We start from the raw sequence: 115,343 nt of genomic DNA on the forward strand, positions 1-115,343 counted from the left end.
CAAATAACTACAAATTATTTGGAGGTTTTCTAATTTGTATACATATACAGAACTAATAATAGCAAATAAAGATTCATTTATTACTAACTTTAATCAATTCTGGTCGGCAGAATTAGAAAAGATGGATTCTGGATTCACTAAAAGCTATCAATTGTCTACTGGAAGTCGACTCAGACCTATTTTAGCCGCATGGGGCTACTATGCTCTTTTTTCTGTAGAGGAAGCTCAAGAAAAAGAAAAAAATTACGATTTATTACTAAAAAACTCATACTCTATTGAATTATTGCATAAATCGTCGATTATTATTGATGACTTAATTGATCATGATTCTATGAGGAATGGTGCACCTACATTTCATAAAGAGTACGGTGATTTTGAAGCGATACTGTTTTCTATACATTTAATTGGAAATGCATTTAAAAATTTAGGAGTTTTTTCAAATGAACATATTCTTCCTGGTAACAGTGCTTTAGGAATTGGACTATTGGCAGATACACTGACTCAAATGTCTCTTGGAGGTTTAGAAGAATTATCCCTTAATAAAAGCTCAGAAAAAATATTCAACATCAAATTTATTCAAGATATTATTGAAAAAGAGACTAGCACGTTAATCCAAAATAGCTATTTAATAGGATTACTATCTTCAAAAAAAAATCCCTCCTCCAAAATCTTCAACTTGACAAAAGATATTGGTAATCTAAATGGGCATATCTTTCAGCTCTATAATGATATTGAACCATTTGCTTCTACAAGTAAGAATGAACAACATAAAGGAAGCTTAAATTTTGATTTTTCATCATCCAGAAAAAATTTTGTAGTTGCTTATTTATATGGAACTGCCAATAATACCGATAAAAAGACTATAGAATCACTTATAGCACATGAACAATCCGATTTAACAAAAAAAGAAATTTTTGATTTAATTGATAAATACAATATTTTATCTAAAGTATTAGATTACGGTGAATCTTTGCAAAAAAAGATATTTAAGAACCTAGATGCATTAGACGCAGAGTTAGACAATAAGCAATACATCCATGAATTTACATTATTTATTGAACACATGATTGGTACAGCATTAGATAAACTTAGTTGAACACAGCTATGCTAAAAGATGTTCTATATATATAGAAATAAAAGGTGTTATAAAAGTAATGAAAGTAAAAAACATTGAAAAGAATTTATTAAACAAACTATTGGTCAAATTTAAAGGCAGAGATGCAGAGTTTTCTATACGGCTTATAATTTCCATGGTTGAGTTAATTCTATCGACTTGCGTTTGCTTATCTAAAAATTCAATCAAAGCAAATTGCTCCTGTATTTTCTTAATCTTACAAAGTTGAATTGTAATTTTCAATATATGTTTAGAATAAATTGTCAGAATAGGATATGCGATAACGAAAAAAAGAAGAATTAATACCCAAGTCAAAATGAACCAATATTCGTTAGCTACATTCAAAGTAATTTTCCAAGAATGAAATGATACGCTACTAAAGGACATAATTGAATAGAGAAGCGTATACAGAAACCCTATTACAAAGAAAAATTTTTCAACAGTAATCAAGTTGTCTGTTATGGTAATAAAATAGGGCGTATAAGCTGGTGCATAATTGTTTACGCTAAAATTTAATTTTTTTAAATCCTGTAAAAAAAATAGGTAGGTCACGTAGTAATAATAAGCAATAACACCAAAATAAAAAGCAGCGCTTCCTAATCCAATTCCATAAAAACCTGTAATATTTAGAAATACAAAACCGTTTTGAATGATGGAAAACATGAAAATAAAAATGAATATTATAGGTAAGTAACCGACAGCCTTTTTATTCAAACTTTTTTGATATTCTTTTACAGCAGAATGAAGCTCTGGTTCTGTTTGAGTTTCATTTTGCAGATTCTCAAGCTTTATTAAAAATGTAGAAATTGCACTAAATTCTAAAACAATGATTCCTAGAAGAATAACTTGATAAAAAATAAAATTATTATGCTTAACAAAAGAATCGGACACTTGACCAATCAAAAATAGACTTGCCAGAGATATCATGCTCACTCGGTTAGTCAATTTATACCTCAATAAGTAACTATTGATTTTTTCCACCCATATTTACCTCCAAATAATTTGTAGTTATTTGTATATTATACCGAAGATTTCGCATTAAAAAAACGTCTATTTTTCACGATAAATAATAAATAGTTATTTAATTGGATTATTTTTAATCATAAAAACCGAATGAGCTATCTTTAAGACAGTTATCTTAAAGTAGTCATTCGGTTATTTATTCTTTTATTCCTTCTCCCCATTCTCCACATAAGTCATGTCGTTAACAGCATCTACGCTGTATTCGCCATCCTTATAGACCACGGTAGAGATGCTTGCATTTTTCAAGCCTGTTGGCGGAAGCTCTGCTTCGCTGTCAAGCTCGCCCAACAGAGTGATAATACTCATACCATGAGAAACAACTAGGACATTCTTATGCCCTTCTTTTTCTGCTTCTGCGACGATATCATCCAGTGCAGCGGTTAAGCGTCCAACAATCGCTTGGCTGTCTTCTGCCGGCCAGTTTACGCCTTCCTCTACATTTTCCTGATCCAGCTCTGCCAGAACATCTGCAAAGTGCAGAATGGATTTATAGAAGCCGTCCTTCTGCATGTCCTCCATGAACTCCTCATAGGTCTTGCCATCTGCTTCGGCGACAGCTGTTTGCATTTCCTCGTTCATCATGCCTTCATACGTACCAAAGTTATATTCCCGCAGACGTTTATCCTTTGTATAGTCCATGTCCTTCTGTCCGTTATTTTCCAGAATCAACTCTGCTGTCTCCTGTGTCCGTCCGCTTGAGCTGGTATACACCTTATCAAACGTAATATCCGCTGCCTTCAGCCCTTTTCCAAGGAATTCAGCCACTTCAATTCCTGCTGGTGTCAACGGTGCATCAATCCAGCCCTGAGAGCGATCAACAGTATTCAACATCGTTTTGCCATGACGGGCAAAGTAGATGGTGACTTCACTGTTCTCCTGCGCTTTACTTTCCACTGTATTTTCGGCCTTGTCTGTCCCCCCGGCACACCCTGTCAAAAATACTGCAGCAACTACTCCTACCAATAATTTTTTCATGTTCATTTTTAAGCTCCTCCTTACCTAATTTGCCAAAAGCCAATAGTGCATCGACTGGTCGTCCCCTTCTTTAAAAAAAGAAAAAACCCAACTATGCCAATCTCTAAAAGAAATCCGCATAATTCGGTTTAGCTTGTTTAAAACAATCACTATCCGCTATTCAGCTACTTATAGTATACAGTCAAACCAACGAAATGAAAACCTTTTCTTTTGTTTCGAATAAAAAACAATGCCGTAATCTATTTCCTTAGAAGACGGCACCGTTTTAGATACAAACCAGGTCAGCTTCTCAACAAGCTGCCAGGCGTTTATTCTTTCAGTTTTTTCTCTGTGTTCGTTTCACCAAGCAAATCGTTCGTGTACATAATCTAGTATGTACATGGCATTTATTCTTCCTCAGTAATATAACTCACATCATTTGCGGAGGTCACACGATACTCGCCCTCTTTGTGCACAATTGTCGAAATACTCGCATTCTTCATGCTTGTCAGCTCATACTCCTCTTCTGTGTCCAACTGTCCTAAAATCGTAATAATACTCATACCGTGGGAAACTATCAAGACATTCTCGTGCCCTTCTTTTTCTGCGTCTGCAACAATATCATCTAGTGCGCTAAACAACCGATCAAGGATCGTCTGGCTGTCTTCCGCGGGCCAGTTCTTACCTTCTTCCACATTTTCCTGATCCAGTTCTGACAGAACGTCTGCCAGATGCAGAACTTTAGGATAATAGCCATTCGTTCGCAGGTCACCCACGAACTCTTCATAGCTTTCCCCGTCCACCTCAGCAACCGCCGTCAGCATTTCTTTATTCTTCATTCCTTCATAGGTGCCGAAATTATATTCCCGTAGACGTGTATCTGTTGTATAGGTCATATCCTCTTGTCCATTATTCGCTAAAATCAGCTCAGCGGTTTCCTGTGTTCGGCCACTCGTGCTGGTATACACCTTATCAAAGGTAATATCCGCTGCCTTCAAGCCCTTTCCTAATGCTTCAGCACCACTTATTCCTTCCGGCGTCAACGGTGCATCTGTCCACCCTTGTGCGCGTTCTACCGCATTCATCATGGTTTCTCCATGGCGGGCAAAGTAGATGGTGACTTCGCTAACCTCTTCTTGCTTCGTTTCAGCCGCTGTCTTTACCTTATCCGCACCCCCAGCGCATCCGGTCAAAAGCAATGCTGTTGCTGCCATACCTACCAATAATTTCTTCACGTTCATCTTTTAGCTCCTATTCATTCATTTATTTTGCCAAACAGTGATGATGAAGCCTTGCATTTTTTGATTTCTAAAACAAAAGAAAAACCGAACAGCAGATTTCCAAAAGAAACCTACATCATTCGGTTTAACTTGTTTAATATAATCATCATCGAACTATTTAACTAGTTATATTATACATTCAAAAAGAAAGAATTAAAAGACTTTTATATGAAAATCACTCTTTATTTTATCCTACCTAAAAATAACAACTTTCTAATTCCCTGAACGATTCTCTCTGTTTACCTAAACAGCTGCAACTTCTTTAACAAAGGCTGCAACTTCTTCATTTTCTCCATCTTTCAAAAGCTTGACAATTTTACTGCCGACAACGACGCCGGCACAGCTTTCTCTAAACCTCGTGACATGTTCCACTGTTGATACTCCGAATCCGGCTAATACCGGTTTGTCGCTGACCTGTTGAATATACTTCAAATGCTCATCCAACTCCTCTTGGTACTGCCTGCCAGTACCCGTTACGCCATTGACAGCGACCGCATAGATAAACCCTTCTCCCTCTTCTGCCAGCAGCTTGATTCGATCCCTTGGAGTGGTTAATGCTACGAGCGGAACTAGCGAGATATCCGTCTGCTCTAATAATGGTGTCAGATATCCTCTATGTTCATAAGGCATATCGGGAATAATCAGGCCTTTCACTGGTGTTTTGCCCAATTCAGAAACCAAACGTTCCAGACCAAAGGAATACAATGGATTAAGGTAGCTCATAATAACAAGAGGAATATCTGTTTCGATAGTCTGTAACACGGCAATGATTTTTTCTAAGGTCACCCCTTGATTCAGGGCATCCAGTCCGGCCGCCTGAATCACTGGTCCGTCAGCTACCGGATCAGAAAAGGGAATGCCCAGCTCAATGGCACTGGCTCCAGCTTTTTCCAGTAAATGAATTTCCTCTGCCAGCTGATCCAGCCCTTGTGCCCCTGCCATGATATAAGGAACAATAATTGTCTGTTTTTGCTCTTGCAGCTCTTTTAGTTTTTTATCCAATGCTTTCATTTTACTGCCCCCTTCTCCAAGAGTTCTTTGATTTGCTGAACATCTTTATCCCCTCTGCCGGACAAACAGATAATCAGCTGCTTATCCGGACCGAGCTCTTTTGCTACCTTAACGGCATGACTGACCGCATGTGAGCTTTCCAATGCCGGAATAATACCTTCTGTTCGGCAAAGCAGCTGGAAGGCCTCTAATGCTTCTTCATCCGTCACAAAGGCATAGCTGGCTCTCCCAGTTTCATCTAAATGGCAATGCTCCGGACCTAAACCGGGATAATCCAACCCTGCTGAAATGGAAAATGCTTCCTGTACCTGCCCAGCCTCATCCTGTAACAGCTTCATCATCGCCCCATGTAGGATTCCTGTCCGCCCTTTAGTGATTGAGGCAGCATGCGCGCCCGTTTCTAAGCCTAAACCAGCTGCCTCTACGCCAATCAATGCTACCTCATCGTTGATAAACGGATAGAAGATACCCATCGCATTGCTGCCGCCGCCCACGCACGCCACAATTGCGTCAGGGAGCTTCCCTTCTTCCTCCAGAAATTGGCGTCTCGCTTCCGTTCCTATGATACTCTGATAATCACGAACGATTTCAGGAAAAGGGTGCGGACCAAGAACAGAGCCCATCACATAATGAGTGTCCTCAACATTGGCAACCCAATAGCGTAATGCTTCATTTACTGCGTCCTTCAATGTTTTACTTCCAGATTCCACACTTTCGACCTTCGCCCCCAACAGCTCCATCCGAAACACATTCAGTGACTGGCGGGCAACATCGACTGCGCCCATGAAAATCGTACATTCCATCCCAAATAGTGCGGCAACGGTTGCTGTTGCCACACCGTGCTGTCCTGCGCCGGTTTCTGCGACAACCTTCTTTTTCCCCATTTTCTTTGCCAATAAAATTTGACCAATCGTATTATTGATTTTATGTGCACCCGTATGGTTCAGGTCCTCACGTTTTAGATAAATTTTAGCACCGCCGATTTGCTCGGTCAGTCGTTGTGCATAATACAACGGATTTTCTCTGCCCACATATTGCTTTAGGTAATAAGATAATTCCTCTTGAAAGGCCGCATCTGTTTTAGAAGCTTCATACACCTCTTCCAATTCCTTCATAGCATACATCAAGGTTTCCGGCACGAACTGTCCGCCGTAATTTCCATAAAATCCTTCTTTTGTTGGTTGCTTATACATTAGATATCCCCCTTTGCTTTTTCCAAAAACCTACTAATCTTTTCCAAATCCTTCTCGCCATTCGTCTCCACCCCGCTGGACACGTCTACTGCGTAAGGCTGGAATACAGCTTTTGCCTGCTGCACATTTTCAATCGTCAGTCCACCGGCAATAAATACTTTTTTATCGCCTACTTGCTCTATATCCAATTGTTCCCAATCAAAGGTTTCGCCGTTTCCGCCGGCGTATTCTTTCGGTGGTGCATCAAACAGCAGATAATCCGCCACTGTCTGAATTCCGACAAGCGGTTCTGTTTTCTTACTGACAGACACCGCCGATATAAGCGGTACTGATGGGCGTTCAACTAACTGCCTGCCATGAATCTGAACCATATCCAAACCTGCTGTTTCAATCACCTGCTCCAGCTCTTCAAGTGATGGCGAGACAAAAACGCCGACCTTTTTTACCCCAGAAGGAACATCTTCTGTAATTTTTCGTACTGCCTCCGGCGTGATTTTCCGCTTGCTTTCCGCAAAAACAAATCCGATAAAATCGGCTCCGTGCTTTACCGCTGTATCTACTGCTTCCTTTGTTTTCAATCCACAAATTTTGACCTTCATCTCAGCACCTGCAATTCTTTGACTTTTTCAGCAGGAGAAGCTGACCGCATCAAGGTTTCCCCTACCAATATGCCTTGATAGTTGTTACTGATACGCTGAACCTGAGCACCTGTTTCAAAGCCCGATTCACTGATATAAACAGCAGTTGATTTTTGCAGTTCCCCAAGCCCGATGCTAGTCTCAATAGACACCTCAAAAGTTTTTAAATCTCGATTGTTCACACCAATCAGAGAAGCACCCAGATTTTCTGCTATTTCCTGTTCCTTTTGATTGTGTACCTCCACCAAAACCTCCAAGCCCAACTCCTGTGCCTGTTTATACAAGGTGGTCAAGCGTCGCTTCGATAAAGCAGCAACAATCAGCAAAACCATCGTCGCTCCGGCATTTCGAGCACGGATCAGTTGCTTTTCATCAATAATAAAATCCTTGCACAGCACTGGGATAGTTACAGCTTCGGCAACTTCTTTCAACGTTTCAATCGACCCATTGAAAAATTGCTTATCTGTTAGTACCGAGATTGCGGAAACACCGGCTGCTTCGTAAATTTTTGCTTGCTCTACAGCATCTACCTTCAAGTTGATTGCTCCCTTTGACGGAGAAGCCCGCTTGATTTCCCCAATAATATGAACGTGATTCGGTTGACGGTTGACGCGTTCACAAAAAGAAGTGACCTGCCTCAGCGGTTGTACTTCCTCTAACGGCATCGCTTCAACCTCAGATACCTTTTTCAACAATATTTTCTCCAGAAAATCCATTTAAGCCACCTCCATTTGAACTTTAAGAAACTCCTGCAGCTTATCCATCGCTGCGCCATCCTTCACACAGCGACGTGCCAGAAGGATGCCTTCTTCCACTGAAGCTGTTTTTCCATTACTGAAAAATCCAAGTCCGGCATTAAACAATACCGTATCCAAATACGGGCTGCGTTCATTTTTTAATACAGCGTACAAGATTTCTGTATTTTGCTTTGCATCGCCGCCGCGAATTGCTTCCAGAGAGATTCGTTCAAAGCCCAGCTCCTCCGGTTCGATGCGACGTACATCTATTTTTCCATTTTCCAGCAGCGCATAATGTGTCGTTCCAGTCAGCGAAGCCTCATCTAAATGACCACCGCCGTTTACAACAACGGCTCGTTCACGTCCAAGCTCGCCTAGAGTTTGTGCTGTTTCCTCCAATAAATCCAATCGATATGTCCCCATCAGCTGCGAGTTCAGCGGAATGGGATTCGTCAACGGACCAATCAGGTTTAAAATGGTCGGTGTCCCCAGCTCCCTCCGCACCTTCATAACATGGCGCATACTTGGGTGCATATGCGGAGCAAAAAGGAAGGCTAAGCCCACTTCATTTAACAATCGTTCCAGCTTTTCTGCTGAAAGTGTCATATCGACGCCTAAATGCTCGAAAATATCAGCACTGCCTGAGCGGCTGGAAATACTGCGATTCCCGTGTTTAGCAACGGTTACTCCACCTGAAGCCAAGACAAATGCCGCTGTCGTACTGATGTTAAAGCTGTTGGAACGATCGCCGCCCGTGCCACAATTATCCATCACGTTTTCTCTATTACAATTGATTTTCATCGCCTTACTTTGGATGATTTCTGCCAGTCCGGCCATCTCTCCGGCTGTCTCTCCTTTACACTTCATTGCGGTCAGAAAGGCGGCCAGCTGACTATCCGTCAAACGCCCCTCAAACATTTCTTCGGCAATGCGCTTCGTTTCTTCCTTCGATAAATGCTGTTTCTGATATATTTTTTCAAATAATTCGTTCATTCTTTTCCCCTCCACATAGCTGAATAAAGTTTGCCAGCATCACTGTGCCCTCTTTTGTTCCGATTGATTCCGGATGAAACTGGATGCCAAACAATGGGTAGTGCTTGTGCTCAATTGCCATAATTTCCTGATCCTCTTCTGACCGTGCAACCACTCGAAAATCGTTTAAATCTGAAGACTTATCAATGACTAACGAATGATAACGAATGACAGAAAAGGTGTCACTCACGCCAGCAAACAACCGACCGTTTTCTCGTCTGACAATCGAGGCCTTCCCATGATAAATTCGCTCCGCCTGTTTGACAGTCTCTCCAAAAGCAGCACCTATTGCCTGATGCCCCAGGCAAATACCTAAAATCGGCTTTCCTTTGTAAAAACGTTGAATCAGTTGAAGTACCTGTCCAATTTCCTGCGGCGTTCCCGGACCGGGGGATATGATGATACCTGTCGCTGCTTCAGCATCCTCAGCAAGGGTTGGGCTATCATTTCTGACAACCTTCAGCTCCGCTCCTGAACCCGCCAATTGCACCAGATTATACGTAAAAGAATCATAGTTATCGATTAACAGAATCATTCCCCCACCTCCAATAATGCTTTGGCTTTTTGCAGTGTTTCTTCATATTCTTTTTCAGGGTCCGAATCATAGACAATCCCTGCTCCGGCCTGTACATACGCTTTTCCTTTATAAATAACCATCGTGCGAATCGCAATGGCAAAATCCGCTTGGTTATTTTTGGATAAATACCCGACAGCTCCGGCGTAAATCCCTCTTTTTACCGGCTCCAGTTCATAAATCCGCTGCATCGCTCGAATCTTTGGTGCACCGCTGACCGTACCTGCCGGTAAAGTCGCTTTCAAAGCATCCATTGCCGAGTGCTCCTTTTTCAGCTTTCCTGTAACAACAGAAACGATGTGCATCACAAAGCGATACTTCTCAATAACCATATAGGTCGGCACCTCCACAGTACCTAGTTCACTGATTTTCCCAATATCGTTTCGCCCCAGATCAATCAGCATCAAATGCTCCGCTCGTTCTTTTTCATCCTCTAACAATTCCGTTGCCAACTGCTGGTCTTCCTCGATAGTCTCGCCCCTTTTTCTGGTTCCCGCAATTGGGTTGGTTGTTACAATTCCGTCTCTTACGCTAACTAAGCGTTCCGGTGAAGAGCCGACAATAAATGTATCTGTGAAATCCATAAAATACAGATACGAAGACGGGTTCTCCACACGCAGCCGACGGTAATAATCAAAAGGTTCATTTAGACATTCAGCTGTCAACCGCTGTGATGGCACCATCTGAAACATATCCCCTGCAGTGATATACTGCTTGATTTTTTTCACAGTACTTTCAAATTCTGCTTTAGAAAAATTGCTGGTATAGGTCATCTTTTTCAGCTTCAGTGCTTTTACTTCTTCTGCAGCAGATTGGCTCAACTCATTGGCAGTCTGTACTAATGCTGCTTTCAGCTCAGCCTCCGAGCGTTTGGAGTAGCTATCCGATTCCACCAATAGAATGCGTTCATTAAGATGATCGAATACCAAGTAGGAATCAAATAGATAAAAATGAATGTCCGGTATCCCTGTCTCATCCGTGGGTATTGCACCTAATGCCTCATAGCTCGCGATAACATCGTAACCGACATACCCTATCCCGCCGCCTTGAAAAGGAAGTCCCTCTACAGGTGTTTCTGTCACCAGAATCTGACGTTCCAACTCTTTTAACGGGTCTTCTACCTGATAAGGAGGGGTGCCGGAAATTTCAAACAGCTTCTCTCGTACAGTGATTTCCTTTATCGGATTCCACGCAATGATTGTGTACCTTCCTTGACTCTTATCTCTGGGAATACTTTCCAGTAGGCATTTGTTCTTTCCCTTGATTCTTAAAAAAGCAGATACTGCAGTTAAGTAATCCGCTTGTATTTCTTTCGTTTGCTGCATAACCTTTCCCCTCCATCTCGTTATTTATCCATACATATTAGAAAAGCTGAACGAGCTCGTTCAGCTCTCGAGCAATAAGCTCGAGGTAAACACATGATGTTCTTTATCATGAGGTTGACTCGACTTATTGCCGAAGAGAGCTTGCTCGTGAAGCTAGACATTCTCCATGTGGTTTCCTTGCTCCCTCCTTGATATCACTAGGGGGACAAACTCAAAAATTTTATACTATCTTTACCAACAAAAAAGCCCTCAGAAAACAGACCTGCTGTTCTCTGAGGGCGAATAATTTAGCTATCCACGGTACCACCTCATTGGAAATCGATTCTTCCCTTCAATGAGCTGCCCCGAAAAAAAACAAAAAACCCTCAAACCATAAAAACACTATGGTTTGAGGGTGAAAAGTCACGGTGCCACCTCAATATTGAAAGAATCATTCTTTCCTCTTTATCAGTCGTCTAACAACGACTTTTCTCTGTAACGGGAGTACCCGGAAACGCCTACTATGATTCAGCATTTCGCTCGAAAGTCCATTCACAATCCCTTCCCTGCTGATTTCCACCGCCATCAGCTCTCTGTAAAGTACCGGATATTGCTACTCCTCTTTCTCGAAGCTTTGATATTGGTAACTATCATATTAGAGATTTCTCATTTTGTCAACAAGTTTTTCTTACTTTTTTTGATAAACGCATTTTATCCTCTATTTATTCTGACATTTTCCTTAGCAATTTCAACGATGGTGCGTGCAGCAGCTTCCATTGCCTCCACAGTGATAAATTCGTATTGCCCGTGAAAATTCTCTCCGCCTGCAAACAGGTTAGGTGTCGGTAATCCGAGATAGGAAATTTTCGATCCGTCTGTTCCTCCACGAAATGGTGCGATTTTCGGTTCGATGCCAAGATTCTTCATCGCCTGTATGGCTAATTCTACCGGTCGCATATCCTTTTCGATAATCTCTTTCATATTGTAGTACTGGTCTTGAATAGAAATTGTACATCTTGGGCGATCCAACTGCGTGTTAAGCTGCTGCACCAGAGCCTGTAAAAACTCTTTTCTTTTTTCAAAGAGTGCTTTATCGTGATCGCGGATAATATAAACTAATTCGGCATGATCAATCGTTCCGGAGAACCTGTTCAACAGATAGAAGCCCTCGTAGCCTTGCGTTTTTTCAGGTACTTCCTCTGCCGGCAATAGCGCATCAAGCTGTTCTCCCACCTTTACAGCATTAACCATCATGCCATAGGCGGTGCCGGGATGCACACTCGTTCCCTCAATTTCAATCACTGCCTGTGCTGCATTGAAGGTCTCGTATTCAAAGCTGCCGACTCTGCCGCTATCTACTGTATAAGCAAACTGCGCCGGAAAATTCGCTACATCAAAGCGATCGGCGCCGCGACCAATCTCTTCGTCGGGACCAAAAGCAATCCAAATGTCGCCACGAGTAATCTCCGGGTGAGCAAGTAAATACTCAACTGCCTCAAGGATTTCAACGATACCCGCCTTATCATCTGCGCCCAGCAGTGTTGTGCCGTCTGTTGTAATCAGCGTTTGCCCTTTATACTCACTCAAGTTAGGAAATTCCGTCACCTGCATCGTTATCGCCAGTGCTTCGTTCAATACAACATCCTGCCCATCATAATCGGGAAACACCTGAGGATTGATGCCTTCCGCGTTGAAATCTGCTGTGTCTAAGTGTGCAATAAAGCCGATTGCCGGTACTGTTTCCCGCGTATTGGCCGGAAGCTTTGCTGTCAGAAATCCATTCTGCTCGTTGTAGTGGATATCTGCCAAGCCGATGTCCTGAAGCTCTTCTTTAATACTCTTTGCCAGCTCAATCTGACCCGCTGTTGTCGGAATGGTCTGACTTGCTGCATCGGAACGGGTATTCACCTTCACATAGCGGAGAAATCGTTCCAATAGTCTCTCTTTATTCATCTTCTACTTGCTCCTATTCTTCCAGATACGCTGTTCGCAGATTGAAATAATCACCGTATAAATGATAGCTGATACCCTTCAATGACGGATTGATTAAGTAGTTCGATGCGCTTTGATAGATAGGCACTTGTGCTGCCTCTTGATTCAGCAGGATATCCTCTGCCTTTTTGTAATCTTCAAATTGCTTGTCCGGTGTATTGGCATCGACAGTTTTCGCTGCATTTACCAGCTTGTCATAGTCAGCATTTTTATATTCACCATAATTATAGGCTGAGCTGCCTTCGTATAAATTGAAATAGGAATCCAAATCACTGCTGCCGGCAATCCAGCCAGATAGAGACAGCTCATAATTTTTATCCTTACGTGATTGTGTCACATTGTTTTTCGGTTGTGCAGAGATAACGATTTCCAAGCCTTTCAGATTGTCCTGCAGCTGACTTTGGATATACTCCGCAACCTTTTTCCCTTGATCGTCATCAGAAGCAAGCAAGGTCAATTTCACTGTATCTCCCAGTTCTTTTTGCGCCTTTTTCCATTCAGCCTGTGCCTGATCGACATTGTAAACTAAATGGTCGCCGCTGTATGCTCTGAAATCCTCCGATGTATTCGGGTTGCTATACAGATTAGCAGGGATTAAGCCGTTCAAAGGTTTAGAGCCATCATCCAGTACACTTGTCGTCAACGCCTCTTTATCAATAGCCTGAGCGATTGCTTTACGAAGATGAACATTTGCCAGCGTGGTTCCCGCTTTTTTATTGAAATCCAAGTAATTATTCGCTACGTCTGAGTGTGTCACGTAGCCTGGATCATTGCTGTATTGTTGAACATATTGTCCGCTGATGCGAGTCAAATCCAATTCATCTGATTGATACAAATTGATGCCTGTGTTTTCTTCTTTGACCGTGCTGACAGCAACTTCTTCCAGCTTCACTTCATCCGCTGCATAATACTCAGGATTCTTCTTCAACGTCCATGTATCAGAGGAGGCATTCCAATCCGCCAGCGTGTACGGTCCACTATAAATCAAATGTTCACTGTCTGACGCGTAAGCCTCTCCCTGCTCTGTCACGTAGGCTTCATTTTGAGGTGCCAGCCAGCCGATAGAAACGACTGCTAAAAATGACGGCTGTGCCTGATCCAAGGTCACGATAAATTGATTGTCGGTCGCTTCAATACCCATTTCCTCTACCGGCTTTTCTCCAGTTCGAATGGCTTTACTGTTTTTCACATTATCCAATAAATAGGCATTTGGGCCAATCGTAGCCGGATCAACAAGACGCTTCCATGAAAATTCAAAATCTTTCGCTGTGATTGGTTCACCGTTACTCCATTTGATATCATCCCGCAGTGTAAAGGTATAGGTCAGTCCATCTTCACTCACATCCACTTTTTCCGCTAACCCCGGAATCGGATTGCTGTCATCATCGAAACGGCAAAGTCCTTCAAATAAGTGCTGAATCATTGTAAACGTATTTTTATCCATTGCCTGTGTTGTATCCAAGGTTGAAATCGGTGCCGGTGAACTAATCGAAATTTTCTGTTCGACCACTGCCTTTTCACTTGATTTTGTTGTTTCTGCTGCCCCGCCGCCGCAAGCTGTCAATAATAATCCGACAATGACCAAGCTTGCTGAAATTGCTTTTTTCTTCATACTTCTTCCTCCTTGTTTATCCACATTATCTATAGTTTGATGGATGGCGCATGCCTACCTGACCGACCATGACCGCTTTGCTTAGAAATAGGTGCTTTCATCACCCCTGACATCCACTGGTTCATGAAACAAACCGGCTTCACCAAGCACCTATTTCATTACAAACAAGCAATACAAGCCGAACCAGCTTGGACGGCACTCAAACAATCAGAATCCAGTCTAATTGGCAGTACTCTTTACCTCAAGACATATTTTGACCCATGGTTGAATGGCACTTGCTCGTAAAGCAAAACAACAAAAAAAGCCCTCATCCTTGAAAAGGACGAGAGCTTGAGCTATCGCGGTACCACCTTTAATTGACTAAAAAAGTCCACTCTACCAGTACAAACATACTGTGGCGCTGTAACAGGCGCTCCTGTATTGGTTTAAACTAGTCAACCAATCTGTTCAAAGGCCATTTTCGTCTTCAGCGTCACTGTCTCTTCCCACCATTCGAGACTCTCTTGGAGTTATTCTGAAAAGTACTTTCCTTCTCTTCACATTTCTATAGATAATAGATTAATGAGAATTTTAACAGATATTTTTTTCATAGTCAATTTATTTTTTATCTTTTTTTAATTAATCTAATGCTTTCGTCACGTCTTCAATCATCAAGTGCATAGATTCCAGACCGCCGCCGCTTAGATACCAAACATCTGGCTGCAAAGTAATTACTTTACCGTTTTTACCGGCATTTGTCTGCTTAATTAATTCATTGTCTGTAATGTTATCATTGGTTGTATCGCCACCGATTGCTTGTGTACGATCGACAACAAATAGGATATCCGGATTCTTTTCCAACACATACTCATAAGAAACACTTTGTCCGTGTGTTGAAGCTTCGATATTTTCATCCGCTTGCTTAAAGCCGAATGTGTCATGTACGATGCCAAAACGTGAGCCTTCTCCGTACGCAGACAACTGTCCTTCATTCAACAAAACAACCAACGCTTTCTCATCTGTCGCTTCTGCTTTTTCTTTCACTTCTGCGATTTCGTCTTCCAATGCAGCAATCTTTTCATCTGCTTCATCCTGTTTATCAAAAATTTCAGCTAATGTTTCGATGTTTTTCTTTGTAGAATTCCATGTATCCGCAGCATCTACTGAAAGATACAGGGTTGGCGCAATAGCGCTAAGGTCTTCTTTGAAGTCTTGCTGGCGACCGGAAATGATAATTAAATCCGGCTGCAGCTCATTGATTTTTTCTAAATCAGGTTCTTTAATTCCCCCTGCTGATTCAACATCTGCATAGGCGCTTAGGTATTCAGGCAGATTGGCGGTTGGCGCTCCAATAACTGTTTCGCCGACACCTAACGCATCTAATGTGTCCAGTGAACCATTATCAAAAACAACGACTTTCTTAGGATTTTTCGGCACCTCTACCGATTCTTCTGAATCTTCTACCGTAATGGTTGTTGCGGCTTCACTGCCTGCTGTTGAAGAGTCCGCAGACCCTGCTTTATCCCCACTGTTTCCACAAGCACCAAGTGCCAATAATGCTGCTGTTGAAAATGCTGCAAAAGCTAAAAGTTTCTTCTTCATCTTTTTCCTCCAAAATTTGATTGTTCTTTTTATTGTATGCGTGGTGAAGCAGATTTCCTTATCATTGAAGGAAAACGCACTTCTTGTCCCACGTTTCTATTTACTAACTAAAATACATGCAGAATCTTTTTCCTTCGATTTCACAAATGCGAATATTCATATCATATAAACGATTCAGCGTTTTTGATTGGATAATTTCGTCTGTACTACCATGGGCAAACAGCTTGCCATCCTTCATCGCCACAATTTCATCCGCATAGCTTGCCGCAAAATTGATGTCATGCAAAACGATGACCACCGTTTTACCAAACTCATCCACCAGTCGACGCAGAATTTGCATCATCTGAACGGCATAATTCATATCCAAATTATTCAACGGCTCATCCAGCAGAATATAATTTGTATCCTGTGCAATCACCATCGCAATGTATGCCCGCTGCAGCTGACCACCAGACAAGGTGTCGATCAATGTATCTGCCAGCTCCGTCAGCCCAAGGTGTGCCATCGCTTCCTCGACCTTCTCTTGGTCTTCCTTATTCAGTCGTCCTTTTGAATAAGGGAAACGACCAAAGCTGACTAGTTCCCTAACTGTCAGCTTCAAGCTGATATTATTGGCTTGCTTAAGGATTGACAGCTTTTTTGACAGCTCATTTTGCTTCCAAGTCTTCACTTCATTATGATCCAGATAAATTTCTCCGGTATCCTTAGGTATCAATCGGCTCATCATTGAAAGCAGCGTACTCTTCCCCGCGCCATTCGGACCGATAAAAGCCGTCAGCTTTTGCTCGGCAACCGGCAGCTGGACCTCTGAAACAACTAGTTTTTCTCCATATTTCTTGGATACATTTTTGATTTCGATCATTTCTGCTGCTTCCTTTCACTGATTATTTTCCCGACAAAGTAGACTCCGCCGCCAAACTCTATCACGATACTTAACGTCGTGTTAAGAGCAAATACCTGTTCCACCAGAAACTGGCCCATCACTAGCAGTAAAATGGCCAGCAGGCTGCCCCCGATAAACAGCTCTCTATGCCGATAGGTTCCCATCAGCTGATAGCTCATGTTTGCTACAATGAAGCCCAAGAATGTGACCGGACCCACTAATACCGTGGAAAGACCGACGATACCGCTGATGATAATTAACAAGATTAGTTGAAAACGCGAAACATCAATGCCTAAATTCATCGCCTGGTCATTTCCTAAATGAAGGACATCCAGCGAATGACTTTGGGACCATAGAAACGCGGTAAAAATCAACATCAGAATCGCTGCAAGTACAAGATAATGACTGTTTACATTGCCAAAGCTGGCAAATAATTTTCCCTGCAGCAAATCATATTCGTTGGGGTCCATAACAACCTGTAAAAAGGTACTGATACTATTGAAAAATGTACCTAAAATCATACCAATCATCAGTAATAAGAAGAGATCATTTTTCCCTTTTCCCAGTAAAAACTTAGATAGCAGAATACTGACGCCCATCATCAACACAATGTTTCCTAAAAACTGAGGAATGGACTCCTGACCCAGAATTACCTGTCCACCGAGAAAGAAGAACAGTACCGTCTGAATAAACACATAAAGAGCATCCAAGCCTAAAATATTGGGCGTTAGGAAATGATTTTGTGTCACGGTCTGAAAACTAATGGTCGAAAATGCTGCACCTATTCCAACCAGAATGAACGCTACTAATTTTTTGCCTCTTAGCGCCAGCGCAAAGGACCAGTTGCCGTAGGTCTTATATGTCAGGTATAAAAAACAAACGATCATTACACCAAAGAGTAAAAGTAAAATTTTAGTCCACGAGTGTCCTAACAGTTTTTTCATGCCGTCCGCCTCCTCAAAAGAAGAGCGATAAAAATCACGCTTCCCAGAATACCGACCACAACACTGACCGGGATTTCATAAGGAGCAATCACGACTCGTGCCAAGATATCACAAATCAGCAGAAAGATACTTCCACCAATAGCTGTTACACTCAATGTATTCTTCATATGATCCCCGTAATACATCGCCACAAGGTTAGGAACGATAACACCTAAAAAGGGAATACTCCCAACCATAATCAATACCACCGCACTGGACAGTGCAACAATACTCAACCCAAGAAGCTGGGTACGCTGATAGTTCAAGCCGACATTAGTCGCCATATCTTCCCCCATACCGGCAATCGTAAAACGATACGCAAACAAATAAACCAGTATTAACAACGGTAGCGTTAGATATAACAGCTCATAGCTGCCCTTCATCACGGTTGAGAAATTTCCCTGCAGCCAAGAAGACATATTTTGCACCAGTTGAAATTGATAAGCAAAAAATGTTGCGATTGACCCGATGATGTTTCCGAACATCACGCCAATCAACGGAACCATCACCTGATTTTTTGCAGGCAGAAGCCGTGTCAGGGAAAGAAAAATCAACGTTCCGACAAGTGCAAATAAGAATGCAATAACGGAGCGAAACAATAGCGGTGCTGTCGGGAAAAAGACCATCACGACCAAAATCCCCAGACGGGCACTATCCATTGTTCCGGCTGTACTTGGTGAAACAAATTTGTTTTGTGTCAAATGCTGCATGATTAAACCGGAAATACTAATCGTGCTGCCGGCAATCATTAAACTCACCGTTCTTGGAACTCTGGTCGCTAACAGCACAAGCTGCTGCTCCGAATCCCATTGAAAAAGCTGGGTAAAAGAAATATCTTTTACACCAACAAATATCGATATGAAAGCCAAAAGGAGTAAAAACAAAAATAGGCCTATTTTTTTCATGCATCTGCTCCTCTTTCTAATTGAGAATGATTTTCATTCTTGTTTACAGTTTATTCGAAAGTTTAGGTAAAAGCAACAATTTTTGTGAAATATTTCTTCAATTCCCCGAAAAAAGATGATAGATATACTTTTCATCACCCAACCCCTTTTTCAATAATATGGTATAATCAAAACAAATGAATTAGCTGTGGAAATCCGTGAAATATAAGGGATAATGAAGTTTTTCGTACGCTGCTTCTGAAATGAATAAGTAAGTTTTAAAAATGCAGCTAAAAAAAGAAGCAATAGAATCCAGCAGCTGATTTCACGAAAAACAATAGTACGTTCAAGCTGATTCAACGACTAAAAAGAAGAAGGAGGCTGTAATGGGACAAGAGGAATTACAAAAGCATTTGGATGCTTCTCGTTATGGTACACCGAAATTAAAGCCCGATGAGCAAAAAAAATACATGGGGACCTTTAGAGAGCGCTGCTTTGTCACAATGACAATTGCACAAATGAAAATTGACAAAGACAAAAAAAATTTTCTAAAAGAGCTGACCGCTCATCCTGATGGAACTGTTTTACTGAATGGAAAAATGGATATTACTCTACAGAAAGCCTATATCAAGATGATTAACGCACAGGGCGGACGCTTCACGGTTGTTAATGAAGCACAAAGCAGCGAGCCTGATGCTTTGGGGCTTGTGTTGGCAGCTGACCATGCGGTGGATGTGGCTGAGGTTGATATCGATAAAAAGTATCCTGATACACCGGAACAAAAACCGGCAGAAAAAGAAAGTTTTTGGAAAAGCTTATTTCACTAGATATACCTGATAGCTTTGATAGACCCAGAACTTCAGGCATAGCTTACACAGGAGGGAAAGACATGATTGAGAAACAGTTACTGAAAAAGGAACTTGCACAAGCATTGACAACCCATATCAGATTATTGAAGGATGTAGAAGAATTCGAAATCGAGCATACAGACGCCCTGACGTTTATGATGCGCAGCTTCGGCTTCATGCTGGATGGCGCTCCGGAAATTTTGATTAATGAGGAAGAAGAACCGCTGCATTATATGATGTTTCAGTATTACAGTCTTTTGACAGAGCTTAAGTACAACTTAATCCTCAATTTCCCTTACTCTCAGCTGAATGGCCGTAAAGTCATTGATATTGTTGGTGATTTTCCTGTTACTTATGAAAAAGAGCTGAAGCAATGGTGGGAAACTATGACCGGACTAGACTTGGAAGAGACCAAACAGACGATTGCAATTAAGGAACTGGAATACTAACCATACAATTACGCTAGAAGCGACCGATGTCAAAAGAAAAATCAAGATAACAGTCGCGAATAGACAGCACGAACAGCACCTGCCAACCAGATTACTCTGATTGGCAGGTGCTGCTTTTTTCCACTTCACAACATCAAGGAATCAAAATCTTCCCAAAGTCATTAAGCGCATCTTTCCAGCTGTAATTTCCCGGATTCTCTGTTACAGGAGTCAGATAAATTGTTACCCAGTACTCCTTATTATCCGTGAAATCCAATTGAATTTCTTTGGATGTGTTCATCCCTGATGAATCGTAATCACCATCAACCGATGAGAGTTTATACCCCATATACTTGTAGTATTGAGGGGTCGTCCACTTCAGGCCATATCCCATGTAATCCTTTGATATCGGCAATACATAGTCTGAATACTTGGCAGCCTGACTTTCTTTGCGTGAGGTTGTCGTAATATTCAGCTCTTTATTAGTAAATGTCCAATCAGTACCCGGCTGTCCCTGTTTCAAGGTCATAAATCCATCTGATGGAACTTTTACTTTCGCATTACTGTCAATGATTACCTGACGTACATGCAACTGCGCCACAGACGGCGGAATCTCATAGACAAAAATGATTGTAATCTCATCTTGGTTTGCAGGTACAGTATATTCCGCATCTCCAGCTGTATTCAATGAACCTACCTGATCCAAATCAACAGTCGTCGGATCAGTGACTTTTCCATTGACTACATAGTAACCGATTGGCTTGTAGCCATCCGGAGTTGTGTAATCTTTCGGTGTCTGCGTATTTGTGCTGCCCTTCACTTCTTTTCTTGAGTCAATGTCCCAGTTTTCCATAAAGCTCAGATTAGCTGGATCCTGACCGTTAATTCCTACAAAGTGAACGAGTGTCTTTTGCTCATAAACAAAGATTACTGTCAGCTCATAGCCATAATCGCTCGGCTTAAATGAAGCTGTACCATCCGTCGTAGCTGTGTAGCCGGAAAGGTCGGTATGCGTCGTTCCATCGGCCAACTTCCCGCTGATGACCTTATACCCTACCATCACATAATCATCGTTGGTATAAACCGGTGTTTTCGAGTGTGTCGTATCCTTTGCTAATCGTTCAGAACTCATAGAAAAGTCTGTCAGTAAATTATCGGAAGCCGCGCCTTTATCTGCAGCGAGATAATGTACTAACGGTGCTTTTTCATAGATATAGACAACGGTGTACTCATCCTGACCACTTGGCGGCGTATACTCAGATTTCCCTTCACTGTTCAAGCTCTGAACAGCGGTTGTCAGGTCTAATGTTGACACATCCGTGACCTTCCCATTAAAAATCTTGTACCCAACGAGTACATATTCATCATCAATCGCTGCATCGTTCGGTTCATGAACTACTACATCTTCCTCAGGTGTCCGTGTATTTTCATCCACAAACCCAGTTACAGATGTATAGGGAGAAACCCCTCTATCTGCACTGATGTAATAAGCCATCGGTGCCTGCTCATAGACAAAGATTACTGTAACATTGGTAATCGAGTCATCCCAAGGAATATTGAAGGAGGCACTACCATCACTTGCCAGAGCTGTCGCGCCGGAAATATCTACCGGATCAGCTGAAGGTGTTGTATGAATCACTTTATATTTCGTTGCGACATATCCGCTGTCAGCGGATAAGGTCGGCGGTGTCCGTGTATAGTCTACTTCCTTCATCAATTTCTCAGGATTTGGCGTCATTGAAAATTCTGTGATACGGTTTCCATTTTTATCGACACCAATATATTGCACCTGTGCAAAAGCATCCGGATTTTCATCATAATAGAACGGATGTGTATACTTGGCAGTGACCGCCAGCTCTCCATTCGTTGCAGTTGGATCATCGTCCTTATCTGCATCAACACCATTCAATGTCAATGTTTTACTATCCACTTGTGGTGTATGCCAAATCCAGGCTTTTCTAATACTTGTACTGATAGCATCCAGCTGTGCATCTGTCAGCTTGCTAACCTGTACCTCATCATAGCCATAGGTTGGCGGTTCTGTCGTAGTCCCAATGATTTTCCCATTTTTATCCACAGGGAAACCAACCAGATCATCGATTCCATCCGCAGTCACTTTTGTTACATTGCTGGTGTTTTCAGCATAGACTTCTGCTGTTCCACCGTATTCGGTTCCTTTGTGATTGATTTCAGCATCAGTATAAAAATTATCATAGGTGACTGTTTTAACCACTGTTTGGCTGGCAGAATAAGCATTTGTCTCAATCAGCATCCAAATTACACTGTTTTCACTGATTGAAATGCTGTCATCGGTCAGTTCAATTGGTTCTGCGCCAACCTCCTGTTTGATGCCCTGCCAACCATTCTGTGTAACCAAATCGACTGCTGTATAGCCAGAGGTACCTGCCGATGCAAAGGCTGCATTGAACTCATCAGCCGTTGGCTCATCAGCTGTCATATTTGGATCATCCACATCATAAGGCATGATAATGTATTTTACATTTTTCAATTCCGGTTCTACGGTAAAGTCCAAGGAAGAGTCATAGTATGCCTCACCTAATGAAATCTTCAATTTGACGTTCTGACTCTTATTCTGAGAAGTGTAAATTTTCTCTTTTTCAGAAATAACAGTTATTGAACCCGGATTAACCTGTGGTGCACCACGCATGTACATGACTTCATAGGTGTACATGTTGTACAGACCGTTCGCCGTATTATTCCCTGCGGTACCATCTTCATAGACACCATAGTCCCAACCCCATGCGACTGTTCCTGAGCCATCCAAAGAAGTTCGGTATAGATTTCCCGATGGATCAAGGAAGGTTACGGAAGATTGGAAGTTACTCATTGTTGATACATATGGCATCGCCTGAAGATTATTACCGGTAAAGTCAAAGTTATCAACATCTCCGACACTCAGACCAATCCAGTTTCTCTCTTCGTCTTTAATCGCCGGGACACTGGTTTCTTCTGTGATACCACTTGGTAATGCAGCACCAGCAGTTGTACCATTATTGACAATCCACGAACCGGTATAACTATCATTTGCTACATAATAGTTCCCACTGTACGTTCCATTAGCATCTCGCCGCATCACATAGATTACTCGGCGGTCATACTTATCCACCAGATACACCTTGTCATGTCGCTGTCCAGTGGTATTTGTTCCAGATGTTAATGGGTCCCCGATTGTTTTGGAATATTTCTTATCATAGATTGTCGGATGCAGCCCATCTCCCAAGGTGCTCCATTGTCCAAATCTTCGATAAGAGTTATAGGCTGCCGTCTGAGCGCTGGATGCACCAGAAAACACGGGTGCTTTTACTACTCCATTTACACCCTGAGTATCGCCATCTCCCAATGTTGCGGGAAGCTGTCTTGCCACTGCAGAAAAAGTATTCAATTTTTCAGGCAATGGACCATCCGCACCACTTTGGTAATAGTTATTTGACCCCCATACCCATGGCCGTCCATAGCTGTCGATAAAGTAGCTGGCAAACACTCCGGCAAATACAGATGCAGGTTCAGGCGTATAACCGGCTGTACTTGCATCCACACCTACTACCGTTGGACTGTTAACACCAACTCCGCCGCCTCCACCGCCGGTTTGGATTAATCCCCATTGATAGACCTTGCCATCATTAGTCAAAGCCAGTGTTTTTTCACCTGCTGCAGAAATATCCACAACAGAGCCTTCAGCAAATTGCGTCATCTTAGTTGGAACGGTATACGCGGTCGTAGCATTTCCCTGTCCCATCTTTCCATAAGTAGCATTTCCCCAAATATAAACATTGCCCGAAGTATCTAAAATTACTCCGTGACTGGTTCCCATACTTATTTTTGCGATATCGATGCCTTCCCAAGCAGTCATTCTGACAGGCGTTGACTGATAACCGGCATAACCGGGAATACGGTTTTCCGGTGCATAGCCCCATGCATAAACCTTGCCGCTTTCTGTCTGAACATAAACGAAGCTTGGCATTGTTCCAGTCGTGCTGGCACAAACATACTTGACCTTTTCACCCAGATTAGAGAAATAGGTAACCTTGATTGGTGCATAGTTAGCCGCGGTTGTGGAACCATTCCCCATCTGTCCTTGCATCCCATTTCCCCACGCGTACAGGTTGCCTTGATCGTCAAGAGCATAACAAGTCGCATAGGATGCATAGATTTTTACGATTTTGATATTGTTATCTACAAAATAAGGCAATCTGCGCATTCCGCCAAGATAGGTTTGACTTGAATCACTGATTCCGGGAGCACCGTAGTTATCACCGGTATTGTATCCCCATGCCCATACTTTGCCTTGATCATCGAGAGCGAGCCCACCTCGATAAAATGTTGCTGTGTCGACAAAACGGATCGCTGACGCAAGATCCGGAATTTCTGCATCATTAGGACCGGCAAGTCTGGATGCGATATCCATATTAAGGAAATCTGTTTCTACAACTTCTGAAACAGCTTCAGTTTCCTTTCCTTGCGCTTCCTCATTGGCACTTACTGTCGACAGGTTCCTTGCATACCCTACACCAGCCAGAAGGACTAGTAGTGAAAGGATTGCTGCTATCGAAGCAAGTCGCTTATGCTTCTTGATTTTTTTCCACATGGTCTAGCTCCTTTCTAGTCGGCCAGTGTCTGCAATACTTCGTCAATCGTTTTCAATGGATCATTCACTTGCGCAGTATCCTTATCCGTATTCCACCAGGAAACGCGATACTCGCCATTTCTAGCATCTACAGCTTCAGATTTCACTACGATTCGGAACGAAGCATCCCGATACGTTTCCTTTGTTTCATCATCTTTAAATTTAATCGTAACGCCCTTGAACAGTATTTGACTGTCCAACTCGTCGTTATCGACCTGTTCCTTTGTCTGTCCAGGAGCCAATGTACCTAGGTAGTAATAATAGCCATCATCACCCAACTGCCATTTGTTTTCTTCAAATGTCGTTGTTGTGTTGGCATCATCATAAACAAGTTCTATACCATCAGTCATCGGCAATGGCACTTGACCATCATCTGTTGTCTGGTATGCAACTGGAAAAACCATAACTCGAACAAATGCTGCAAGCTCTTCTGGATTAAAGACACCTACTTTTTTCGGCACTAACTGCTCCGGTTCCACAGTCTCCTGTTTCTCGAATTCGTCGACCAGCTCAACATCAAAGTCAAAATCGGTCTTAAATTCATTGTCCCGCGCAGCAGTTCCGGAAAACCAAGCAAAGGTGGACGCAAGAACGAAGATGATTGTACAAATAGATGCTATGATCCCAATAGTGGGTTTATTTCGAAACAGCATCTTGATTTTTTTCTGCATAATCACACCTCACTTTTTAGTAAAGAGAGTCCGAGAAGAAATCTATTTGCTCTTCTCAGCTTCTTAAATCCGAATAAACGGCGAGACAGAAGCAGCACTTTGAAAAATCAGCTGGAATATCTCAAACCTGTATAAAACAGGCAGTTAGATATCTCTTCCTGATCCTCAGAGCATGATGCTTCTGTCCCGACCTCTCATTTATTATCCTTGATTATTTTGATTATTCCTCACATTGAGTTTCAATGTGCCGCCTCATCCTTCTCTTTTCTGATATAGAAAAGATAGAACAGGATGCCTGTTATAATCAGAAAAATTCCTCCTAAGGTGAATAGTATCTTTGAATAGGTCTCACCTGTACTTGGATAGCTTCCTGAAGGCTTCGTTGTAGACGGTTGAGTGGTCGACGGTGTCGTTGGTCCGGTTGTATCAGACGTTGACGGTGTCGTTGGATCTGTCGAATCTGAGGTCGATGGCTCAGTATCTCTTTCAGCCATGAATGTCCAAGTCACAATTGCCTCACTTGGCCCAGACATAAATTCATCGAAGGGAATGTTGCGCAATACTTTCAGCTCAATTTCCATCGTCTGCGTTGAACCTGCTGGAATAATACCAAAATCAAGTTCTCGTGATTCTACAGTCTCTCCGTTCTCGTCACTTGAAAGGTTCCCGTCGTAAATGACCGTGCTGCTATAAGTAAATTTCATACTCATACTTTCGATCAAATTGACCGGCCCTTCATGTGACTTAGGTGCAATAATCATTTTCAATCGATAATCGTCCGATCGATTGTTTTGGATAACCAAATTCCGAGTTATAATATCTCCAGGCATCAGACCACTAAGATTGAAGAAATAACCACCATTTTCTGTCACACTGAGCCCCTGATCGTCTCCGATAACAAAGCCATCAGGAATATTGATTTCTTCTGCTTCGACAATGACAGGAGCAGCCAGACAAAAGAATATCATTGCCAGCATTGCTAACAATTTTCTTATTTGCTTCATTGTTAATCCTCCTTAAAGTCATCTGCTTTTGAGGAGATGATACTCTTTATCTCAGCTTATGGTGCAGCAGGTGCTACAGCTTCCAGTGCAGTTTTAAGAGCACCGGTTACGCCTGACCAGTCAGACAATGCTTCTTGGTAACCTTGTAAAGCTTCTGCTTTTACAGTCAGTGTGTAATCCATATACATATAGTTGTTTCCAGCAGAACCGTCGATTTGTACAGCGTTCAACAGTAATGGTGTTACATTACCTGAATCAACCAGACCGATATAGTAGAACCAGCCATCAGCTGCGTTGAAGTACCATTTGTTAGCAGTTGGTGTTGTGTTGTCTACATTTGCTGTATGGTAAATTAAATTGATTTTTTCATCCAATTGGAATGCTGCAGGTGCAGTAGCTTCCAATATATCCACAGTCCAGTTGAATGTTGCTGCTGTACTTGTACGTTTGTAGTAGTTGTATGTCACATCTGTTACAGAAATTGTTTTTGCATCGCTGTCGATTTTCCATTCTCCGCCAACTTGACCATTTTGCGTAGAGTAAGCAATCACTTCATAAGAGTTGCTTGCAGATGAAGTTGTCAATTCTTTCATTTTCACAGTAACGCCGGCAGGTACGCTTGCATCTACAGTGAAACCTAGTGTAGCTGGGTCACTCCATGAAGTTGTATCGATGATTGGTACAGGAAGGAACGCTCCACCATTTGCTTCTAAATCAGCATCTGCTTTGATTGTTGTAGATTTTTCTACAGCCAGATTCAAACCATCTGCATCATACTTATGAACCATTTCTTCAAATGATGCACGAACAAATACAGGGTTGTCTCCTAAGTTCGTTACACCAACGTCTTTTTGGATTTTTTCTCCTGGCTTCGCTTCTTTACCTTTTTCTTCGTCAAAGATTTCCCATACTTTTACAGATCCATCAGGCATTCCATCTGTCTTGAATTTGTTTTCTACGCTATGTTGAGCAGAATACCAGGCAAAAGTTCCTGCTGCCAGCATCAAGACTGTTAAGGCTGCTGATGCGCCTGTAACAAACTTTTTGTTCTTTCTTAGATTCTTCATTCTTGTGTTTCCTCCTAAAAAAAATTTATTTATATAAATCTTTGCTTCTTCTTTTCTTCGAAGCAGGCAAAGAGTCATATCCTCTCTTTTGTTCGCCCGGTTGTTCTTTTTCCGGAGCGAAATATTGGCGTAACAAAATAACTAATAAGAAAAAAGAAACCACCATGACCACTACGGGAATCGTATTCTCGCGAATAAACTTGAGTACTGTCCCAGCTTTAGGAATCGCAAATTGGACGACTCCGATCACTCGATCACCTCTGACTGGTGGATCTGATTTGTTGTTGGCATCCCCTTGTGTTGTAAATACCGGATAATGTTCGCTGATTTGAACTTCCCCATCAACGACCTCCGGCTCAGATTTTTCCGGTTCTTCTTTCGCAATGACCCTGTGCGTCAGATACGTATCGGGAGACTGCTGGTTCGGTACAAAGGTGATGATATCCCCTACGTCGATTTTTTCCGGCTCTTCAATCTTGACGATAATCATATCGCCGGCAACGAAATTACCTTTCTGATTATCCTGTGTCTTCCTCATTGAATTGGTATATACTTCATAAAATCGATACCCATAAAAGGATTTGTCGTTCTTTTCACTGATGGTGAAAACCGCAGCACCACCTAGCATCAATAGAATAAATAGAAAGAATAGAATATCGAATAGCGCAGTGATTACCTTGTTTGACTTCCGCTGCTTTCGTTTTTTTTCTGTCTGTTTTCTTCCTGATTGCGTTGATGGCCTCTTTTTCCGAGATACTCCCTTAGTATTTTTACTCGTGGAATTGCTTCTTTTATTCGTCGTTGATACGTTCTTTCTACTTGTTTCGGAAGAGCGTTTTTTTCTTTTTTTCACGTTTTTCCCATCAGACACACCCGATGTTCTTTTCTTGTTTTTCTTCTTTGCTTTTGGGTGTTTTTCTATCTCTGTTTCTACTTTGGTCAATCTTTTTGCCTCCTGACTTTATACATGACTGGGTCGCCAATCACTAAACAGTATAGGGAAGCGCCAGCTGTCCACTTTTTCGATACTCTCTCCCACTCAATATTTATGTTGGCACATTCAACATGTAGCCTTTTGAACGAACGGTTTTTATATATCGCAAATTCAGCATGTCCCTTTCAATCTTCTTCCTTAAATGAAAAATCAAATTGGCGATACGCGCTTTGGAGGGCACTTGGTTTTCTCCCCAAATTTCTGCATGAATCTCCTCATAACTCATCGCTTTTCCGCGATTTTCATAAAGCACATTCAAAATCTGAAATTCCATCCTAGTCAAATCAATTTCTTCCTGCCCTTCAATAGAAACACTTTGATTTGCGGAGTTGAGTTGTATGGCAAAATTTAGATTTTCCTCTCCTGTCTGCTTTCCATCCTCTTTCTTCTCACTTCCCAATGAATTACGAATGATTAGACGCAGCTCTTCTGGGTCACATTTTTGTTCAATATTTCCTGAGACACCAAGCTGCAGATAAACCAACCGATTGATACTGGAAATATTTTTAGAGGCAGTCCAGACAAGCGCCTGTGATTCTTTTTTGATTGACAGAATCAAATTACAGACACCGCCGACATTTTCCTGATTCTCATCAAAGATGATGACACCATCAATTTGCCGTATCTTCTCATCCAGCTTCTGCTCAGAATCAATAGGTACGACTTGATATTGTTCCTTTTTTAAACTATCTATGTATTCTTGACGCAGTTCTCCTGCTATGTTCAAAACACCAATTGTATGCATAATACTTCTCCTTTCCAAACTACTTCTTTATAATTTGTTAGATGGGCAAAATCTGCGATCGGTTAGCAGCTATTTTTTGAACAGGGGTACTACCATGCACCTATTCAAAGAAGCTGTTTCTCATTTTCTTGTTTTTGATAAAAACAAGAAAATGAGGATAAAGACCTAAAAACCAAGAGAAAAATATCCGCTGACGGCTCACTTGACGGTGAAAACAAAAAAATAGAGGCCAGGACATCTTAATGTCCTGGTCTCTTAAAGAAGAATAATAGCTTTTGTCATAGTCTCATTTCTTTTCAAGAAACTAAAATTTCTACTGCTCGCCTTTCCTCGCTCAAGGTTGTGTTTGTATAAATATCTAAGGTCAGCTTAACAGAGGTGTGACCTAACAAGGAGGAAATCGCAGCTACACTAATCCCACATTCCAGACAGCGTGTTGCAAACGAATGTCTTAGCGCATGGAAGCTGACAGAAGTCAGTGTTGTCCCTGCAACAATTCGTTTGAAATGATTAGTGATTGTTCGAGGTTCTATAGGTTTTCCCTGTATATTCACTATATAATCACCCGTTGCATCTTGTTTTAATCGTTCTAGATAGTTGACCATTTTAGTCGACAAAGGCAATACCCTTCTTGACATTTGTGTTTTGGGACTGCCTTCAAGTAATGCTGTTTTCTTTCCTTCCTCTGAAAAAGTCTGAAGTCTCTGCAATGTTCTCGAAACCGTCAATGTTTTTGAGACAAAATCAATATCCTTCCACTTTAGACCAGCTATTTCGCCAATCCGCATACCAGTTTCCAAAGAAAGAATAATTGGAAATCCATAAGTATCTTCCTCTGCCAGCTTAATAATCAGCTGTCGTTCTTTTAGCGACAGTGTTCGGATTCTTTGTTTGTTGACTTTAGGAAGTTGGAAATCTTCAAATAGATAGTTGTCTGTCAATCGCCGCTTTTCAGCTTCTCTTAAACAGCTTTTCAAGATTTGACAGACTGTTCGAATCGATGATGGCGCTAGTTGCTCTGATAGGCTTTTTATCATTTGATTGATTTGCTCTGAAGAAAGCCTTTTTAAAGGAACATGTCCAACATACGGCTTTACGTAACGCTCAAGTTTGTTTTTATAACTATTGTAGGTGCTGATTTTTACTGTATCACTAATCATGTCCAGCCAATAGTCAATCCAAGTTGAAACGGTCCCTTCAAAATCTACTTGCTCAGGATCGCTCCTCTTCAATAGAAGCTTTCGCTCCATCAATTTTTCCTTTATGTCTTTATAAGAGTAGGCATATACATAGCCATAACGAACTTTTCCATCCGCTTTTCTTCCTTGAATATAACGTCCCTCCCAACGACCATCTTTACGTTTATATATATTTTCTCCTCTTCGAACCATAAGAAATTCCTCTCCTTTGTAATTTTTGACGGCTAATACGACGGAAAATACAAAAATATTTACATATTTCTCAATTTTTTTCAAATTTTTAAAAAATTTTGGTAGAATATTTGAAAATGAATAGTGTATAATGAGTTTGTCGAATAAGTTATTAGATAAAAGCCAAAAAAATAAGATACAAAAATTTAATTTTAATATAAACAGTACTTATATACACACTCACCCTACTTTCTTGTTTTTATCAAAAACAAGATTTTTTTGTGAAACAAATTCCATTTTATAATTATTGCATACGACTATCGCCAAAAATACTGTATCTACCGATTTAATTTATCAATTTTATAAAACATTTTTGTTCATTTTCGTTTCGCGTCTTAGATACAAGACACCAAGAATGTTTTCATTTGTTTTTAGATAAAAAAATAAGCTTGTGACATTTTTCGTCACAAGCTTATTTTTTTCAGCTCTTTATTCAATATCTACTTACTCAACGCATCCGCAGCTTCCTTATCTAAAATAACTGTCAGATTCGGGTGCAGCTGTAAAACAGATGCTGGTACGTCTTCACTGACCGGACCGGTAAGAACTCTTCGAACCATCTCTGCTTTCTCCGCGCCATTGACGATTAGAATCAGGTGCTTCACGCGCATGACACTCACTGGTCCCATGGTCACAAAGGACATTCCCTTTTCCATCATTTCAGGAACAAACCATGATTCTTCTCCTGTCACAGTTACTTTATACGTCAGCTTGTTAAAGGCTGTAGTTCCCGGCATATTGCCACAGAAATGGCCATCTTTGCCTAATCCGATAAGCATTGCGTCCAATCCTCCTGCATCTTCAAGAGACTGATCCTGGTCTGCATAGTTTTCCGGAGTCAACGGGTGAATATTTTCTTCACTAATACCAGCCGGAGTTAAATACAATCTTCTTAGATCACTGATTGTGATTCCCTCTTTTTGACCTTCTACAGGAATTTCGTCAAAATTATAATAATGAACATTGTTATAGTTCGGGCTGTCTTTTACAGCAGTAACCATTTTTTCATACACTTTTACCGGTGTATTGCCTCCGGTGATTGACAGGTTTACCCGCTTCGCTCCAGTCATATGCCCCATTAGAATATTTTTTGCTGTTTCACTCATTGCGTCGAAATCGCTTTCAATAATAATTTTCATGCTATCGCTCCTCTAGTTATTGTTTTCTAAATTATAATTTGTGGGAACAATCCCATGTCAAGATAAAATGAAAAATTTATTAGACAATCTTCTAAAAAGCCGAATAGACGCAAAAAAATCGCAGTTGAACATTCTACAGATAAAGTAAAAAAGCTTCCTGAAGGCTGACGATAAGCTTTCAGGAAACACTTTATTTTTACCTTTCAACTAAACGATAATAAACCTTGGAAGTCCGCCAATAGATAATGAAGTAGCAAAGAACGAAAATTCCTACGCAAATCGTTGTTGTCATCAACAGCAATGAACCATTCGTCAAGCCGAATAGAACCAGCAGCTTTTTGATAATAGGAAAAGCAAAGGACAAATGAATTACTGCCACCACAATCGGCAGAAAGAAGACTAATAAAATCTGGTGCTGAATCGTTTTGTGCACCTCTTTATGACTTAAACCAACCTTCTGCATGATTTCAAATCGGTCGTGGTCGTCGTTGCCTTCGGAAATCTGCTTGTAGAAAATAATCAATGTCGTCGCAATAATAAAGCTCAGACCAAAGATTACACCAATAAATAGAAAGCCGCCCATCATCACACGGTTTGATTCACGATCCTCATCAATAGAGGAAACCGTCACATCCAACTCTTCCATACCCGCTTGTTGTGCAAGTACATTAAACTCATTACGAAGAGCTTCCACAACGGCCACTCGTTTTTCTACGGAACCATCCAGTTCAAAGAGCACACTAGTCTCAAGCTCACGGGAAAAGGTAAAGGCACTTTTTTCAAAGTCCTGCTCTACTGCTGTCAAAATTTGCTCGAACTGCTCATCAGGCACAAAGACCAGAAACCCTTTTAACGTTTCATCTTCCTTTTTAGGTGACAGAACAAATTCTTCCGGCACGTCCTTCACTGTAAATGTCTGCGAACCAACCGTTATTGTCGATTCATCATAACCGCCATAGACCGGATACAAAATGACCTCGTTTTGATTCAACTGCTCATTCGTCTGTTCCACACGATTGTATTCACTTACTTTGATAAACTGAAACCCATTAACGCTGCCGTAATTGCTGATTGATTCAGCTTCCGGTTGATAGACACCCGTAGATTTTTTTACTGTCACTACATTTGAAGAAGAAGTAATATATTGCAGATTCTTAACGGTCGTCTGATTCGCTTGAGCCGTCTCTTCGACCATTGCTTCTACCTCTTCAGCCGGAAGATTAGCACTGATGGAGTTTTGGAACGGATTCCGATTCTTAATCATGTCCTCGCGTCCAACATAAAGCGACACTGTTGTAGAAATTGTTACCAGCGCCATCGTACATAGAATACAGATAGTTGCCAGCCCCGCACCATTTTGCTTCATTCTAAAAATCATACTTGAGATAGAAATGAAATTTGATGGTTTGTAGTAAAAGCTCTCTCTATTCTTCAAAAATTTCAATAGGGTAATACTTCCTGCAACAAACAAGCTATACGTACCGATGATTACCAAAATTACAGCGACAAAAAATAATGTCAATGCCTCTACCGGTGATTGAATCGTTAAAGAAATACCATAGCCGGCAGCCAGACAACCGATACCTAGAATAGCCAGTATCCATTTCGCTTTTGGCTCCTTTTCGCCGGATTTTGCCTGCCCCAGCAGTTCAATCGGTTTTGTTTTACGAACCTCCCACATATCATAAAGGAAGGTTACCAGAAAAATTCCCGCAAAGAGACTCACCACTCGTAGCAGCGAGGCTAGAGATAAGTCAAAGACAAACTCGTTCCCGAACCCTGTCAGCTTTTTCAATACTAAAAACATCAGCTTAGAAAAAATCACACCGGAGATAACGCCACCGACCATCACAATCAAAAAAGTATACAGGTTTTCAAACAGCATCATGATGGTTAGATTGCCCTTATCCATCCCTAAAATATTGTATAGTCCCAGTTCTTTTTTTCTGCGCTTGATTAAGAAGCTATGTGTATAGAATGTAAAAACCACTGAAAAGACCATGATGACTACGCTGCCGAAGCTGAACATTGCCTTCACAGACATTGCCTGCGGCAGAGAATTCATCCCTTCATTATGCAGCATCACCTGCATGATGATATTCAGTACAACCGTGAATATCGTTGCCAGGCCAAAGGGAATATAAACGGTGCGATTCTTTTTTAAATTATTGTATGCTAACCGTGAATACAGCATGCTCCCTCACCCCTTCGCCAGCAATGTAGTCATTGTTTTTGAGATTTCTTCAAACAGCTGCTCATTCGTGCGCTGCCCTCTATATAGCTGATGGAATACCTGCCCATCCTTAATAAACAAAATACGATTGGCTCTGCTTGCCGCCAAAGCACTATGGGTAACCATTAAAATTGTCTGGTTCTGCTGATTAATTTCCTGAAACAGACCGAGCAGATTTTCCGCACTCTTGGAATCCAGCGCCCCCGTCGGTTCATCCGCTAATATAATCTGCGGCTTGGTAATCAAGGCTCTGGCTACTGCCACCCGCTGTTTTTGCCCGCCTGAGATTTCATAAGGGTATTTTTCCACTAGCTCTGCAATACCTAAAACCTCTGCCAACGGCTGCAGCCGCTGTGTCATTTCGCTGACTGATGTTTTTGACAGCACCAGCGGTAGAAAAATATTATCCTTTACAGAAAAATTATCTAATAGATTAAAGTCCTGAAAAACAAAGCCTAGATTTTCTCTACGAAAAGCAGCCAGCTTTCCTTCCGGAATCTCAGTAATATTTTTTCCCTTCAGCATAACCGAGCCCTGTGTCGGCATATCCAATGTCGCTAAAATATTTAGCAACGTACTCTTTCCTGAACCTGATTCCCCCATGATTGCAATATACTCTCCCTCTTCCACTTGAAAAGAGATGTCTTTTAAGGCTGTTACCTGATTACCGCCGAAACGAGTCTGATACACCTTTTGTATATGTGTTACCTCTAGCATTGTCATCTTTGTTCCCCCTTTGATAAAATCGCGACAGCCCTTCTGACTTCGTACATCACCCATCAACTATATACCTAGACTGTCACCCGAAAAGGCCTTGTAACCGCCTCTCGTTTTCTTCTCTTTTATGGTAAACAAAACAGCAGTCGAAAGCTACTTACACTTCGGCTGCTGCACTTACAATGATGTAAGGTTCATTCCATTTGATAACGATGCTGGCTCAAGTTCAGCCAAACCTTTGTTCCAGTGCCCACCTCAGAGGTTAGATGAATCTGATGTCCCAGCTTTCGCATAATTTCACGACTCATATAAAGCCCCAGCCCAGTCGCTTTCTGATGATTGTGTCCATTGTAGCCTGTATAGCCCTTTTCAAAGACCCGATCAATATCCTCCTGTAAGATACCAATACCTGTATCCTCAATCACAAGCTCTTTTGGCTTGTTCGGATTACTATAGATACGAATCCCACCTGAGCGTGTGTACTTAATCGCATTCAGAAGAATCTGCTCTAAGACAAAGCCTAACCACTTTTTATCGCTGATAACAACCTGTCCTGTTTCTTCCAATGAAAAAGACAGCTCTTGATAAATAAAGAACGTCGCATATTTCTTCACGGTGTCCTTAATTAGCTGATCAATGTTCACTTCTTCAAAAACAAAATCTGTCTCTGTATGATTTAAGCGTAAATACTGCAGCATCATATCCAGATACTGATCGATTTTAAACAGCTCCTGTTTCAATACGGTATGATCCAGCTGGTTTTCCTGCATTTTTAGGTTCAACACAGCTAATGGTGTCTTGATTTGATGACTCCACATACTGTAGTAATCCATCAAACGATAATTGGCCTGCTTTGACGCACTGACATCCTCCCGACATTCGCGATCCAAAAGCGCCAGCAGCTCTTCGTAGTCCTCTTCAATCAGTAGACGTTGCCTTTGGTGACTCTGCACATATAGCTGAACAGCCTTTTTCCCATTTTCCAGCTTCAAGTGCTGCTCTCGGTAGCGATAGTATTGAATACTTGCCATAATCACCAGCAGAAAACCTGAAAACAGCACCGCATCCGCATACACCTCAAAAGGAACACCATAAAGGAAAAACGTACTGACAAATAAGGCCACCATGCCCAGATAGGTCAAAAGTGTAAATCTTCTATCAGATAAATAGCGAAAAAATAGCTTCATCCTACTCTTCCTTTCCTAAACGATACCCTGCTCCTTTTTTTGTTTGAATATAGGCATCTAATCCAATGTCGCTGACCTTTTTTCGCAACCGAGCCATGTTAACAGACAGCGTATTGCCATCCACAAATGCCTCATTTTCCCAAAGCTTTTCCATAATCAGCTCCTTGGCAATAACCTTTTCCGGCTGTTGAAAAAGCAAATCCAATATTTTTGTTTCATTCATCGTCACCGGGACACATGTATCCAGTAGGCAGACCTCAAAGGCTTCTAAATCCAACACATACTCCCCGTAGCTCAACGTTCTTTTATCTGTGAAGCTGGGGTTTCTTCTTAGAATTGCCTGTATTTTTGCGACAAGAACTTCCAAATCAAAGGGCTTTGCGATAAAATCGTCGGCCCCCATATTCATCGCCATCACAATATTCATATTATCGTTAGCAGATGACAGAAAAACAATAGGTACATCAGACTGTTTGCGAATTTCATTACACCAATGGTAGCCATTATAAAAAGGCAGTGAAATATCCAAAATCACCAAATCAGGCTGACATGCTTCGAAGTCTGCCACTACCTGTTGAAAATCAGTTACCGCCTGTACCTCAAAATTCCATTTTTCTAAAAAAGACACTAAAGTCTCAACAATTCTGCTATCATCTTCTACAATAAATAGTTTCTTCATCTGCTGCTCTCCTCTACCTGTTACTCAACTACGTCTTTTTCAGTTTACCACATGAACGCTTTGTTCCAACCAAAAACTAAAAAGACAATAGACCCTTTCAATGAAAATTATGCACTCGTCAAAAAAAAGAAAGACAGACGGAACACGCTAAGTCCCAACCCATCTCCCTTTTCAGCTCGTTGCACGCCATAGTAACTCTTTGATACTACTCTCGCTCCCAGTCCTCATCCTTCAGATAGATTCTGTTGGTTTCCTTTTGAAACTCATTGACTGTTTCTGTTCCCCACTCTGGATAGTCTGTCACTAAACCCAGTACACCCAAATCAAGTAACTGACGCATGCTTTCCTTCTGATTGACTGTCCAAACATACACAGGCAGCCAAGCTCGACGAAATTCCATCAGATTTTCTCTGGTAGCCATCCATTCCTCAATAAAGACAAAATCAATATTCATCGTGCGGATTACATTCGGATTAAGAACACCCAGACCGCCAAAGATACAATACCCGCTGATGGTTTCAGGATGTTTGGTATTCATTTCATTGACTAATTTATAGTCCAATGATAGGAAAATCGATTCCTCCAATAGGTTGTATTCCTGCAACACTGCTGCCACCTCATCCACAAGATTTTTCTCCTCGTGACCATGCTGCTTCAGCTCGACTGCCAAATTGATTTTTCCCTTCGCCAACTGGATAACTTCTTCCAGCGTCGCAATTTCACCAATCATCCCGTTTTGCTTCAACACAACCTGTCCCAGTTCTTTGGCTGTCAGTTCATGAACAGACTTTCCGATTCCTGCCAAACGATTCAATGAATCATCATGAATAACCATCGGAATACCGTCTGCGGATAATAAAATATCAATCTCTGCATACTCCGCCTTAGCATCAATCGCTCCTTGAACTGCCGCAAGCGAATTTTCAACCCCCGCAACACTGCCTCGATGTCCGATAACAATCGGTTCATGAAGATCCTCCGCACTTTCTACCATTCGATACATCGATAAAGCTGTCGGAACTATAAGGAGAACCGCCAACAATGCAGCAGCGCCTTTCTTTCTAGTCAATCGTTTGCCAAAAACAACCATTGATTTCTGTGCGGCTGACAGCTTGCTGTCTACTATCTGCTCTTGCTTCAAATCAATCACCTGTTGATTTTTCGGTGTATATGACATCACAACAATCGACAGAAGTACCGGCATCAGAACGAATTTTCCTAAATAATAAAATAGCCAAATCAGACCAAACCCAACTGTTGGTAACGAGAGCCGATAGCTCTGATAAATAGCTTCGACGCTAATGGTTGTCGAATGAAGAAATCTGAAAAAAATTTCCCGAGGCAGCCAGTCTACCAGCAGCCAAACAACACTATATAGAGCAAACAGTTTATATATTTGTCTCTTTTTCTTCCAGACATAGCTGATACTTGCCTTAAACGCTTTGAAAAACCGCCACTGTTCCAAAATCATCATCGGTATCGTGTAGATGAACAGAAAGAAAAGCAGGGTAATCAATGCATAGATAAGCACAATTACAGCACTTCCCCAATTATTCTTTGCTAATTCCCCAGTAATAAAATTGGGTATCTGAAAACGCGAAAATAGCGCACTGCTCAATCCCATACCTGAGATAGGCAGAAAGATAAATACATAGACAAAGTAACCGATAAGGCTCACGCCGCGTAAGCTGGAAAAAGTCGTCAACGCCTTTTTTACAGCATCCTTTAATGAGAGCAGCGTTCCACCTTTCAGGTATTGACTTAAAATGACAATCACTGAAAATTCAAAATAAGCAGCATAAGAAGCAACACCAATGATTAAAAGTGTCGCTACAATCGCTTGCGGTGTGGTAAAAAATGATAACATATCTTGATTAAATAGTACCTGATATCCTGTTGTTTGCAGTGCCATAAAGAAAATTGCATTTGTTATTGGTTGTAAAATCAGGCGATGACCAATATTGACCACTAACATGAATAATGCTAGCCGACCAATCCCCTTGAATAGTAACTGTTTATTTACTTCTCTCCCCATCATGTGCCACCTTTTCATCTTCATTTTATAACGTTCGTTATCCCCAAGCTTATTATACCTCAGTTTTAGAAAGAGCATTCGAAAAAAATAGCACTCATCGACTTTATTCTTATTTCCGCAAACAGAAATTACTCCTTCTACTTGAAAAATTTATCTTTCAACTGAAGAAGTAATAGCTCATAACACAGCTTGTAACATTTTTTTAACAAATATTAAAATAAGTATTAACATACGACAGAAATAATGTTAGAATTATGTTATAAAAAGTAAGGAGGGGTATGCAAATGTGGATTGATATCGTTCAATATTGGTTAACTGTAACATCTAATTTCTTCAACATCTTCAGATAAGAGCCAGGAAGATAAAGCAGTAAAAACTAAAGCCCTATGGATAAGACAGTATCTGGTCTTATCCATTTTATTTTCTCGAGAAAAAACAGCCTGTGAATTTCAGCTGCTTTATATAAAGTACTTACTGCCTCTTTTAACGGGCATCTCCCCTATGCTATACTTGTTATTCAAAGAGGAGCTGGGTTTTATCGGAAGAAGAGCAGCAGACTCTTTGAATCATAAATATTGCTTAATAGGGAGAGAAAAGAATGAAAACAATGCGGGTCTGGTTATTAGGGGTAATACTGGTAGTATTAACAGGCTGTGCCTCCAGCACAGCGGAAGAAATTGAAGTAAACGATGATAAGATTCCTTCTATCTACAAAGTAATAGGAGAGAAGAAAATTACCGGTACAAACAGCAGTATCAAAAATGACGTTCGGACAACTGAGATTACCTATCAAAAAGGCAGTATCAGTGAAGAAGAGATAGTGGAATATATGACATATCTGATGGATGAAGAAGGCTTTATCCCTACTGCGGATACCCAAGAGGTGGATGGCAATCTAGTCAATCAGCTTGGGGCAGAATCGGTAACCGATGACCATATTGTTCTCGTCGATGTAACTGCTCCAAAGGATTTTGAAGGCTCGGTAGTGATTACCTATCGTTCAGGGCAGGGAAAAATAACCATGAATGAATAATAAGCTTATTTAATAAAGTAAAACGCTGAATATCTATAGACAGAAATCGCCCGATGGCTTGGCCATCGGGCGATTTTATTATTAGCTTAAAACAGCTCCGGATAGAGTAGCTTTAACACGTCCATCGTCAGCTTTCTTCCAGTCCCGGAATAAGGGTAGATATGCATATGCATGGCTGGGTTGAAATTGGCTTCGATAATCCCATAATTTTGCGCTTTCTTATTTGCAGGAATTGTCTTATCCGGAATAATTAAATCGATTCCACAGATTCTTGCTCCCAAAGCTGCCACAGCCTCGATTGCCAGCTGTTTGTAGCTCTCATCAAATTGATCGGTTACATCAATCGAGTCTCCTCCGGTACTGATATTAGAGTTTTCTCGTAGATAGACAACCTGATTTTTTTCCGGAATGGAATGAATCATCATCCCCTGTTCCTTCAGCATCAGACGTTCCAGCTCTCCTAATTGAATCAACTCAAGCGGTGCCCGATGGTTACTGCCTCGAAGCGGGTGCAGATTCTTTTCCGCCACCAGCTCTTCCACAGATCGAACCCCATCACCGACAACGTTCGCCGGGATTCTCAACAGAATCGCTTTTACCTCATTATCAAGTACAAAGAAACGATATTCTGTTCCTTCCATAAATTCTTCAATCAAAATTGATGTGTCCTCTTTAAACGCAAGAGACAATGCCTCAAGATAATCCTTACCTGAAGCGCCATCCTTGAAGATAGATATTCCGACACCATAATTTGTTGATTTCGGCTTCACTACAAATGCTTGATTTTCGTATTTCAGATAGGCACGTTCTGCTTCCTCCAGTGAGGTAAATTCATCTCCGGATGGCACCCGGAAACCTGCCTGCTTCAAAATCTTTTTTGTTACCGTTTTATTTTCCATAATTAATGGCACGACATAAGTATCCAGACTCGTCATGTTGGCATTTTTTACATACTCCACATGATCCCCATGCTGCAATCTTAAGAACTGTTCATTTTCGTCTAAAATGTCTACCTCTAGTCCTTTTTGAATCGCATCAAATAGAAACAGTTGTGTTGACAGCTCCATATTACGGAAGCCTGCCAATTGATAAGGGCGTTCAAAGGCAATGGATTGATACTCCTTGCCATAGACAATTCCCAGCTCTGTGTTGGAATTCGCTTCAATGATTGTCCACATTTTTCCTGAAATCGTCATTTCCGGCATTCGAAGCTGTTCTTGATAGCCTGTCAGCAGCTCTTTCTGTCCATAAATGCCCAGCTCAGTAACCATATCCATCATCTCAGAAAAAATGCGATCCCCTTCTGCCGGCAAGGTGATTTGAGCAAATGGATGAGTCAATGCAATCTGCTCATTCAACAGCTCTCCTGTTGCTACCCATTCATCTGCCTTCTCTTTTTCATCTGTCCATAACAGAAACAGCATAAACAGATGCATGAATCGCATGGTATCCTCATCAATCCCCATTGGCGCAAATGGATTTAAATCAATATTTCTAAGCTCGATATAACGAATTCCTTTTTTCGGGAGATCCGCCATACACTTGCCGCCTCTTAGTCGAACCGGTGCATAAAACTCTTTTTCTTCAGATAGAATGCCATTTTCCACCATTGTCTGAATGTCATCTGTATACTTCTCTAAAGAAACATAAGAAACCTTCACATCTTCTCGATTCCGATAACCAAATGAGCTGTTACGGATACTTCGAACCGGTTCCGTTGGACGATTCTCTTCATCTGTAAAATAGCCCCATTCACTGACTGGGGAAGCACCAAATAAATACGTAATCAACCAGCGATAGCGCAGATAATTACGGGAAGCTTTCATGTACAGCACATTCTTAAACGACTCTATTGAAGTATACTCTTCCTGTGCGTCATATAGTCGGTCAATCAGCTCTTCTCCATATTCAAAGTTAAAATGGATACCACTAACCATCTGTTTTCTTTTCCCATATTCTCTCGCCAGATACCGTCGATAGAGGACATCTTCATATTTTTCCAGCTTGGCAATCTTAATATCCCGATCATTCTCAGGCAATCTTGGCGGCATGCTTAACGGCCAAAGCATTTCATTTTTCCCTGTTGAGCGAATAGCAACATCATGAACCGCCGCTAGATAACGCAACGTCTCCATAATCGAGTCCCCTACAGGTGTAATCAGCTCCATCTGCGTTTCGCTGAAATCGGTTTGAATATATGGATGGTAGGAGCGGTCACCTAATACTTGCGGATGATCCGTTTGTGCAAGCACGCCATCCAATGTCACGCGCTGACTTTCTTTTTCTAATCCAAAACGAGCAGACATCGCATAGGGCCGCACGTCAGTTTTGATTAATAACTCTTTTATCTTCATTCATTTTCGCCTTTCCGTCTGTCGAATTATTCACATCACTTACTATTATATAGAAAAACAGCAGGAAAGAGAATCTTTCTGTTTAATAAAAACAAACTGCCTAAAGAAACAGGCTTTATTCAACCACAAAATACACCCAAGTATAGTGTTTAGACGTTCTACTCTGTAACCAAAACAAAAGAAAGAGCACAACATGAAACAGCCATTGCGCCCTTCCTCTTCAGTTTTCCCTAACCTTTCCTACGACGGGCAAATTCAATAAAGCGGAATTTATCCAATCGGTGAATCGATTCTGTGTATTCAAAGCAAGTCGTATCTTCTAAATAGACCAAGCTTCGAACAACAACAACATGGCTATCGCCATGCAAGGTCATCAGCTCCTGCATCTCTTGGGTAACAGGCTCTACAGTGATTTCCTTCTGCGCATACGAAATTGCCAGCTTCAAATCGTTCTCAAAATATTCGTAAATTGAGTCCTGCGCTCTTTCCTCAGGCAGCTCGGGAACAACAGACTGCAGCAAATAATCCTTATCCAAGATAGCAATTTCGCCATCAATCTTTCGCTGTCGAATCAGCTTCCAGGCTTTTTCGCCTACTGTCCAAGCGGTCTTCTCATTCAGCTTCTCAGTAACCGGCACCTCTTCCAACACGCGAACAATCGTTTCACTTGGGATTCGCTGCGTTTCCTGCAGCTCTTTATAACTTGTCAAACCGGCAATGGGAAAATCAAAGCGGTTGAGATCCAAGACAATCGAGCCTTTTCCCTGCTTCTTTTGTATGTACCCCGCATTCAGCAATAGATTCAGCGCCTTACGAATCGTTTCCCGCGAAACGCCATAGACCTGAATCAGCTGATTTTCACTCGGCAAAAGAGTGTGCGCCGGATATTCCCCTGCCAGGATTTTCTTCTCCAAATCCAGAAAAATCTCATTAAATTTATTCATCACTATCTCCTACCTCCGTCGATAGTTATTATAATGTCTCCTAAATTAAACTGCAACCTTTCTTAAAGCGGTTACTTTTTTACCTCGCTCAATAATAACCAAAAGCTCACTCTTCTCATCGATATCTTTCTAACAAAATTCGTGAATACCTCTGCTAAAAAACAAAAGGGCTGAAACATTCACATGTCCCAGCCTCCAAAATTTCTAAGTGACGATTCGTTTTCTATTTTGCCAACAGCTGATCAATGTCCAGTTCATCCAATCGATGAACCAGCTGGTTTGCCCCAGATAAAGGACCTTCTTCAATAACGCCGACAGCATACATCCCAGCGGCATTAATGGCATCAATGCCAGCTTGCGCATCTTCAAAACCGACAGCCTCCTGCGGACTGATTGCCAGAGCTTCCGCCGCTTTAAAGAAAATCTCAGGGTCAGGCTTGCCTTTTGCCAGACTATCCGGATCAACAATATAGCGGAAGTCCTCCAAGACACCCAGCTTTTCTAAAATAACCGGTGCATTTTTTGAAGCTGAGGCTAACGCACAAGGAATGTCTTTCGCCTTCGCCTGTGCCATAAACTCTTTGACTCCGGGAAGTAAATCCTCCGGCGTCAGAGATGCCAACAATTCGACATAGTGATCATTTTTTTGTTTAGCCATCTGTTCCTTTTCTACTTGTGAAAAATCATCAGATTTTCCGCCAAAGACCAAGATTCGGTCCAAGGAGTCCATGCGGCTGATGCCTTTCAGCTGTTCATTAAATACTAAGTCAATCGTAATACCAATTGATTCCGCCAAATCCTTCCACGCCAGATAATGATATTTTGCCGTGTCAGTAATGACACCATCTAAGTCAAAAATGAATCCTTTTTTCATTACACGTTGACTCCTTCATAGAATATTTCTTTAGGCTGACCACTAGTCAGGGAAACGGCTCTGCCGCCAACTGTGAGAGAAACCGATTGGTCTGCTTCAATACAAATTTTTTCTTTGTCAATCATCACTTGATAATGCACATTGCGAATATTCAAGCGGAAAGTAAGCTTCTGCCATTTTTCCGGCAGCTGCGGGTGAATTTCCAATGCCTTTTGGCGAATGTCAATACCAGCAAAGGTCGTCAAGGTAATAAATAGGGTTGCCGCCATGACACCGGCATGAATGCCCTCTGCAGTCGTTCCGCCTTGAATATCTTGATAATCAGAATACAAAGCTTCTTGATATAACTGCCAAGACAATTCCTTATCCTCTACAATTGAAGCCAGTTGTGCATGAACAATCCGTGACAAGGTTGAGCCATGAGAAGTTCTCGACAAGTAATAATCCAGATTCTTTTCCAAATAATCCGCTGGCAGTTCATAACCTAAATCAGCCAAGATTCGATCCACTGTTTCTTTTCGAAAATTATAGAAAATCATCAGACTATCCGCCTGCTTGGCTACCTTGTAATCGTCTGCACTATGCCCTTCAGCCCGCAGAATACGATCCATCCGATAAATATTTCCATATTTTTCTCTGTAATACTCAAAATCGACTTCCTTCAAATCAAAGTACCCATCATATTGGGCAATGACTCCCTGAGCGTCAATTTCCAGATTCAACTCCTGTCTGATTTGGTTCATCTGAGCCAAGTCATCATTCGTCAGTCCAACCTTTTTCTGAACGGCTACCAACTCATCTGCATCATAAGACGCATACAGTTTTTCAATCTCTTCAAAGAGCCACACCACCATCATATTCGTGTAGGCATTATCCGTCAATCCACCTTTCTCACTCTCGGGATAGGCTTCGTGAAACTCATCCGGCCCCATAACACCGGAGATTGAATAACGTTGTTTTTGTTCATCATACGCTGCAATACTCAACCAGAACTTACTGATTTCCATCAGAAGCTCGATGCCATAGTGCACCATAAATTCTTGGTCTTCAGTGTTCATGTTATACAACCAAACATTATAGGCGATTGCCAGAGATACATGACGCTGTAGACGACTGTGGTCTTCGCCCCACTCTCCGCTGATTGGATTTAAATGCAGCTCCTGTGATTGTTCTGTTCCATCCAGTCCTGACTGCCAAGGGAACATCGCCCCTTGGTAGCCTGCCTTCTTAGCATCTGCCTTCGCTGCGGATAATCGATTGTAACGATACATTAGTGACTGACGAGCGATTTCCGGAAAATGAATGATGTAAAACGGTAAGATAAACAGCTCATCCCAGAAAATATGTCCTCGGTAGGCCTCACCATGCAATCCTCTGGCCGTAATAGATACATCCAGTGATGGATTCGCTGTCGGTGAGCCCGAAACCAGCATATGATACGTATGCAGATGCAGCATCTTTTCAGACATCATATCTCCTTCGACGCTCATTGCTGCTTCCTGCCAATATCCAGCCCAAACCTTAGCCGATGCCTCATAGATTTCAGAAAAATCAGCAATCTCAAAATGCTCAAAGCTGTAGTGAAGCTGCTGCTCTTCTTTATTGTATACATGGATAGCTGTACTTTTTTCCAAGGTATAGCTCTGACCAGCCACTGCTTCTACAGCAACCGATTGGATAACTTTTTCTTCTGTTAGCTCTGTCTGAAGTGCTGACAAATCAAGCTCCGAGCTGAACAGCTGCGCCTCCTGAATAATTGTGATATCCGAGTCCATTGTTTTCGCAACCAAACGGCTCTTTGATTGTTCTGCTGCTGTCTCCAATACTGTTAAATGCTCTTTCGTTAAGCTGCGATAGCGGGCAACGTTGTAGTTGAATACCGAACCATCCGCTTCTGTCAGAAATGTAATTGTTCCGCTGAAATTCAACGGTGTCACTTGATAGGAAAGACTGTATTCATGCATATTCGCCATACTTACTACACGTCTAGAAACAATTCTCACTTGCTTGCCCGAAGCTGATTCAAAAACACCAGTAGCTTCAAAAAGTCCGGTACGCATATCTAATGTACGCTTGAAAAACTTCACTGTATCTTCTGAGAATGATAGAACCTCTCCATCAACAGCAACAGCAATATACTGCAAGTTCGGTGCGTTGACAAAGTCCTCATTTTTGATATCCTGACCTTCAACTGTTGAAACAGCTGTGTTATAAAGCCCAGCAAGATAAGTGGCTGGGTACGTATCGTCTGTAATCCGCATCTCCGGTGTTGTCCCACGCAGTCCAATAAAGCCATTTCCTGTTGTCAGTAGCGCTTCCGCAGCATATTCATCTTTTCCTTGACGAAAATCGTGATAGACAAGTGTCCAACTGCATCTTTCTCGCTCTTCTTGAAACGCTGCTTCAATAGACGAATTGATTTCCGTATCAAAAATAACCGGCAAATTCAATGCTTCCTCCAGCTGCAGACGAAACTTATCAAGCTGTTCAGATACAACAGAAGTATTCGTTTGCTGAAGCACACAGCCATCCAACACTTCGTTGGTCAAAAAAGCCTTAACTTCCTGAATACTTTGGCTATCGTCAAAAGCCAGAACGGTATGCTTATCCTTTCCCTCCACAATCAACTGCTGATTTTCTATTTTTAGTGTTATATACTTCATGAGCCGCCTCTCCCTTACTTGTCTATACATGTTCAAAAACATTATACAATCACTGATTCTTTTTTTCAAGCGTTATCATCTCTCTTTCATCATTCTTTCCAAATGTTTTTTTATACTATATAAAAGTATGACCTGTTCAATTAACTTACGCAGTCATAATCATTATTATCTACATTGAGAGAGCTCGTAATGGTCAATCGTTATTTTTTAGAAAATAAAGCAGAAAATATTTTTTTATTGTAAAACGCTTGCATTTTTTTCTGATAGCAGTTATTATTAAGTCGAATTAAACAACTTGTGTATACAAGTTAAACGAAAGGAGTTTTTCTGATGGGTAAATACACAGCAGATGCAGAACAGCTATTAAAAGATATTGGCGGTAAAGAGAACGTCGCAGCTGTTAGTCATTGTGCCACCCGTATGCGTTTTGTACTGAATGATCCGTCTTTAGCTGATGAAAAAGCAATCGAAGACATTCCAAGTGTTAAAGGGATGTTTACGAACGCCGGACAATTTCAAGTGATTATTGGGAACGATGTGCCATTATTCTTTAACGATTTTTCAGCAGTTTCCGGAATCGATGGGGTTTCAAAAGAACAAGGAAAGTCAGCTGCAAAGCAAAACTTGAATCCGGTACAACGGGCAATCGGCGTGTTGGCAGAAATTTTTACACCAATTATTCCGGCAATTATCGTTGGGGGATTGATTCTAGGCTTCCGAAATGTATTGGAAGGAATTCAATTCAGTTCACTTGGTGGACAGACAATCGTTGAAACATCTCAATTTTGGAGCGGGGTAAACCACTTCCTATGGCTGCCGGGTGAAGCAATTTTCCACTTCTTACCAGTTGGAATCACTTGGAGTATTGCTAAGAAAATGGGGACCACTCAAATTCTGGGGATTGTGTTGGGGATAACATTGGTATCACCACAGCTGCTTAACGCTTATGGTGTAGCAGGTACTGCGGCGGCTGACATTCCTTTCTGGGATTTCGGGTTTGCTCAAATTGATATGATTGGGTACCAAGCACAGGTTATCCCGGCGATGTTGGCTGGTTTCATGCTGGCCTATCTGGAGATATTCTTCCGTAAGTTTATCCCACAAGCCGTTTCCATGATTTTTGTTCCTTTCTTCGCTTTACTGCCAACAATTTTTGCAGCACACGTGATTTTAGGTCCAATTGGATGGACGATGGGGAACTTCATCTCTAATATCGTGAATACAGGACTTACTTCAGCCTTCAACTGGCTGTTTGGAGCGGTATTCGGCTTCTTATACGCACCTTTGGTTATCACAGGATTGCATCATATGACCAACGCAATCGATACACAACTGATTGCTGACTTCCAGTCAACGAACCTTTGGCCAATGATTGCTCTGTCAAATATCGCACAGGGTTCTGCTGTATTGGGTGTTATCTTCCTTCATAGAGGCAATAAAAAAGAGGAACAGGTTTCCATTCCTTCTATGATTTCTTGTTATCTTGGTGTTACTGAACCAGCAATGTTCGGTATCAACCTGAAATATGTTTACCCATTTGTAGCAGCTATGATCGGTTCCGGTCTGGCAGGAATGTTCGCTACATTGATGGGTGTCCGTGCCAATGCAATTGGTGTCGGCGGTCTACCAGGTATTTTGGCTATTCGTGCCCAAGACTGGTTGGCCTTCACTATCGCTATGCTGATTGCTATCGCACTGCCATTTGTTCTGACCGTGTTCTTCCGCAGACAAGGGATTTTCAACAAGCTTGATCCTGTTGATGAAGCAACGGGAGAATTATATGCGGATGAATTGGCGATGGCTGGTAATGTACCACAAAGCTTTGCTGCAGAAACAGTAGAAACACCAACAGCTTCTACAACTGCCGCAGAAGAAACATTATACGCACCGGTTGATGGAGAAGTCATCACGATTGCAGAAGTAGACGATCCCGTTTTCTCTAAAAAAATGATGGGCGACGGCTTCGCTGTTCGACCAGTGAGTGAACAAGTTTACGCACCAGTTGCCGGTACAATCACAAACATTTTCGAAACCAAGCACGCTATTGGTATTCTGACGGATACAGGGCTTGAGGTTCTTGTTCACATTGGACTGGATACTGTTGAGCTGAAAGGCGAGCCCTTCCAAGTCCATGTCAAAGAAGGACAGCGTGTAACCTCAGATACATTACTCGCTGATGTTGATTTCGAAAAAATCAAAGCAGCAGGTAAAGGTACGGATGTTGTCGTTGTGATGACAAATATGGACCATGTTGCTGATGTTACATTAAGCAACACTGGTTCAACTTTTAAAAATAGCCGAATTGGGCAGGTAACAACAAAATAACAAAGAAACACAGGTAAAGAATCTGATTTTAGATTTCTTTCCTGTGTTTTATTTATTAAAAAAGAGGCTCAGAGAAATAATGTGGTCTATCCGTACTTTATCTTAACCTTATTTTTCATTTTACTGCTTTTAAGAATATACTCCCATATTTCAACCAACATCAAATTGAATCATTGCTGCAGCAAGCACTCCTGCTTCTGCATCAAAACTACTGTTACCATTCTCATGAAGCATTGCCAACGATAATTTACTCTGTTTACCTTGGGATTTCTACTCCTAAAAAGTCCCAAGGCTTCTTCAGCTAAATGATTCGCTGCATGACACGCTCCATGTCTTTTTCACCCATAGCTGTGTCTCTCTCCTTAAAAGACACAGCCATTAAGCAATTTATTTACACCACTTTCTCTGATTCCTCTTTTTTACCTATTTCTGCTGAGTCTGTGAACCAGGTTGATTGCTTTATTCTTTGCTATCAACCATTTCACACACCCTTTGATACCGATGTTATACAGTTGCAACCATGCTCGTTTGAATCAGCACTAGTCCATTTTCTGTATTTTTTTCACATCAACAATTCCAATTTCCATTCACTCTTTTGCTCAATCCTTGATTGAATCTATTATAATGAAGCAGCTTATTGCATTTCAGCCAAAGCTCTTCTATCCTTTTTTACCTGCCAGCTTGCGAGTAATAATCATTGCAGCTGCTACAAGAACCGCAAAGCTCCCAACAAGCGAAAGTGCGATATTTGTTGTTGCACCAGTTTTAGGAAATTCTTTGCCTGTTGGCTTTGTTGCTGCATCCTTCACAGGTACTATTGTCAAATCATTTGCCGGCGCTTCGGGAATCGTGTATTCATAAATGCCGCTAATAAGATTATCTAAAGAGGCAGAGAACGTAACGACCCAACCTGGTTGAATCTCGCCCTGATCCGTAACAACAAAATGACCATTCTGATCAGCTTGGACCACTACCCTTTGATTTATGCCAATAACAGATACATAAACGGACGCATTTGGTGCCGTCTTCCCAGTGAATGTCTGCGTCGCATGATCATAGAAAATATCTCTAATTTTCAAGGAAGCCATCGCTTCTTCAGAAGGAATTGTATAGCTGAAAGGCTCTCCCTTATTTCCAGCCTCATCTGCCGTTGTCAAAATCACCTCTGTACCTGCCTTAAACTGATCTGTTACGCTGAACAGACCAATATCATTTGCCACAACCATCCCTTGACCCCCTGTACTTGGAAGGTATACATATACCACAGCATTTGGTGCGGTTGACCCATGAATAGTCTGAGTTGTGATAGTGTACGTGACATTTGTGATATTCAAAGATGCCACCACGTTCGCCTTCTTCACGTCAATATCGTAAGGGATACTTTTTCTTCCGTCCAGATAAGCTTCAAATCGAATCGTGCCGGCAATCGGATTAGTATAGGTGAAGTTTCCACCAGCATCCGCAAGCAACACACCGCCATTCGAGTTTCCTGTATCTACATGGATAATCAGTACATCTGCATTCGGCTCCGTCTTCCCAGTGATTTGATCTTTTTCTGCATCATAGACAACATCCCATATTTTCAGCTCATTTTCTATCTTCGTCTCTTTCTTTTCGATTGAGTCGACAGTCGCCGTTTTCTCCACTGCATTCTCTTGAGTCATTGCTCCACTTTCCGTCGTTCCCACTGTGGATTCTGTACTTTCTTCCGCTGCACTCGTTTCCTGAGTACTCGCTACCTCAATTTTTTCGCCGCTCTCCATTACAACAGATTCCGCAAAAACTTGACCCGGTGCAACCAACATTGTACTTAATAGCAGCCCTACACCCAATACTCTTAACTTTTTCACTTTAATTACCCCCTTCTATAGATATATTACTTACAAGACATATTTGTAACAAAAAAGAAATAAACAACAAATGTTTTTACATATGTTCCCAAATTAGCCTTTTTCCTTCAGCTTGAATCTATAAAATATCCCAGTAAAAGCTAATAAAACAGCGCCTATTATCGGAATAACTGCTCTTTGACTTTCTCCCGTATGAGGAAACCAGCCTTTCTTTTCTCCAGAGTCTTCTGTTGCAGTTTTAGCATCTGACTCAGCTTGACTATCTGTGCTCTCTGTACTTTCCTTTGTGTCTGCTTCGTCCTCAGGAATAACAAATCGATAGGACTCCCCAGTCTTCCCCTCAGCCCCCATGGCAGTAAAGACTATTTCCTGTCCCGGCTCAAAATCCTGCTTCAGCGTAAATTTCCCCTCAGCATTTGAGTTAAGAAACCCTTGCCCGCCAGTGCTTGGCATATACATATATACAGTGACATTTGGTGCAGTGACTGCAGAAAATGTCTTTGTCTCAGAATCGTAAACAACCTGTGTGATTTTCAAAGAAGGCTCTCCGATTTTCTTAATTACTTCAATTGTGACTTGTTCGCTTTTTCTTAAATCCAGCTTTGATGTTGCCTGTACCTGCACCTGTCCAACAGGCGGGTTAACAATGATGAATGCCCCATTTTCATCAGCATAGAATATTCCGGCATTGCCGCTTCCTTCAGAAGAATAACAGCTAACCGTTGCCCCAGGCTCCGTTTTACCGATAATCTGATCCTTCTCCTCATCATAGATGACATCAAGTAATTTCAGCTCTTCATCGCTCTGTGCATCGTTCTCTATCGCTGGCGTTACCTCTTCCACAGGTAAGTCAGCTGTTTCGGAATCGTCATCCTTCTGTTCAACAACTTCTTCACTTGATACTTCGGAATCATTCGGTTCCGTTGACTCACCATATGCTTTTGGTACACCAACTATCATTGCTCCAACCAACATGCTTAACCCCAACAACTTTAACCTTTTCATTTCAAATCCTCCCAAACAGAAATATATAAGTCACTTATTCGAAATAATTGTAACACAACTGAAATATAATGACCATCCACTTTTGTTTCTTAATGTTTTCTTAATATTCATGTGAAATCATTCCTCTACCACAGAACTATACAATCTTTGAAAAAACCAATCAATGTGCTCTCTCTTACCAGCAATCATTGAACAAATTCTTAAGATTGTTGAGCATCATTTTATAGAGTCAGTCTAACTTAATCCTTATATATATAGATAAAACAAAAGAGCATCGGATTTCCGATGCTCTTTACATACAAGTTTCACTATTTGAAGTTTTATACTTCGCTCATGCTCCTATCTATTTTTATATTTTTAACTGATATAAGTAGACAGGATTATACTAATCTACTCTCTTTATTTATCTAATAAATAAAAAGAGAAACTGCTTATTGCAGTCTCCCTTTTTCAATTTATTCTTCCCTCAACAAGCCTTTAAACAATCCCACCGCAAAGTCGTTGGCATCGAATGGTTCCAAGTCATTGATTCCTTCACCTAAGCCGACCAGCTTCACTGGTAAGTGCAGCTCGTTACGGATTGCCAGAACGATTCCGCCTTTGGCTGTGCCATCCAGCTTCGTCAGCACCAAACCAGTAACATCGGTTGTTTCTTTGAACTGCTTCGCCTGAGCCATCGCATTTTGTCCGGTAGTTGCATCAACAACCAACAGGACTTCATGAGGGGCATCAGGGAGTTCACGCTGAATCACACGCTTGATCTTCTCAAGCTCATTCATCAGATTTACTTTATTCTGCAAGCGTCCCGCAGTATCTACTAAAAGGATATCTGCTCCTTCGGCTTTAGCACGAGCCACCGCATCAAAGACAACTGCCGCAGGATCACCGCCGGCATTGCCGCGGACAACCTCTACACCGGCACGTTCGCCCCAGACAACTAGCTGATCAATGGCACCGGCACGGAACGTATCAGCCGCTGCTAACATGACCTTCTTGCCGCTTTCTTTGAACTCATGTGCTAGTTTTCCAATACTGGTTGTTTTTCCAACTCCGTTTACACCAACAAACAACATCACCGTCAGTCCATTCGGTTGGATATTCAATGCATTATTTTCATCGACACCTTCGGCCTCATACAAATCAACCATTTTTTCAATAATCGTATTTTGGACTTCGGCCGTTTTCTTGGCATTACGCAGCTTAACTTCCTGTCTCAGGTCTTCGGTAATTTTGATGGCTGTTTCAAAGCCAACATCGGCACCAATCAGCGTTTCTTCCAGTTCTTCAAAGAAATCCTCGTCGACACTGCGGAAATTCGCCATCAGCTCATTAAAACGTTGAGAGAATGTCTTTCTGGTTTTTTCCAAACCCTTTTCATATTTCTTTTGCTTCTCTTTTTCCGGCTCCATCATTGGAACGGTCTCTTCAACTACAGGCTCTGGAATGACCACTGACTCTGCTTCGGCCTCTATTTCAGGCTCCGACTCAACAATCGGTTCAGGTTCAGACACCGACGTTTCCGCCGGTATCTCAGGAGTCGCAACAGATACTTCCTGTTCCCCACTATCTATACCGCTATCCTCTGATAGTTCTGTCGGGACTTCTTCCTGTAGCTGATCTTGTTCCTGCTCAGCTTGTTTATCGGCTTTAAAAGCCTTCTTGATTCGATCAAAAAATCCCATCAGTTTGCTCCTTTCATTGGTTTCAATACATATTCTTTTACTGCCTCAGCCACACCGGACTGGTCATTATTTTTTGTAATAACATCCGCAGCTTTTTTTACCATATCTACTGCATTTTCCATTGCGACACCAATACCGGCATACTCAATCATCGGCAAATCGTTCTCTTCATCACCAATCGTCATGACTTCTTCTTGCTTGATGTCTAAATCTCTCGCCAACAGGGAAATACCATAAGCCTTTGTAATTCCTTTTGGCATGAATTCCAACAGATTGCTGCGGGTCTTAATCACTTCATAACGCTCATAGAAATCAGCTGGAATCTTTTGAATTTGTGCATCCAAATAATCAGCATCAATTGCAACGACCGCTTTATTATAGATTCGATCAGCTTTCATTTCGCCTAGTTTTGTTGGTTCAAAGGTCAGTAAATTATTCAGTCGTCCATAAATAGACGGATACTCCTCGGAGGTTGGCAAATGCAGCACCGTTCCTTCCGATAAAATATCTAGGGGAATATTCAGTGATACAGCCAATTCATAAAGCTCGTGGATATGTTCCAGCGGCATCAAGGCTTTTTCAATAATTTCACCTGTGTCATTTTTCTGCACCAGTCCGCCATTGAATGTAATACTGTAATCCCCAGGGTCATTTAAATCCAGTTCCGTCAAATAGCCTGTGATTGCGGCTAACGGACGTCCCGTACAAATGACAACTTTGACCCCATTTTGTTTGGCCTGCTTCAGTGTTTGTTTATCTTCATCGCTGATTTGCTTCTGACTATTCAGCAATGTACCATCCAAATCAATTGCAACCAGTTTTATCATCTTTGTGCCTCCTGTTTTCTATGCGCTGGTGGAGATTGCTCCGCCTTCCTTCACATCATCCAAACGTACAGAAACGATCTTCGAAACACCGGACTCCTGCATCGTTACACCATACAGCACATCCGCGGCTTCCATCGTTCCCTTACGGTGAGTAACTACAATAAATTGTGTGTCATCTTCAAAACCACTGAGATAGTGTCCAAATCGAGAAACGTTGGCATCGTCCAATGCCGCCTCCACTTCATCTAAGATACAAAACGGCACAGGGCGAACACGAATGATCGAGAACAGTAACGCAATAGCCGTTAATGCTCGTTCACCACCGGAAAGCAAGCTCAGATTCTGAAGCTTTTTACCTGGAGGCTGCGCCTCAATCTCGATTCCTGTATTCAATAAGTCATCAGGGTTAGTCAGAACCAACTCTGCTCGTCCACCACCAAACATATTCGGAAAGACGACCTTAAACTGCGCTCGAATCGCTTCAAACACTTCGCTAAATCGCAGCTTGACCTCCTGATCCATTTCTTCCATTGTTTCAAATAGCTGATCCTTCGCTTCCAGCAAGTCATCTCGCTGAGAAACCAAAAATTCATGCCGTTCATTCACTTGTTCGTATTGCTCAATCGCATTTAGATTGACCGGTCCTAATCGCTCGATATCACGTTTCAAACGTTTAACCTCAAGCTTCGCTGTGTCAGCCTCAATTGTCAGCTGATAATCTGCTCGCGCTTTTTCATAGGTCAGATTGTACTCTTCCTGCAAATACTGCAATGAGTTGTCTAGCTTGATTTCCGAACGATTTTTCACAACCTCAAGCTGTGTCTGCTGTGTCAGCAATTGCTGCTGCTGCTTATGCTCGTCTGCCAAGCTGTTATCCAATTGGTCGACCTGCTGCTGCAACCCTTGGCGCTTCTCTTTGCCTTCTCTGATTGCTTCTTCCAGCTCAGTTCGTTTTACAGAAAATTGCTCCAATTGAACCGCCAGACTCTCTTCTGTAACCTGATGGTCGCTGGAATGATCGTTCAACTGCTGCAGCTGCTGCTTCAAGCTGGTTTCCTTCAACAGCACTTCATCCAGCTGGCTTTGCTTATCACCAGTTTGACTTTCCAGATGAGTCAGCTGCTCACCAATAACCGCCATTTCCGCCTGTCGTTTATTCAAGCGCTCCTGAGCCTCAGCTTTATAGGTTTCCATCTGACTGGCTTCCTGGTCAATTTGCTGCATCTCCTGATCCAGTCGTTCTTTTGTTGTCATCAGCTCTTTTTGCTGCTGCTCTAATAGCTGACGTTTTTCCTGATAGTCCTCTAAAAACTGATGCAGCTCCCGACTTTCGAATTCAAACAAACGTTTTTCCTTCACTAGTCGATTGACCGCTTCTTCTTTATTATTCCGCTTATTCTCAAGCTCCTGTTGACGTAAACGGCTCTGCTCCCCTTTGGAACGCAGCTCCTCCAGCTCCTCTGTTGTAGCCTTGACCTGATCCGTCAGCTGTCGTACTTGATTTTCACTTTCTGATAATTGGGCTTCCAATCGCTCCAGCTGATCCGTTAGCGTTTGAAGCTCCTGTGTTTGAGAAAACAGGCTGCCCTGATTCCCTTTTCGTGTTGCTCCACCAGTCATTGAACCACCGGGATTCATCACGTCTCCATCTAAAGAAACCACTCTGTATTGATAATTAATCAGCTTAGCCAGCTTGTTGGCACTTGCCAAATCACGAGCCAGTACAGTTACACCTAAAATATTCTGTATGACCGAAGTAATTTTTTCCGGATATTGAATCAGCTCACTGGCAATCCCAACAAAGCCATCTACCGTATTCGCTTTCTCTCTGATAGCTGTGGATAACTGTCGCGGCTTAATCGTTGTTAATGGTAAAAAGGTTGCACGACCACTATGCTGCTGCTTCAAGAATGTGATTGCTGCACGACCATCTGCTTCGTTTTCCACAATCACATGCTGAGCGGCACCACCCAAAGCTGTTTCCACAGCTAATGTGAATTCTTTAGGAACGTCGATTAATTCTGCTACTGCACCAACGATACCATTCAGCTGGTCCTTTTGCTTAAGAACGGCACGAACCCCTTGGTAAAAGCCTGAATAATTCTCCTGTATCTCTTGAAGACTCTTCCGTCTCGCTTTAACCTGCTGTACCTGATTCATCATTTGGTACATCTGTTTTTGCTTCGTTCCATGCTCCTGCTGCTGCTTTTCCAATCGTTGTTTCGCAGATGTATAGTTTTCACGCTGCTGCTCTAGCTGTGCTTCTGATTCTGTCAGCTGCGCTTCAAGCTCTTCTTGTTCCTGTTGCGCTGTGGATAACTGTTCTTCTAAACGCTCATGCTTTTCCACAGCCTGTTGATTTTTCGCTGTCTCCTGTTGATACTGGCGCTCCAAATATTTCAGCTCATTAGCAGTATTCGCCTGCTCCTGCATCACTTCGACATACTCACTGCGCAGCTCCTCCAAAAGCTCTTTGGAGGATTTACTGTATTTTTCTACCTCTAGCTCTGCAGCCTCAATCTCTTTAGATAACTGAATTTGTTCGTGCTGCTTCTGCGCTCTTTTTTCCTTTAGCTCTTGAAGCTCTGTACGATAGGTTTGAATCTTTTCAGCCGCTTCCGACAGACTTTCCTGATATTCCGTTGTTGTCTGTAAGGTATGCTTGGAACGCTCAATCAGGACTTGCTTTTGTCCTTCTGTCTGCTTCAATGCTTCTGTTATCTTCAACAGCTGTGCTTGCTGTTGCTCCAACTGCTCATCCAATCGATTTCTCTGACTTCTTAACTGAAGCAGCTGATCCTCTGAACGATGGATTTTTTGACTGATCTCTGTCAACTGTGCCTCAACAGCCGTCAGCTCCTGCGCTTTTTCTTCCCAGATTGCTTTCGTCTGCTCAATTTCAGAGACCGTAAAGCTGACATCAATTTCTGTCAATTTCTTTTTAAGCGCTAAAAACTCCTTCGCCGCTTCACTTTGAGCAGCCAGAGGAGTCAGCTGATCTTCCAATTCATAAATAATATCCTGAACACGATTCAGGTTATCTTCTGTTTCAAATAATTTTTGTTCAGCCTTCTTCTTACGCTGTTTATACTTAAGAACACCCGCAGCTTCTTCAAAAATCCCACGGCGGTCTTCCGGCTTACTATTGAAAATCGCTTCAACTTTTCCCTGAGAAATAATCGAAAAAGATTCCTTTCCTAAACCGGAATCCATAAATAAATCCTGGATGTCCTTCAAACGGCACGCCTGCTTATTGATGAAAAAATCACTTTCACCTGTTCTGCGATACCGTCTCGTCACACTGATTTCCGAAAAATCCAAAGGAAGATAATGATCCTTATTATCCAGCACCACAGTGACTTCGGCAATATTCAAAGGCTTGCGCCCTTCTGAGCCGGCAAAAATAATATCCGGCATCTTACCACCACGCAGACTTTTTGCAGACTGCTCGCCTAAAACCCAGCGAACGGCTTCAGTAATATTACTTTTTCCGCTGCCGTTAGGCCCAACGACGGCTGTCACGCCATTTTCAAATTCTATTACTGTCCGATCGGCAAAAGATTTAAACCCTGCGATCTCGATACGTTTTAAAAACAAGAATAAATACTCCTTCCGATTATAAAAGCTGAGAAAGTCGTCTAGCTCACGAGCGATATGGGAAAGCGGTCCAAATGTATTGCTTTGCGCCGAGAATCGAGAACTACAGGTCGAGACTCGTAGAAGCACAATTCTTTGCCAACGCTACTCAATACTACAGACAGTTTATCTTATCGTCGACTGAGCTGACTTTCGAAGCTAGATAAGTATAAAAGCTGAACGAACTGGGCAGCTCGCGAGCGATAAGAAGGAATATTCTCATGATGCACTTTATCATGCGAATATTTCAGCTTATCGTTGAGAGAGCTAGTTCGTGAAGCTAGATAAGTGTAAAAGCTGAACGAACCGAGCAGCTGACGAGTAATATAGGAAATTGATTTTGTGACGCTCTTTGTCACAAAAATCAATTTATCTTATTACCGAGTCAGTTGGTTCGTGAAGCTGGATAGATGTAAAAGCTGAGTGAGTTTGAACAGCTCATGAGTAATAAGAACGACTGACCTCATGATGCTCCTTATCATGCGGACAGTTGGACTTATTACCGATTGAGCTCACTCACGAAGCTAGATAAGTATAAAAGCTGAACGAACTGGGCAGCTCACGAGCGATAAGAAGGAATATTCTCATGATGCACTTTATCATGCGAATATTTCAGCTTATCGTTGAGAGAGCTAGTTCGTGAAGCTAGATAAGTATAAAAGCTAAACGAATTCGAGCAAACTTTGAGTAACTTAGGAAATCTGAATGCGCACAAAAGCTGAGCGCATCCAAACAGCTCCTAAAAATCCAGTGAACCCATTCCTTCACTCAGCTTTTAACTATTCTTTATCCCGCTTCCGAGAATTCCTTCAATGCCCGCTCTGCGGCATCCTGTTCTGCCAGCTTCTTTGATTTTCCCTGTCCGGTTCCAATCAAGCTGTCATTCAGAAAAACCTCGATGTAGAAAATACGATCATGGGCCGGTCCTTCTTCCTTAACCAGCCGATACTCGATTGTTACATCTCCTTGTCGCTGCAGAACCTCCTGCAGCCTCGTTTTGTGATCCATCTCATGTGAAAAAGCACCTGCATCAATTTTAGGGAATATTACTTTTGATATAAACTCTCTAACAGCCTCTAGCTGTTGATCAAGATACAATGCGCCTAAAAATGCTTCGAATACATCACAAAGCAATGCCGGACGCTCCCGACCACTTGAGTTTTCTTCCCCTTTGCCCAAAAGAATATATTGGTCAAAATGACACTCTTTAGCAAACTTGGATAAGCTGTCTTCGCGAACAATTGCTGCGCGCATTTTTGTCAGCTTTCCCTCTGATAACTCCGGAAAATGACGGTATAGATACTGAGAAACCAATAACTCCAGTACCGCATCTCCAAGAAATTCCAATCGCTCATTATCAGATAGTTTCATATAGCGATGCTCATTCACATAGGATGAATGTGTAAAAGCTTGTTCCAATAAATTGACATCATGGAAAACAATGCCGTAACGTTCTTTCAGTTCACTTGTTAACTGATTGTCCATTCTCCACATTCCTTTAAATTTATTTGCAACCTTCTCTATTATACTTTTTTTGAAGGAAATTTGAAAGGTAGTCCTCTGATGTTATTAGAAAAGTAAAACAGACCAGGTAGCTTCTAAGCAATATAGGAACTTGACTCAATGGTGCCTTCCACCATTGAAGACAAGTTATCTTATTGTCGAAGAAGCTGGTCTGTGTAGCTAGACAATAGAAAAGCGAAACAAGTCGTCTAGCTCATGAGTGATATAGGAAACGAGCAACTTCTAATCAACACTTGTAGGAACCAGAAGCTTTGTATCGAGAATCGAAAAACAGTGTAGCGAAACTCATAGATAAAATTATCCTAAAGCTTACCAAAGAATGCCGGTATTGACTTGAAGCGAATCTATTCTATTGTTTTACACTAGTGGAAAACAAAAAAAGAAGCTGGGCGTCTCCCCAACCTCTTTTCTCAATTTTTAAACCTGAATAAGTGGCTAAACAACTACTGCTCTTCTCATTCCAAGCCCCCTCGTGCTTGTTCAGAGTTGAAATACAGCTGTTCCGCCTATCTTGTCCTATCAATTATAAGTTATTTACAATATAATCTACAGCGGCACCCACGGTTTCAATTTTCTCTGCATCTTCATCAGAAATCTCAGTTCCAAATTCATCTTCCAACTCTAAAACAAATTCCATCACACTGATTGAATCTGCATTTAAGTCATCTTTAATATTCAGTTGATCAGTTACATTCTCAGCATCAATATCAAAGTGATTTGAGATAATATTCGCTACTTTCTGTAAAACTTCTTCACGAGTCAACTGTCTTCACCTCCACTGCTTTAAAAAAACATTAATCATAGAAAGACTTAAGCGCTATGGTACATTTTACTCAGAAAATCGACGTTTGTCTACTTTTTTTTCAAATTTGTTACAGACCGGTTGCAATTCTTTTGCATTTTCCCAAATGAATTTTGCTATTTTTTCTTTAAACAAAAACAGGAAACTACAGCTATCACCCGTAATAAACGAGTGTTTTAGCCAACCTATTAAGCATCACTGCGTACTGTCACCGATGACCGATACAGCCTCATAGTTAGTTTCCTTCGTAATATTCTACCAATTGAGAAACGACATCTGTCATCAGCATGGTACGAATTTGACGAATTGTGTAGCGAACTGCGTCAGGACCAGTTGCACCATGTGTTTTTACAACAGGCGCTTTCAGTCCGAACAATACTGCACCACCATGTTTGGAATAATCCATTTCTGACTTCATTCCTCGCAAAGCATTCTTCAGCAGCATGGCGCCCATTTTCCCTTTCAATCCTTCATCGAGAATAGATGTTTTCAGCAGAGACATCATATTTAATGCTGTTCCTTCAATCGATTTCAGTACAGCATTTCCGGTAAAACCATCTGTTACAACAACATCCGCTGCACCATTCAATAAATCACGTGCCTCAATATTTCCGATAAAATTGATTGTTTTGTTCTCTGTTAAAAGCTCAAAGGCTTTCTTTGTCAGCTCGCTTCCCTTTGTCTCTTCCGTTCCGTTGTTTAACAAACCAACTCTTGGTTTACTCACACCACGAACACGGTTCGCATAAAAGGAGCCTAAAACCGCATACTGTACCAGATGTTCCGGTTTATTATCTGCGTTTGCACCTAAATCAAGCATATCGAAACCGCCATCCTTTTGCCCAATTACAGGCAACGTGGACATCAAGCCCGGGCGTTCGACATTTTTGATCCGACCTACAATAAATAAACCTGCTGCTAACAAAGCGCCCGTATTTCCAGCTGAAAAAATCGCATCGGCTTCTCCGGATTTTACTGCTTGTGCAGCCAGCACCATTGATGCGTCCTTTTTCCGTCGGATGGCTTTCACCGGTTCATCATCACTCGAAATTTTTTCATCCGTATGAATGATTTTAATATTGGTTTCATCGGTTACATATTCTCTGATTTCATTTTCTTTTCCATAAAGCAAAAACTCTATATCCGGAAAATCTTTTTTTGCCAGCATTACTCCTTCAACAATTGCTTTTGGTGCATTGTCTCCGCCCATGGCATCTACGGCGATTCTCATAAATGACTCCTCCTAATTCCTATATAAGAGATAGTCTCATACCTATCGTTATAAGCACTAACCAGTTCTCTTGTGTAGGATCTGTTCTCTATTTTCTATAGTCTCTCTACAGACCTATTCCTTTGCAGGACACAAAATTCACCTGCTATTGCAGGTTATTCATTCAAGCTATCTACACATTTCACAACAAATAGTATAGCATATTTTTTATCAATCAAAATACTGATGCTTTTCATTTTCCGGTTGAACTTCTTCGGCCAGTCCTTGATAATCCGGCAACAGCCACCAGTCTTTTTTCTTCCAAATAACCAAGGCTTCCTCTCTAGCCACTTCCAGAACATTGAAGTCTGTGACGATATCTCCGACGATAAATTCAGGCAACCCCGATTGTCGTGCGCCAAAAACCTCTCCCGGACCGCGAAGCTCCAAATCTTTTTCGCTCAAGACAAAGCCATTGTTCGTTTCCGTCATAATCTTCATCCGCTCAATACCCATCTCATTTTTCGGATTAGCCACTAAAATACAATACGACGCGTCTGAGCCTCGACCCACACGCCCACGAAGCTGGTGCAACTGAGCTAAACCAAAACGATCTGCATCCATAATCAGCATAATCGTGGCATTCGGTACATTGACCCCCACCTCAATAACTGTTGTAGAAACTAACAGCTGCAGCTGATTGTCTTTGAACTCCTGCATAATCTCGTCTTTTTCCTGATTCTTCATTTTTCCATGAAGCAGTCCAACTTGATAGTCCGGCGCAAAAAAGGCACTCATGTGTTCAAAAATTTCGGTGGCGTTCTTTACATCCAGCGCTTCTGATTCTTCAATCAACGGACAAATCACATAGGCTTGATGACCCGCTGCCAATTCTTTCGTCATCCATTCCAACACAGTGTCAATCTGAGGTGGTCGAATCCAGCGTGTTTCTATCGGGATACGCCCCGCCGGCATTTCATCGATAATCGATACATCCATTTCACCATAGGCAGTAATTGCCAGTGTTCGTGGAATTGGCGTAGCGGTCATGAAGAGCACATCCGGCTTCTGTCCTTTTTCCCTCAATATTTTCCGTTGGTTCACACCAAAACGATGCTGCTCATCGGTAATAACCAAGCCAAGATTTTTAAACACTACATCCTCTTGAATCAAGGCATGTGTACCAATAATCACATCAATTTCACCAGCGGCCAATTCAGCCAGAATTTCTCGACGGTCTTTCGCCCGTGTCGAGCCTGTTAACAGCGCCGTACGGACTTCCAAGGGGTCAAACAGCTGCTGCAAGCTTTCCATATGCTGCTGCGCCAATATCTCCGTAGGCACCATTAAGGCTCCTTGAAAACCAGCTGTCATTACCGCATATAGAGCAATTGCCGCCACCACGGTTTTCCCGCTACCAACATCTCCCTGCAGCAGACGCTGCATATGATGAGGATTCATCAAGTCACGACAAATTTCGTTGGTTACTTTTTTTTGCGCCTGTGTCAGTTCAAATGGCAGTTTTTTCGTAAATGCCTTTAATCTATTCACGTCATATTGAATGGCAATTCCATTTTTTTCAGCCTTTTCCTGTCTTTTCAGTCCCTGCATCTTCAACTGAAACAGCAAGAACTCTTCAAAGACCATTCGGCGTTTTGCTTGATGACTCTCCTCAGGCGTTCGTGGAAAATGCATGGCAACCATCGCTTCCCGTCGATCCATCAGGCGGTATTTCTCTATCAGCTCTAACGGCAGACTTTCTTCCACTAACTGACCGTATTCATCGAACCCTGTTCGTATCAGCTGTACCAAACTGCTTTGGCGTACTCGTTTGTTTACGTGATAGATTGGTGCGAACTCTTCGCCTTCATTTTTCGCAGCGAGAATCTTCATCCCATTCAGTGACTTTCTTTTCGCATCCCATTTCCCGTACACCGCGATTTCTTCAGAGAGGACGATTTTATCCTTTAAGTAAGGCTGATTGAAGAAGGACACATTAATCACTGCATGATCCTGCATCATTCGAAAAATCAATCGACTTTTCTTATAGCCGTATCGGCTGAGAACCGCTTCAGAAACAACTGTACCTTTCAGCGTGACCTTCTCCTGATCCTGAATCTCTTCGATGGCTTTTTCTTGTATATCTTCATAGCGAAAGGGGTAGTATGTCAGTAAATCCTTCACCGTACGTATCCCTAATTCGCTGAATGCTTCTGCACGCTTCGGTCCAACACCCGGAAGTACGTGCAAAGGGTCTGTCAGCTTCATTCATGTGCCTCCTCTCATTTTTCATTACTATGTATAAAACAAACGTCCTGTTTCTTAAGCTGCTTCTAAGCACAGCGGCTTTATTCTGATTCGTATCTTCTATAGAAAAGAGTCTGCACCAATATCCTTTCCAGAATATTGTTCAGACTCTTACTTCTATTGACGGAATAATCTATTTTAGCTAGATACGTTATTACTCAGCAGAAAATAGATATGGGTAGACAGGCTGATCGCCTTCATGAATTTCTGTTTCCAAATCTTCATGCTCCGCAGTCAATGCTTCTGCCAGTTTTTCTGCTTCTGCTACTTTCCCGCCTTCGCCGACGATAATCGTCACGATTTCTGTATCTTCATCCACCATGCGATTCAATGTGTCCAGAGAAGCTTTGAACATATCTGGTTCTGAAATGACAATTTTCCCATCAACCATTCCCAGATAATCATCTTTCTTGATTTCTACATTATCAATCGTTGTATCGCGAACAGCTGTTGTTACTTGTCCGCTGACAACACTTTCCAACATAGTTGTCATGCTGTCTTTGTTTTCTTCCAGTGTTTGCTGATCGTTGAAGGCCAACATCGCTGTCATCCCTTGTGAGATTGTCTTCGATGGTACTACTGCAACTGGTAAGTCAGCGACCTCGGCTGCCTGATCGGCTGCCATAAAGATATTTTTATTATTCGGAAGGATAATGACCTTATCTGCATTTACTTCTTTGATTGCTTTTAGGATATCCTCTGTACTTGGGTTCATTGTCTGTCCACCGCTAATAATATAGCTTGCTCCAAGACTTCTGAACAGCTCCTGAACGCCTTTACCCGCAGCAATCGCAATAACTGCATAAGGAACACGTTCTTTCTTCACAGGTGCAGGAGCTTGCTGGTCATGCTCAAGAATCGTTTCATGCTGTAAACGCATGTTATCAACTTTTATTTTTACTAATGAACCAAACTTCTGGCCGTAATTCATCACTTCGCCGGGATGTTCTGTATGCACGTGTACTTTGATGATTTCATCATCATTAACAACTAGCAGTGAGTCGCCCAGTCCATCCAGATAGTTTCTAAAGGTTTCGTAGTCAAAGTTGCTGTCTACTGTAGGACCTTCACCAATCTGAACCATAATTTCTGTACAGTAACCAAAATGAATGTCTTCAGTGGCCATTTGCCCTTGAACACTACGATGATGCTCAGCATTCACCATTTCATCCATTTCAGCTGGAGATGGTTCATAGACTTCATCTGGATTGTAATTACCAGATAGAACATCCAAAAACCCTTCATAAATGAATAGAAGACCTTGACCGCCGCTATCAACAACGCCGACTTCTTTCAGTACAGGTAATAGATCCGGTGTTTTAGCAAGCGCACGCTTAGCACCCTTGACCACTGCCTCCATTACTTCAACACAGTCGTCGGTTTCTTTTGCCTTACGCTCACCAGTACGAGCCGCTTCACGAGAAACGGTTAAAATCGTTCCTTCTACTGGCTTCATTACCGCTTTATACGCAGTCTCCACACCATGTGTAAAGGCTGCTGCCAAATCCTGCGCATTCAATGTTGTCACATCGAGAATCTGTTTTGAAAAACCACGGAACAACTGAGATAAGATAACGCCGGAATTTCCCCGAGCGCCCATCAACAGACCTTTAGATAAAGCTGTTGCAAGCTCTCCAACTTTTTCAGAAGCTGAATCAGCAACTGCTTTCGCTCCGCTGGTCATTGATAGATTCATATTCGTTCCTGTATCGCCATCCGGCACAGGGAAAACATTTAATGAGTTGACATATTCTGCATTTACGTGCAGACGTGACGCACCTGCCTGTACCATTTCCTGGAACTGACTTGCGCTGATTTCTGTTACATTCACCTAAGATATCCTCCTTTAGATCACTGCTAGTCCATTCAGAGCCCTGCTCCTTTTCTAACAGCAGGCTGCTCTAGTCAGGCAGCACACGAACACCCTGTACAAATACATTGACAGAGTTTGCAGTAACGCCCAATAATGTTTCAAGGTTGTACATCACCTTTTCCTGTACATTACGGGAAACTTCAGAAATTTTCGTACCGTAGCTGACAATTGTATACACATCTACAGCTACACCATTTTCTTCTTGGCGTACGACAACTCCTTTAGAGTAGTTCTCTCTACGTAAAATCTCATTCAGATTATCTTTAATTTGATTTTTACTAGCCATTCCGACGATTCCATAAATATCCGTCGCAGCGCCGCCGACTACAGTGGCAATAACTTCATTGGTAATCTCAATGGTACCTGCTGAGGTTTTGATTTTTACAGCCATTGATGAAAGCCTCCTTAAAGAGCATACTTGCCCTATTTTCTTCCTTAACATTCTAACATAGCTGAGGATTAATGAAAAGAAAGGAAATCATCGATCCCAGACAAATAAATAAAAATTTTACTTATGCTTATCTATGTATTTTGCAGTTCTTTGTTATTTCAAATTACAATGTATTAAAAACATTACTAATCAAGTCTTAACAATTCTACTCCCTCGGATTGTTAAGCATCTTTTGTTTCCTAAAATATATGCAGTATATCTTGTTCCGAAGTAAATGCAGTTGGAATCACTTTTTCTAAATTTTCTATCCTACTTCTCATATATTCTTTATCTTCCCCATGAAGATTCGATATAGCCCATTCTTTTAATAAACCTAATTCCTTTAAAACAACATCTAGTTTAGTTTTGTTAAATTCTGCTCCATCTTGTATATACTTAATATCTAATTCTGCTATAGCCTTCTCCCAGAACTTTTCATAAAAAGATTCAGAAGAGATGTTCTCACTCAATATCACTTTGGAATTTTCGTTGTAAATATCGCCATCATATTTAAATAGCCCTACTGACATTATTTCTTACCTCCATACAAGGAATCATTTTGATAGAAAGTTCTTTAAGAAGTTGTAGAAAAGTATCTAAATTACTTTCTCCTAAATATTTCATGATATATCCCCTCTTGTTAGCAGCAGAAAGCACTTTACAGGTCGATTTCATCTTTAATCTTTTTTTACGGTGGATATCCTGTCGATATTTATTGTAGCGGTTAAATTTCTGGATAATAAATGTGGGTAGTTATTGGCAACTTGATTAGTGAGTTGACGCTTACTAGTCAAGACTTTATAAAATCCCTTTTTATTTTTTAAGTTATGCTTATCTCAAAAAGGTTATACCATAAATAAATTAGAAGTCTTCATAAGGAAACTCTTCTAACCCAATTGCTTCAATACTTTCACAATAAAAGTTTATATAATTATATCCATCATTTTCTCCATAACCACTGTCATCATGAACATGATATCTTTTTTCGCTTGGCCAATCCATAGGTTCATTCTTCATATCTTTTATTATTAATCTGTCATAAATATCAATATTAGTAACCTCTTTTAGTGATAATTCACTTACATTATTAAACTTAAATTTCGATAACATCACTTGAGGCTTTTTTGAAAATTTAGTTTTTAAATCTAAAAGTAATACTGAACGTTTTTCATTAAAAATATTTTCCTCGATATTATATTCTATTTTCATAATATCACTAAAATGAAATGGATTATCTGAACCTATTTCATCTAAAATCACATCACTATTTCCAATATATTCAAACATTTTTTTCCTCCTAACTTACTTATCAAAATCAAATGTAATACTATTTGTTCCTTGATCAATTTTCCCTTGCCTTAATACCCCATCACTATCCAAGAAATATTTATACTCAATATAATCTCTACCTCTATTAGACCAGATATACTCATGAATATGTGGATCAGTATGATGGGTCTTATTCCCATGATGTGAAAAGTCTATTCTTTGTACTTGCTTTCCTCTATAATCATAAAATATAATAGATTTTTCTATTTCTCCACTTGAACCAAGTCTTTCAAATTCCACTTTACTGTTAGGTGGTCCACTCATAGGCGTGTAATTATTTTTATAATATTCATCTGGTAGAAATATTTCTGTTGCAAAATCGTTTACTTGTTTTTCAGTTCCACCCCCACTAGCCTTCTCAATCCTCGCCACATCATCAAAATAGCCAGCTTTGCTTAAGATATATAGGTCATCAGCGGTCAGGCTTGCCCCTTTTAACAGCTTATCTCCTGCGCGTAGACTTTGAACCCCATCCGCCAATTTTGATATCGGTAATAAAAATAGCATCGTCCATAGTCCGGCTTCCAAACGACTGGCCTTATCCCCTGTGACAGGGTCTTTTCCAGTGAATAGGCGATAGACATCGTAGACATTGTATATTTCCCCGCCCATATGAAGGGTAGAAATGCCCAGCGCCTTCGTTCCTTCCAAGGACGTAGCGTACATTAGATTTTCGGAAGCGACTTTACTATACTTCCCGTCGATATACACCTTATATAACATCACGCCATGCTTCGCTGCTTCCGGATTCTCTAACACAATCTCGACTCTCTGTGCCGGGCAGGAGTCATTATACTCACTTAATTTCTTGTACCATTCTTTTTCTGTACAGTCATCTAGTGTATACATGCCTGTTTGTGCATTGAACTGTCTTGATTTTCCTAAATCATCCATTGCAGAAGCAATTTGTTCCCCAACAGCAACGACTTCAGAAAAATCAGCTGCATGCGCTTCTTCAAATGTCTGATACTTCTCCAACAGGTCTACTTTTTTCTGCTCTTTATTGATTTGATAGTCCTTAAATGATACACCATAACCACCGACAATTTCAAAAACAATATTTCCTGCGATTTTTAAAAGTAAATCTTGCTTCTCCTGTTGCAATCGGCTGATTTTACTCTCCAACTCAATCAGTTCGTCGGTGTCCAATACTTTAGAGGTCTCACCAACTTCTGCCTCAAAGCTGTTCAAAAACAGGATATAGGCCTCGCCAAAGTCAGAATGATAGTTGTGCAGGGCTTTGGAAACAACCGTGTAGGGCGACATCGCCTCCTTCACAGAAGTCCATCCCGGACCTGTCAATTCCGCCGAGCTCTTAAACTCATTGATTGTTCCTTCTACTGTCGAAAAATTGCTTAAACAGGTTAGCCTCGCACTTTGCGAGGAGGTATGAGCCCCTTGCACTTCGGAATAACTAAATTTCGTCATCTGCCGCCTCCTGTTTCTTGGCGTTATAATAAGCATCTGTCAGCTCTTCTTCTGTCGTACCAAAGCCTTTCTCCTTTGCTTCAAAGGTATCGTCTATTGCCACGAACTGTCGCTGGATGTCTCGTGCTTCGTCATCGAAAGTTGTCAACTGTCCTTGGGCATGATTAGCTGAAACGGTTCCTTGGCTGAGATAGGCAACTTCCTCCAATAACGATTGTTCTTCTCGTTGAAGATATGCCCATTGTTCTTTGGCTTCCTCCCAAAAAATCTTCTTTTTCTGCAGCTGGTCACGTTCCTCTTCCAACTCTTGAAGTGCCTTGGAATAAAGAGAGCTCTTGTTATCTCCCATTCTCAATCACCTGCTTTGCCATTTGATCCGCCTTTTCGTAAGCGTCACTGGCTGAAAGAATATTTTTAGCATCTGCCTTCAAGCTCGCTTCAAATGTCGCCATCAACTCTCCGGTTTGAGCCAGAATCGTGTTGATGTCTCCTATCGCTATACCATCAGATACTGAAATACTTGTTCCGCTATTAGAATACGGCGACATTGTCGGAACAGTTAACCCGCTGGCGAATGTAATCGCTTGTTGCGCATTGTTTTTTGTTTCACTCATGAATAACCTCCTAAAAACAACCTTTTACTAACATTTTATCAGTTATATCTAAGCAAAAACATTGTATAATTTTTCAATATATCAAATAAAAAATAAATTTTTACGTTAATTCCTGATAAGATGAAAGCTTGTATCTAAAATCCCTGAGCTATTTTGCCTTTGTCTCTGTGTTCTTATCTATTGAACAAATTTCTATGTACATTCAAAAATTTCTTGCCAAACACGGGCAAATATGATAAATTAATCTGGTATGAGCAGAAGACTATCGCTCCAAGATCAAAGCAAAGGAGGAAATAAACAATGGCAAAAGTATGTTACTTTACTGGTCGTAAAACTAGCAGCGGAAACAATCGTTCTCACGCTATGAACGCAACAAAACGTACTGTTAAACCTAATCTACAAAAAGTTCGTGTTTTAATAGATGGTAAACCTAAAAAAGTTTGGGTGTCAACTCGTGCTTTGAAATCTGGTAAGATTGAGCGTGTTTAATAGACAATAATTCAAAACCTGTTTCCTTATAGGAAACAGGTTTTTTTGTATGAAAATGAAGTTGGAGCCAATAGCTGACTTCCTTTTTCAAAAATAATCATACTTCTAAAGCTTCCGTTTTACTCTGCTCCTCGAAACACAGCTGTTCCTTTCTCCCACCATCCAACCTTCTTCAAGGTAAAGCAAAAAAAGCTTATACAGCAGACAGCTTGCTTTTCTATCTCTAGCAAAAGCGTACTGCCTACTGTATAAACCAGTTATCAAGAAGCCGGTGTATTGGTAACCGTCCAATTAATGGTAGTTTTATATACCTGATTCGGCTTGGCTGTTCCTCCGTTAACCTTAAGACTTACCGCTTCTGCATCCCAAACCTTTGTTGAGATTAGCTTGCCGGCAGCTGAATCATTCTGAGCAGCAAAAACAACTTTCTCTGTCGTCGTAAGCTCGATGGCCCCTGTCTTTAAGCTGCCATCTGCTACGGGTGCCGCTCCTGTATGAGTGTTATACATTTTCCCTTCCGGTAACAGGATATATCCACCTGTCAATGTCGAGCTGCCTGAAGAAAATTCCGTCGTCATTTTTGCGTTCAATGACCAGCCATCTGCGGTCATTCGGTCATCAGAGACCTGAACCCATTGTTTATCCAACTCTTCATCGTCTGCATTTTTCGGCTTTTTTGCCTGATATACTTGATCCTGAACTGCCGCTTTAGCTGTGCCAAAGCTGAAAACCTCCGGAATATAATCCAGTCGTAACAGTCCTGTATTTCCAGTTCCATTATTTTCCGCCCCATTTGGTGGTTGGCTTCCTTCTTTTGGATTTTCCGGATCAACAGGCTCAGTTGGACCTTCATCGACAATTCTCACAGAAATAATCACCTCAAGATCCTGCGTGAGCTCCGGAACAGCAGATTTAGGTACCTGCAGCTTTACCGGATAAATGCCGTTTGTTGCACTAGGCGTCAATCCACCCAAATCAGCAACAATTATCTCATCGGTCAAATCAACTAATTTTCCTTGGGCAAGTCGTTGCGCTTTAGGTTCACTGACCAGTATCACATAATTCTTCAAACGAGTTTCAGTAAGGTGCTCAATTTCTGAAGTGTACAATGCAATATCTGCTCCTGAAATGGCTTCACTTGCCCCATGAACCTTTAGGCTCGCCGTAATTTCTCGAACATTCTGCGCATCATCTTTAAGAAGTATAACAACAGAATATTCTCCAACAGCTCCCATGTACCCATCAACTACATCAGGATTCCGGTATTCATAGGTGAACCCGGTGTTTGCCGGATTGCTGTCTTGAGGATTGGATACATATAGGTTCGCTGCAGGACGACCCTCATTGACAACTGCGTGGACAAGAGTTCCTGTACCGTTTGGTGCTGTTTCGTCAGCAACGGTTTGTTCTACCGCAGCATCCTTCCCATTCAGAAAGGCGTATGCCTTTAATTTACTCGCTGCCGTAAAATACTTCCCTGCAGGTAGAGTAAAGCTGAAATCACCGTTACCATCCGCTTTTGTTGTAAAATTTGCGGTCAAATCAGGATCCGTTTCATCTGGATTGGTTACCGGACTGGGCTCTTGGTTCAATGCCGGATCAATTGCCGGATTCTCTGTTGAAAGATAAGGTGTATCAGATAGTCGAATAACTGCATTCGGACTCGCTGTCCCGCTGACTGTTCTGGAACCGGCAGCCGCTTGGTCGTCCGTTGCAACAGAATCCAAGGCTAACTCGACATCTGGAATGTATTCGAAAAGAATACGTTGAACATCCTGAGTTGTAAATTTTGCTTTAAAGTCTGTTACGGCAGCTTGTGTTAGTGAGGAAACCTCGCTAATTGTTGGTGTAACGGTACTATACTTGATTTTCAACCCAAATATCGGTGTCCAGCTTTCTGTAGGCACCTCACTCAAATTATCCCTTGTCCACATTTTAACTGTCTGTACATCAATATCCAGCAGACCGGCAGTACCCGCCATATAAATCAGCCCATTGCCTGTTCCTGACGCAATCTGACCGGTCCGTTGTAAATTGACCATTTCCGCATCTTCAAACTGGAAAACCGAGCGTTGGTCAGTAAAATGAACAAGGTAATTTGATAAACTGCTGCTGTCACTTACCACATTAAAAGTCCCTTTTTTATGCACAACAAAGGTAGAAACTCCATACCCATAAATAACCGAAGAGGTAGAAGCACCCATCCCTGTACATTGAATATCTAAAACACCTCCGGGATTCACACTCAGCTCAGCACCATTAAGATAAACAATAGCGGCTGCGCCTGTATGCCCTTCGGAACGGATATTCAGCTGGGCATGATCGCCAATCTCAACTTTAGAGGCATTTGAAGTGAGATTCAGACTGATTTCATTCGGTCTTCCGGCTGGCGTATTCAAATTTAAAACCGCATTCTCCTTGAGCTCTACATTTCCCGAAGCAATATACAGGATATCACCATATGCTTCACCACTGGTTGCACTTGCCGGAGCATTCAGAGTCATAACGGCTCCTTTCTCAAGTACCAGTGAACCATTATTTTCGAGGTAAACATTTCCGGAATTCAGTGTTGTCCCCGTAAAGGATGCCTGTGGACGTAATGTCAAATTGCTGATACTCAAGTTACACTGATTGACATTATTGATTGCCCAATTTGTTCGAAAAGCGCTAGTGTAAGGAGATTCCTGACGGGTAACTACATTGCCCTCCATAAACACCTGGCCATAGGCTGAATGCAGCATTTGATTGCCAATGTCTGTCAAATCCTTATAGGTCAGTATAGAGTTTGTTTCATTAGTAGTCGTCAACCATTCGTAGGTCATGAAGCCATACCAGTTGCCGTGATACATCGTCAGGTTATCCCAGGTCAAATCCCAATGACTGGCTGAATTGACAGAAGCATCATAAAATCGAAGCGTGATAGCACCAAAATCGATGGTATGGCCGTTCCCCTCAATCACAACAGCTCGAGAGGTACTCGGCGCAATGAAATTTACGAAAAGCGCACCGCCGCTTGTGTTCGTGTTACTCCCTGTTGCAATCCCCGAAAACGAGCTGGGGGTCGGATCATCCGGTACAGCAAAGCTTTGTGTAACGCTAATTGTCGTCACAGAGGTATCTGCCAACGCCAGAATCAACTCTTCCCAGCTGCTGACATCCGCTACACTTGCAGGTGCGAGCTGTGAAATATCTGTTTCCGTATCTGTTGCTTCTGCAAAGCTTGTTTCGGCTGCGTCCTCCACAACAGCCTGCGCTTCCTCTTCCGTTCCCAAGGGTTTATCTTTATCTACACTTTCTGTTGGTTGCCCTTGAGGAATTTGAGGGCTGGTCAATCGAACGGCTGTAGAGAAGAACACTGTACCATGCTGTATTTTTTTTGCACTCAGAAAAATATCTGAAGACTGTTCAGCAGCAATCCTCAATTGAAAAACTGCGCGTATTTCACCCTTATCAAAAGTGAAAACTACCTGTCTTTTTTCTGCATCATAATCAACTTTCCCAGTTGACTGCTCTTCATCAAAGCGAGTAAAAGAAACATAATCCGGCAAGTCTAACGTGTACTCCGCCTGATTTTCTTCTTGTTTTTCGGAAGGCAAATCTGAAAGCGTCAACCAAACCAAGCGATCATTTCCTACCGTCGTATCACTGCTCCCCTCTGCGGTCTTCAGCTCAAATCCAACAGAAGCTTCTTGAGCCTCTGCTGAGAGTATCTGAAAAGGCTGTAGTGACAGTAGCAGTAAAAAACTCAAAATCGCTATAAAAAGCTGTTTCATTCGATTTCTCATTCAGCTTCACCTCCTACTTTTGCTGACTTCCGATAGCTTCGAATAGCCAAGAAAAGAAAAACGGCAGAAAGAACATTTAGCAGCCCGATGATACTCAGACTCGTATTTATTATCTCGCCGGCTTTCAGAAAACTACCTGAAGGCTTCTCATCTGATGGTACAACCGTTCCGCTGCCTTGAGGTCCTTCTTCACCGGGAGAAGGCTTTGGCACATCTCCCCAACCGTCAAAGGTAATGGCACTTCGGCTTCCCGTACTCGCTTCAGTAATTACTTTATTATTTGGAATGAAAAAGCTGATACAGACCATAGATAGAAGGAGAAGAAACCTGATACTGTGTTTCATAAGCGATACCCTCCTACTTGTATTCTTATGCTGTATCTTAAAAATCAATGGTTTTTAAGATTATTTCTTACGTTTTTTTGATTTTTTCTTCCTTTTCTTCTGTTCCTGCCTAAGCATCTTCCGCTTCATCAAGATATAAATAAGCAGTAAAACCAAAATGAATAATACAGCACCTCCCAGAATCAGCAGCCATAAGTTATCTGCTTCCGCCTCCGGATCATTGATTGCTTCCTCATTATGCTTCCGCGCTTCATCGGCTGTTACAGTGAAGTCCTCGGTCCATTCCCAAGTCTGAGTGTCCCATTTGGAATCCTCGGTTAGTACCTTGAGCTTCATTGTATAATCACCGGCTTTCATAGCCTCTTGACCTAAGAAGACAGGAAAAGCAAACTGAGAATTGGGTGCCATAATTAAGCCTTCACTGGTATTCTCATAGAGCACCTCATAGCTGCCCTTTTTAAAAACCTGCGCCTCGACAGTCAGCTCTGACAGAATGGCAGGGCGATCATTTTGCAGCTGAGCAAAATAGGCTTTCTTGTAGTTGTTCAGCCCTTTGGTTATTCCTGTCAGATTCAGATTCGGCTCAGCTATCTCCTGATTAACCGTCAGCTTAACGGCTAACGCATAGCTGTACTTATTGTTAATCTGAATGCCGCTGCCTTCCTCCTGTTCTTGCTCCTGCCCTTCCTTTTCAAAATACCATGAGCCTAAAATCACTCCGTCTTCAGCGGTCTCCGGCACTTCAATCATTGCTTTGATGATTTTTTCGCCATTCGCCGGAATTTCCGTCTTAATATCAGAAGCTTGAATCTCTGCAAGCTCATTAAATTTATACTTCAGCGAACGATCATATTCTTCTGCTTGAGAGGTATAGGATATTTCCCCGTTGTCGTTTGTATAAGCTGCAAAAAGTTCTGATTTTACGCTGATTGTCTCAGATGATGTGTTGATAATCCGCGCTTCTATCGTTCGTGTATCTCCCGGCTTGACCGCTAAATCATAAAAGGGGCTTGATGAATCAACCTCCCCCTCCGGGCTGATTTTTTGAACACTATAAGCAATTTCCTGCTGGCCGGACTCTTCTGTGTATCCCTTGACACCTATAAAAGTTGCTGCTGCAGTCAAGCATAGCATAAGCATAAAAAGCACTGTTTTTTTCTTCATTTTCAATCACTGCCCCTATTTATCTTGTTGTTGTTGCAGCAAGCGTCCAATTGATTGTTGCTGTATAATCGCCCACCTTCGCTGTCATTGCAGGAACCTTCAACTGAACGTCTGCTCCTGCCCAATACTTGGTGGAGGTCAGCTTTCCGATAGTTGCACCATTACTTGCTGTGGAAAACATCGTATACGAAGTATCCGCAACCATTTCAACAGCAGTCGTCACCAAGCCATTGGGCGTCCCGCCTTGTGTCAGCTCGTTCTTAACCGTTCCTGCTGGAAATATTAAGGTTGACCCCGTCAAAACGAGGGTGTTCCCTTGAGTATGAAACTCATTACGCTCAGCAGTCAAAGTCCAACCATTCCTATCTGTTCGCTTATCTGTGACTTGCAGGTACTGAACATTCGTTGTTGCCTCTGCAGAATAAGTCTGTTCCTTTACGGCTACTTTCGCTTGACCAAAATCAAAGACTGTTGGTACAACATCCAGTGATAGCGGTCCCTCGCTCCCGGTTGCCTGATTATCTGTATCTCCGACCGGTCCGGTCTTAGACGGGTCTGCTGGGTCTTTCGGCGCTGTCGGGTCTCGATCCTCTGTAAATGAAATGTCGCTGTTTGTCCGATCCACCGCTGCCGCTTGAAGCGGCAGCAGACAGGTCACACTCAATGAAGCAAGCGACAGACAGCTGATAATGAGTTTTCTCATTTCAACCACTCCGATCCTTATGAATGAACAACTGCGGTTAATGTCCATGTCAACGTATTCGTATAATCTCCGGCTTTGGCTGTGTCCGCAGGAATCATTAGTTTCACTTGTTCAGGTGTCCAGACACTGGTTGACTGTCCTTTCCCTACTGTTGGGGATGCGTCATCCTTCGTGGTCGCAAACACAGTTTTATCGGTATTGGTAATATCAACAGCGGTCGTTGTTAATCTTGTATCCACATCGGTCGGTGTCGCATTCAGACTGTTACGAGCTGTTCCTACCGGTAACGAAATCGTTGCCCCTGTTAATGTATGTGACAGATTTTTCAGGTAGTCATCTTGTTTTACCGTCAATGACCAGCCGTAGGTGCCGCTATCACGATTGTCACTAATTTGAATATATTGACGGACATGATCAACTGCTTGCTTTTGTCCATCATACGTATGTGCTGTCGAATACATTTTTTGTGTGCCAAACTCCAAGCTGGTCGGTACTACATCTATCGATAGAGGACCCGCATTTCCCGTTCCCGGATTATACGGATCAGGCGGTGTCATTTCTTTACTTGGATCTTCCGGATCTACCGGCCCTGTCGGATCATCATTTTCCTCTAATTCGATATGTCCCGGTGTCGTTGCGGTATCAATTGCTGCTGCGGTTAAAGGGCTCATTACACCAAGAGTCATGCAGCCAATAATTGAAGCGAATAAAATTAGATTACTTTTTTTCATCATATTTTCCTCCTAATGGTTTGTTGCTTTCCTTCACTAAAGAAAAACCGATTCACCTCCTGTAACTAGTTTGTTGGCAGCTTGGAAAACAACGAGTCAATTACAATTGCTGCTATTAAAACTCTCTAACTGCTAGAGAATTTTTCCACAAAAAAGATAAAAGCAAGAACTTGGAATTTCTCAATATAAAAATGAGGACTTTGTTCTTTCGATTTAAATACACATAATTCCTTTAGAAAAAGCCTCTCCAACACTCAACATGCCACCGTTTGCCTCCATAGGTCAATCATCACTTTTTTTATTTTTTTTCGTATAATTAGAGTTGAAAGGAAAAGGGTTTTCTCTGTATCTCACCTAAATTCTACAATATCAATTCCATAAAAAAAGTATACTTTCGCAATAACATTCGTTTTGTTTGTGATTTTTCTTATTTTTATATCGTTTACATTTCTTTTTGTCCAGCAACCCGTTAGGAGGGAATCATGATTACCATCTACCTGTTTAATCAAACACTCGACTTTTTGATTTATACCAAAAAAATAATCCTTAAGCTTGGAAAAAACCGATTCACTGTCTCCCTTTTTCAGGAACCGCTAGCATTGACAGAATCCATCACTACTAAAGGAAACGTCTATCTCATAGATGTAAAATTCAACGACTCTTTCTCAGATATTCTTACCTTGTTAAAGCAAATCAGACAGAGTGATCCTATCGGAAAGATTATTTGCTTTGTCCCGAATGAATCATTTGCCCTCGCCCTTCTGAATGCCCATGTTGAGCCCTTCTCCTACTTCTGCAAAAATAAGCACATTTCCGACAAGCTGTTTGAGCGTTACCTTTTAGAGATGATAGAGGCCGCTATTGCTGCTATTGAGCAAAATTATGTAAAGGACTATATTCATTTCCAAGATAGTCTCATAAAAAAAAGAGTAGAACGTTCGAAGATTATGTACGTGGAAAATTTTTCCAGAGAAAAAAAATTAAAGTAGTCACAACAGAAGAATCCTTTTTTGTTAATACGTATCTAGGCTCGGTTAGAGCGCAGTTTGATAAAAATACCTTTTTCGTTGATGCTCAGTCACTGATTATCAACCTGACCCTACTCCATGAAATCCAATTTGACACTTCTCATGTGAAATTCAACAACAACTCGCTGCTTTCCCTCTCTCCCTATCTGCTAAAAAAAGTGAACAAAGCCGTCGTTAGCGGTGTATATTAAAAAAACAAGAAGCGAAGTAGCCTAACCTTCGCTTCCTGTTTCTTCATTTATGATTGTTTAAACGACAGCAGCATTACGAAAGCGATTCTTCATTATCACTTTCCGCTGTCGAGGACCGCTCGGACACAAAAAGACCAATGGTTGTCAACAACGTTCCTAAAGCGATAATCGGGGTAAATGCTTCTCCGAGAAATAGAGCCGATGTAACCACCGTAATCGCCGGTACTGCATAAATATAGACGCTCGCCTGAACTGCTCCCAGTTTGCTCACACTGTAGTTCCAAGTAACAAAACAAATTGCCGAAGCGACAGCACCTAGAAATAAAAGATTGAGGATGCTAGTCGTCGTCAGCTCTTCAAAGCGAATGGTTGGCGTCCCTGTAACAAAGAGGACAGGAAGCATAAACAGCAGTCCATAGAAAAAGGTACGACGTGTCGCCAACAAAATATTGTGCCCAAAGCTGCTGATTTTTTTCGTCACTAATGAATAGGCTGCCCAGACTACAGCTGCTAAAACACTTAATAAATCGCCAAGAGGATGAATTTCTAAAGCTGCAAGGCTGTTTAAGCTAATCAAAATAATCCCTGACAAAGAAACCAAAAAGCCGATATAGAACCACCGATTCACCTGCTTACCCGAAGTGAATAGTTTAGCCAACAAAACGGTAAAGAACGGCGCGACAGAAACGATGATGCCTACATTAGAGGCATGGGTTAGTGTCAATGCCAGATTCTCAAGAAAATAGTACAAGACAATACCCAACAGCCCCGCCAGCGCAAAATATACCTCCTCTTTTTTTTCAGTGATTTTCAACCACTTAGGCGAAACAAGCCATAATAGAAAATAGCCTAATAAAAACCGAATAAACAAAATTTGAAAAGGCGTAAAGTCATTCAATAAAATTTTTGTAGAAATAAAGGTCATGCCCCAAATTCCAACAGTAAATAATGCCGAAAGATGCCCATATAATTTACGATTCCCCATGTTTTTCACCTAATCCCTCCCACATAAAGCTGTTCATGTATTGCTTTGGCGTCACACCAATCAATTGTTTAAAGTATCTGGAAAAATGGCTCTGGTCAGAAAAGCCACAAGCACCTGCTGCTTCAAGAGGTGTCAATCCCTGTTCCAGAAATTTTCTCCCGGCACCAATTCGAACGGTCGTCAAATACTGATGCGGCGTAACATGCTTCTCCTTGGTAAAGTGACGAATCAGCGTAAAGGGGGAAAGTCCTGTCTGTTTACTCAACACCTCAAGTGTCACCTGTTCGGTAAAATGTTCTTCGATATAAGTACAGGCTACCCGGATTCCCTGTGATACTTCCTTTTCCACCTGTCGAGGCGCCGTATAATTTTCCAATATATGAGTCAAGAATTGCTCTAAAAGCTCTTGTTTTTCCCGACCTGTATCTCCTGACAGCATGAAGGTGTGGACATTTTTCAGCTGCGAATGTTCTTCAGCATGTACCACAACATTCTGTGTGAACTCCGGTACAAAGGCAGTTCCCGTCAACGTCTCAGTAAGCTCCCTCATTCGTTCAGGCGTGATGTGGATACTTCGATAATCCAACGGCTCTACTCCTATCTGTTCACAATAATGGTTGTCATAAGGATTAAGCAACAATAAATCGCCAACATTGATGATGTATTCTTTCTGCTTACAAGAAAGAAAGCGGCGCCCTCGCTCAATAAAGCCCAGCACATAGAAATCATGAAAATGATTCGGAAATTTCTGTTTTACTCCTTCAAAGCGGTAGGCTTCAATTAACAGCTCTGAATCAAAGACTACGGTTCTCTTTTCCAAGCGGCTCCCCTCCTTTTTCCTTCCATTATACCGAACACAGCAAAAAAATATTGAACAAAATTGACAATTCAGAATATTCTACCTTCGTTAGGCAGCAAAAAAGCCGATTGCTTCACTGATAGGAAACAACCGACTTCTACTAAATTTCTATCATCTACTCGTCTTTGCTCTGAATGACGGCAATCATTCCCGAGGTGAATGAAAAAGCCGCTGTATCACCGACAAACTCATTGCTTGCATACGAGGTGGGAACAGAAACCTGCTGTTGGGTTAGCAGATATTTGCTCTCCTTAAGCGTTAGACTTTCTACAGGTGTCAAGCAGCAGTAAGCTAAATACTTCTTGTCCGCTTCTCTTATGACTGTATAGTCTCCCGGCAGGTAATAACTGATGGTGTTCTGCTGATCCTTTAAAACAATCTGTCGAACAAAGGTCTGAAATCGTTCCTCCATCGGCAGCCAGAGATTAGCCAGAAAATGGTCCAAGCGACCGCCTGTTGCGCCAATAACTGTAACCATTGCCTCAGGGAAGCATCTCAGCGCTTCCTCCAGCGCCAGTTGTGTATCTGTATCATCTTTTTCAGCAGGAGAGGTGTGGATACGCTTTGCCTTTGCTTCAACAAGCACTCGTTCCTCTTTTGATAAAGAATCAAAATCGCCGACTGCAATATCCAACGGTTGACCTTCCTTTAAAAGCAAGAGTCCGCCTCGATCAACACCAACAAAAATATCATACTCAGAAAAATCAAGCTGAGGCCAGGTCTTTCGAGAGCCGCCTGCAACTAATAAGATATTCACTGGCCTAACACGGCTCTCAATGCATCAATGCGTTCCTTTGGATCTTCTGAATTATAAATGTAAGAGCCTGCCACAAAGACATCCGCTCCGGCTTCTTTACATTTCGCAGCTGTCTCAGGCACGATGCCGCCATCTACTTCAATTTCATACGTATAGCCCTTTTCTTCACGGAGCGTCTTAAGCTGAGCAATTTTCTCAAGCTGGCTTTCAATAAAGCTTTGTCCGCCAAAACCTGGGTTAACGGTCATAATCAATACTAAATCAGCCAAATCCAATACTTCTTCAATAGCAGCAAGAGGCGTGCCTGGGTTAATTACTACGCCCGCTTTTACGCCTGCAGCCTTAATCATCTGCATTGCCCGATGAATATGAGGAGTCGCTTCCTGATGAACAGTAATGATATCTGCTCCGGCTTTCGCAAAAGCCTCAATAAAGTTCTCCGGCTGTTCAATCATCAAGTGAACATCTAACGGCAGCTTCGTTACCGGACGAATTGCTGAAACAATGTTTGGGCCTAATGTAATATTCGGTACAAACTGTCCGTCCATCACATCTACGTGGATGTAGTCCGCACCCAGCTTTTCTACAAGTTGAATATCTCTTGCCAAGTTAGCAAAATCTGCACTTAAAATCGATGGAGCAATTTTCATAAATTCTTCCTCCTATATTTTCAAGGAGACTGTTAGCCAGTTTCTCCCTTTTATTCTATGAATACCTATTTCTTTTTCTTGTACACAGGTCTGCGGTCTTCGATTTCCGCCAAAAACTGTAAATAATTATTGTACCTGACCTGAGCGATTTCGCCCGCTTCTACTCGCTTCTTCACTTCACAGCCAGGTTCCTTGCTATGCATACATTCTCTAAACTTACACAGGTGTGCCGCTTCAACAAACTCCGGAAACTGCTTTGGCAGCTCCACAGCTTCCATCTCCAAAAATTCGATGGAGCTGAAGCCTGGCGTATCAGCAACCAGTCCGTCATATAATGGAATCAGCTCCACATGACGTGTCGTGTGCTTCCCTCGTCCAAGAGACTCTGAAATTTCTCCGGTTGCCAGCTGAAGTTCAGGAGATATCCTGTTTAGCAAGGTCGATTTCCCTGCACCGGATTGCCCCATAAATACTGTCAATTGCTCTGGAAAGTATTGTTCCAGCTCATGAATGGATCGTCTATCATCCTCTGATTGATCCCCAATAATCACTGAATAGGAAGGTTGGTATACAGCTTTGATTTCATCCAACAGCTTGAGCTGCTCCTCCGCCAATAGATCCGCCTTCGTCAAATAAATCACCGGACGGATTTGTTTATGCTCCAACGTTACTAAAAAGCGATCCAATAAATTATAGGAAAAATTGGGTTCGACAACACTCATCACAATAACACCAAGATCGACATTTGCTACGGCTGGGCGAACCAGCTCATTTGTTCTAGGGAGTATCTCCAAGAGATAGCCGTCTGTCAGGTTATCGCTTTCAAAAATCACGTCATCACCAACTAATGGGGTAATTTTGCGATTCCGAAAGTTCCCTCTGGCTCTCGTCTGAAACGTTTCTCCCTCTGCATATACATAATAAAATCCGCTCAATGCTTTTCTAATTTGACCGTTCAATCTATCACTCCTAACCACACTGAATATACAAGAAAAAAGGGCAAAAAGCAAGGTTTGCCCTCATTCCTCTATCATCAAATTCCTACAATCAGCTTTTCTTTCCAGATAAAAAAAGAGGTCTGCCTCACAAAAATGAGGCAGACAAGGAGTTAAAAAAAGTTTCTTAGAGTATGAAATCATTATAAACAATTTTTACCAAAATGTAAACTAATACGCACTTTTGCTTTTAAAATGTTTTTTATCTCCTAGAATCTTTTATTCATCAGCTGCATCATCTGCATTTGCATCATTCTGCGGCGCTACTGATGGACCACTTGAATAATAGATTGTAATCGTTGACCCCTTCTTCACACTTGTTCCAGCAGTAGGGTCTGTTCGAGTCACAGTATCTTTGGTTTGATTAGACGTTTCCTCTGTCTCAACAACCTTGAAACCAGCCTGCTCTAATTCAGATTTGGCGGTCTGTCTGGTCATTGTTGCCACGTTTGGCACAGTTACTGTCGCTGCTCCCTTGCTTACTGTCAGTGTAATTTTTTCATTTGGACTAACACTTGCATTCGCCGGGCTCTGAGAGATAACAACGTCCTTCTCTACGGTGTCGCTCTCCTGTTCCTTCTTGGAGATATTGCTTTCGCTGATACCCGCAGCAACAAGGGCATTGACTGCTTCCTCATAGCTGTAGCCAGTGTAATTGCCGATGTTCACTTTGTCAGAGCCTTTACTTACAGTCAGTGTAATCGTATCATTGACTGGATCAAACGATGTGCCGGCACTAGGATTTTGAGAAATAACCAAGCCCGCTGCTACGCTATCACTATTTTCCTCCGCATAGTTGATATTGCTTTCGCTAACACCCAATGCAACCAAAGCTGCTACTGCATTATCATAGCCATACCCGACATAATTATCCAATGTCACGTTTTCAGGTCCCATGCTGACCGTTAAGGTAACCTGATCGTTTTTAGGATCGACTTCCGAGCCGCCTTCCGGTGTTTGGCTGATAATTTTATCCGCCGCTACTTCCAGACTATGCTCTTTTTCAATCTTAATATTGCTCTCAGGGAAGCCTAGCTTTTTCATGGCTTCAATGGCATCCTTATAGTTTTCTCCGGAATAATCATCAATTTTGATCTTTTTATTCCCTGTACTGATATAAAGAATGATGGTCTTGCCCTCTTTTACATCCGTTTTCGCTTCCGGATCTGTTTTGGCTACTTTGCCTTCCTCAATTTCATCGTCAGGCAGTTCCTTCACTTCTTTTGCCACTTCCAGCTTGGCATCCTCCAGTATCTGTCTCGCTTCCTGTTCCGTTTTTCCACGGACGTCAGGAACCGCTACCTCCTTCTTAGGAGAACCGGCAAAATAGAGCGCAGCACCGATAATCACGGCAAGCAGCAACCCAATAATAATAAAAATCAGTCGTTTCCGCTTTTTCTTTTTCGGTTTGCCATCATCTGTATCTTCTGCTGGGTCAGGCTCAATCGTTTCTTCTTTAGGGCCATCCATCTCAGCAAAGGCTTCCGGCATAGGCATATCCTCTGTCAAAGGGGTCAAAACCTTCGTCTCCCCCATCAGTGCAGTCGGCTCCCATTTCGGCTCATTCAAACGGTTGGTTGCAAGCACCGTATAAAGGTCTTGGGACATTTCTTCGGCAGATTTATACCGATCTGCCGGGTCCTTCGCTGTTGCATGCAATACAATATTCTCTAAGGATTGCGGAATATTGGAATCAAAAGCACGGACAGAAGGAATCTCTTCTTGAAAATGCTTCAATGCAATAGTAACCGCAGACTCCCCATCAAACGGGACATTTCCCGTCAGCATTTCATACAGAATCACACCGACCGCATAAATATCTGATTGGTTGGTTGCCATGCTGCCTCGTGCTTGCTCAGGAGAAAGGTAGTGAACCGATCCCAGCATTGTGTTCGTCTGAGTGATTGAGGTTTCAGATAAGGCGATAGCAATCCCGAAATCGGTGATTTTTACGACCCCATTCTCATCAATCAATATATTTTGAGGCTTCAAATCACGGTGAATAATTCGATGCTCATGGGCCAAAGATACAGCAGAAAGAATCTGCTCCATGATATCAACAACGGTTGCATACATGATTGGATAATGTGTTTGGATGTAACGTTTCAAATCCATCCCCTTTACATACTCCATAACCAAGTATTGAAGACCGTCTTCTTCCCCTACATCGTATACACTGACAATGTTTGGATGGACCAACTCAGTCGCAGCCAACGCTTCTCTCTGGAAACGTCGAATCGCGGCCTGATCATTTTGAAAGTCAAAGCGCAGTACTTTTACTGCAACATCTCGATCCAAAATCAAATCACGGGCAAGAAAAACATTGGCCATTCCGCCGCTGCCTATATTGCCGATAATCTGATACCGACCATTTAATTTTCTGCCGATCTCTATCATCGGTCCTCCTCCTCATTCTTATCAAAATGTATAACTAGAGCGGTGATATTATCCACGCCTCCGGCTTCATTTGCCAGCGAAATCAGGGTTTTCACCTTTTGCTCCAATGTATCGTCAGATAGAAGAACCGCAAGAATCGTTTCTTCCGACACCATGTTTGTCAATCCATCTGAACACAATAAAATATAATCATCGTCCACTCTTAAATGACTGGCAACGTCAACTTCTACAGTATTCGGCATACCCAGAGAACGAGTCAGTACATTTTTTCGCGGATGGTTTGCAGCCATTTCCTGAGTGATTTCTCCTGACTTCACCAGTTCGTTCACAAGGGAATGATCCTCCGTCAGCTGAATCAGCTGTCTATTACGCACTAAATAAGCACGACTGTCGCCTATATTCGCCAAAACATAGGATTGCCCCAACAGCACCGCACTGACGATGGTGGTTCCCATACCGGCGTATTCCGGAACAGACTGTCCTTTGTCATAAATCACTTCATTTTCTGACTGAATCGCCTGTATCAGCCATTGAGCTGCTTTATCGGCTGTATCGATTTCGCCATCAGCCCAGCGCTCACCTAAATGATTGACCGCCATTTCACTTGCAATATCACCAGCAAGGTGGCCACCCATACCGTCAGCCAAGATTGCTAATGATATACCTGCCTTATTTTTAAATACTCCTGCGTAATCCTGGTTCGTATTCCTCTTACGCCCAACATCCGTTTGAAAATTGATTTCCACTTGTTTCACCTCATTTAAGAAACTTTCTGCATGCAGCAAATAAAGAAGCCATCTGTCAGGAACTGATGTGGATAGATTGTCAGCATCTGTTCCTCAATTGCAGAATCAAGAATATCATCGACTGCTACATCAATCTTTTTGAATTCCGGATGCTTCGATAGAAACGCTGCTACTACTTCTTGATTCTCTTCTTTTGTGATTGTACATGTGCTATAGACCATTATACCCCATTGTTTTAGCGTTTGTGCAGTACTTTCAAGGATTTCCAACTGAATTTTCGGTAATTGTTCAAAATCTTTTGCTGTTTTATGGTATTTAATATCCGGCTTTCGTCTCATCAGACCCAGCCCGGAGCATGGTGCATCTACTAAAATTCGGTCAAAGGTTTCCGGCTGAAAGTTCTCTTTCGCTGTCCGTGCATCCATTTTCTCCGCTGCAACGACCTCTTCTACACGAAGTCTCACCGCATTCTCTTCAATCAGCTTCACCTTGTGCTGATGAATGTCCAATGCTGTAACTAACCCGCCTGCTTCTGCATCCAGAAATGTCGCAATGTGTGTCGTTTTTCCACCGGGTGCCGCACAGGCATCCAATACCTTGTGCTGCTTTTCAATCTGCATTGCCGGAGCAACCAACATAGAGCTTTCATCCTGAACGGTGATACGACCTTCTTTGAAGAGCGTGCTCCCTGCGATAAATCCTTTTTCAGCAATTACCCCATAAGGAGACACTTTACTTGCTACTGCCTGAATGTCTTCCTCGGCTAATTCCTCAATTGCTTCAGAACGATTGACGTAACGAACATCTACTCGAGCACTTGCATGACTTCGCTCAACTAATGAAAGACCCAACTTCTGTGTTTCTACCATCCCAATCTGATCGACAAGTTTTTGTGTCAGCCAAAGAGGCATGCTGATTTCTACTGATAAACGTTCCAAAGGATCTTTGATTGCCTCAATGGACGGAACGCCTTCTCTTTGAATGCTTCTCAATACACCATTGACAAACTTACTTGTCCCAATATTCCCTCGTTGCTTGGCAATTTCCACAGCTTCGTTAATAATGGCATGATCCGGAATTTTATCTAAATAAAGCGATTGATAGAGAGACAGGATTAATAGGTTTTTTACCCAGCTATCAACCTTCTGCGGCTTCTTGATGAAAGGAGTCAAAAAATATTCCAGCAATAGTTTTCTGCTGACCGTCCCATAAACCAACTCCGTAAACAACCGACTATCTTGGTCGGATAAATTTGATTTCTCAATCATTTCACCCAGCAGCAGGTTGGAATACGCACCGCCTTTATCAATTCGTTCGATTGTCTGCATCGCCGTGTAACGAACGGATTTCCTAATTCTTGCTGATACTCGTTTTCCCATATTATTCCACCTTATCTGCTTCCTGTACGCTTTGACCGGAACCGTTCAAGAACTCCTGAACGGACAGCTGGCCTTTGCCGGAAGGTTGAAGACGTTTCACAGAGAGGACCGTTCCTTCTCCACAAGCAATCCACAATTCTTTTTTATTCCGTTTAACGATTGTTCCAGGAGCTGCCTCAGTTGTATCATCAACTGGCTCTGTTTCCCAGAGTTTCCAATTTGTTCCTTTGTATGTCGTGAAGGCTGTTGGCCATGGGCGCATTCCTCTTACCTGACAATCGATTTGTTCCGCTGTTTTCTGCCAATCAATCTGTTCCTGCTCTCTAGAGATATTCGGAGAAAAAGTGACCTGCGACTCGTCTTGAGGCGTTGGCTTCAGCTCTTCTGATAGAATTTTCGGTAAGGTGTCTAACAACAGCTCTCTGCCGACTAGACTCAGCTTATCAAACATCGTTCCTACATCATCTTTTTTTGTGATAGGGATACTTCGTTGTGAGTAAATACCGCCCGCATCCATCTTCTTAATCATTTCCATGATTGTTACGCCGGCTTCTTTTTCACCATTAATAATCGCGTAATGCACCGGGGCACCACCGCGGTATTTAGGCAGAAGAGAGGCATGGACATTGACCGCACCCATTCTAGGCGCTTGCAACAGACGTTCCGGCAAGAATTGTCCAAAAGCAGCCGTCACAATTAAATCCGGAGCCAGTGCAATCACCTGCTCCATTTCCTCTGAGCCTGATATTTTTTCCGGCTGCAGTACCAATAAGTTATGCTTCAGCGCTGCTTCTTTTACCGGTGGAGCTGTTAATATTCTTTTTCTTCCTACAGGACGATCAGGCTGAGTTACTACCGCTTGTATCTCATACCCCGCTTCAATCAAGCCGTCCAACACCGGAACAGAAAATGCCGGGGTGCCCATAAAAACAATCTTAGTCATCTAGCTTTCCCTCCATATATGCTTCTAAATCTTCAGGTGCAATATCATCAATGATTTTATCAATGAACAGTTCACCGTTCAAGTGATCGATTTCATGCTGAAAAGCACGAGCGAGATAACCATATGCCGTCACTTCGATTTCTTCGCCCTCTCGATCAAAATAGCGAACAGTCACTTCGTCTGCTCTTTCGACTGTGCCATACTTATTTGGTATGCTGAGGCACCCCTCCACATCAATATCAGTTCCTTTTCGATCAATGATTTCCGGATTAATCAGTTCAAAAAGCCCTGTCTCTTCATCAATTTCAACAACCGCAATTTGCAGATTTTTTCCTATCTGAGGGGCAGCAATTCCGATGCCATCATGGGCAGTCATTGTTTCATACATATCCTCCAGTAAACGGACGATTTCATCTGTAATCAAGGTGACTTCCTTTGCTTTGACAGTCAACTTGTCATCAGGGTAAAGCACAATTGGATAACGCATGTAGAACTCCTTTAGTATTTAATGGTGAAACAAATCAGGTAACTGATTCGTTTCTTTTTCTTTATCTCTATCCATCGTTCTCTCTTAAGCAGCCCTCTGAGTGTTCATTAAATGAAATTCATCGGTTCTGCGTCAATGGAGATTTTCAAGCCTTTAGCTGTTGCGGCTTGTGTGTCTGATAGTATCTTCTTCAGCATATTCTGCAGCTGAGGTTCATGTTTATATTTAATAATCATCTGATAGTAGTAACGGTTCTTAATCCGCATAATCGCATTCGGCGTGGGTCCCAACAGAATACTCTGGTCAGATAACCCTTGCTGCAGTTCCTTCATAATAACGAACATCTGCTTCGCCGCGACACTTTCCTCCGGATGGCTCGCCGTGATTTGAACAGTAAAGTAAAAGGGTGGGTAGTCTCCTCGATGACGAATTTGCATTTCCTTTTGGTAAAATGCCTCATATTGCTGCCCCTTTGCCAACTGAATCGCATAGTGCTCCGGATTGAAGGATTGAATGACAACTTCTCCCGGCTTCTCTGCCCGACCAGCTCGACCACTGACTTGAGTCAACAGTTGAAAGGTTCGTTCACTGGATCGGAAATCAGGAAGGTTCAATGCCGTATCCGCATTCAATACCCCCACCAGCGTAACATTCGGAAAATCCAATCCCTTGGCAATCATCTGAGTGCCCAACAGAATATCGGCTTCCTGATTTTCAAAAGCAGATAAAATTCGCTCATGGGCACCTTTTCTTCGTGTCGTATCCACATCCATCCGCAGAACTCGACTTTCCGGAAATAGCGCCTTCAGTTCTTCCTCTACCTTTTGCGTTCCTGTACCATAATAACGAATCTTATCGCTGTTACAATTGGGACAACGATGGGGAATCCCCTCTTCATGGCCGCAATAGTGGCACTTCATCGTCTTTGTATCCATATGAAGTGTCAATGAGATATCACAGTTGGGACACGGCAATACATACCCGCAGTCTCGGCACATCACAAAGGAGGAATAGCCTCTGCGGTTCAACAACAGAACACTCTGTTCCTTACGCGCCATGCGCTCCAATAATTTTTCCTGTAACAGAGCTGAAAAAGTCGAAACATTTTTCCGCTTTACCTCTTCACGCATATCGATTACGTCAATTTGCGGAAGGGAGGCTGAGCTATTTGCTCGTTGCGTCAGCAGTAAATGGTGATAGACCTTCTTTTGTGCTCGTGCTCTCGATTCCAATGAAGGTGTGGCACTTCCCAACACGACAGGACAGCCATGATAGGCTCCTCGCCAGATAGCCAAATCTCTCGAATGATAACGCGGTGTTTCCTCTTGCTTATAGCTGGCTTCATGCTCTTCATCAATGATGATTACACCCAGATTATCCAAAGGTGCAAAGATAGCCGAACGTGCCCCGACTACGACCTGCGCCTCTCCGCGTTCAATCTTGCGCCACTCATCATACTTCTCACCGTGAGAAAGTCCACTGTGGAGAACGGCGACTTGATCACCAAAGCGGCTCTTAAAACGCTGAACCATTTGCGGTGTCAGTGAAATTTCCGGCACCAGCATGATTGCTGATTTCTTTTGCCTTAAGCCCTCAGCAATTGTCTGCAGATAGACCTCTGTCTTCCCACTTCCTGTAATTCCCTCCAACAGGTAGGTATCCGGTGTACTGGTTTCCATTGAATGAAGGATACTGTCCACCGCTGTCTGCTGTTCCTCGTTTAAGGCAAAGGGCATTGTTTTTTCAAACTGATGGTCTGCAAAGGGGTCACGATAGGTTTCTTTCTCCACGTAATGCAGCCAGCCCTTTTTCTCAGCATCGTTCAGCACAGCTGTACTAAAGCCTTTTTCCTTCATTTCTTTTACAGCAACCTGTTCTTTCGGTCCTAACGCTTGGAGAAGGTGCAGTAGCTCTTCTTTCTTTTTGGAGCCTTTACGCAAAGCCGTCAGCTCTTCTTCTAATCGTTCAAAGCTTAAGGACGCTTGAATATAGCGAATGACCTTCACCTTATTCTTCGTTTGTACCTCGTAACGAATGTCTACCTTATGCTGCGCGCGCAGCTTCATCAACTGCGGGAGAATATTTCTAGTCTCCGCTTCCTCCCAAGAAATCTCCTCTAAGCCGGAAAATAAGTCATCTTGAAGGGTTTCGTCAATCTCATCCGTTAAAAAAATGTATTTATGATAGGCCGCCCGCATCACACTTGGCAGCATCGTCTGCAAACAAGTGATTTTGAAAGCAAACGTTTTCTCTTTCATATAATCAGCCAGTGCCAACATTTCTTCATTCAGTACAGGCTTCAAATCCAGCACTGAAATGATTTCTTTCCACTCATATTCAGCGGCCTCAACCGTCTGCTGATCCAATTGATCGAGCGCTGTGATAAAGCCCTGTACACGGCGATTGCCGAAAGGCACCTCTACCCGCATACCAACAGCAATCTGCTCCGTTAACGTAGAAGGAATCAGATACGTAAACGGCTGATCAGTCTGCATCGCCGGAACATCTACGATTACTTGTGCAACTTTTTTCATATCGATCCTTCTTCCTTTCTTTTCTATGTATGAAAAATCTCTTTGCTTATTGTACTAAAGAATCCTGCATTTGTCTTGCTTCTCCGTTGACTTCCAAGGAATAGCCAAAAAGAGAATGGGACAGCCATCGAACCGACTTCTGCCCCACTCTCTTATCTCTTACAGTTTGCTTTCTTCACGAATGCGATCTTCCAGTTCTTTCTTTTCTTGATCCTTAATCATTCGCTGTTCTTCTTTTGCCATACGCAGGCGTTCACGTTTTTCTTCAGGATTTGGGTCGTTGATAACCAAGGCAGCATCAATTTCCTCCAATGCCTGTCCAACGCTTTTTACAGATTCAAAGCCTTCCAGCATCGGCTGTGCACCGGCTTCCAATTCATGTGCGCGTTTACTCGCCAGAATAACCAAAGAATATTTTGATGGAACTTCTTTCAATAATGAGTCAATAGATGGTTTTAGCATCATAAGGCTACATCTCCTTCAACATTTTAATATATTTTCCAATCACTCGATCGACACGAAAGTGTTCGCTTGCTATGATTTTCTTGATTCGTTCAACTGCCAGAGGAACCTCGTCATTTACCACTGCATAATCGTACAGTGCCATCATTTCGATTTCTTCTTTTGCTACCTGCATCCGCTGTTCGATGACGGCCATATCGTCTGTGCCTCGATTCACAATGCGGGATTTCAATTCGGAAAGATCCGGCGGTGTCAGAAAAATGAATACGCCGTCAGGTACTTTTTCTTTCACCTGCTGCGCTCCCTGAACCTCAATTTCCAGAAAGACATCCTTTCCTTCATCCAAGGTCTGATTCACATAAGACAACGGTGTGCCATAGTAATTGCCTACATATTCCGCATACTCCAACATTTCTCCTGCTTCGATCATCGCTTCAAATTCTTCTCTTGTGCGGAAATAATAATCCACACCTTCTACTTCCCCCTCGCGTTTGTTTCGAGTGGTCATAGAAACAGAATATTGAAAATCGTGCTCTTCACTTTCAAAAATCGCTTTTCGAACGGTACCTTTACCCACGCCCGATGGACCCGACAATACTATTAGTAATCCGCGCTCTGCCATGATGACTTCCTTTCAATAGTATATAAACCCTATTAATCATTTCTTTTATCTACACAAGAAACAGCTGTTGCCTTTCTTGTGAGAAAAACCATTTAACAGGATTTACATAGCTCTCTTTATCATTATTTCTATAATGCACTTTTTTTCAGCAATTTTCAAGACTTTATCATTAAGCTTTCCTAAGAAAATGTCTTGTTTCAAAAAATAAAGGTCGCCAATGTACTTCTTGCCTATTCTACTTTCATTTTAATTGAAAGTAAAGACGCCGACAGAAAGCAGCGAATGACCCTACAGCTCAGAGCGCTTAATCCAGTTCTTGCTGATCCTCATCGCTGAATCGTTGCTGAATGGCTGAAAGGATGGTTGCTGTTTTTGAAGGCAGCAGATAGTTCACACCAATGGCTACGCCCATACCGATAAAGCTGTCCACTACACGATTCAGCGCATATACATAGGAAGAATCCTCCGGAATCATAAAAACAATGGTTAGCAAGGTCGCTGTCGCACCAACGATTCCTTCTTGAAATCTGAATCTCACCAGTACTGTAATCATAACGACAATCGTTAGCGGAACAGCAATCAGCTGAACCAGGCCCGAATCGCCAAACAGTTCAAATAGAAAGATGACAAACACTGAGGTAAGCGCACCAATGGTATTCCCAGCTACGCGATGCTTCCCAAAGGTCAAGGTATTTACCATGTCTTCCCTCAACGTAAACACAGCTGTGATAGCAGAAACAACATAGGTTTCTCTGCGGAGTATCAAACTGATTAGAATACAAAGAAACACACTAATTCCAGTTTTTATTGTTCTAAGCCCAATTTTAAATCCAAACATTCATCACTTCTCCTAAAATAGCATCTCTTTCATTGTAGCACAAATAAGGAAGAAAACAGATGGTATCAAAAAAGAAGCACAAACATTATAGAAAACAGCGGTTCATTCACACAACCGCTGTTTTCTATAAATTATTCCACTTTTTTGCGAATCATGTTCGGACAGTCATAAGTTTTAACAAGAAACTGCTTATAGGGAGGAAATGCCGTCAAGCCATAATATTTTTCATAATACTTTAGTGTCGGAGAATCAAATTCCGCATGCCAAGGCTTAACATGACCGGAATAGTGGATAATTTTCGGGTCACGACGTGTTTCTTCGTACTCTTTTTCTCCTTGTGGCAATGGATGCTTTTTCGAGCCCTCCATAATGTAGCTTTGTGCATTCCAACTGGGATGAAGCTGAAGCCATTGATTACATAGTACCGCATTCAGGGCATCTTGATCATGAAAACGCAGCTTCTCAGGATGATTTTCGATAAAGTTCAGCACTCTGAAAGTAATTTCTTTTTTCAGCCATGCTTCGACATTTATCAGCATGAAACCGGAATTGAAATAAAGCGCGGATTCGACCGGTAGCTTCATCTTCTCTAAACGATGATGAAAGCCTGCATCCTCAACCGCTGCCAATAAATAATCCGATAAGTCAATCGTCCACAGCTCTGCAATATCTGTGACAGCAACCATATCGCAATCCAGATACAACAATGTTTTGACTCCTGTATTTCGAAACAGCTCCGGAGCCACAATCCGAAAATAAGCAGTACGTGGAATACGGTCACTCTCTACTACATGAGAAAAACTGCTCATATCAACACGAAGAAACTCCACCTTTGCACGATAGCTGGCCATACTTTGGCGCAACAGCTGTTTGTTCCTTTCGCTAATTTCATCTTCAATAATATAGAAGGAAAAACGCGACATAGGCTCATGTGTATTCTCTAAAATAGATAGAAAAAGCGTTGTTAAATGTGGCATAAAAGCATCATTACAGCAGGAAACAATGGTGATTGCTTCATCATTCATTGAAGCCGCCTCCTTTTTAGGGTCTGCGAAGGGCGTTTCTGCCAACTTTTCCATATACAGCTGCTGATAGGGATGATTTTTCAAGGTATTCCATGGCTTGTCATGTCCCGTAAAGTGAACAATCGCCGGGCTCATATTTCCTTCCCTGTATAGTTGTTCATAGTCCTTTGTAGGTGCAGGGTGTCGTTCAAAAATTAATGAAGTCTGCATATTCCATTTAGGATGAAGCGGTGCCCAATGCTCATACAGAACCGCATTTAATGCGTCTTGATCGTGATAGAGAATACGATCGCCATGCTCTGTTAGAAAAGCCAGTGCCTTTTCGGTTATTTGGTGTTCGTTCCACTTTTGCAAATCAACCACCATTACGCCGGAATTAAAATAATAATCCGTCGAATGAATGCCCAACCGTTTTAGCGCCTTCGTCTGCCCGGGATCAATTACCGCACCAATTATTTTGCCATGCAATGGGCTGTTATACAGCTCTCGAATATCTGCCAAAATCAAAGTATCTGCATCTATATAAAGAATTTTTCGATAGCTGTAGTCCTTGAGCAGCTTGGGTAGAGAAAGTCTAAAGTAAGCGGTCGTCGTAATATGATCGCTGACTAAAAAATTCTCATATTGATGTCTGTCAACAGGTATAAACTCAATCGTTGCTTGGTTGGAATGAAGCTTCACCGTTTGCTGAAGAAGTCCTTTGCTTTTCTGCGAAATATGGTCATCCAATATGTAAAAATCAATCTCAGTGTCCGGAGAGGTATTCTCCAATAAAGAAGTGATCATTACACATAGAAATGGTGCATAATGTTCATCAGAAGCACTTACAACAGGTATTTTTTCAATGGTCATGTATGATCTCCCCTTTCTTTAGATTCAGATTAGAACTAAATGAGGTATTTTTCAAAAAAAACGCTCTTTAAAAAAAGAAAGGCTCGTCTATTTAGAAGAAATTAGAACAATAAAATTTTTAAAAACAGCGAACTCAATAAATTGTACTTGTTACCACTCTACCGGAAGGCTATAGTTGAAGTACTATAGAATGACAAGCTCAATTGATAGCCATATGCCAACAAGAAAGAGGTGTTTTTATTGGATACAGCATTGAAACTGCGCATCGCTCATGAAAAAAAGGACATTCTTGATACGAATCAAATCAACCAATGGCTTCAAGAATCAGTCTTGGTTAAAAAACTGACTGAACAGCCTGTGTCAGCGAACGGGCTGGCAAATTTATTTACCCTAGTTGGATTGGCTGAAATTCCCTACGCAGAGCGTTTGGATCGCACGCAAGAGCTGATTGACTATGTAGAAACCAACCTAGCCACTACAGAAGGATTTTCGTATACGGGGAACATCGACCATATCGTTCCTTGTTATAACGCGATGCTATTAGAAGCCTACGCTCGCTTAGGCTTAAGTCATTACGCTTCTGCTCAGCAGGCATTAAGCTGGATAAAGCACTACCAGCTATTCGAACGAAACCAAAAAACAGCTTGGGCTGGAAAGGGCATCAAAAAACATGGTGGCTGCCTAAATGCAGTACCCTGCTACATTGGGATTGGAAAAACAGTCCGTGCACTAATCACTTGGCAGGAATACCAAAAATCAGCTGATCCTGAAGTAGACCAGCTGATTAAACAAGGTATTGCGTATATGTTGAAGCATCGTTTCTTTTTGCGTTTATCTAATGATACCCCCATCAGCAAGCATATCACCTCTTCTGCCTTTCCCCAGAGCTACTTTCTCAGTCTGACGGACTTGGTTTATATTGCCGGAAAAGGCGGTGTATTGCTGGAAGAGAACACCCAACTCCTCATCGAGCTATTGACGGAAAAACAGGTGCAGCCTAAGCAATGGAAACTGGAGCACATTTACTCTTATAAAGGCTACACTAGCTTTGAAACACGACGTAAACCTTCTGAGTGGTTATCGACACTGTATCCGTTATGGTTGGCTGGTACAGAAATAAAGGGGGACGCTCCTTCTCTGTGAACAAAAGAAACAGAGCATAGCTAGATGCACTATTTCAAGTTTACAATTTATATTCTGAGGACTTGGCAACGTATGAAAAATAAAGTTTCATACGTTGCACTTCCTTCTTTAGACTGCATCCTCCAGCTCTATACGGTAATGGACATTCCCATACATGGCAAATACACGAAAACCGCCTATACCATCCTTTTCCGGCATAGCGCTATATTGATAGCCCCCGCCTATTCCTAAAACATCCTCTTGTTGCCCAAACTTTTGAATGGCACGATTCAACTGCTTTATATCATAATCTTCTCCAATAAACTCCTTAAGTTTCGCTAGAATCAGTTCACTTTTACCATGCGGCATGTCATGCTCAGACTCAATTTTCACATCAACTATTCGTTTATTCATAACTGCGACCCCTTCCTTTTCTATACGAAGCTTGCGCTTCTTAAATATTTTTCTTTTCGCATAATAATATCGACCTTTACCTGGAATATTTATGCTGGTAATCTGACCGCCTTCACTGGAAAAATGAATGGTAACATCTTCTTGCTTAACAGCTTCAGAATAAAGCGTGCTAAGGAAATTCCGACATTTAATCTCAGATGTACAACCTCTATAAAAATCAATCTCTGTATCCTTTTCACACCAGACTACCCATTTCGTTGCTTCGTCTTCTGTCATTCCGGTTAAATGCTCCATGCCCTCACGGGTAATAATATATGCTGTACCAAACAATCGAATGCTGCCTTTTAAAAAATACTCAGGGTGTGTGTTGTATTCGCGTCTTACATAGTTCTTGTTATATCCCCATCTTTCACTTGCCTCAGTCGCCAGCATAATATCCAATTCGTCTAAATTCACATGTTTTTCCATATTTTTCCTCGCTTTATTTGTTAATTTGCTTTGTCTTATATCCATATTCAAACATACCAATACTATGAGAGTTGTTTTATATCACGGTTTATTTCTCTTTTTGTCTAATTTTCGGTTACCAATTTAGTATTTTATTCCTTCGTACTACCTAGTACGCATCCTAATTATATACTAGGTAGTACATAAAAACAACCATTCTTTTACTCAACTAGAGTTGTCAAATTAAGCACAACATTTCCTCAAAATATTTTGTTAGAATAGAGAAAAGGGTAGTATGTTTCGAAGAAAAATAAAGGGGGAAATAGTATTGAATGATTTTGAAAAAGGAAATATGTCGACAATAACTAAAAAGGGAAACACTCTTTATAAGTCTAAACCCTATAACAGTCAAACTATGAAACGTTTCCTAAATTACATGGAACCTTATAACTTGAATATTCCTAAATATTTGGGAGAAACGTCTGACAAAATACATTTATCTTATGTAAAAGGAAACAGTATTCATAGTGATGCTGCCAATATCCCGTTTGAGAAAAAGGTAATTATGATTAGTAGTGCTGCCAAGATTTTAGCAACATTTCATAGCGCTACAGAAAATTTTCCGATTTTAGAGGAAGACCAGTACTTCCTTAGCTATAATGGTTCTCTTGAAATAGATGTTATTTGTCATAATGATTTCGCACCCTACAACTTAACTTTTGAAGCGTTTGAAGCAGTGGGAATTATTGATTTTGATACAATCTGTCCAGCACCAAGAGAATGGGACATTGCTTATGCTTTATATAGATTTATTTTGATTGATACAAATATAGAGAATGAGTATCGGGAGTTAATTAAACTATTTCTTAAAGCGTACGATTATACAAAGGACACAGACTTTTTCCCTATAGTAATTGAAAGAATTCAAGCATTGGTTCGCCTGTTTGATGATGAAATAAGTAAAAATAATCAGCGCTTTATTGAGATGGAGCGAAACGGGCATAAGAAATTTTATATAGAAGAAATTCAACGTATTAATATTATTTGGGCTAACTATAACGATAGTTGGTTGTCTCATCGAAATAAGTTTAATGACTTATCAGAAAATAGTTCATATGGTGTTTTATGATTCACAAAAAAACCTAGTCAAACACTGCGAAGGAATCATTCCTTGGTGTTTGACTAGGTTTCATTTTTAAAATCCCATATTGGACAATGTGTTGACGACACCCATTAGTTCATCATGGCGCTTTATCTGCTTTTCTGCTGGTCCATCTACCTCTTCTACATCGATACGAACGATGTATTTTCGGTTCATCTGCACGAATTTATCCTCGTTAATCCGAATGTTCAAATACTCTTCAGTATACGAATCACAAGCATCCTGCCAGATGTCAAACGCTGCTTTTTCAGATGGAATTTCTCTTTTAATAACAGATTTACCACTTAACTCATGGAATGTTACATCATAATACTTTGCCATTCTGCTCACCTCTTCATCAGTCTACATACTCATTATAGTCTTAAAAGAGAAAATGGTGAAAAAATAACCCTTATTCTACATTTTGAATCTGTTCACGGATTTTTTCCAGAATCGTCTTCAATTGAACAACATAGTTTTTGATTTCAATTGGGCTGGACTTGGAACCGATGGTGTTTACTTCCCGATTCATTTCCTGTATCAGAAAATCCAGCTCTCGACCTACCGGAGCTGACTGAGTCAACAGCTGACTCAGCTTATCAATGTGTATCAACAGCCGATCAAGTTCTTCATGGATATCGCCTTTTTCCAGAAGAATCGCCATCTCCGTCAGCAAACGTGTCTCATCCACATGGGCAGACAGCCACTCCTTCAGCTTTGCTTCAAATCTTTCTTTATAATCAGCCTCATAGAGCTCGGTAAAAGAAATCAGCTTCTGTACTTTAGTTGAAAAATCTTGACTATACTCAAGCAGTACCTGTCTAATTTTCTCACCTTCTTGCTGTCGGCTGTCATCAACCTTCTCCACCGCTGTCTCGATAGCCTTCAAAAGCAACGCTTCCAGCTGCGTATCGTCTGTTTTTTCTTCAACTACCTCCACGAAATCCGCATTGTTCAATAATTGATTCACACTAGCCGTCGGATCAAATTGTTCAATGGCGTAATTATCCACCAGCTCGGTCTCCATATTTTGCAGCAGTTGATGAATTAACGACCAATGAATATGAACGGTTTTATTGCCTTCACCGCTTTTTTGCAGATTGACATAAACCTCTACTCGGCCTCGTTGCAGCTTTTCCTTGATAAGTTGGCGAATCGCCAATTCATAAGGGTTTGCCTCTTTTGGCATTCGCAGCTGCATATCCAAAAAGCGGTGATTGACCGTCTTAATCTCCACATCAATCTGATAGGTCTCATGCTGCAGTACTTCTTTTCCAAATCCAGTCATACTTTTCATTGACAGGGTGTCCTTTCTACATTGATTTCAACGTTTCGCGCAATGTTTCAAATTCTTCGTTTGTTAATGTAATTCCTTTACCCATTTTTTCGTGCTCCGGTGCCCAGTCCCGCAAATCAAATTTCGGTGGACGGTCGTTCCAGCTTACCAAGTTTAATTCTTTACGCCAGCCTTTCGCATTTTCTGAAAGAACAGCAATTTCTTCTACGATTTCATATGAAAATTCTTGAGCCACTTATTCTCTTTCCCTTCTTTTATAAACTCTTTCATCAACACCTGCAAGGTAATCACCGGCAGCTGCTCAAGTAATACTTGAAGACGTTTTTGTTTCTCCTGCACATCAACAGCCAAAAGGTCTGCGACTAATTGCAGCTGTTTTTTCTCCGACAATAGGAAAAAATCATCATAGTATTTTCCAAGCCACTCTTGAACCGAGATCATCCCTGAGAAGGTATCTTTGTCTTGCTTTTCTGCTTGATCAGCTAATAGGTCAATAAACTCTGAAAACGTATAAAGCTGATCCGGAAGAATCGCTGCGGATTTTCCCAACAGCTCTAGTAATGCCAAGCTGATATTTTCTTCATACACCCTGTCTTTATAATATTTACGCAGTTTCTGATAGAATTTTTTCCGTTCTTCTCTATTTTTCCATAAAGACAGCTGATATTCTCGTTTTAGATAGCGGAAAAACTGCTGCTGAAATGCTTGAATCTCAGATAATGTTTCATCAAAAGTGTACCAATAGCCGCAATATTTTTCCAGTGCCTTCATCATTTCCAAATACCCCAGCTTGATATTCACAATCGAGCGCGCACCATCAAATAATAGAACAGTTCCCAAGGACCACGGTGTCTTCAAGACAATACTGCTCTGTCCATCTGGCAGAACGACATGCTTGGTCAGCCCCGGCCCCTTCACATCGACAATGATACATTCTGTTGCACCATTCGCAACCGCTGTGTCTACCGGAATATTGTTTCGATAGCCGCCGTCAATATAATATTTCCCGTCAATCTGTGCTGCTGCCATTGCAGGAAAAAAAGAAGAGGACGCCAGCAGCCATTGCTTCCACTGATTATTTTTACACGAATTAAAATGAATGACTGTTTCAACGACGCCCGGTAGTTCTGTAGTTACCAGATAGAACTGCTGCTTGGCCTGTGCCAGTTTTTCTTGGGAGAATGTATCGTCCAGCAGCTGCTGCAGCGGCTCCGTTGAAACACCCTTCGACTGGATTGCTGCAACTGTAAAGGACGCCAACTGCCTCAGCATATCCGGCAAGGTATTTTGGGTGTTATCCTTCATTGGAAATGATAGGATTTTCTTCGTTTCAATCTTCTCCCACATGTCCTTTGCCTCTTCGAAATCATCTTGGACAATCAACGCCCCATTTAGCGCCCCGACGGAGGTTCCTGTAATGATTTGAATAGGAATTTCAAGCTCCTTCAACGCCTGCCAGACACCAATTTGGTACGCACCTCTGGCTCCACCGCCACCTAATACAAGAGCTGTGTTATAGGTAAGCACCTTTCTTGCTGTATGACCCAAACGTGTATAGCCATGACGGATCAATCGATTGTCCTCTGCCTCACTAAGTGCCTGTGAAAAGTGCAAAATGGCTTCGGACTGAAATGTTTTTTTATAAATTAGCTCAATGCCGTCAAATACCTGCTGCCACGTCACACCAGATGCTTCGATAGCCAGTAGATTGATGATTTTTTTCTCTTCGAGTGCTATAAAAAACAGCGGCTGATTTTTCTTCACCACAACATAGACAGGCTCAATTCCCTCTTTCAACTGATGGATAAGTGACTCACGTGCTTGTGAATGCGTAGCATAGAAAGGAAGAACCAACTGGCTTTTTTGAATAGTAGAAAAAAAATCATAGCTGTCTGAAGAATATAATTGTATTGCCTTCATCTTACCCATCACTCCTTTAGCGAATTCAGTGAGTCAACACATCGCTTAATCCTTAGAGAAGAATTGACGCAGACTCCACCCAATTATAGCAAGAAATACGCTGCTTTTCATTTCTAACCATCCATTCTCTTCAAACCAAAAAGGTCGTGGTAAAAGTGTGGTTGGACGAAGGAGGTTGGGACAGAAGTGTCTAACTCCGAGATGTCAGTTCTACTTATCCAAAATTCTTTAGTGGAATGATATGCGACTTGCAAAAAGGCTGACTGTTCGTGAACAGTCGTTCCTTAGACAGGCAATAGCTAAATAAGAGGGAATTCACGAAAATGACAAGACACACGGAATGTTCCATTCCGATGTTGATTGATTCCTACTCGGTGTTCCACAAATTTTAGAGAATTTCAGCTTATTTCCGAAGGCTTTCAAAGACTTGGCTCTTTAGAGCCTAGCATTTGATGAGATCGGAACGAAGTGTAGTGTTGCAGCTGCTGTCTCTACGAGTCTGACGATTCTCGAGACAAAGCGTCACGAACTTACAAGCTTCTCTACGGGTTTCACTTCGTTCCAATCCTCGAGGCAAAGCTTGATACTTGTAAAGCTTTTCTAATCCCACCGTTTATCCAGATTTTAAGAGACTGAGACAAATAAAGAGCATGACACTCGAAACATGTCAGCATGCAGCTTTAGGTACACCACCTTTCGGCTTTAAGCACAAAACAAGCTTGGGATTTAAGTATCATCCCAAGCTCACTCATAAATCTGTTTTCTTCCGCACTATTGTTCGTGTTTTTCCACTTCTATTTTCACAGTAAGCCCATTTGGATCAAGCAATACCAGTGTATCCTCAGTTTCCTTCATCGCCTTCACACCTTCTCTCACAAGATTCTCTTTCAGCTCAGCTAGAGCTGATTGGTTGGGAACCAGTAAGGTAAAGAAGTCTAACCCAACAGTTTGTTCGTCTGGTGCAGGCAAGTCTTTGCTGGTCCATACATTTGTTCCAATATGATGATGGTACCCTCCGGCCGCAAAAAATCGCGCTTGTGCGCCAAATTGATCCTTCAGGCCTAAGCCTAGTATCTCGGTATAAAATTGCTCTGTTTTTGCTAAATCACTGACAGCTAAATGAACGTGGCCAACGACTGTTCCTGCAGGAAATTTATCAGTAGCTTCATCCCGGCTCGCTAAAACTCCTTCCGCATCCATCTCAACAGTGATACCCGCAATGCGCCCATCTGCCTGAATATCCCAGTCGCTTTTTGGCTTGTCACGATAAATCTCAATGCCGTTTCCTTCGGGATCTTCCAGATAAATCGCTTCACTATAGCCATGATCCGAAGCGCCGATAATCGGTGCTTCTTTTTTCAATAATGCAAACAACGTGTTCCCTAAATCCTTGCGCGTCGGTAATAAAAAAGCGGTATGATATAGGCCTGTCGTCCGCTTTTGAGGATCTGCCGGTATGATTTTTCTCAGAAACAACAGTTCAGCCCCTATTTCCTTGATACCTAGTACTACCTGATCTTGCCCTCTGCTAAGTATATCTAAGCCAATGATGGCGGTATAAAATTCAATTTGCTTATCCAATTCTGCTGTTTTTAGACTTACAGCTCCTGTATGTACAGCTTGGTCGATAGAAAATACTTGTGTTTTCATCTGCTCTCCTCCTTGATTAAATGAACTACTATTACTATACAACTTACTTTTAGTAAGTACAATATTTTTGCCTATAACCACTTCTACCAAAAAAATGAATGGTACATCATAAAAGAAAACGCTATAATTAATAGATTAATCACCTTTCAAGTCACTACTATTACGAAATTACGTAGTTAGAAATAACCTGTAAGCTAGCAATAAATGAACGATTACCTTAAAGACGCAAGGAGGATATCAAATGACTATCAGCTACTTTAACAACAAAGAGAGACAGCCTGAACATAACGAGCTAATTGCAACCCTAGGAGATACATTCTCATTATGGGAGAAAACAGACCAGACATTGCTTGAACAATGTCCCGAAGCTGTTGGCTATTGGAAATTCCCAACAAAAAAAGCCGGCTGGACATGGATTAATGCGCAAAAAAAACGAGTACTTCTTTACAGACAGCCCTGTGAAAATCATTTTCGAGCAACAATTGTTTTAGGCGAAAAAGTGGTCACTGACCTGTTGAACAGCGAATCGATACCAACTGAATTGAAGGAGAAGGTTGCAGCAGCCACCAGCTATGCAGAAGGACGGAGTATCCTTGTGGATGTACACGGCGAAAAGGAGCTGGAAGAGCTGTTACTGTTGCTTCCTTACAAACTGAAATAGAGAGAGATTCACAATAGATAGAAGCAGAAAAGAGGACTTGTGCTAAACAAGCGCTTTTTCCTGCTTTTTCATTTTTGTCCAAAATGAAAAAAATTTTTATTTAAAATCAAAAAAACATCCCCCTCGCTTCTTTTTTCCGCTAGAATAGGAGTATATGTTATAAAAAAGGGAGTATAAAAATGATTGGAATTGATTTAGGTACATCAAATAGCGTAGTTTCTTTTTGGGATGGCGATCAGATTAAGCTGATTCCCAACCGCTTTGGAAAAGTATTAACACCTTCTGTTGTTGGGGTGGATGATGATGGGAAAATCCTTATTGGTGAGATTGCCAAGGAGCGACTGATTAGTCATCCGCAATTGACGGCAGCTGCTTTCAAGCGATTCATGGGCACACAAAAACAATATCAATTGGAGGCTCATTCCTTCTCTCCAACCGAACTGTCTTCTTTAGTTCTGAAAAGCTTAAAAGAGGACGCAGAAGAATATCTGAAAAAACCATGCACAGAAGCTGTAATTAGCGTTCCGGCATATTTCAACAATATTGAAAGAGAAGCAACCATCGAAGCCGCGAAGTTAGCAGGTCTGGATGTTCAAAATTTGGTCAGTGAACCAACCGCAGCAGCCTTGGCTTATGGCCTTCATAAAGATGTCGACCAATCGATCCTTGTGATTGATTTGGGTGGCGGAACCTTTGATGTTTCTTTATTGGAAATGTTCTCCGGAGTCATGCAGGTAGAAGCCATTTCCGGCGATAATCAGCTGGGAGGAGAAGACTTCACACAGGTAATTATCCAAGATTGCCTGAGGAAAAATGACTTGGCAGAGCAGCTATTGTCTGCAGAAACACAAGCAGTCATCTATAAAAAGGCAGAACGGTTGAAAATCGAGCTTTCCTCAAAAGAGAAAAGTAGTTTTTCCTTTGAAAATGAACAAGCAGTCTTTGACTATGAATTGACTGTTCAAGATTATGAACAACTTTGTCTGCCCTTACTGAAAAGAATGAGGCAGCCTATCGGGCGGGTGCTGAATGACGGGCGTATCGATAGTAAAAGTATCGACCAAATGATTTTAATCGGCGGCGCCACAAAGAATCCATCGATTAAGAATTATTTTTCACGGTTAATGAAAATTATTCCTTATACACAGATTAATCCGGATGAAGCAGTCGGACAGGGCGCCGGCATTCAAGCTGCCTTGAAGACACAACAGGAGATGGTCAATGAACTGATGATGACCGACGTCTGTGCCCATAGCTTAGGGGTAGATGTTGTCAGTCAAGGGCCAAACGGGTTTATTACCGGTGTGTTTGAGCCGATTATCGAACGAAATACGACAATTCCTGTCAGCAAAATCAAAACCTTCTTAACCTTGAAGGACAATCAAAAAGAGGTGTTGTTCTCTGTTTACCAGGGCGAACATCCGATGGTTAAAAACAACTTGAAAATCGGTGAGCTGGCACTTAAGCTGCCGCCAAGACCGGCAGACACACCCGTTGATTGTCGCTTCACCTATGATTCCAATGGTGTGCTTGAAGTGATTGTTACGGATGTGGAAGGAAACGAAAATCAACTAATTATTGAAAGTCATCCTGGGAAATTAAATGCGGAGCAGCTGCAGGAAAGTCTGCAAAAGATGGAGGACTTGAAAATCCATCCGAGGGATCGCGCGGAAAATCGCTTATTGCTGGCCAAGCTTGAGCGTGCCTATACCGAAGCGTTAGGTGACAAGCGGCAGTATATCCAGCGCCTAATTCTAGAATTCCAGCAAACCTTGGAACAGCAAGATGATTTGGAAACAAAACGCCTATCCGTTAAGCTGCTGCAACAACTGAATGCAATGGAAGAGGAGCAATGGACATGAACATTTGGCAGGTTCTAGCGATTGATCCTACCTCAGATATCAAAAAAATCAAGCAGGCCTATGCTGCAAAGTTGAAAACACTGACCATCGATCAACAGCTAGATGAATTTCAAGAATTGAAAACCGCCTTTGATACAGCTCTCGCCTATGCCCGCTCTGGAGCAGCGGAGCCCACACAGGCAGCTCACGAATCGTTGGAATCAACAAAAGAACAGCCTATAGCATTCGATGCGACGCTTGATTCAGATACCGCTTATTCGGATTGGAACGAGCTAAAGGTTTTCTCTATCGAATTGAAAAAAATTCAGCAAGGACAAGCCTATTTTGATGATTTATCACTATGGGAGGATTTGACTGAACAAATATTTGATTGGGGCATAGAGGAGTATTGGGAAAATCAATATTTAATCCAGCTGTTTCTTCTTAATAATTTTCGCTGGTTATCCAGACAGGTTATCAACTACCTGATTGCACTGTTTGATTTGGAAAATCTGGACGTACAGACCACTCAGCCAAGATATATTTCACATGAGTTTCTGCATTATTTACCTACGATTGAACAGGCTCCGTCCTTTTCGTTTGATATTTGGACAGATATCCCGCAACATACGCGGGAACAGTACTTCGCTTCAAGATACAGGGCCTACCAGCTGCTGACAAGCAGTCATATTTATGCCGGCGATCCCTTTAGTCAGAGCATTGATGAATGCTTCGCGGTGACAAAAAAGGATACAGATATCTATGCATTGCTTCTACTGAAATTATTAACCGATAAAAATGACGCAACGCTGTCTGACAGTGAACAACAACAAGTCAAGGTCTGGCTGAATGAAGCAGCCAGCTTAGATAAGAACAACCAAACAATCCTGTTCCTACAGGATTATTACGCACTGGTAATTGAAAAAAGCGAGCAGCCGCCATCACAAAAGTCGGAATGGACAACAGAGCAATTACTTGTTCCTAAACCGTTATTCTATCGGCTTTATGAAGAGATGCTTTTCCAACAAAAACACTATACTGACGCCTTTACAGTATGGAAGAGGCTTTCTCGAGATGAACGACTTTCTCGACTAAAAAGATACAATAACATTAGAAGACAGCTTCCTGATATAGAACGGCAAGAGCTGCAGCAGCTGAACCGCCACTTGAACACGCAAACTGAGCAATACAAAAATAAACAGGCTGCTCAAAACAACATGATTCGCAATATTTTCATAGCAGCAATTGCAGGCCTTGCTATTTTCAGTTTTATTGGCGGATTGACAAATACCTCTAAAAAACCGACAAAAGTGGATATGGATATTATCCAACAGCAAATTCAGTCAAATAATGAGTCTTTCAAAAATAATCTACTAGAATCCGCACGCGCAACACTGAAAAAAACTGAAGCAGCACGCACGCTGACACAGGCATTATATTCAGAGGATGAAGTCAATGTAGAGGACTTATTTGCCACCGAAGCACTTAAAGCTGAGTTTGACACACGAAAAGCTAACGCTCAACTGAACTATGACAGTGACGACTTCTCCTACTATTCACAACTGGACGGGCAGGAAATGCTTCGCTACATCAGTATTTACCACCAAGACAACTTTCTTTATGTAATTACGGTAGATGAAACCAATTATACGATTACAGCTGTATATGGTGATGATTGGACACAATTGCCGGAAGAAGAATTGCAGGGGCTGATTGATTTCACGCATGTCGAAAAAGCAGACATTCTGGTGCTGTTCCTCAAGGAGTACTTATTCGCGGAAGACAGAGCGGCAGCCTTGGAAAATTACGGTGTTTACTTTTCGCCAACCTTAAGAATGACTATGGAAAGAAATATAAAGCTTCCGATTCCGGAAAAATTCCGAAATGGCTGGTTATATCAGGTGTATATGGACTATAATGAGATAGTCTATGTACTAACCAATGAACAGGAGGATTTCCTGTATTTTGCCTTTGATGAAGAGAACAGACTTCATTGTATTTATGGCGAACACTGGATCTCAGAGGAGATTCCGACATTGGAGGCCTACGGTGAAACTGTACCGATGGCTGATATTTTAAATTCTTACTAGAAAAAGGAGTAATCATGCAAAATAAACAAATACGCGCTGTTGGCCGATTCAGTATGCTTTTTTCATTGGCAGCAGCTCTTATCAGTCCTTTCTCTACGGCATTCGCTGAGGAAGGAACCTCTACAGCACTCTCAGAAACCGTTCAACAGTCACAAGAAGCTGTAACACCTCAAATACCGGAGGATATTATGGCACTGGCAAGAAATGCCGGATATGCCGTAGATGACTATTATCGTCCCGCAGCAACTATTGTGATTGAAGCCAACTCCGGGCAAGTGGTCTGGGAGGATCAGGCTGATCTTACTTGGTATCCGGCCAGTATCGCCAAAATGATGACTGTCTATCTGTTGTTCGATGCCATCAAAGAGGGCAAGCTGGCATTAGATATGCCGGTTACTGCAACAGCTTCTGATGAAGCAATTTCACAAATCTATGAACTCAGCAACTCACCTATTGTTGCCGGTGTTGCCTATTCTGTTACAGACCTTTTGTATATGACAACTCTTGCTTCTTCCAATGCAGCAACCGTCATGCTGGCTAACTTGGTCTCTAATAACGATGCAGCGGCCTTTATCAGCATGATGAATACCAAGGCGGCACAGCTGGGAATGACGAATACAACCTTCTACAATCCAAGCGGAGCAGCTGCCAGTGCCTTTAATGGCTATTATGCACCGGAAGGAATCGATCCTGAAGCAGACAACGTTTCAACAGCAAGAGACTTGGCATTAATGTTTTATCACTTATTGAAGGATCATCCCGATGTTCTGGAATATACCAATAAGTTTCAAGTGACAGTGATGGAAAATACCGAGTATGCACAGGTATTGGAGAACTCAAATAAATCTATCCCCGGCGGACTTTTTGGCTATGAAGGAGAGGACGGACTAAAGACCGGTGCTAGTCCTGAAGGTGCCTATAATTATGCAGCCACTGCTCAAAGAGGTGATTTACGCTTGATTGAGGTCGTTTTAGGTGTGGGTGATTGGGATGACGGTGAGGGAGAAAATCAACGGCATGCTTTTGGTAATGCACTGTTTGATTACGGCTTTACTAATTTTGAATATAAGCGGCTGCTTGAAGCCGGCACACAGGTAATCAACGGTACCGAAGTCATTTTGGGACAAGAGCTTTATGGCTTGCTGCGAAATGGCACACAGCCGGAATACATTCTATCAGACAATCAACAGTTGATTCTTTCTAATCAGTTAACTGAGGTTTCCCCCAGTGTTCCTGCGCCAAGTGTGAGCTATCAGGTGAAGGAAGAAGAAAAAGAAGAGGAAACAGCTGCTGGAAAAAACAGCTCGTCCCTAGTGGGTAAAGTGAAGAGCTCATGGAAGGAATATGCAACAGCAGGTGTTGCCTTGCTCCTATCCTTATTATTATTACTATTTTCAAGAACAACTAGCAGCAAATCACGGCAAACCAGAAGAAAAGCTACTGCCAACAGACAAGGTGCCTTTTTTACCGGTGTTATTCTTCTATTGGGTGCTGTTGCTATCGCAGCTGTTACGTTCATAATAGGTCCTTGGCTGCCTTTTTAGATAACTAGATTAAAATTAAGAAAAGTAGAATGAGTCGTTTAGCTTATCGTCAAGTGAGCTGACTCATGAAGCTAGACAAATAGAAAAAACTGAACCACCACTCAATAAGAGCGGTAGTCCAGTTTTTTCCTTTACATCGATCCTTTAAATACCTCTGCATTTTTAGCAAAGTAATCTACACCTGAGTAAATCGTAAAGATTAGACATGCATAGAGCATGATGTCTGCCATAGGTATGCCTAGCAGGTTGAATGGAATATTGTTAATAAGTAATAAGATGATTGCCACCATTTGCGTGGCAGTTTTGACCTTGCCTGGCCATGCTGCTGCCATCACTTCGCCGCCCTCAACCAATAACAAGCGCAGACCTGTTACCGCCAGCTCACGACACACAATAATTGCAACGACCCATGCCGGTGCTTTTCCTTGACCAACCAGCATGATAAAAGCGGTCATAACCAGCATTTTATCCGCCAACGGATCAGCAAATTTCCCAAAGTTTGTCACCAAGCCTCGTGCTCGAGCAATTTTTCCGTCCAGCCAATCAGTGATACTGGCTATGGCAAAAATAACGGCACCAACCAATTGTGTAATTTCAAGCGTTGTATCCCCCACCGTGACTGTTCCCCAGTCCATCGAGACACTGACAACAATGATAAATATCGGAATCATAAAAATTCTAAGTACAGTTAATTTATTAGGTAAATTCAACTTTCATTCCTCACTTTCCTATCCTATTTTACGTTATTCACTATTCACTGTCACGATAAACCCTTCAAAAAATAAAAAACGTCCATGTTACAGCTGAATAATGAACAAACGAAAAGAGGGACTGTGACATTCATATGCCTTAGTCCCCTAAAACCAAATTAATGGTACACCGAAGAGACAGCACACTTTAGCACTGGTCTCCTCAAGCATTGTCCGTTAAACAACTTTTTACTGTTTATAGGTAATGGTAAATACAATGTTTCGCTCACCAATTCCGGTATCATTCGGGTTGAAAATAACCGGTTGGCCATTCAGCTTCATGTCCATATACTCCGAAGCGCCCAGTGCAATTGTTACAGCTGTTGTACCGGCAGGAAGCTCAAACTCCTGAGTCTGACCGGCAGGCACCGTATACTGGAAGACATAGGCGCCATTGATGATGACACCTGCCCATGAGTTCCCTGTCGTTGCCGTAAAGGTGAATTTCGCAGGAGCAGCCACGTCCGTCGCTGTCATATTAACTAGACGGTTCTCTTCGTTGACGTAAGCTACCGTTGCTGTCGGCTCTGCGCTGCTTTCAACCGTCGAGCTTTCTACTGTTGAGCTCACAGTTGTCGAAGAACTGCTTTCACTTGTCATACTTGAATCAGAAATTCGTTCAATCGTTACAGTTGATTCAGGAACATCAATCATTGGGTTTGCTTTTTGATCCTGCCACATAGCATAGAACACAACCACAACGATTGCGAGACCAAATAGCGAAAGAATGATTGCCGGTAAGCTTTTAAATAACCGACTCTCATGTTCTTCCTCATATATTTGAATCCGCGATTCTTCCAAATCCTTATACTGCGCGGCTAATTCAACATCCTCCGGCAAATCTTTTCCGTCAAAATAATTGATGAGCTCTTCCCCATCAAGATTCACTGCACTGGCATATTGACGAATAAATGCACGAACATAAAATGTACCAGGCATGGAATCAAAATTATTCTCTTCGATTGCCATCAAGTAGCGCTTTTGAATCTTCGTAATTTGCTGCAGCTCGTCCAACGACATATTCATTTGTAGTCGTGCTTCTCTTAATTTTTTTCCTATATTCACACTGGCCACTTGTTCATCTTCTCCAGTCTATCTAATTTCCTCAATACCATCCCCCATTGATAGGAATGGTCGCTCCAGTTATATATGCTGCCTGATCGGAAAGTAAAAAAGCGGCGGCTCCGGCGACTTCTGCCGGGTGAGCCATTCTTCCGATTGCTGCTCGTTCTTCTATTTGTCGTTTCTCAGTTTCTGTCCATTGTTGATTCATTGCGGTTGCTACGGCTCCCGGTGCCACAGTGTTCACTGTAATACCCAAGCTCGCTACTTCTTTGCTATAGGCTCGGACAAAAGCTTCCTGTCCGCCCTTTACACCGCTATACACAGCTTCCATGCTGCTGCCATACTGGCCATACACCGATCCGATAAAAACAATCCGTCCATGTCCGCTTCGGCTCAATTTTTTCTGCAACTCCTGACAAATCAATAAGGGGGTTTTCAAATGGATGGTCAACAGACTGTCGATATCTGATTCCGTCTGGTCCGTTAATAGTCCATAGCGAGTAAATCCACTGGCGAAAACCACTGCATCAACCTGAAATAATTGCTTGAAAAAGGTTGGTAATACTGCTTCGTCCAACATATCTAAGGATACCATAAAAAAATCTTGCTGAGGATAACAATTTTGAAAGTTTCTTACCAAATTCTCTACTTTTTCTTTGTTTTTATGATAATGACAATACAGGGACCAGCCTTGCGCTGCAAGCTCCTCGGCAATAGCCGCACCAATTCCGCCGCTTGCCCCCATAATCAACGCATTCTTCATGATTCGCTCCTTGATTGTCTAGTAGTCAGCAACAAACAACGGAGCTGGAATAAACAATCTTCCAGCTCACAAATAATTTTTTTCACTCGCCTTGTACAGGTTTATTCCTATTTCTCAGGAGAAATATAGAAGCGGCTCAAGCCTTCTTTCTTCACAAATGTCTTAGCAGCCTCTTTGATGTCAGCAAGTTGGATACTATCGATGACCGACAGCATATCAAACAAGGTCACATCGCCAAATAAAGATTGTGAAAATTGATTTGCAATATATTCTAAAGAATTCAACGATTGGAAATGCTTGCCAATCATTTTCTTTTTCAATAAACTTAAATTTTCTTCTGTCATTTCTGCACTGTCTTCATAGCCAAGCAAAATTTCTTCAATGGCTTCCGCCAATTTTTCCGGCTGATCACTGTCGCCGCCAAAATCGGCAAAATGGAAGCTGCGATCCAAACTGAATTCATAGCTGAAGCTATCATCAAGCAAGCCGGCGTTATAAAGGTTTAAATAATTTTGAGAAGTGTTCCCAAACAGCAGCTGTAAGAAGAGATTCATCGCTGTTTTATATTTTAAAAGAGCGGCTCCCTCTTCAGGTACCTCGTCCAATCCTTTTAGACCAACCAGCACTTTTTTCCGTTGTACGGGCATCGTAATCGAGCTTTCACGAACAATTTCCTCAACGGTTTCTTCAGGAAAATGACGCTTAATTGGTGCTGCTGCTTCAAACGATTTTTCTCCTTGATTCTGACGAATAAACGCCATCATTTCTTCCGGATCCATTTTACCAACTACAAATAGAGTCATATTACTTGGATGATAGAACGTATGATAACAGGTATATAAATCCTCTGCAGTGATTTCATCAATGCTTTCCACCGTTCCTGCGATATCAATATGCAGTGGATGTTTAGGATACAGATTGCCCAGAATACCGAAAAACAGACGCCAATCTGAGTCATCCCGATACATTTGAATTTCCTGCCCAATAATTCCTTTTTCCTTCTCTACCGTTTCTTCTGTAAAATAAGGTGCTTGTACAAAATCCAATAACGTTTCAAGATTTTTTTCTACTTGGTCAGTTGTTGAGAAAAGGTAACTTGTCTTCGTGAAGCTGGTAAAAGCATTCGCAGAAGCTCCCTGACGACCAAAGGCCTGAAACACATCGCCATCTTCTTTTTCAAACATTTTATGCTCTAAGAAGTGAGCAATCCCATCCGGCACTCGAGTGAACTCTGATTTGCCAAGTGGAACAAACTCATTGTCAATTGAGCCATAATTCGTCGTAAATAAGCCATAGGTTTTATGGTAATCATTTTTCGGTAGCAGATAAACGGTTAAACCATTCTCTAAAACCTCTGTGTAAAGCACTTCATTGATTTGAGGATACATTTTTTTCTCCATTATTCTGCTCCCCCTTCCAAAAAGAAAATCGCCTGCATGGTCACTTGTTTTGCTACTTTCTGGATATCATGAACAGTGACAGCCTCCATACGACGAATCCATTCCTCCGGCTTCAAATAGGTGTCCGGCAGTAGAAACGCTGTATAGGCAGATTCCAACACAGCCCCTGCGTTATCAAGAGACAACAGGTATTGGTTTTTCAGCATTGCTTTTGTTTGCTGCAGCTCTTCGTCTGAAATTTTCCCCTGACGGATATTTTCCAGCTCCTCGGAAACCAGACGCAGAACCTTTTCACGATTTTTTCCATCGATACCTGTCTGCACACTCAACATTCCTCGGAACGTATCTACATTACTGGATGCATAATAGGCCAAATTTTCTTTTTCGCGAACATTCATAAAGAGCTTAGAATGCGGAAACCCACCGAAAATTCCATTGAACAACTGCAACGCAAAGTAAGAAGATTCTCCATAGAATACATTTGTATCGTAACCGATATTTAGCTTGGACTGCGCCAGCTTCTCTCTCTCAGAGCGTTCTTTGATAATGTTATCGATTGTATGACGATAGAATATTTCTCCGATTCCTTCTTCACGATCAGTAAACGGCAGCTCAGAGAATAGGGCATGAATTCGCTCCTCTTCAACATCACCTAAAACGAAAATATCGATTTGGTCCTCTGCCATCATTTTGTGGTGGTAAGCAGCTAAACTTTCAGCCGTTTCCTTTTGTAAATCCTCTAATGTACCAAAGCTTGGAATTTTCTGATCCTCTGAATCACTAAAATAAAGATTTTGCAGTGAGAGAGCAGCATAAGCCTGCTTATCTTCGCTTACGCTTTGCAGGTAAGCAGCCGTGTTCTCCTTTTCTCGATCAAAGGTCTCTTGATCAAAATATCCCTCTGTAATATTTGGGTAGAAAAGAACTTCTTTGATGAAGGCAACAGACTCTTCCAAAACAGTCGAATCTTTCAAATATTTATCATTCACAATACTCATTGACAAATTCAGCCAATGCAGATTTCCCTTCTTGTTTACATTCAAGCCAAAGCTGGCACCGTATAGCTCAGCTAGTTTTTCACTCATCTGTGTCTGAGTTGGATAATGAAGACTGTTCGTCTCCAGCAAGCTGGTTAAAAGGGTTCTTTTGGTAATAGTTTCTCGATCCAATAATGTATTGAAACGTATAAAGATACGTATGGTTTTATATTTTTCAGTCGGAAGAACATGCAGATTAACACCTTTAGCTAATTTAACTGACATTTTCTCAACCCTTTCTTTGTGGTTTTATAGTAATCAATATTCCTTTGAAATTCAATTAACCCAAAGGATTTAAAGACTTTTTTAACATTCTGCAACTCCTAATAATTATAGCATAGCTTTCCATACTTTTAGACGCTCAAACTTTTTTCGTTTAAAATTATTCTAATTTTGAGTATACTGAAATATATAGAGGAGGGAATTACATGTTCAAAGAATTTAAAGATTTTATGATGAGGGGAAATGTCCTTGATCTAGCCGTCGGGGTCGTTATAGGTAGTGCATTTACAGCCATCGTTACAAAGGTGGTCGAGGGGCTTATTACACCTATCGTCAGCTTAATTATTGTGATGGTTACCGGAAAATCAAGTGCAGACGATGCGTTCGGTTCTATGGTCTTCAAGGTTCAAGGTGTGGATTTTAATGTCGGCTCTGTCATCAGTGCTATTATTACATTTGTTATTACAGCATTCGTTTTATTCCTGATTGTAAAAGCAGCGAACAAGATGAAAAAACCGGAAGAAGAAAAAGAAGCAGACCCAACAGCAGAAGACTACCTGGCAGAAATCCGTGACCTGCTTGCTGAACAAAATAAAAAAGACTAGGTGAATGGAAAAGCTACATGAGCTTGATTAGACTTTGAGTAACCAATTAGGTACTGCTTAACATCAACTCATGCTTCGTTGTGTTTCACAACAATTAGGAAATCCACTGATAAGATGAGTTTTATCTTAACAGTGGATTTATCTATTTACCGAAAAGTCTAGCTCATGTAGTTAGACAATTAGAAAAGCAGAATGAGTCACTTAGCTCATGCGCGATATAAGAAACTGTCCCATGGTGTTCTTTACCGTGAGACAGTTTTTACTTGTTATTAAGACAGTGCATAGGAAACGGTTAGCTTATACTATCTTTTCGATTAACTAATTGTGATGGATGACCTAGTTTAATCTTATGGAAAAGTGTAAATTAAATAACGCTATTTAGGATTTTTTTGATAAAAATATTTATTATTATGATATAATCAATTGATTATCTTTTGTTCTGGAGGACATAATGAATAAACGAATTACTATAATATTAGGAATTATGACTATGGTAATAATTGGAGTAGGAGGAAAAATTTATATGGATACATGGTCAAAGGAAAATAATATACCAAAAAATACAGATATATATGAATCAGAAAAAACTGCTGTGCTAGCAATTAAAAATACTTTTTCAGAAATTAAATCAATAGAATTTTCGGAAACAATATATAATAGTACAACTGATTCATATAATATGATTGTTAAAATGACTACTATTGAAGGAAGCTCTGTAAAATTTAGTATTGGGTTTATGAATAAAGACACAGAATTACAAGACTATGGGATAGAAAACAGAGATATTCAAAAAGAAGGAGAAACAAAAAGCAAAGTTTTGGTTACATATTCTAATGGCGTTAAGGGAGAGATTTAGGTTTTGAGTACAGAACATTCTTATAATAGGCTTAGCGACAGGGTTTACTGGTTAGACCCAAAACATGACAAGTACGATCCAACAATGAAACCAGGAGCTATTAGAAAACTAGCAGGAATTGAATATAAAATTCTTGATATTGAAACCAACTCAGAAAACGGCATGCAGGCAATGGCCGTTGCCCCAATTGTTAATGGAAAACCAGATACCTCACAGGTCGTGATTG

Annotated in this window: 97 protein-coding genes and 2 other annotated features (1 of these 99 running past the window's edge); of the genes, 17 read left to right on the forward strand and 80 right to left on the reverse strand. The window is 41.7% G+C overall.

Features of this window, described 5'->3' with window-relative positions; translation table 11 throughout:
* The first annotated feature begins 34 nt into the window (after window positions 1-34).
* Window positions 35-1,096, forward strand: a complete 1,062-nt coding sequence (locus tag IW510_RS16650; protein WP_202061589.1) for a polyprenyl synthetase family protein — start codon at window positions 35-37, stop codon at window positions 1,094-1,096.
* A gap of 6 nt (window positions 1,097-1,102) precedes the next feature.
* Here the strand turns inward: IW510_RS16650 and IW510_RS16655 are convergent, their stop codons facing one another.
* The 16 genes from IW510_RS16655 to IW510_RS16730 form a co-directional block, all read right to left on the reverse strand.
* Window positions 1,103-2,095 (reverse strand): hypothetical protein, encoded by a 993-nt coding sequence (locus IW510_RS16655; RefSeq protein WP_202061590.1) that lies wholly within the window; start codon window positions 2,093-2,095, stop codon window positions 1,103-1,105.
* Between the two features lie 186 nt (window positions 2,096-2,281).
* Window positions 2,282-3,118, reverse strand: a complete 837-nt coding sequence (locus IW510_RS16660) for a histidine phosphatase family protein (protein ID WP_202061592.1) — start codon at window positions 3,116-3,118, stop codon at window positions 2,282-2,284.
* A gap of 380 nt (window positions 3,119-3,498) precedes the next feature.
* Window positions 3,499-4,332 (reverse strand): histidine phosphatase family protein, encoded by an 834-nt coding sequence (locus IW510_RS16665; protein ID WP_202061593.1) that lies wholly within the window; start codon window positions 4,330-4,332, stop codon window positions 3,499-3,501.
* Window positions 4,333-4,614: 282 nt separating this feature from the next.
* On the reverse strand, window positions 4,615-5,382 hold the full coding sequence (trpA, locus tag IW510_RS16670) for a tryptophan synthase subunit alpha (RefSeq protein ID WP_202061594.1): 768 nt from the start codon (window positions 5,380-5,382) through the stop codon (window positions 4,615-4,617).
* The gene (trpB, locus tag IW510_RS16675; protein ID WP_202061595.1) at window positions 5,379-6,575 is read right to left on the reverse strand and encodes a tryptophan synthase subunit beta; all 1,197 of its coding nucleotides are present in this window, start codon (window positions 6,573-6,575) and stop codon (window positions 5,379-5,381) included. Before trpB ends, trpA begins: the two co-directional genes overlap by 4 nt.
* Window positions 6,575-7,174 carry a phosphoribosylanthranilate isomerase gene (locus IW510_RS16680; protein ID WP_202061596.1) on the reverse strand — a complete coding sequence of 200 codons (600 nt, stop codon included), beginning with the start codon at window positions 7,172-7,174 and terminating at the stop codon, window positions 6,575-6,577. The genes trpB and IW510_RS16680 overlap by 1 nt, the downstream gene beginning before the upstream one ends.
* Window positions 7,171-7,929, reverse strand: coding sequence for an indole-3-glycerol phosphate synthase TrpC (gene trpC / locus IW510_RS16685; RefSeq protein WP_202061598.1), 759 nt, complete (start codon window positions 7,927-7,929; stop codon window positions 7,171-7,173). The genes IW510_RS16680 and trpC overlap by 4 nt, the downstream gene beginning before the upstream one ends.
* Window positions 7,930-8,943 carry an anthranilate phosphoribosyltransferase gene (trpD, locus tag IW510_RS16690; protein ID WP_202061600.1) on the reverse strand — a complete coding sequence of 338 codons (1,014 nt, stop codon included), beginning with the start codon at window positions 8,941-8,943 and terminating at the stop codon, window positions 7,930-7,932.
* The gene (locus IW510_RS16695) at window positions 8,927-9,517 is read right to left on the reverse strand and encodes an anthranilate synthase component II (RefSeq protein WP_202061601.1); all 591 of its coding nucleotides are present in this window, start codon (window positions 9,515-9,517) and stop codon (window positions 8,927-8,929) included. Before IW510_RS16695 ends, trpD begins: the two co-directional genes overlap by 17 nt.
* The gene (gene trpE / locus IW510_RS16700; protein ID WP_202061602.1) at window positions 9,514-10,881 is read right to left on the reverse strand and encodes an anthranilate synthase component I; all 1,368 of its coding nucleotides are present in this window, start codon (window positions 10,879-10,881) and stop codon (window positions 9,514-9,516) included. The genes IW510_RS16695 and trpE overlap by 4 nt, the downstream gene beginning before the upstream one ends.
* Before the next feature lie 387 nt (window positions 10,882-11,268).
* Window positions 11,269-11,499 (reverse strand) — a binding site (T-box leader).
* 72 nt (window positions 11,500-11,571) lie between these two features.
* Window positions 11,572-12,813 (reverse strand): peptidase T, encoded by a 1,242-nt coding sequence (gene pepT, locus IW510_RS16705; protein ID WP_202061603.1) that lies wholly within the window; start codon window positions 12,811-12,813, stop codon window positions 11,572-11,574.
* A 13-nt stretch (window positions 12,814-12,826) separates the two neighbouring features.
* Window positions 12,827-14,464, reverse strand: a complete 1,638-nt coding sequence (locus IW510_RS16710) for a peptide ABC transporter substrate-binding protein (RefSeq protein WP_202061604.1) — start codon at window positions 14,462-14,464, stop codon at window positions 12,827-12,829.
* 315 nt (window positions 14,465-14,779) lie between these two features.
* Window positions 14,780-15,010: a binding site (T-box leader), on the reverse strand.
* 72 nt (window positions 15,011-15,082) lie between these two features.
* Entirely contained in the window at window positions 15,083-16,045 is a 963-nt protein-coding gene (locus IW510_RS16715; protein WP_202061605.1) for a siderophore ABC transporter substrate-binding protein, read from the reverse strand.
* Between the two features lie 103 nt (window positions 16,046-16,148).
* Window positions 16,149-16,907, reverse strand: a complete 759-nt coding sequence (locus IW510_RS16720; protein ID WP_202061607.1) for an iron ABC transporter ATP-binding protein — start codon at window positions 16,905-16,907, stop codon at window positions 16,149-16,151.
* Window positions 16,904-17,872: an iron chelate uptake ABC transporter family permease subunit gene (locus tag IW510_RS16725; protein WP_202061609.1), complete on the reverse strand. Its 969-nt coding sequence runs from the start codon at window positions 17,870-17,872 to the stop codon at window positions 16,904-16,906. The genes IW510_RS16720 and IW510_RS16725 overlap by 4 nt, the downstream gene beginning before the upstream one ends.
* Window positions 17,869-18,816 carry an ABC transporter permease gene (locus tag IW510_RS16730; RefSeq protein WP_202061611.1) on the reverse strand — a complete coding sequence of 316 codons (948 nt, stop codon included), beginning with the start codon at window positions 18,814-18,816 and terminating at the stop codon, window positions 17,869-17,871. Before IW510_RS16730 ends, IW510_RS16725 begins: the two co-directional genes overlap by 4 nt.
* 365 nt (window positions 18,817-19,181) lie before the next feature.
* Between IW510_RS16730 and IW510_RS16735 the strand changes: the two genes are divergently transcribed.
* Window positions 19,182-19,622, forward strand: coding sequence for a YueI family protein (locus IW510_RS16735; RefSeq protein ID WP_202061612.1), 441 nt, complete (start codon window positions 19,182-19,184; stop codon window positions 19,620-19,622).
* 62 nt (window positions 19,623-19,684) lie between these two features.
* Complete coding sequence (locus IW510_RS16740) at window positions 19,685-20,092, forward strand: hypothetical protein (protein WP_202061613.1); 408 nt, start codon at window positions 19,685-19,687, stop codon at window positions 20,090-20,092.
* Window positions 20,093-20,225: 133 nt separating this feature from the next.
* Here the strand turns inward: IW510_RS16740 and IW510_RS16745 are convergent, their stop codons facing one another.
* The 13 genes from IW510_RS16745 to IW510_RS16805 form a co-directional block, all read right to left on the reverse strand.
* Complete coding sequence (locus tag IW510_RS16745) at window positions 20,226-24,677, reverse strand: RCC1 domain-containing protein (RefSeq protein WP_202061614.1); 4,452 nt, start codon at window positions 24,675-24,677, stop codon at window positions 20,226-20,228.
* Window positions 24,678-24,691: 14 nt separating this feature from the next.
* Entirely contained in the window at window positions 24,692-25,387 is a 696-nt protein-coding gene (locus IW510_RS16750; protein WP_202061615.1) for a hypothetical protein, read from the reverse strand.
* Between the two features lie 239 nt (window positions 25,388-25,626).
* Window positions 25,627-26,391 (reverse strand): LPXTG cell wall anchor domain-containing protein, encoded by a 765-nt coding sequence (locus IW510_RS16755; protein WP_202061616.1) that lies wholly within the window; start codon window positions 26,389-26,391, stop codon window positions 25,627-25,629.
* 56 nt (window positions 26,392-26,447) lie between these two features.
* Entirely contained in the window at window positions 26,448-27,458 is a 1,011-nt protein-coding gene (locus IW510_RS16760) for a TasA family protein (RefSeq protein ID WP_202061618.1), read from the reverse strand.
* Between the two features lie 25 nt (window positions 27,459-27,483).
* Window positions 27,484-28,401: a signal peptidase I gene (locus IW510_RS16765; protein WP_202061620.1), complete on the reverse strand. Its 918-nt coding sequence runs from the start codon at window positions 28,399-28,401 to the stop codon at window positions 27,484-27,486.
* Window positions 28,402-28,504: 103 nt separating this feature from the next.
* Window positions 28,505-29,197: a winged helix-turn-helix transcriptional regulator gene (locus IW510_RS16770; protein WP_202061622.1), complete on the reverse strand. Its 693-nt coding sequence runs from the start codon at window positions 29,195-29,197 to the stop codon at window positions 28,505-28,507.
* Between the two features lie 296 nt (window positions 29,198-29,493).
* Complete coding sequence (locus IW510_RS16775) at window positions 29,494-30,588, reverse strand: tyrosine-type recombinase/integrase (RefSeq protein ID WP_202061624.1); 1,095 nt, start codon at window positions 30,586-30,588, stop codon at window positions 29,494-29,496.
* A 479-nt stretch (window positions 30,589-31,067) separates the two neighbouring features.
* Window positions 31,068-31,766 carry a glucosamine-6-phosphate deaminase gene (locus IW510_RS16780; RefSeq protein ID WP_202061627.1) on the reverse strand — a complete coding sequence of 233 codons (699 nt, stop codon included), beginning with the start codon at window positions 31,764-31,766 and terminating at the stop codon, window positions 31,068-31,070.
* 196 nt (window positions 31,767-31,962) lie between these two features.
* Window positions 31,963-33,960, reverse strand: a complete 1,998-nt coding sequence (locus IW510_RS16785; RefSeq protein WP_202061629.1) for an ABC transporter permease — start codon at window positions 33,958-33,960, stop codon at window positions 31,963-31,965.
* A gap of 6 nt (window positions 33,961-33,966) precedes the next feature.
* Window positions 33,967-34,722 carry an ABC transporter ATP-binding protein gene (locus IW510_RS16790; protein ID WP_202061631.1) on the reverse strand — a complete coding sequence of 252 codons (756 nt, stop codon included), beginning with the start codon at window positions 34,720-34,722 and terminating at the stop codon, window positions 33,967-33,969.
* Between the two features lie 188 nt (window positions 34,723-34,910).
* Window positions 34,911-35,903 (reverse strand): sensor histidine kinase, encoded by a 993-nt coding sequence (locus tag IW510_RS16795; protein WP_202061632.1) that lies wholly within the window; start codon window positions 35,901-35,903, stop codon window positions 34,911-34,913.
* A 1-nt stretch (window position 35,904) separates the two neighbouring features.
* Window positions 35,905-36,582: a response regulator transcription factor gene (locus IW510_RS16800; RefSeq protein WP_202061633.1), complete on the reverse strand. Its 678-nt coding sequence runs from the start codon at window positions 36,580-36,582 to the stop codon at window positions 35,905-35,907.
* A gap of 205 nt (window positions 36,583-36,787) precedes the next feature.
* Entirely contained in the window at window positions 36,788-38,641 is a 1,854-nt protein-coding gene (locus IW510_RS16805; protein WP_202061634.1) for a glycerophosphoryl diester phosphodiesterase membrane domain-containing protein, read from the reverse strand.
* A gap of 574 nt (window positions 38,642-39,215) precedes the next feature.
* Between IW510_RS16805 and IW510_RS16810 the strand changes: the two genes are divergently transcribed.
* Complete coding sequence (locus IW510_RS16810; RefSeq protein WP_202061636.1) at window positions 39,216-39,650, forward strand: hypothetical protein; 435 nt, start codon at window positions 39,216-39,218, stop codon at window positions 39,648-39,650.
* Window positions 39,651-39,736: 86 nt separating this feature from the next.
* Here IW510_RS16810 and gshAB read toward each other — a convergent pair whose 3' ends face one another.
* The 4 genes from gshAB to IW510_RS16830 all read right to left on the reverse strand — a co-directional run bounded on the left by gshAB (window position 39,737) and on the right by IW510_RS16830 (window position 46,485).
* The gene (gshAB, locus tag IW510_RS16815) at window positions 39,737-42,004 is read right to left on the reverse strand and encodes a bifunctional glutamate--cysteine ligase GshA/glutathione synthetase GshB (RefSeq protein WP_202061637.1); all 2,268 of its coding nucleotides are present in this window, start codon (window positions 42,002-42,004) and stop codon (window positions 39,737-39,739) included.
* A gap of 230 nt (window positions 42,005-42,234) precedes the next feature.
* Window positions 42,235-42,948, reverse strand: coding sequence for a trehalose operon repressor (gene treR, locus IW510_RS16820; protein WP_202061638.1), 714 nt, complete (start codon window positions 42,946-42,948; stop codon window positions 42,235-42,237).
* Between the two features lie 223 nt (window positions 42,949-43,171).
* Window positions 43,172-43,822 (reverse strand): beta-phosphoglucomutase, encoded by a 651-nt coding sequence (gene pgmB / locus IW510_RS16825; protein WP_202061639.1) that lies wholly within the window; start codon window positions 43,820-43,822, stop codon window positions 43,172-43,174.
* Window positions 43,822-46,485 (reverse strand): glycoside hydrolase family 65 protein, encoded by a 2,664-nt coding sequence (locus IW510_RS16830; RefSeq protein ID WP_202061641.1) that lies wholly within the window; start codon window positions 46,483-46,485, stop codon window positions 43,822-43,824. The genes pgmB and IW510_RS16830 overlap by 1 nt, the downstream gene beginning before the upstream one ends.
* A 330-nt stretch (window positions 46,486-46,815) precedes the next feature.
* Here IW510_RS16830 and treP point away from each other — a divergent pair, with 330 nt between their 5' ends.
* Window positions 46,816-48,810: a PTS system trehalose-specific EIIBC component gene (gene treP / locus IW510_RS16835; RefSeq protein ID WP_202061646.1), complete on the forward strand. Its 1,995-nt coding sequence runs from the start codon at window positions 46,816-46,818 to the stop codon at window positions 48,808-48,810.
* Between the two features lie 659 nt (window positions 48,811-49,469).
* Here the strand turns inward: treP and IW510_RS21610 are convergent.
* From IW510_RS21610 to IW510_RS16915, 16 genes are all read right to left on the reverse strand, one after another.
* A complete protein-coding gene (locus tag IW510_RS21610) occupies window positions 49,470-50,660 on the reverse strand; it encodes an LPXTG cell wall anchor domain-containing protein (protein WP_202061647.1) in 1,191 nt (396 codons plus the stop codon).
* Window positions 50,661-50,753: 93 nt separating this feature from the next.
* Window positions 50,754-51,665 carry an LPXTG cell wall anchor domain-containing protein gene (locus IW510_RS16845; RefSeq protein ID WP_202061648.1) on the reverse strand — a complete coding sequence of 304 codons (912 nt, stop codon included), beginning with the start codon at window positions 51,663-51,665 and terminating at the stop codon, window positions 50,754-50,756.
* A gap of 455 nt (window positions 51,666-52,120) precedes the next feature.
* Window positions 52,121-53,347, reverse strand: coding sequence for a signal recognition particle-docking protein FtsY (gene ftsY / locus IW510_RS16850; protein WP_202061649.1), 1,227 nt, complete (start codon window positions 53,345-53,347; stop codon window positions 52,121-52,123).
* Complete coding sequence (locus IW510_RS16855) at window positions 53,347-54,174, reverse strand: Cof-type HAD-IIB family hydrolase (protein ID WP_202061650.1); 828 nt, start codon at window positions 54,172-54,174, stop codon at window positions 53,347-53,349. The genes ftsY and IW510_RS16855 overlap by 1 nt, the downstream gene beginning before the upstream one ends.
* Window positions 54,175-54,192: 18 nt before the next feature.
* Window positions 54,193-57,771 carry a chromosome segregation protein SMC gene (smc, locus tag IW510_RS16860; RefSeq protein WP_202061651.1) on the reverse strand — a complete coding sequence of 1,193 codons (3,579 nt, stop codon included), beginning with the start codon at window positions 57,769-57,771 and terminating at the stop codon, window positions 54,193-54,195.
* 825 nt (window positions 57,772-58,596) lie between these two features.
* On the reverse strand, window positions 58,597-59,295 hold the full coding sequence (gene rnc / locus IW510_RS16865) for a ribonuclease III (RefSeq protein ID WP_202061652.1): 699 nt from the start codon (window positions 59,293-59,295) through the stop codon (window positions 58,597-58,599).
* Between the two features lie 562 nt (window positions 59,296-59,857).
* Window positions 59,858-60,097, reverse strand: coding sequence for an acyl carrier protein (acpP, locus tag IW510_RS16870; protein WP_086348583.1), 240 nt, complete (start codon window positions 60,095-60,097; stop codon window positions 59,858-59,860).
* A gap of 274 nt (window positions 60,098-60,371) precedes the next feature.
* The gene (plsX, locus tag IW510_RS16875; RefSeq protein ID WP_202061653.1) at window positions 60,372-61,367 is read right to left on the reverse strand and encodes a phosphate acyltransferase PlsX; all 996 of its coding nucleotides are present in this window, start codon (window positions 61,365-61,367) and stop codon (window positions 60,372-60,374) included.
* 210 nt (window positions 61,368-61,577) lie between these two features.
* A complete protein-coding gene (gene recG, locus IW510_RS16880; protein WP_202061654.1) occupies window positions 61,578-63,614 on the reverse strand; it encodes an ATP-dependent DNA helicase RecG in 2,037 nt (678 codons plus the stop codon).
* Window positions 63,615-63,807: 193 nt separating this feature from the next.
* On the reverse strand, window positions 63,808-65,484 hold the full coding sequence (locus IW510_RS16885; protein WP_202061655.1) for a DAK2 domain-containing protein: 1,677 nt from the start codon (window positions 65,482-65,484) through the stop codon (window positions 63,808-63,810).
* A 70-nt stretch (window positions 65,485-65,554) separates the two neighbouring features.
* Window positions 65,555-65,917 carry an Asp23/Gls24 family envelope stress response protein gene (locus IW510_RS16890; protein WP_086348579.1) on the reverse strand — a complete coding sequence of 121 codons (363 nt, stop codon included), beginning with the start codon at window positions 65,915-65,917 and terminating at the stop codon, window positions 65,555-65,557.
* 239 nt (window positions 65,918-66,156) lie between these two features.
* Entirely contained in the window at window positions 66,157-66,486 is a 330-nt protein-coding gene (locus tag IW510_RS16895; RefSeq protein WP_202061657.1) for a hypothetical protein, read from the reverse strand.
* A 331-nt stretch (window positions 66,487-66,817) separates the two neighbouring features.
* Complete coding sequence (locus IW510_RS16900) at window positions 66,818-67,243, reverse strand: hypothetical protein (protein WP_202061658.1); 426 nt, start codon at window positions 67,241-67,243, stop codon at window positions 66,818-66,820.
* 15 nt (window positions 67,244-67,258) lie between these two features.
* Complete coding sequence (locus tag IW510_RS16905; RefSeq protein WP_202061659.1) at window positions 67,259-68,713, reverse strand: pre-toxin TG domain-containing protein; 1,455 nt, start codon at window positions 68,711-68,713, stop codon at window positions 67,259-67,261.
* Window positions 68,700-69,062: a hypothetical protein gene (locus IW510_RS16910; RefSeq protein WP_202061661.1), complete on the reverse strand. Its 363-nt coding sequence runs from the start codon at window positions 69,060-69,062 to the stop codon at window positions 68,700-68,702. Before IW510_RS16910 ends, IW510_RS16905 begins: the two co-directional genes overlap by 14 nt.
* On the reverse strand, window positions 69,052-69,327 hold the full coding sequence (locus tag IW510_RS16915) for a DUF3130 family protein (protein ID WP_202061663.1): 276 nt from the start codon (window positions 69,325-69,327) through the stop codon (window positions 69,052-69,054). The genes IW510_RS16910 and IW510_RS16915 overlap by 11 nt, the downstream gene beginning before the upstream one ends.
* Window positions 69,328-69,627: 300 nt before the next feature.
* Between IW510_RS16915 and rpmB the strand changes: the two genes are divergently transcribed.
* Window positions 69,628-69,816 (forward strand): 50S ribosomal protein L28, encoded by a 189-nt coding sequence (gene rpmB, locus IW510_RS16920; RefSeq protein ID WP_010761898.1) that lies wholly within the window; start codon window positions 69,628-69,630, stop codon window positions 69,814-69,816.
* Window positions 69,817-70,076: 260 nt separating this feature from the next.
* Here the strand turns inward: rpmB and IW510_RS16925 are convergent, their stop codons facing one another.
* Genes IW510_RS16925 through IW510_RS16945 form a run of 5 tightly spaced genes read right to left on the reverse strand, consistent with a single transcriptional unit; the run spans window position 70,077 to window position 76,546 of the window.
* On the reverse strand, window positions 70,077-73,601 hold the full coding sequence (locus IW510_RS16925) for a WxL domain-containing protein (protein WP_202061665.1): 3,525 nt from the start codon (window positions 73,599-73,601) through the stop codon (window positions 70,077-70,079).
* Window positions 73,598-73,945: a hypothetical protein gene (locus tag IW510_RS16930; protein WP_202061667.1), complete on the reverse strand. Its 348-nt coding sequence runs from the start codon at window positions 73,943-73,945 to the stop codon at window positions 73,598-73,600. Before IW510_RS16930 ends, IW510_RS16925 begins: the two co-directional genes overlap by 4 nt.
* Before the next feature lie 60 nt (window positions 73,946-74,005).
* Entirely contained in the window at window positions 74,006-75,109 is a 1,104-nt protein-coding gene (locus IW510_RS16935; RefSeq protein ID WP_202061669.1) for a DUF916 and DUF3324 domain-containing protein, read from the reverse strand.
* 19 nt (window positions 75,110-75,128) lie between these two features.
* Window positions 75,129-75,812 carry a WxL domain-containing protein gene (locus IW510_RS16940; protein WP_202061671.1) on the reverse strand — a complete coding sequence of 228 codons (684 nt, stop codon included), beginning with the start codon at window positions 75,810-75,812 and terminating at the stop codon, window positions 75,129-75,131.
* Window positions 75,813-75,829: 17 nt separating this feature from the next.
* Window positions 75,830-76,546 (reverse strand): WxL domain-containing protein, encoded by a 717-nt coding sequence (locus IW510_RS16945; protein WP_236674791.1) that lies wholly within the window; start codon window positions 76,544-76,546, stop codon window positions 75,830-75,832.
* Between the two features lie 479 nt (window positions 76,547-77,025).
* On the opposite strand from IW510_RS16945, the gene IW510_RS16950 reads away from it, so the two are divergent.
* Window positions 77,026-77,532, forward strand: a complete 507-nt coding sequence (locus IW510_RS16950) for a hypothetical protein (protein ID WP_202061673.1) — start codon at window positions 77,026-77,028, stop codon at window positions 77,530-77,532.
* On the forward strand, window positions 77,523-77,762 hold the full coding sequence (locus IW510_RS21660) for a LytTR family transcriptional regulator DNA-binding domain-containing protein (RefSeq protein ID WP_202061748.1): 240 nt from the start codon (window positions 77,523-77,525) through the stop codon (window positions 77,760-77,762). The genes IW510_RS16950 and IW510_RS21660 overlap by 10 nt, the downstream gene beginning before the upstream one ends.
* Before the next feature lie 73 nt (window positions 77,763-77,835).
* Here the strand turns inward: IW510_RS21660 and IW510_RS16960 are convergent, their stop codons facing one another.
* The 15 genes from IW510_RS16960 to IW510_RS21365 all read right to left on the reverse strand — a co-directional run bounded on the left by IW510_RS16960 (window position 77,836) and on the right by IW510_RS21365 (window position 94,293).
* Window positions 77,836-78,747: a DMT family transporter gene (locus tag IW510_RS16960; protein WP_202061749.1), complete on the reverse strand. Its 912-nt coding sequence runs from the start codon at window positions 78,745-78,747 to the stop codon at window positions 77,836-77,838.
* On the reverse strand, window positions 78,734-79,567 hold the full coding sequence (locus tag IW510_RS16965) for a helix-turn-helix domain-containing protein (RefSeq protein WP_202061675.1): 834 nt from the start codon (window positions 79,565-79,567) through the stop codon (window positions 78,734-78,736). The genes IW510_RS16960 and IW510_RS16965 overlap by 14 nt, the downstream gene beginning before the upstream one ends.
* Before the next feature lie 154 nt (window positions 79,568-79,721).
* A complete protein-coding gene (locus IW510_RS16970; RefSeq protein ID WP_202061677.1) occupies window positions 79,722-80,363 on the reverse strand; it encodes a thiamine diphosphokinase in 642 nt (213 codons plus the stop codon).
* Window positions 80,360-81,013, reverse strand: coding sequence for a ribulose-phosphate 3-epimerase (gene rpe / locus IW510_RS16975; RefSeq protein WP_202061679.1), 654 nt, complete (start codon window positions 81,011-81,013; stop codon window positions 80,360-80,362). The genes IW510_RS16970 and rpe overlap by 4 nt, the downstream gene beginning before the upstream one ends.
* Before the next feature lie 65 nt (window positions 81,014-81,078).
* On the reverse strand, window positions 81,079-81,972 hold the full coding sequence (gene rsgA / locus IW510_RS16980; protein WP_202061680.1) for a ribosome small subunit-dependent GTPase A: 894 nt from the start codon (window positions 81,970-81,972) through the stop codon (window positions 81,079-81,081).
* A 255-nt stretch (window positions 81,973-82,227) separates the two neighbouring features.
* Window positions 82,228-84,405, reverse strand: a complete 2,178-nt coding sequence (gene pknB / locus IW510_RS16985) for a Stk1 family PASTA domain-containing Ser/Thr kinase (protein WP_202061681.1) — start codon at window positions 84,403-84,405, stop codon at window positions 82,228-82,230.
* On the reverse strand, window positions 84,402-85,151 hold the full coding sequence (locus tag IW510_RS16990; protein WP_202061682.1) for a Stp1/IreP family PP2C-type Ser/Thr phosphatase: 750 nt from the start codon (window positions 85,149-85,151) through the stop codon (window positions 84,402-84,404). Before IW510_RS16990 ends, pknB begins: the two co-directional genes overlap by 4 nt.
* Before the next feature lie 14 nt (window positions 85,152-85,165).
* A complete protein-coding gene (gene rsmB, locus IW510_RS16995; RefSeq protein ID WP_202061683.1) occupies window positions 85,166-86,530 on the reverse strand; it encodes a 16S rRNA (cytosine(967)-C(5))-methyltransferase RsmB in 1,365 nt (454 codons plus the stop codon).
* Between the two features lies 1 nt (window position 86,531).
* Window positions 86,532-87,473 carry a methionyl-tRNA formyltransferase gene (gene fmt / locus IW510_RS17000; RefSeq protein WP_202061684.1) on the reverse strand — a complete coding sequence of 314 codons (942 nt, stop codon included), beginning with the start codon at window positions 87,471-87,473 and terminating at the stop codon, window positions 86,532-86,534.
* A complete protein-coding gene (gene def / locus IW510_RS17005; protein WP_202061685.1) occupies window positions 87,466-87,960 on the reverse strand; it encodes a peptide deformylase in 495 nt (164 codons plus the stop codon). The genes fmt and def overlap by 8 nt, the downstream gene beginning before the upstream one ends.
* A gap of 107 nt (window positions 87,961-88,067) precedes the next feature.
* Complete coding sequence (gene priA / locus IW510_RS17010; protein WP_202061687.1) at window positions 88,068-90,494, reverse strand: primosomal protein N'; 2,427 nt, start codon at window positions 90,492-90,494, stop codon at window positions 88,068-88,070.
* Between the two features lie 159 nt (window positions 90,495-90,653).
* Window positions 90,654-90,959: a DNA-directed RNA polymerase subunit omega gene (gene rpoZ, locus IW510_RS17015; protein ID WP_086348558.1), complete on the reverse strand. Its 306-nt coding sequence runs from the start codon at window positions 90,957-90,959 to the stop codon at window positions 90,654-90,656.
* Between the two features lie 4 nt (window positions 90,960-90,963).
* A complete protein-coding gene (gmk, locus tag IW510_RS17020) occupies window positions 90,964-91,578 on the reverse strand; it encodes a guanylate kinase (protein ID WP_202061688.1) in 615 nt (204 codons plus the stop codon).
* Window positions 91,579-91,882: 304 nt separating this feature from the next.
* Entirely contained in the window at window positions 91,883-92,416 is a 534-nt protein-coding gene (locus IW510_RS17025; protein WP_202061689.1) for an FUSC family protein, read from the reverse strand.
* 131 nt (window positions 92,417-92,547) lie between these two features.
* Window positions 92,548-94,293, reverse strand: coding sequence for a glycosyltransferase family 8 protein (locus IW510_RS21365; protein ID WP_236674793.1), 1,746 nt, complete (start codon window positions 94,291-94,293; stop codon window positions 92,548-92,550).
* A gap of 240 nt (window positions 94,294-94,533) precedes the next feature.
* Here IW510_RS21365 and IW510_RS17040 point away from each other — a divergent pair, with 240 nt between their 5' ends.
* Window positions 94,534-95,436 carry a hypothetical protein gene (locus tag IW510_RS17040; RefSeq protein ID WP_202061690.1) on the forward strand — a complete coding sequence of 301 codons (903 nt, stop codon included), beginning with the start codon at window positions 94,534-94,536 and terminating at the stop codon, window positions 95,434-95,436.
* A 108-nt stretch (window positions 95,437-95,544) separates the two neighbouring features.
* Here the strand turns inward: IW510_RS17040 and IW510_RS17045 are convergent, their stop codons facing one another.
* Window positions 95,545-96,297 (reverse strand): helix-turn-helix domain-containing protein, encoded by a 753-nt coding sequence (locus tag IW510_RS17045; protein WP_202061691.1) that lies wholly within the window; start codon window positions 96,295-96,297, stop codon window positions 95,545-95,547.
* 307 nt (window positions 96,298-96,604) lie between these two features.
* On the opposite strand from IW510_RS17045, the gene IW510_RS17050 reads away from it, so the two are divergent.
* Window positions 96,605-97,405, forward strand: a complete 801-nt coding sequence (locus tag IW510_RS17050; RefSeq protein WP_202061693.1) for a phosphotransferase — start codon at window positions 96,605-96,607, stop codon at window positions 97,403-97,405.
* A gap of 66 nt (window positions 97,406-97,471) precedes the next feature.
* On the opposite strand, the gene IW510_RS17055 is transcribed toward IW510_RS17050, so the two are convergent.
* The 5 genes from IW510_RS17055 to IW510_RS17075 all read right to left on the reverse strand — a co-directional run bounded on the left by IW510_RS17055 (window position 97,472) and on the right by IW510_RS17075 (window position 102,284).
* Window positions 97,472-97,759, reverse strand: a complete 288-nt coding sequence (locus IW510_RS17055; protein ID WP_202061695.1) for a hypothetical protein — start codon at window positions 97,757-97,759, stop codon at window positions 97,472-97,474.
* A gap of 70 nt (window positions 97,760-97,829) precedes the next feature.
* Window positions 97,830-98,714: a YicC/YloC family endoribonuclease gene (locus IW510_RS17060; protein WP_202061697.1), complete on the reverse strand. Its 885-nt coding sequence runs from the start codon at window positions 98,712-98,714 to the stop codon at window positions 97,830-97,832.
* Between the two features lie 16 nt (window positions 98,715-98,730).
* A complete protein-coding gene (locus IW510_RS17065) occupies window positions 98,731-98,949 on the reverse strand; it encodes a YdbC family protein (protein ID WP_202061699.1) in 219 nt (72 codons plus the stop codon).
* Window positions 98,919-100,634 carry a patatin-like phospholipase family protein gene (locus IW510_RS17070; protein ID WP_202061701.1) on the reverse strand — a complete coding sequence of 572 codons (1,716 nt, stop codon included), beginning with the start codon at window positions 100,632-100,634 and terminating at the stop codon, window positions 98,919-98,921. Before IW510_RS17070 ends, IW510_RS17065 begins: the two co-directional genes overlap by 31 nt.
* A 771-nt stretch (window positions 100,635-101,405) precedes the next feature.
* Window positions 101,406-102,284, reverse strand: coding sequence for a VOC family protein (locus tag IW510_RS17075; protein WP_202061703.1), 879 nt, complete (start codon window positions 102,282-102,284; stop codon window positions 101,406-101,408).
* A gap of 241 nt (window positions 102,285-102,525) precedes the next feature.
* Between IW510_RS17075 and IW510_RS17080 the strand changes: the two genes are divergently transcribed.
* The 4 genes from IW510_RS17080 to IW510_RS17095 all read left to right on the forward strand — a co-directional run bounded on the left by IW510_RS17080 (window position 102,526) and on the right by IW510_RS17095 (window position 108,420).
* Window positions 102,526-102,945: a DUF3788 family protein gene (locus tag IW510_RS17080; RefSeq protein ID WP_202061705.1), complete on the forward strand. Its 420-nt coding sequence runs from the start codon at window positions 102,526-102,528 to the stop codon at window positions 102,943-102,945.
* Window positions 102,946-103,124: 179 nt separating this feature from the next.
* Entirely contained in the window at window positions 103,125-104,807 is a 1,683-nt protein-coding gene (locus tag IW510_RS17085; protein WP_236674794.1) for a molecular chaperone HscC, read from the forward strand.
* Complete coding sequence (locus IW510_RS17090) at window positions 104,804-106,876, forward strand: hypothetical protein (protein ID WP_202061707.1); 2,073 nt, start codon at window positions 104,804-104,806, stop codon at window positions 106,874-106,876. Before IW510_RS17085 ends, IW510_RS17090 begins: the two co-directional genes overlap by 4 nt.
* 14 nt (window positions 106,877-106,890) lie before the next feature.
* Window positions 106,891-108,420: a DUF1958 domain-containing protein gene (locus IW510_RS17095; RefSeq protein ID WP_202061708.1), complete on the forward strand. Its 1,530-nt coding sequence runs from the start codon at window positions 106,891-106,893 to the stop codon at window positions 108,418-108,420.
* 131 nt (window positions 108,421-108,551) lie between these two features.
* Here the strand turns inward: IW510_RS17095 and pgsA are convergent, their stop codons facing one another.
* From pgsA to yfmF, 5 genes are all read right to left on the reverse strand, one after another.
* Window positions 108,552-109,130, reverse strand: coding sequence for a CDP-diacylglycerol--glycerol-3-phosphate 3-phosphatidyltransferase (pgsA, locus tag IW510_RS17100; RefSeq protein WP_202061709.1), 579 nt, complete (start codon window positions 109,128-109,130; stop codon window positions 108,552-108,554).
* Window positions 109,131-109,358: 228 nt separating this feature from the next.
* Window positions 109,359-110,243 (reverse strand): helix-turn-helix domain-containing protein, encoded by an 885-nt coding sequence (locus IW510_RS21615; RefSeq protein ID WP_202061710.1) that lies wholly within the window; start codon window positions 110,241-110,243, stop codon window positions 109,359-109,361.
* A gap of 31 nt (window positions 110,244-110,274) precedes the next feature.
* The gene (gene ymfI, locus IW510_RS17110; RefSeq protein WP_202061711.1) at window positions 110,275-110,997 is read right to left on the reverse strand and encodes an elongation factor P 5-aminopentanone reductase; all 723 of its coding nucleotides are present in this window, start codon (window positions 110,995-110,997) and stop codon (window positions 110,275-110,277) included.
* 107 nt (window positions 110,998-111,104) lie between these two features.
* On the reverse strand, window positions 111,105-112,397 hold the full coding sequence (gene yfmH, locus IW510_RS17115; RefSeq protein WP_202061712.1) for an EF-P 5-aminopentanol modification-associated protein YfmH: 1,293 nt from the start codon (window positions 112,395-112,397) through the stop codon (window positions 111,105-111,107).
* A complete protein-coding gene (gene yfmF / locus IW510_RS17120) occupies window positions 112,397-113,659 on the reverse strand; it encodes an EF-P 5-aminopentanol modification-associated protein YfmF (RefSeq protein WP_202061714.1) in 1,263 nt (420 codons plus the stop codon). The genes yfmH and yfmF overlap by 1 nt, the downstream gene beginning before the upstream one ends.
* A 203-nt stretch (window positions 113,660-113,862) precedes the next feature.
* On the opposite strand from yfmF, the gene mscL reads away from it, so the two are divergent.
* From mscL to IW510_RS17135, 3 genes are all read left to right on the forward strand, one after another.
* Window positions 113,863-114,261, forward strand: coding sequence for a large conductance mechanosensitive channel protein MscL (mscL, locus tag IW510_RS17125; protein WP_202061716.1), 399 nt, complete (start codon window positions 113,863-113,865; stop codon window positions 114,259-114,261).
* Between the two features lie 451 nt (window positions 114,262-114,712).
* A complete protein-coding gene (locus tag IW510_RS17130; RefSeq protein WP_202061718.1) occupies window positions 114,713-115,117 on the forward strand; it encodes a hypothetical protein in 405 nt (134 codons plus the stop codon).
* A 3-nt stretch (window positions 115,118-115,120) separates the two neighbouring features.
* A protein-coding gene (locus IW510_RS17135) for a lipase (protein ID WP_202061720.1) crosses the window boundary here: on the forward strand, window positions 115,121-115,343 show its 5' end (the start). The gene runs 1,028 nt beyond the window's last position; 223 of the gene's 1,251 nt are visible here — the first part of the coding sequence; the start codon lies at window positions 115,121-115,123; the stop codon falls past the right edge of the window.

The sequence above is a fragment of the Enterococcus sp. BWR-S5 genome (genome assembly GCF_016745255.1).
Taxonomy (GTDB): Bacteria; Bacillota; Bacilli; order Lactobacillales; family Enterococcaceae; genus Enterococcus_L.

Excerpts from the sequence above, each read along its gene's own strand:
- IW510_RS16660 (WP_202061592.1), bottom strand. The coding sequence starts at position 3,118 with ATGAACATGAAAAAATTATTGGTAGGAGTAGTTGCTGCAGTATTTTTG.
- IW510_RS16665 (WP_202061593.1), bottom strand. The coding sequence starts at position 4,332 with ATGAACGTGAAGAAATTATTGGTAGGTATGGCAGCAACAGCATTGCTT.
- trpA (WP_202061594.1), bottom strand. The coding sequence starts at position 5,382 with ATGAAAGCATTGGATAAAAAACTAAAAGAGCTGCAAGAGCAAAAACAG.
- trpB (WP_202061595.1), bottom strand. The coding sequence starts at position 6,575 with ATGTATAAGCAACCAACAAAAGAAGGATTTTATGGAAATTACGGCGGA.
- IW510_RS16680 (WP_202061596.1), bottom strand. The coding sequence starts at position 7,174 with ATGAAGGTCAAAATTTGTGGATTGAAAACAAAGGAAGCAGTAGATACA.
- trpC (WP_202061598.1), bottom strand. The coding sequence starts at position 7,929 with ATGGATTTTCTGGAGAAAATATTGTTGAAAAAGGTATCTGAGGTTGAA.
- trpD (WP_202061600.1), bottom strand. The coding sequence starts at position 8,943 with ATGAACGAATTATTTGAAAAAATATATCAGAAACAGCATTTATCGAAG.
- IW510_RS16695 (WP_202061601.1), bottom strand. The coding sequence starts at position 9,517 with ATGATTCTGTTAATCGATAACTATGATTCTTTTACGTATAATCTGGTG.
- trpE (WP_202061602.1), bottom strand. The coding sequence starts at position 10,881 with ATGCAGCAAACGAAAGAAATACAAGCGGATTACTTAACTGCAGTATCT.
- pepT (WP_202061603.1), bottom strand. The coding sequence starts at position 12,813 with ATGAATAAAGAGAGACTATTGGAACGATTTCTCCGCTATGTGAAGGTG.
- IW510_RS16710 (WP_202061604.1), bottom strand. The coding sequence starts at position 14,464 with ATGAAGAAAAAAGCAATTTCAGCAAGCTTGGTCATTGTCGGATTATTA.
- IW510_RS16715 (WP_202061605.1), bottom strand. The coding sequence starts at position 16,045 with ATGAAGAAGAAACTTTTAGCTTTTGCAGCATTTTCAACAGCAGCATTA.
- IW510_RS16720 (WP_202061607.1), bottom strand. The coding sequence starts at position 16,907 with ATGATCGAAATCAAAAATGTATCCAAGAAATATGGAGAAAAACTAGTT.
- IW510_RS16725 (WP_202061609.1), bottom strand. The coding sequence starts at position 17,872 with ATGAAAAAACTGTTAGGACACTCGTGGACTAAAATTTTACTTTTACTC.
- IW510_RS16730 (WP_202061611.1), bottom strand. The coding sequence starts at position 18,816 with ATGAAAAAAATAGGCCTATTTTTGTTTTTACTCCTTTTGGCTTTCATA.
- IW510_RS16735 (WP_202061612.1), top strand. The coding sequence starts at position 19,182 with ATGGGACAAGAGGAATTACAAAAGCATTTGGATGCTTCTCGTTATGGT.
- IW510_RS16740 (WP_202061613.1), top strand. The coding sequence starts at position 19,685 with ATGATTGAGAAACAGTTACTGAAAAAGGAACTTGCACAAGCATTGACA.
- IW510_RS16745 (WP_202061614.1), bottom strand. The coding sequence starts at position 24,677 with ATGTGGAAAAAAATCAAGAAGCATAAGCGACTTGCTTCGATAGCAGCA.
- IW510_RS16750 (WP_202061615.1), bottom strand. The coding sequence starts at position 25,387 with ATGCAGAAAAAAATCAAGATGCTGTTTCGAAATAAACCCACTATTGGG.
- IW510_RS16755 (WP_202061616.1), bottom strand. The coding sequence starts at position 26,391 with ATGAAGCAAATAAGAAAATTGTTAGCAATGCTGGCAATGATATTCTTT.
- IW510_RS16760 (WP_202061618.1), bottom strand. The coding sequence starts at position 27,458 with ATGAAGAATCTAAGAAAGAACAAAAAGTTTGTTACAGGCGCATCAGCA.
- IW510_RS16770 (WP_202061622.1), bottom strand. The coding sequence starts at position 29,197 with ATGCATACAATTGGTGTTTTGAACATAGCAGGAGAACTGCGTCAAGAA.
- IW510_RS16775 (WP_202061624.1), bottom strand. The coding sequence starts at position 30,588 with ATGGTTCGAAGAGGAGAAAATATATATAAACGTAAAGATGGTCGTTGG.
- IW510_RS16780 (WP_202061627.1), bottom strand. The coding sequence starts at position 31,766 with ATGAAAATTATTATTGAAAGCGATTTCGACGCAATGAGTGAAACAGCA.
- IW510_RS16785 (WP_202061629.1), bottom strand. The coding sequence starts at position 33,960 with ATGCTGTATTCACGGTTAGCATACAATAATTTAAAAAAGAATCGCACC.
- IW510_RS16790 (WP_202061631.1), bottom strand. The coding sequence starts at position 34,722 with ATGACAATGCTAGAGGTAACACATATACAAAAGGTGTATCAGACTCGT.
- IW510_RS16795 (WP_202061632.1), bottom strand. The coding sequence starts at position 35,903 with ATGAAGCTATTTTTTCGCTATTTATCTGATAGAAGATTTACACTTTTG.
- IW510_RS16800 (WP_202061633.1), bottom strand. The coding sequence starts at position 36,582 with ATGAAGAAACTATTTATTGTAGAAGATGATAGCAGAATTGTTGAGACT.
- IW510_RS16805 (WP_202061634.1), bottom strand. The coding sequence starts at position 38,641 with ATGAAGATGAAAAGGTGGCACATGATGGGGAGAGAAGTAAATAAACAG.
- IW510_RS16810 (WP_202061636.1), top strand. The coding sequence starts at position 39,216 with ATGAAAACAATGCGGGTCTGGTTATTAGGGGTAATACTGGTAGTATTA.
- gshAB (WP_202061637.1), bottom strand. The coding sequence starts at position 42,004 with ATGAAGATAAAAGAGTTATTAATCAAAACTGACGTGCGGCCCTATGCG.
- treR (WP_202061638.1), bottom strand. The coding sequence starts at position 42,948 with ATGAATAAATTTAATGAGATTTTTCTGGATTTGGAGAAGAAAATCCTG.
- pgmB (WP_202061639.1), bottom strand. The coding sequence starts at position 43,822 with ATGAAAAAAGGATTCATTTTTGACTTAGATGGTGTCATTACTGACACG.
- IW510_RS16830 (WP_202061641.1), bottom strand. The coding sequence starts at position 46,485 with ATGAAGTATATAACACTAAAAATAGAAAATCAGCAGTTGATTGTGGAG.
- treP (WP_202061646.1), top strand. The coding sequence starts at position 46,816 with ATGGGTAAATACACAGCAGATGCAGAACAGCTATTAAAAGATATTGGC.
- IW510_RS16845 (WP_202061648.1), bottom strand. The coding sequence starts at position 51,665 with ATGAAAAGGTTAAAGTTGTTGGGGTTAAGCATGTTGGTTGGAGCAATG.
- ftsY (WP_202061649.1), bottom strand. The coding sequence starts at position 53,347 with ATGGGATTTTTTGATCGAATCAAGAAGGCTTTTAAAGCCGATAAACAA.
- IW510_RS16855 (WP_202061650.1), bottom strand. The coding sequence starts at position 54,174 with ATGATAAAACTGGTTGCAATTGATTTGGATGGTACATTGCTGAATAGT.
- rnc (WP_202061652.1), bottom strand. The coding sequence starts at position 59,295 with ATGGACAATCAGTTAACAAGTGAACTGAAAGAACGTTACGGCATTGTT.
- plsX (WP_202061653.1), bottom strand. The coding sequence starts at position 61,367 with ATGAGAATCGCCGTAGATGCCATGGGCGGAGACAATGCACCAAAAGCA.
- recG (WP_202061654.1), bottom strand. The coding sequence starts at position 63,614 with ATGAAGCTGACAGACCCTTTGCACGTACTTCCGGGTGTTGGACCGAAG.
- IW510_RS16890 (WP_086348579.1), bottom strand. The coding sequence starts at position 65,917 with ATGGCTGTAAAAATCAAAACCTCAGCAGGTACCATTGAGATTACCAAT.
- IW510_RS16895 (WP_202061657.1), bottom strand. The coding sequence starts at position 66,486 with ATGTCAGTAGGGCTATTTAAATATGATGGCGATATTTACAACGAAAAT.
- IW510_RS16900 (WP_202061658.1), bottom strand. The coding sequence starts at position 67,243 with ATGTTTGAATATATTGGAAATAGTGATGTGATTTTAGATGAAATAGGT.
- IW510_RS16905 (WP_202061659.1), bottom strand. The coding sequence starts at position 68,713 with ATGACGAAATTTAGTTATTCCGAAGTGCAAGGGGCTCATACCTCCTCG.
- IW510_RS16910 (WP_202061661.1), bottom strand. The coding sequence starts at position 69,062 with ATGGGAGATAACAAGAGCTCTCTTTATTCCAAGGCACTTCAAGAGTTG.
- IW510_RS16915 (WP_202061663.1), bottom strand. The coding sequence starts at position 69,327 with ATGAGTGAAACAAAAAACAATGCGCAACAAGCGATTACATTCGCCAGC.
- rpmB (WP_010761898.1), top strand. The coding sequence starts at position 69,628 with ATGGCAAAAGTATGTTACTTTACTGGTCGTAAAACTAGCAGCGGAAAC.
- IW510_RS16925 (WP_202061665.1), bottom strand. The coding sequence starts at position 73,601 with ATGAGAAATCGAATGAAACAGCTTTTTATAGCGATTTTGAGTTTTTTA.
- IW510_RS16930 (WP_202061667.1), bottom strand. The coding sequence starts at position 73,945 with ATGAAACACAGTATCAGGTTTCTTCTCCTTCTATCTATGGTCTGTATC.
- IW510_RS16935 (WP_202061669.1), bottom strand. The coding sequence starts at position 75,109 with ATGAAGAAAAAAACAGTGCTTTTTATGCTTATGCTATGCTTGACTGCA.
- IW510_RS16940 (WP_202061671.1), bottom strand. The coding sequence starts at position 75,812 with ATGAGAAAACTCATTATCAGCTGTCTGTCGCTTGCTTCATTGAGTGTG.
- IW510_RS16945 (WP_236674791.1), bottom strand. The coding sequence starts at position 76,546 with ATGATGAAAAAAAGTAATCTAATTTTATTCGCTTCAATTATTGGCTGC.
- IW510_RS16950 (WP_202061673.1), top strand. The coding sequence starts at position 77,026 with ATGATTACCATCTACCTGTTTAATCAAACACTCGACTTTTTGATTTAT.
- IW510_RS16960 (WP_202061749.1), bottom strand. The coding sequence starts at position 78,747 with ATGGGGAATCGTAAATTATATGGGCATCTTTCGGCATTATTTACTGTT.
- rpe (WP_202061679.1), bottom strand. The coding sequence starts at position 81,013 with ATGAAAATTGCTCCATCGATTTTAAGTGCAGATTTTGCTAACTTGGCA.
- pknB (WP_202061681.1), bottom strand. The coding sequence starts at position 84,405 with ATGATAGAGATCGGCAGAAAATTAAATGGTCGGTATCAGATTATCGGC.
- rsmB (WP_202061683.1), bottom strand. The coding sequence starts at position 86,530 with ATGGGAAAACGAGTATCAGCAAGAATTAGGAAATCCGTTCGTTACACG.
- fmt (WP_202061684.1), bottom strand. The coding sequence starts at position 87,473 with ATGACTAAGATTGTTTTTATGGGCACCCCGGCATTTTCTGTTCCGGTG.
- def (WP_202061685.1), bottom strand. The coding sequence starts at position 87,960 with ATGCGTTATCCAATTGTGCTTTACCCTGATGACAAGTTGACTGTCAAA.
- priA (WP_202061687.1), bottom strand. The coding sequence starts at position 90,494 with ATGAAAAAAGTTGCACAAGTAATCGTAGATGTTCCGGCGATGCAGACT.
- rpoZ (WP_086348558.1), bottom strand. The coding sequence starts at position 90,959 with ATGATGCTAAAACCATCTATTGACTCATTATTGAAAGAAGTTCCATCA.
- gmk (WP_202061688.1), bottom strand. The coding sequence starts at position 91,578 with ATGGCAGAGCGCGGATTACTAATAGTATTGTCGGGTCCATCGGGCGTG.
- IW510_RS17025 (WP_202061689.1), bottom strand. The coding sequence starts at position 92,416 with ATGTTTGGATTTAAAATTGGGCTTAGAACAATAAAAACTGGAATTAGT.
- IW510_RS21365 (WP_236674793.1), bottom strand. The coding sequence starts at position 94,293 with ATGACCATTGAAAAAATACCTGTTGTAAGTGCTTCTGATGAACATTAT.
- IW510_RS17045 (WP_202061691.1), bottom strand. The coding sequence starts at position 96,297 with ATGGAAAAACATGTGAATTTAGACGAATTGGATATTATGCTGGCGACT.
- IW510_RS17055 (WP_202061695.1), bottom strand. The coding sequence starts at position 97,759 with ATGGCAAAGTATTATGATGTAACATTCCATGAGTTAAGTGGTAAATCT.
- IW510_RS17060 (WP_202061697.1), bottom strand. The coding sequence starts at position 98,714 with ATGAAAAGTATGACTGGATTTGGAAAAGAAGTACTGCAGCATGAGACC.
- IW510_RS17070 (WP_202061701.1), bottom strand. The coding sequence starts at position 100,634 with ATGAAGGCAATACAATTATATTCTTCAGACAGCTATGATTTTTTTTCT.
- IW510_RS17075 (WP_202061703.1), bottom strand. The coding sequence starts at position 102,284 with ATGAAAACACAAGTATTTTCTATCGACCAAGCTGTACATACAGGAGCT.
- IW510_RS17080 (WP_202061705.1), top strand. The coding sequence starts at position 102,526 with ATGACTATCAGCTACTTTAACAACAAAGAGAGACAGCCTGAACATAAC.
- IW510_RS17085 (WP_236674794.1), top strand. The coding sequence starts at position 103,125 with ATGATTGGAATTGATTTAGGTACATCAAATAGCGTAGTTTCTTTTTGG.
- IW510_RS17090 (WP_202061707.1), top strand. The coding sequence starts at position 104,804 with ATGAACATTTGGCAGGTTCTAGCGATTGATCCTACCTCAGATATCAAA.
- IW510_RS17095 (WP_202061708.1), top strand. The coding sequence starts at position 106,891 with ATGCAAAATAAACAAATACGCGCTGTTGGCCGATTCAGTATGCTTTTT.
- ymfI (WP_202061711.1), bottom strand. The coding sequence starts at position 110,997 with ATGAAGAATGCGTTGATTATGGGGGCAAGCGGCGGAATTGGTGCGGCT.
- yfmH (WP_202061712.1), bottom strand. The coding sequence starts at position 112,397 with ATGGAGAAAAAAATGTATCCTCAAATCAATGAAGTGCTTTACACAGAG.
- yfmF (WP_202061714.1), bottom strand. The coding sequence starts at position 113,659 with ATGTCAGTTAAATTAGCTAAAGGTGTTAATCTGCATGTTCTTCCGACT.
- mscL (WP_202061716.1), top strand. The coding sequence starts at position 113,863 with ATGTTCAAAGAATTTAAAGATTTTATGATGAGGGGAAATGTCCTTGAT.
- IW510_RS17130 (WP_202061718.1), top strand. The coding sequence starts at position 114,713 with ATGAATAAACGAATTACTATAATATTAGGAATTATGACTATGGTAATA.